93 protein-coding genes, 1 tRNA gene and 4 pseudogenes (2 of these 98 running past the window's edge) are annotated in these 115343 nt (G+C 65.0%); 42 read left to right on the top strand and 56 right to left on the bottom strand.

What is annotated here, in order from left to right:
• From HT578_RS02125 to HT578_RS02070, 13 genes and pseudogenes are all read right to left on the bottom strand, one after another.
• On the bottom strand, positions 1-100 hold the 5' portion of the coding sequence (locus HT578_RS02125) for a hydroxymethylglutaryl-CoA lyase (RefSeq protein WP_213501920.1). The gene continues 821 nt to the left of window position 1, outside the view; the window shows 100 of its 921 coding nt (coding positions 1-100); the start codon lies at positions 98-100; the stop codon falls past the left edge of the window.
• Complete coding sequence (leuD, locus tag HT578_RS02120; RefSeq protein WP_213501918.1) at positions 97-702, bottom strand: 3-isopropylmalate dehydratase small subunit; 606 nt, start codon at positions 700-702, stop codon at positions 97-99. The genes HT578_RS02125 and leuD overlap by 4 nt, the downstream gene beginning before the upstream one ends.
• Positions 699-2105 carry a 3-isopropylmalate dehydratase large subunit gene (locus tag HT578_RS02115; protein WP_213503953.1) on the bottom strand — a complete coding sequence of 469 codons (1407 nt, stop codon included), beginning with the start codon at positions 2103-2105 and terminating at the stop codon, positions 699-701. The genes leuD and HT578_RS02115 overlap by 4 nt, the downstream gene beginning before the upstream one ends.
• Positions 2106-2116: 11 nt before the next feature.
• Positions 2117-2635 (bottom strand): plasmid pRiA4b ORF-3 family protein, encoded by a 519-nt coding sequence (locus HT578_RS02110; protein WP_239026443.1) that lies wholly within the window; start codon positions 2633-2635, stop codon positions 2117-2119.
• Positions 2601-3815, bottom strand: a complete 1215-nt coding sequence (tnpC, locus tag HT578_RS22110; protein ID WP_239026442.1) for an IS66 family transposase — start codon at positions 3813-3815, stop codon at positions 2601-2603. Before tnpC ends, HT578_RS02110 begins: the two co-directional genes overlap by 35 nt.
• 104 nt (positions 3816-3919) lie before the next feature.
• Positions 3920-4387: pseudogene (locus HT578_RS22105) on the bottom strand (transposase domain-containing protein); the annotation flags it as partial.
• A 73-nt stretch (positions 4388-4460) separates the two neighbouring features.
• Positions 4461-4802, bottom strand: coding sequence for an IS66 family insertion sequence element accessory protein TnpB (gene tnpB / locus HT578_RS02100; RefSeq protein ID WP_008604014.1), 342 nt, complete (start codon positions 4800-4802; stop codon positions 4461-4463).
• Positions 4799-5164 (bottom strand): IS66-like element accessory protein TnpA, encoded by a 366-nt coding sequence (tnpA, locus tag HT578_RS02095; RefSeq protein ID WP_008604013.1) that lies wholly within the window; start codon positions 5162-5164, stop codon positions 4799-4801. Before tnpA ends, tnpB begins: the two co-directional genes overlap by 4 nt.
• Before the next feature lie 186 nt (positions 5165-5350).
• A complete protein-coding gene (locus HT578_RS02090; RefSeq protein ID WP_213501915.1) occupies positions 5351-6376 on the bottom strand; it encodes a zinc-binding dehydrogenase in 1026 nt (341 codons plus the stop codon).
• The gene (locus HT578_RS02085; protein ID WP_213501914.1) at positions 6376-8010 is read right to left on the bottom strand and encodes an FAD-binding oxidoreductase; all 1635 of its coding nucleotides are present in this window, start codon (positions 8008-8010) and stop codon (positions 6376-6378) included. Before HT578_RS02085 ends, HT578_RS02090 begins: the two co-directional genes overlap by 1 nt.
• An 80-nt stretch (positions 8011-8090) precedes the next feature.
• Positions 8091-9485, bottom strand: a complete 1395-nt coding sequence (locus HT578_RS02080; protein WP_213501911.1) for an FAD-dependent oxidoreductase — start codon at positions 9483-9485, stop codon at positions 8091-8093.
• A 7-nt stretch (positions 9486-9492) separates the two neighbouring features.
• Entirely contained in the window at positions 9493-9852 is a 360-nt protein-coding gene (locus HT578_RS02075; protein WP_039393604.1) for a hypothetical protein, read from the bottom strand.
• On the bottom strand, positions 9849-11081 hold the full coding sequence (locus HT578_RS02070; protein ID WP_213501909.1) for a class I SAM-dependent methyltransferase: 1233 nt from the start codon (positions 11079-11081) through the stop codon (positions 9849-9851). The genes HT578_RS02075 and HT578_RS02070 overlap by 4 nt, the downstream gene beginning before the upstream one ends.
• 104 nt (positions 11082-11185) lie before the next feature.
• Here HT578_RS02070 and HT578_RS02065 point away from each other — a divergent pair, with 104 nt between their 5' ends.
• The 7 genes from HT578_RS02065 (at position 11186) to HT578_RS02035 (ending at position 16977) form a co-directional block, all read left to right on the top strand.
• Entirely contained in the window at positions 11186-11494 is a 309-nt protein-coding gene (locus tag HT578_RS02065) for an REDY-like protein HapK (RefSeq protein ID WP_213501906.1), read from the top strand.
• Positions 11491-12312 carry an SDR family NAD(P)-dependent oxidoreductase gene (locus HT578_RS02060; protein ID WP_213501904.1) on the top strand — a complete coding sequence of 274 codons (822 nt, stop codon included), beginning with the start codon at positions 11491-11493 and terminating at the stop codon, positions 12310-12312. Before HT578_RS02065 ends, HT578_RS02060 begins: the two co-directional genes overlap by 4 nt.
• 1 nt (position 12313) lies before the next feature.
• A complete protein-coding gene (locus tag HT578_RS02055; RefSeq protein WP_213501901.1) occupies positions 12314-13696 on the top strand; it encodes an MmgE/PrpD family protein in 1383 nt (460 codons plus the stop codon).
• Positions 13697-13733: 37 nt separating this feature from the next.
• Positions 13734-14624 (top strand): VOC family protein, encoded by an 891-nt coding sequence (locus tag HT578_RS02050; RefSeq protein ID WP_213501899.1) that lies wholly within the window; start codon positions 13734-13736, stop codon positions 14622-14624.
• A gap of 1 nt (position 14625) precedes the next feature.
• Positions 14626-15288 (top strand): hypothetical protein, encoded by a 663-nt coding sequence (locus HT578_RS02045; protein WP_213501897.1) that lies wholly within the window; start codon positions 14626-14628, stop codon positions 15286-15288.
• Positions 15289-15348: 60 nt separating this feature from the next.
• Positions 15349-16077 (top strand): DUF3108 domain-containing protein, encoded by a 729-nt coding sequence (locus HT578_RS02040; RefSeq protein WP_213501895.1) that lies wholly within the window; start codon positions 15349-15351, stop codon positions 16075-16077.
• Positions 16078-16239: 162 nt separating this feature from the next.
• Positions 16240-16977: a GntR family transcriptional regulator gene (locus HT578_RS02035; RefSeq protein WP_239026441.1), complete on the top strand. Its 738-nt coding sequence runs from the start codon at positions 16240-16242 to the stop codon at positions 16975-16977.
• Between the two features lie 48 nt (positions 16978-17025).
• Here HT578_RS02035 and HT578_RS02030 read toward each other — a convergent pair whose 3' ends face one another.
• Genes HT578_RS02030 through HT578_RS02015 form a run of 4 tightly spaced genes read right to left on the bottom strand, consistent with a single transcriptional unit; the run spans position 17026 to position 20528 of the window.
• Positions 17026-18039 (bottom strand): zinc-dependent alcohol dehydrogenase family protein, encoded by a 1014-nt coding sequence (locus HT578_RS02030; RefSeq protein WP_213501893.1) that lies wholly within the window; start codon positions 18037-18039, stop codon positions 17026-17028.
• Positions 18036-18950 carry a polysaccharide deacetylase family protein gene (locus HT578_RS02025; RefSeq protein WP_213501891.1) on the bottom strand — a complete coding sequence of 305 codons (915 nt, stop codon included), beginning with the start codon at positions 18948-18950 and terminating at the stop codon, positions 18036-18038. Before HT578_RS02025 ends, HT578_RS02030 begins: the two co-directional genes overlap by 4 nt.
• Position 18951: 1 nt before the next feature.
• A complete protein-coding gene (locus tag HT578_RS02020) occupies positions 18952-19848 on the bottom strand; it encodes a polysaccharide deacetylase family protein (RefSeq protein ID WP_213501889.1) in 897 nt (298 codons plus the stop codon).
• Entirely contained in the window at positions 19848-20528 is a 681-nt protein-coding gene (locus HT578_RS02015; protein ID WP_213501887.1) for an isochorismatase family protein, read from the bottom strand. Before HT578_RS02015 ends, HT578_RS02020 begins: the two co-directional genes overlap by 1 nt.
• A 285-nt stretch (positions 20529-20813) precedes the next feature.
• On the opposite strand from HT578_RS02015, the gene HT578_RS02010 reads away from it, so the two are divergent.
• From HT578_RS02010 to HT578_RS01975, 9 genes are all read left to right on the top strand, one after another.
• Complete coding sequence (locus HT578_RS02010; protein ID WP_213501884.1) at positions 20814-21107, top strand: DUF1330 domain-containing protein; 294 nt, start codon at positions 20814-20816, stop codon at positions 21105-21107.
• 66 nt (positions 21108-21173) lie between these two features.
• Positions 21174-21527, top strand: a complete 354-nt coding sequence (locus HT578_RS02005; RefSeq protein WP_213501882.1) for a formylglycine-generating enzyme family protein — start codon at positions 21174-21176, stop codon at positions 21525-21527.
• Between the two features lie 61 nt (positions 21528-21588).
• Positions 21589-22626, top strand: coding sequence for an IS21 family transposase (gene istA, locus HT578_RS02000; protein ID WP_239026440.1), 1038 nt, complete (start codon positions 21589-21591; stop codon positions 22624-22626).
• Positions 22627-22961: 335 nt separating this feature from the next.
• A complete protein-coding gene (locus tag HT578_RS22345; protein ID WP_277884185.1) occupies positions 22962-23090 on the top strand; it encodes a hypothetical protein in 129 nt (42 codons plus the stop codon).
• The gene (istB, locus tag HT578_RS01995) at positions 23087-23854 is read left to right on the top strand and encodes an IS21-like element helper ATPase IstB (protein ID WP_213500153.1); all 768 of its coding nucleotides are present in this window, start codon (positions 23087-23089) and stop codon (positions 23852-23854) included. The genes HT578_RS22345 and istB (HT578_RS01995) overlap by 4 nt, the downstream gene beginning before the upstream one ends.
• A 133-nt stretch (positions 23855-23987) precedes the next feature.
• The gene (locus HT578_RS01990) at positions 23988-24683 is read left to right on the top strand and encodes a formylglycine-generating enzyme family protein (protein ID WP_213503941.1); all 696 of its coding nucleotides are present in this window, start codon (positions 23988-23990) and stop codon (positions 24681-24683) included.
• A gap of 5 nt (positions 24684-24688) precedes the next feature.
• The gene (locus HT578_RS01985; RefSeq protein ID WP_239026589.1) at positions 24689-26881 is read left to right on the top strand and encodes a xanthine dehydrogenase family protein molybdopterin-binding subunit; all 2193 of its coding nucleotides are present in this window, start codon (positions 24689-24691) and stop codon (positions 26879-26881) included.
• Positions 26882-26895: 14 nt separating this feature from the next.
• Complete coding sequence (locus tag HT578_RS01980) at positions 26896-27369, top strand: (2Fe-2S)-binding protein (protein ID WP_213501878.1); 474 nt, start codon at positions 26896-26898, stop codon at positions 27367-27369.
• A 131-nt stretch (positions 27370-27500) separates the two neighbouring features.
• Positions 27501-28976, top strand: a complete 1476-nt coding sequence (locus HT578_RS01975) for a bifunctional aminoglycoside phosphotransferase/ATP-binding protein (RefSeq protein ID WP_213501876.1) — start codon at positions 27501-27503, stop codon at positions 28974-28976.
• Positions 28977-29062: 86 nt separating this feature from the next.
• On the opposite strand, the gene HT578_RS01970 is transcribed toward HT578_RS01975, so the two are convergent.
• The 9 genes from HT578_RS01970 to HT578_RS01930 all read right to left on the bottom strand — a co-directional run bounded on the left by HT578_RS01970 (position 29063) and on the right by HT578_RS01930 (position 37247).
• Positions 29063-29242, bottom strand: coding sequence for a hypothetical protein (locus HT578_RS01970; RefSeq protein ID WP_213501874.1), 180 nt, complete (start codon positions 29240-29242; stop codon positions 29063-29065).
• A complete protein-coding gene (locus tag HT578_RS01965; protein WP_213501872.1) occupies positions 29239-30018 on the bottom strand; it encodes an MBL fold metallo-hydrolase in 780 nt (259 codons plus the stop codon). Before HT578_RS01965 ends, HT578_RS01970 begins: the two co-directional genes overlap by 4 nt.
• Positions 30015-30806 (bottom strand): TatD family hydrolase, encoded by a 792-nt coding sequence (locus HT578_RS01960; RefSeq protein WP_213501869.1) that lies wholly within the window; start codon positions 30804-30806, stop codon positions 30015-30017. The genes HT578_RS01965 and HT578_RS01960 overlap by 4 nt, the downstream gene beginning before the upstream one ends.
• On the bottom strand, positions 30806-32377 hold the full coding sequence (metG, locus tag HT578_RS01955; protein ID WP_213501867.1) for a methionine--tRNA ligase: 1572 nt from the start codon (positions 32375-32377) through the stop codon (positions 30806-30808). The genes HT578_RS01960 and metG overlap by 1 nt, the downstream gene beginning before the upstream one ends.
• Before the next feature lie 65 nt (positions 32378-32442).
• Positions 32443-33414, bottom strand: coding sequence for a DNA polymerase III subunit (locus tag HT578_RS01950; protein WP_213501865.1), 972 nt, complete (start codon positions 33412-33414; stop codon positions 32443-32445).
• Positions 33411-34061, bottom strand: a complete 651-nt coding sequence (tmk, locus tag HT578_RS01945) for a dTMP kinase (protein WP_213501863.1) — start codon at positions 34059-34061, stop codon at positions 33411-33413. Before tmk ends, HT578_RS01950 begins: the two co-directional genes overlap by 4 nt.
• On the bottom strand, positions 34058-35242 hold the full coding sequence (locus HT578_RS01940; RefSeq protein ID WP_239026439.1) for a D-alanyl-D-alanine carboxypeptidase family protein: 1185 nt from the start codon (positions 35240-35242) through the stop codon (positions 34058-34060). Before HT578_RS01940 ends, tmk begins: the two co-directional genes overlap by 4 nt.
• A gap of 102 nt (positions 35243-35344) precedes the next feature.
• Complete coding sequence (locus HT578_RS01935; RefSeq protein WP_213501861.1) at positions 35345-36346, bottom strand: SPOR domain-containing protein; 1002 nt, start codon at positions 36344-36346, stop codon at positions 35345-35347.
• Positions 36330-37247 (bottom strand): lytic murein transglycosylase, encoded by a 918-nt coding sequence (locus HT578_RS01930; protein ID WP_239026438.1) that lies wholly within the window; start codon positions 37245-37247, stop codon positions 36330-36332. Before HT578_RS01930 ends, HT578_RS01935 begins: the two co-directional genes overlap by 17 nt.
• A 298-nt stretch (positions 37248-37545) precedes the next feature.
• On the opposite strand from HT578_RS01930, the gene HT578_RS01925 reads away from it, so the two are divergent.
• Both HT578_RS01925 and HT578_RS01920 read left to right on the top strand, forming a co-directional pair.
• Positions 37546-37635, top strand: a tRNA-Ser gene (locus HT578_RS01925).
• A gap of 204 nt (positions 37636-37839) precedes the next feature.
• Positions 37840-38118: pseudogene (locus HT578_RS01920) on the top strand (IS5/IS1182 family transposase); the annotation flags it as partial.
• A 58-nt stretch (positions 38119-38176) separates the two neighbouring features.
• Here the strand turns inward: HT578_RS01920 and HT578_RS01915 are convergent.
• From HT578_RS01915 to HT578_RS01860, 12 genes are all read right to left on the bottom strand, one after another.
• Positions 38177-39247 (bottom strand): phosphotransferase, encoded by a 1071-nt coding sequence (locus HT578_RS01915; RefSeq protein ID WP_213501859.1) that lies wholly within the window; start codon positions 39245-39247, stop codon positions 38177-38179.
• Positions 39244-40458 carry an acyl-CoA dehydrogenase family protein gene (locus HT578_RS01910; protein WP_213501857.1) on the bottom strand — a complete coding sequence of 405 codons (1215 nt, stop codon included), beginning with the start codon at positions 40456-40458 and terminating at the stop codon, positions 39244-39246. The genes HT578_RS01915 and HT578_RS01910 overlap by 4 nt, the downstream gene beginning before the upstream one ends.
• A 93-nt stretch (positions 40459-40551) precedes the next feature.
• A complete protein-coding gene (locus HT578_RS01905) occupies positions 40552-41724 on the bottom strand; it encodes a CaiB/BaiF CoA transferase family protein (protein ID WP_277884184.1) in 1173 nt (390 codons plus the stop codon).
• 53 nt (positions 41725-41777) lie between these two features.
• Entirely contained in the window at positions 41778-44459 is a 2682-nt protein-coding gene (locus HT578_RS01900; protein ID WP_213501854.1) for a TonB-dependent receptor plug domain-containing protein, read from the bottom strand.
• 200 nt (positions 44460-44659) lie between these two features.
• Positions 44660-45997, bottom strand: a complete 1338-nt coding sequence (locus HT578_RS01895; protein WP_213501852.1) for a spinster family MFS transporter — start codon at positions 45995-45997, stop codon at positions 44660-44662.
• Positions 45994-47637 carry a tannase/feruloyl esterase family alpha/beta hydrolase gene (locus HT578_RS01890; RefSeq protein WP_213501850.1) on the bottom strand — a complete coding sequence of 548 codons (1644 nt, stop codon included), beginning with the start codon at positions 47635-47637 and terminating at the stop codon, positions 45994-45996. Before HT578_RS01890 ends, HT578_RS01895 begins: the two co-directional genes overlap by 4 nt.
• Positions 47638-47924: 287 nt before the next feature.
• Entirely contained in the window at positions 47925-48677 is a 753-nt protein-coding gene (locus tag HT578_RS01885) for an SDR family NAD(P)-dependent oxidoreductase (RefSeq protein WP_213501847.1), read from the bottom strand.
• A complete protein-coding gene (locus HT578_RS01880; protein ID WP_213501845.1) occupies positions 48674-50845 on the bottom strand; it encodes a 3-hydroxyacyl-CoA dehydrogenase NAD-binding domain-containing protein in 2172 nt (723 codons plus the stop codon). Before HT578_RS01880 ends, HT578_RS01885 begins: the two co-directional genes overlap by 4 nt.
• A 16-nt stretch (positions 50846-50861) precedes the next feature.
• The gene (locus HT578_RS01875; protein WP_213501843.1) at positions 50862-52070 is read right to left on the bottom strand and encodes an acetyl-CoA C-acetyltransferase; all 1209 of its coding nucleotides are present in this window, start codon (positions 52068-52070) and stop codon (positions 50862-50864) included.
• 21 nt (positions 52071-52091) lie between these two features.
• On the bottom strand, positions 52092-53687 hold the full coding sequence (locus tag HT578_RS01870; RefSeq protein WP_213501840.1) for a class I adenylate-forming enzyme family protein: 1596 nt from the start codon (positions 53685-53687) through the stop codon (positions 52092-52094).
• A gap of 90 nt (positions 53688-53777) precedes the next feature.
• Positions 53778-55214 (bottom strand): tannase/feruloyl esterase family alpha/beta hydrolase, encoded by a 1437-nt coding sequence (locus HT578_RS01865; RefSeq protein WP_213501837.1) that lies wholly within the window; start codon positions 55212-55214, stop codon positions 53778-53780.
• 254 nt (positions 55215-55468) lie between these two features.
• The gene (locus HT578_RS01860; RefSeq protein ID WP_213501835.1) at positions 55469-56899 is read right to left on the bottom strand and encodes an aldehyde dehydrogenase family protein; all 1431 of its coding nucleotides are present in this window, start codon (positions 56897-56899) and stop codon (positions 55469-55471) included.
• Positions 56900-57051: 152 nt separating this feature from the next.
• Between HT578_RS01860 and HT578_RS01855 the strand changes: the two genes are divergently transcribed.
• Entirely contained in the window at positions 57052-58179 is a 1128-nt protein-coding gene (locus HT578_RS01855) for an NAD(P)-dependent alcohol dehydrogenase (RefSeq protein ID WP_213501834.1), read from the top strand.
• Positions 58180-58183: 4 nt separating this feature from the next.
• The gene (locus HT578_RS01850; protein ID WP_239026437.1) at positions 58184-58711 is read left to right on the top strand and encodes a glutathione S-transferase family protein; all 528 of its coding nucleotides are present in this window, start codon (positions 58184-58186) and stop codon (positions 58709-58711) included.
• Positions 58712-58882: 171 nt separating this feature from the next.
• Here the strand turns inward: HT578_RS01850 and HT578_RS01845 are convergent, their stop codons facing one another.
• Genes HT578_RS01845 through HT578_RS01835 form a run of 3 tightly spaced genes read right to left on the bottom strand, consistent with a single transcriptional unit; the run spans position 58883 to position 63691 of the window.
• Positions 58883-60436, bottom strand: coding sequence for an acetyl-CoA acetyltransferase (locus tag HT578_RS01845; protein ID WP_213501832.1), 1554 nt, complete (start codon positions 60434-60436; stop codon positions 58883-58885).
• Position 60437: 1 nt separating this feature from the next.
• The gene (locus HT578_RS01840; RefSeq protein ID WP_213501829.1) at positions 60438-61244 is read right to left on the bottom strand and encodes a crotonase/enoyl-CoA hydratase family protein; all 807 of its coding nucleotides are present in this window, start codon (positions 61242-61244) and stop codon (positions 60438-60440) included.
• Positions 61245-61288: 44 nt separating this feature from the next.
• Entirely contained in the window at positions 61289-63691 is a 2403-nt protein-coding gene (locus tag HT578_RS01835) for a LuxR C-terminal-related transcriptional regulator (RefSeq protein WP_213501827.1), read from the bottom strand.
• Between the two features lie 292 nt (positions 63692-63983).
• Between HT578_RS01835 and HT578_RS01830 the strand changes: the two genes are divergently transcribed.
• From HT578_RS01830 to HT578_RS01820, 3 genes are read left to right on the top strand one after another with little or no spacing between them, the layout of a single operon-like run.
• Positions 63984-65159 carry a CaiB/BaiF CoA transferase family protein gene (locus tag HT578_RS01830; protein ID WP_213501825.1) on the top strand — a complete coding sequence of 392 codons (1176 nt, stop codon included), beginning with the start codon at positions 63984-63986 and terminating at the stop codon, positions 65157-65159.
• Complete coding sequence (locus HT578_RS01825) at positions 65156-66304, top strand: acyl-CoA dehydrogenase family protein (RefSeq protein WP_213501823.1); 1149 nt, start codon at positions 65156-65158, stop codon at positions 66302-66304. The genes HT578_RS01830 and HT578_RS01825 overlap by 4 nt, the downstream gene beginning before the upstream one ends.
• Before the next feature lie 26 nt (positions 66305-66330).
• Entirely contained in the window at positions 66331-67482 is a 1152-nt protein-coding gene (locus HT578_RS01820; RefSeq protein ID WP_213501821.1) for an acyl-CoA dehydrogenase family protein, read from the top strand.
• Between the two features lie 319 nt (positions 67483-67801).
• Here HT578_RS01820 and HT578_RS01815 read toward each other — a convergent pair whose 3' ends face one another.
• The 3 genes and pseudogenes from HT578_RS01815 to istA (HT578_RS01805) all read right to left on the bottom strand — a co-directional run bounded on the left by HT578_RS01815 (position 67802) and on the right by istA (HT578_RS01805) (position 72931).
• Entirely contained in the window at positions 67802-70549 is a 2748-nt protein-coding gene (locus HT578_RS01815) for a TonB-dependent receptor domain-containing protein (RefSeq protein ID WP_213501819.1), read from the bottom strand.
• Between the two features lie 128 nt (positions 70550-70677).
• Positions 70678-71443, bottom strand: a pseudogene (gene istB / locus HT578_RS01810) (IS21-like element ISSsp5 family helper ATPase IstB).
• A pseudogene (gene istA / locus HT578_RS01805) lies at positions 71440-72931 on the bottom strand (IS21 family transposase). The pseudogenes istB (HT578_RS01810) and istA (HT578_RS01805) overlap by 4 nt, the downstream one beginning before the upstream one ends.
• Before the next feature lie 336 nt (positions 72932-73267).
• On the opposite strand from istA (HT578_RS01805), the gene HT578_RS01800 reads away from it, so the two are divergent.
• Positions 73268-75451, top strand: a complete 2184-nt coding sequence (locus HT578_RS01800; protein ID WP_213501817.1) for an alkyl/aryl-sulfatase — start codon at positions 73268-73270, stop codon at positions 75449-75451.
• A gap of 129 nt (positions 75452-75580) precedes the next feature.
• Here the strand turns inward: HT578_RS01800 and HT578_RS01795 are convergent, their stop codons facing one another.
• From HT578_RS01795 to HT578_RS01770, 6 genes are all read right to left on the bottom strand, one after another.
• Positions 75581-76312: a GntR family transcriptional regulator gene (locus HT578_RS01795; RefSeq protein WP_213501815.1), complete on the bottom strand. Its 732-nt coding sequence runs from the start codon at positions 76310-76312 to the stop codon at positions 75581-75583.
• Positions 76313-76314: 2 nt separating this feature from the next.
• Entirely contained in the window at positions 76315-77208 is an 894-nt protein-coding gene (locus HT578_RS01790; protein ID WP_213503934.1) for an N-acetylmuramic acid 6-phosphate etherase, read from the bottom strand.
• A 36-nt stretch (positions 77209-77244) separates the two neighbouring features.
• The gene (locus tag HT578_RS01785; protein ID WP_239026436.1) at positions 77245-78798 is read right to left on the bottom strand and encodes a sodium:solute symporter; all 1554 of its coding nucleotides are present in this window, start codon (positions 78796-78798) and stop codon (positions 77245-77247) included.
• A gap of 139 nt (positions 78799-78937) precedes the next feature.
• Positions 78938-81664, bottom strand: a complete 2727-nt coding sequence (locus HT578_RS01780) for a TonB-dependent receptor domain-containing protein (protein WP_213501811.1) — start codon at positions 81662-81664, stop codon at positions 78938-78940.
• A gap of 179 nt (positions 81665-81843) precedes the next feature.
• The gene (locus HT578_RS01775) at positions 81844-82947 is read right to left on the bottom strand and encodes an anhydro-N-acetylmuramic acid kinase (RefSeq protein ID WP_213501809.1); all 1104 of its coding nucleotides are present in this window, start codon (positions 82945-82947) and stop codon (positions 81844-81846) included.
• Positions 82947-83804 carry a protein phosphatase 2C domain-containing protein gene (locus tag HT578_RS01770; RefSeq protein WP_213501807.1) on the bottom strand — a complete coding sequence of 286 codons (858 nt, stop codon included), beginning with the start codon at positions 83802-83804 and terminating at the stop codon, positions 82947-82949. The genes HT578_RS01775 and HT578_RS01770 overlap by 1 nt, the downstream gene beginning before the upstream one ends.
• 118 nt (positions 83805-83922) lie before the next feature.
• On the opposite strand from HT578_RS01770, the gene HT578_RS01765 reads away from it, so the two are divergent.
• The 5 genes from HT578_RS01765 to HT578_RS01745 are packed head-to-tail and all read left to right on the top strand — an operon-like array spanning position 83923 to position 89795.
• Positions 83923-84978: an SIS domain-containing protein gene (locus tag HT578_RS01765; RefSeq protein WP_239026435.1), complete on the top strand. Its 1056-nt coding sequence runs from the start codon at positions 83923-83925 to the stop codon at positions 84976-84978.
• Positions 84975-86141 carry an N-acetylglucosamine-6-phosphate deacetylase gene (gene nagA, locus HT578_RS01760; protein WP_213501805.1) on the top strand — a complete coding sequence of 389 codons (1167 nt, stop codon included), beginning with the start codon at positions 84975-84977 and terminating at the stop codon, positions 86139-86141. The genes HT578_RS01765 and nagA overlap by 4 nt, the downstream gene beginning before the upstream one ends.
• A complete protein-coding gene (locus tag HT578_RS01755; protein WP_213501803.1) occupies positions 86138-87202 on the top strand; it encodes a beta-N-acetylglucosaminidase domain-containing protein in 1065 nt (354 codons plus the stop codon). The genes nagA and HT578_RS01755 overlap by 4 nt, the downstream gene beginning before the upstream one ends.
• 8 nt (positions 87203-87210) lie before the next feature.
• Positions 87211-88935 carry a D-lactate dehydrogenase gene (dld, locus tag HT578_RS01750; protein WP_213501801.1) on the top strand — a complete coding sequence of 575 codons (1725 nt, stop codon included), beginning with the start codon at positions 87211-87213 and terminating at the stop codon, positions 88933-88935.
• Positions 88932-89795, top strand: coding sequence for a glucosamine kinase nucleotide-binding domain-containing protein (locus HT578_RS01745; protein ID WP_213501798.1), 864 nt, complete (start codon positions 88932-88934; stop codon positions 89793-89795). The genes dld and HT578_RS01745 overlap by 4 nt, the downstream gene beginning before the upstream one ends.
• 77 nt (positions 89796-89872) lie before the next feature.
• Here the strand turns inward: HT578_RS01745 and HT578_RS01740 are convergent, their stop codons facing one another.
• The 3 genes from HT578_RS01740 to HT578_RS01730 form a co-directional block, all read right to left on the bottom strand.
• The gene (locus HT578_RS01740; RefSeq protein ID WP_239026434.1) at positions 89873-92371 is read right to left on the bottom strand and encodes a TonB-dependent receptor; all 2499 of its coding nucleotides are present in this window, start codon (positions 92369-92371) and stop codon (positions 89873-89875) included.
• A gap of 211 nt (positions 92372-92582) precedes the next feature.
• The gene (locus tag HT578_RS01735; RefSeq protein ID WP_213501796.1) at positions 92583-93233 is read right to left on the bottom strand and encodes an RBBP9/YdeN family alpha/beta hydrolase; all 651 of its coding nucleotides are present in this window, start codon (positions 93231-93233) and stop codon (positions 92583-92585) included.
• A 522-nt stretch (positions 93234-93755) separates the two neighbouring features.
• Positions 93756-94559 (bottom strand): lipid II flippase Amj family protein, encoded by an 804-nt coding sequence (locus HT578_RS01730; RefSeq protein ID WP_039393698.1) that lies wholly within the window; start codon positions 94557-94559, stop codon positions 93756-93758.
• A 146-nt stretch (positions 94560-94705) separates the two neighbouring features.
• On the opposite strand from HT578_RS01730, the gene HT578_RS01725 reads away from it, so the two are divergent.
• The 8 genes from HT578_RS01725 (at position 94706) to HT578_RS01690 (ending at position 102176) form a co-directional block, all read left to right on the top strand.
• Positions 94706-96445 (top strand): SLC13 family permease, encoded by a 1740-nt coding sequence (locus HT578_RS01725; RefSeq protein WP_213501794.1) that lies wholly within the window; start codon positions 94706-94708, stop codon positions 96443-96445.
• A gap of 62 nt (positions 96446-96507) precedes the next feature.
• Positions 96508-96963, top strand: a complete 456-nt coding sequence (locus tag HT578_RS01720) for an RrF2 family transcriptional regulator (protein WP_213501792.1) — start codon at positions 96508-96510, stop codon at positions 96961-96963.
• 118 nt (positions 96964-97081) lie between these two features.
• Positions 97082-98131 (top strand): sulfate ABC transporter substrate-binding protein, encoded by a 1050-nt coding sequence (locus HT578_RS01715; protein ID WP_213501789.1) that lies wholly within the window; start codon positions 97082-97084, stop codon positions 98129-98131.
• A gap of 5 nt (positions 98132-98136) precedes the next feature.
• A complete protein-coding gene (cysT, locus tag HT578_RS01710; protein WP_277884183.1) occupies positions 98137-99039 on the top strand; it encodes a sulfate ABC transporter permease subunit CysT in 903 nt (300 codons plus the stop codon).
• Complete coding sequence (gene cysW / locus HT578_RS01705) at positions 99036-99863, top strand: sulfate ABC transporter permease subunit CysW (RefSeq protein WP_213501787.1); 828 nt, start codon at positions 99036-99038, stop codon at positions 99861-99863. Before cysT ends, cysW begins: the two co-directional genes overlap by 4 nt.
• A complete protein-coding gene (locus tag HT578_RS01700) occupies positions 99864-100841 on the top strand; it encodes a sulfate/molybdate ABC transporter ATP-binding protein (RefSeq protein ID WP_213501785.1) in 978 nt (325 codons plus the stop codon). It begins immediately after the preceding gene.
• On the top strand, positions 100838-101020 hold the full coding sequence (locus HT578_RS01695) for a YezD family protein (RefSeq protein ID WP_213501783.1): 183 nt from the start codon (positions 100838-100840) through the stop codon (positions 101018-101020). The genes HT578_RS01700 and HT578_RS01695 overlap by 4 nt, the downstream gene beginning before the upstream one ends.
• A 220-nt stretch (positions 101021-101240) precedes the next feature.
• Positions 101241-102176: a formylglycine-generating enzyme family protein gene (locus HT578_RS01690; RefSeq protein ID WP_213503929.1), complete on the top strand. Its 936-nt coding sequence runs from the start codon at positions 101241-101243 to the stop codon at positions 102174-102176.
• A gap of 64 nt (positions 102177-102240) precedes the next feature.
• On the opposite strand, the gene HT578_RS01685 is transcribed toward HT578_RS01690, so the two are convergent.
• Positions 102241-104313: a S9 family peptidase gene (locus HT578_RS01685; protein ID WP_213501779.1), complete on the bottom strand. Its 2073-nt coding sequence runs from the start codon at positions 104311-104313 to the stop codon at positions 102241-102243.
• A 318-nt stretch (positions 104314-104631) separates the two neighbouring features.
• On the opposite strand from HT578_RS01685, the gene HT578_RS01680 reads away from it, so the two are divergent.
• Entirely contained in the window at positions 104632-107994 is a 3363-nt protein-coding gene (locus HT578_RS01680; protein ID WP_213501776.1) for a hybrid sensor histidine kinase/response regulator, read from the top strand.
• Here HT578_RS01680 and HT578_RS01675 read toward each other — a convergent pair.
• Positions 107968-108600: a response regulator transcription factor gene (locus HT578_RS01675; RefSeq protein ID WP_039393707.1), complete on the bottom strand. Its 633-nt coding sequence runs from the start codon at positions 108598-108600 to the stop codon at positions 107968-107970. The genes HT578_RS01680 and HT578_RS01675 overlap by 27 nt on opposite strands.
• Positions 108601-108655: 55 nt before the next feature.
• Positions 108656-110605, bottom strand: coding sequence for an acetate--CoA ligase (acs, locus tag HT578_RS01670; RefSeq protein ID WP_213501774.1), 1950 nt, complete (start codon positions 110603-110605; stop codon positions 108656-108658).
• A gap of 179 nt (positions 110606-110784) precedes the next feature.
• On the opposite strand from acs, the gene HT578_RS01665 reads away from it, so the two are divergent.
• From HT578_RS01665 to HT578_RS01650, 4 genes are all read left to right on the top strand, one after another.
• Complete coding sequence (locus tag HT578_RS01665) at positions 110785-112191, top strand: DcaP family trimeric outer membrane transporter (protein ID WP_239026433.1); 1407 nt, start codon at positions 110785-110787, stop codon at positions 112189-112191.
• A gap of 67 nt (positions 112192-112258) precedes the next feature.
• Complete coding sequence (locus tag HT578_RS01660) at positions 112259-113935, top strand: MFS transporter (protein WP_039393710.1); 1677 nt, start codon at positions 112259-112261, stop codon at positions 113933-113935.
• 123 nt (positions 113936-114058) lie between these two features.
• The gene (locus HT578_RS01655; protein WP_039393712.1) at positions 114059-114574 is read left to right on the top strand and encodes a GNAT family N-acetyltransferase; all 516 of its coding nucleotides are present in this window, start codon (positions 114059-114061) and stop codon (positions 114572-114574) included.
• 71 nt (positions 114575-114645) lie between these two features.
• Positions 114646-115343: the 5' end (the start) of an AMP-binding protein gene (locus HT578_RS01650; RefSeq protein WP_213501772.1), read on the top strand. Its footprint extends 1186 nt past the window's final position; only the first 698 of its 1884 coding nucleotides appear in the window; it begins with the start codon at positions 114646-114648; the stop codon falls past the right edge of the window.

Below are 115343 nucleotides of genomic sequence, written 5' to 3'. Positions count from 1 at the left end.
CGGCCGCGATCCAGGCCTTCTTGGCTTCGAGCGGCATTACCTGCTTGATCGACTGCAGGCCGTCGCGCGGGCCGACTTCGGAAATGAGGATTTCGGTCATGCGGTCTTCTCCAGGTAGACCCAGGGACGCGCCGTGCGGTCGGCGTCGGTCCATGCCTCGATGGCGGGCAGGGCCTTCAATGTGAGGTCGATCACGTCGAGGCCTTCGAGCAGCATCGTGCGCGGCTCGTCCTCGATCGTGAAGCTGTGGGTTGTCGCGCCGGCCGTCACCGTCTGCGCGGGCAGGTCGACCGTGATCTCCTGCCAGGCCAGCGCGTCAACGTCGGTCCGGGGCAGGGTGATCGGAAGGACGCCGTTGCGAATGCAGTTGGCGCGGAAGATCGGCGCGAAGCTCTCGGCAATGACGCAGCGGATGCCGTACTCGACGAGCGCCCAGACCGCGTGCTCGCGGCTCGAACCACAGCCGAAGTTGGCGCCGCCCAGGATCACCTGGCCGCCCCTGGCCTCGGGCATGTTGAGCTCGAAGGTCGGATCGGGGGTGCGTGCGGCAACGTCGCTGTAACGCCAGGGTGCGAAGAGGCCCTCGGCCAGGCCGGTGCGCCCGGTGCTCTTCATCTCGCGGCTCGGGATGATCGCGTCGGTATCGACGTTGTCGCGCAGGATCGGCACGGCAACCGAGGTGAGGGTTGTGAAGGGGGTCACTGCGCGCTCTCCTTGGCCAGTTCGCGCGGGTCGGCAATGACACCGGCAACGGCGCTCGCGATCACGGTTTCGGGGCTTGCGATATGGGTGCGGATGCCCGGACCCTGGCGACCCTCGAAGTTGCGGTTGGTCGAACTGATCGTGCGGCTTCCTTCGGGGAAGCGTTCACCGCCTGCGAAGAAGCATAGCGAACAGCCGCTGGCGCGCCATTCGAAGCCTGCTTCGGTGAAGATCGTGTCCAGCCCCTCGGCTTCGGCGGCGCGCTTGACCGCGGAACTTCCCGGAACGACCATCGCCTTCTTGATGCTAGCGGCAACCTTGCGGCCCTTGACCAGGGCCGCGGCGCGGCGAAGGTCGGAAAGGCGCGCGTTGGTGCACGAGCCGACAAAGGCAACGTCGATGGGCGTTCCCAGCATCGCGGTGCCCGGGGCAAGGTCGATGTATTGGTGCGCACGCTCAGGGCCCTGCGGCACCGCGCCGTCGATGGGCATGGAATGCTGCGGGCTGGTGCCCCAGCTGACCATCGGTGCGAGCGAGGCCGCGTCGATCTCGATTTCGGTGTCGAAGGTCGCGCCCTCGTCGGTCGAGAGCGTCTGCCAGTAGGGATCGTCGAAATTCGCGGGCGCATAGCGGCGTCCGGCAAGGTACTCGAAAGTCTTGGCGTCAGGTGCGATGAACCCGGCCATGGCCGAGAATTCGGTCGCCATGTTGCACAAGGTCATGCGCGCTTCGATGTCGAGCGCTTCCACGGCCTCGCCTGCGAACTCGACCGCATGGCCCGCGCCGCCACCTGCGCCGTGCGCGGCAATGAGAGCGAGCGCCATGTCCTTGGCGGTGACGCCCGGGGCAAGCTGGCCGGTGAAGGTGACGCGCATCGTCCTGGGCTTTTCGATGCGCAGGGTGCCGGTCGCCATGGCATGCTCGGCTTCGCTCGAGCCGATGCCCCAGGCCAGCGCGCCCAGCGCGCCCTGCGTGCAGGTGTGGCTGTCGGGCGCGACAAGGGTCACGCCCGGAAGCACGATGCCGAGTTCGGGCGAAATGACGTGGGTGATGCCCTGGTCAGGATCGTTGACGTCGAACAGGGTGATGCCTGCCGCCTTGGCCGCGGCGCGGGTCTCGGTGATGAAGGCCGAGCCACCTTCCATCAGCGTGCCGTCACCGCGTCCGATGCGGGTGTCGACAATGTGGTCCATGACCGCAAAGACACGGGCCGGATCGCGGACCGGACGGCCCGCCGCGGCCATCGATTTGAGCGCAGCCGCCCCCGTGCGCTCGTGCAGGAACACGCGGTCGATAGCGACAAGTCCGGCGCCCGAGGTGCCGGTATCGATCCGGTGTGTTTCCCAGATCTTCTCGAAAAGTGTCTTTGGTCCGTATCCATCCGGTGAGGACCGCGGCGCGATAGCTACACGCCCTATTTTGTGATGATGCGCTTTGCGGCGGCGTTGCGTTTGGCGGCGATACGGCCGAGCGCGACCTGGATGGGGAAGATATCCAGTTCCTCTGGGTCGTAGTCTTCGAGCCAGCGGCAGATGTCAGCATGTTCCTCGTGCGCGGGATCGGACCTCGCATCGAGCATTTCGTAGAAGCCGCTAATCCCTCCGCAATCTTCGGGCGGGCAATTGCGCTCGCCGGCGATGAAGCGCGGGTAGGCTATGGCCGGGTCGCCCTGGCGAACATCACTCAGGGTCAGCGTGTGCTGCCAGTCGTCACCAAAGTCGTAGGAATAGGCGATCCTGATGGTGCCCGGAGCCAGGATATCACGCAGACGAACCCTCGAGGCATTTTTGGGCAGCGGAGTGCCCCAGCCGTCATCCATCGGGATGCCGTATGCCTGGCCGTCGATCACCATCTCCCAGAGATGATAGTCGAACCAGCCCATCGCGGCATGGACGATGTCATGCAGGACCTTGAGGGTGATCGAGGTCGGCACTTCGACCTGCCGCCAGATCGGCGGATCGCTGTCCTTGAGGTCGATGCGCAGCGTTGCGATTTGCGTGAAGCTGTCGATGGCCGTGGGCCTCTGCATGGATCGAGCGGTCATGCCGCCTGCGATAGCACTCCTGCGTTCGCACGCCAGTTCGGGGCAGCAGTTCATCGATCCGGTGCGCGGGATGTCCGGCGATGCGCGCGAGGACATCGGCCAGCCACGCCTGCGGATCCACGTCGTTAAGCCGGGCCGTCTGGATCAGCGTGTAGAGCACAGCCGCGCGCTGGCCGCCGCGATCCGAACCGCAGAACAGCCATGCCTTGCGGCCCAGCGGTACACAGCGCAGTGCCCGCTCGGCGGCATTGTTGGTGATGCAGATCCGGCCATCATCGAGGAAGCGGGTGAAGGCATCCCAGCGCCGGAGCATGTAGCCTATCGCCTTCGCCAGATCATGGCTGCGCGACAGCTTCGCGAGCTGCGCGGTGAGCCAGGCGTGCAAATCCGCCATCAGCGGCGCGCTGCGTTCCTGCCGGAGTGCAACGCGCTCGGCTGCCGTCTTGCCATTGATGCCGCGCTCGATCTCGAACAGGGCATCGAGGCGCTGCACGGCCTCCAGCGCAATCGGGTAGATCATGCCGGTGTGCTCGCCGCGGCTTCTCCTGCGCGCGGCTCCCTCGACATCGGCCAGCTCGAAGAATTTGCGGCGTGCATGCGCGAAGCAGCCCGCCTCGATCACGGGTGCTGGCTGACGACCGGGCGCGTAAAGCTCGTTGTAGCCGCCATAGGCATCGGCCTGCAGAATCCTGCCGGGACGCCAGATGCGCCGAGGATGCTCGCCGCGCCGGTCGCGCGAATAGTGGAACAGGGCCGCTGGCGGATCGCAGCCGGCGAAGGGTCGGTCATCGCGCACATAGACCCACAGGCGCGCCGTATCGGTCTTGCCCTTCGCCATGACCGGCACGGTGGTATCGTCGCCGTGGATCCGGGTTGCATCCAGCACATGGGTCTCGATCCGCCGGTAGAGCGGCATGAGTGCGAAGGCGGCGGCACCGACACGGTCGGCCAATGTCGAGGTGCTGAGCGCAACGCCTTCGCGGGCAAAGCGCTCGGCCTGCCGGTTGAGGGCTGGTGCTGGCCGTACTTCTCGAACAAGAGCATGGCGAGAAAGCTGGGGCCCGCCCATCCGCGTGGCACGACATGGAACGGCGCCGGGGGCTGCATAATCATCTCGCAGTCCCGGCAGGAGAACTTCTCGCGCACCGTCTGGATCACCTTCCACTGGCGCGGGATCACTTCCAGAGTCTCGGTGATATCCTCGCCCAGCTTCGACAGGCGCGCGCCGCCGCAGGACGGGCACAAACAGGGCGCGGGGATGACGACGCGTTCGCGCGGCAGATGTTCGGGGAACGGCTTGCGGCTCGGGCGCTTGCGGTCGAAGGCGGCGACCTCGCTCGTCTTCGCCGCAGCGGCTTCGGCAGCGCAATCATTCTCGCAGGCATCGGCCTCGAGATCTTCAAGCTGCAATTCCAGCTGATCGAGCAGATGGCGGCTGCGTTCGGCGCTGGCGCCATATTGCTCGCGGCGCAGCCTGGCGATCTGCAGTTTGAGGTGGGCGATCAGCGCCTCGATCGCACTCTCGCGGGCCTTGGCCTTGGCAAGGCGGGCCTCGGCATCATCGGCGCGCAAGACCGCGGCGGCCAGTAGCGCCTTGAGCGCTTCGACGTCGTCCGGAAGGGGCGATACGGCCTTGTCCATGAGGGGCATGGAATCACAGATCGGCCTCCGGTCAAAGCCAAAAATGCGCTAGCCAACGAAGAAAATGCCGCACCTATCCGGCGCTCTGCGGACGCCACGAATACTGGGGATTACGCCAGTCGATCCCCTCCAGCAGGCAGGACAATTGCGCATTGGTCAGCGAGACCATGCCTTCCCGAGCCGAGGGCCAGACGAAGCGCCCCTTCTCGAGCCGTTTGGCATAGAGCGACATGCCGATGCCGTCGTGCCAGATGATCTTGACCAGCGATCCCGTCCGCCCGCGGAACACGAACAGGTCGCCGCCATGCGGATCGCGCTTCAGGCCCTGTTGCACCTGCAAGGCCAGCCCCTGCATGCCCTTGCGCATGTCCGTGTGGCCCATCGCGATCCAGACTCTCGCGCCCGATGGGATCATCGCAGCGCCTTCAATGTCGCCGAAACCAGCGTAGCCGATGCAGACGACGAAATACGCACGCAGCAACCTTCGCCCAGTTCGACCGTGATCGCGGCGCACGGATCATGATCGGCAGGCTGCTCATCATCGGCGAGCACGGCCTGCGCAAATGTTACCTTTGGTACCGGCAACGACGCTGCTTCCGCCTGTTCCTGCAACTTGCGCCGCCAAGTGTAGATCAGGCTGGTCGAAACGTCGCGCCGCCGGGATACGTCAGCAACGCAGGCACCCGGCGCAAAGGCCTCGGCGAGGATATCAAGCCGCTCCTCCTCGCTCCAACGCCGCCGACGCTCCGGCCCCGCCATCACCGTGATCTGACCCATGCTCCGCTCCTAAGCTCGCTCATACGAGCGCTCTTAAGACCGGTCGTTCACCCGCCGGACAAGGCGGGGCTCACCGGATGGGTACTTTGGTCCCGTGGATGTCATCGTTGTTTTTTCGTCAGCCCGTTCGCAAATGGTCGAAGGGCAAGCGTCATGGGCTTGCCTCAGCGACCTGCCTAGACCTGTTCAGGGCGCGGCGTGCAAGTCTACGACCACCTTGCCCGATGAGCGAGCAGACAGGAGACGCTCGACGCCGTCATAGATCCCCTCGATGCCGTGGTAATCGGCACTGTCGAGATGGACCTTGAGCTTGCCCTCCTCATAGAGGCGGAAGAGACGCGCGCGCGCCTCGTCCCAATACTGGGTGAGTAGGCCGTTCATGAAACCGCGCACCGAGGCGCTCTTGTAGTAGATCGAATTGGCGATGCGCGGGGCGGTGACGATCTCGGGCTTGCCTTCAAGATCCGAGGCGGCGCCTCCAACGACAAGCCGTCCGTGGTTGGCGAGGTTCGCCAGGAAGGCGTCGTGGATCGGCCCGCTGACGGTATCGACCGCGACGTTGAGCGCGTTGTGGTATTCGCGGCCGAGCACTTGCGCCACGTCCTCGGCCTTGTAGTCGATGACGCGCGCGGCGCCGAGCGACTTCACGAAGGCACACTTCTGGGGGCCTCCGGCAACGCCCACCACATGGCATCCGCGCAGGGCAGCAAGCTGGACAAGGAAATGGCCAAGTCCCCCCGCGGCGGCCGAGATCGCGACCGTCTCGCCGTCCTTCAGTTCACCGATACGTTCGAGGGCGACCATGGCCGACACGCCCGTCGAGGCAAGCGCGAGGTACTCGCGCGTGACCGCAGGGGCCTTGACGAAGCCGCTTGCGGGCGCGGTGTTCTCCTCGCGGTAGCCGCCGGTGAAGCGGACCGAGACAGCCGCATCGCCCACCGCGAAATCGCTGACGCCTTCGCCCACCGCCTCGACCGTACCGATGGCCTCGACCCCGGTGAAAGTGGGGAGAGCAATCTTGACGTAGTCGACGGCATCGCGCGCAATCTGCGTGTCGAAGATGCCGTTGATGCCGCAAAAACGGTTGCGCACGCGGATTTCTCCGGGGCCGGGCTCCCGGCTCGGCAGTTCGACGATATCGCAGGCTTCGCGGAAGGAGGGCGCGATCCGTGTGAGACGGATCGCGCGGTAGGTCTTCTCGACTTGGGTCATTATTGGGCGATCTTGCCCTGCGGGAAGCCCAGGCCGCCCGGATTGAACAGGCCCTTGGGATCAACCGTGTTCTTTACCGCGTCGAGAACGTCGAGGAAGGCCTCGTCCATGCGGTCGCGATAGGCATAGGAACGGCCGATCTGGAAGTGGCCTGCGCCATACTTGCGCGCGATTTCCTTCACCTTCTCGCGCGCGGCCGTGACGATGGCCGTGGCTTCGGGGTGGGCGCCGAGCTGCTTCAGGCGCTTCATGTGGTCGGGCTCGACCATCGATTCGTGGATCGGGCGGTACCCTTCGGGCCAGAAGAAGACCGGCTCGATGATGATGGCGTTGGTCGACATCGAGGAGATCAGGAAGCCGTTGAAGATGCCATGCTTGTCGAAGGTCTCCTGCATCTCGTCAAAGTAGGCGCGGATCTCGGCAAAGGCCTTGGGCGCGGTCGAGAGCGAGAACTGGCCATGGACCGGAATCCAGCTTTCGCCTTCAGGACCCAGGATCGAGTTGGGCGCAGGGAAAGGCATGGCGCGGATGATCTTGGCGATCGAATTCTCGATCTCCACGCCGTCGAACTTCGCCGCAATTTCGCGGGCCCGGGCAATGTCGTGGGCGACCGCCTCCTTGCAGCGCCCTTCGGCGGTTATGTGGAGCGGGTACTCTTCCTCGGGGATGAAGTTGCGGCCGCCCATGGCGATCTTGGCTGCGGCCAGCAGGCCCTTGCCCAGTGACTTCTCCTTGGAGATGACCTTGCCCAGCGTCTTCACGTCGCTCGCCATCGACATGCGCTTCATGCGCACCTTGGTGAGGCCCGGGTCAAAGCCACAGCTTTCCGCAGCAAGACCCTCGCGGGCCATTTCGCCCAGAGCCTCGAGCATGGCGGGGCCGCTCTTGAATGAGAACGAGGCGGACTGCTCGAAAGCGGGAGTGCGGATGAGCCGCAGGGTGATCTCGGCCTTGAGCCCCAGAGTGCCCGAATCGCCGCAGAAGAGGCCCGCAATGTCCGGGCCGAAGTGGCGGTAGAACGGCGTGTCGCCATCCGGCCCGCGCGCGCCGGTGCGCAGGATACGCCCGTCGGCCAGCACCATGGTCAGCGCAATGACGCTCTCGCTGGTGGTGCCGTAGTGGCCTGCACCGAACATGGCGTTCAGCATCGAGAGACCGCCACCAATGGTGGAGTAGATGCCCGACATCGGCCCCCAGAACGGCGTGCGCAGGCCCTTCTCCTTGAGTGCCTCGTTCAGCTCGCGCCACGAGCACCCGGCCTGCACGGTCACGGTCATGTCCTCGGGGCTGATATCCAGCACCTTGTTCATGCGCGTGGTGTCGATGGTGATCGTGTCACTGGTCGCCGGAATGTAGGCTTCGGTATAGCTCATGCCCGCACCGCGCGGGGCAAGGGCGACCCCGGCCTCGTTTGCGGCGGCGACCACGGCGGCGAGTTCCTCGGTCGTCGCCGGGGCCACGATCAGCATGGCGACGTGATTGGAGGCAATCCAGACGTCTTCACTGAACAGGCGCAAGCGCGCCTCGTCGGAGGTTACGTTGGCCGCGTCGACGATGCCTTCAAGCTTGGCGCGAAGGTCCCCCGGACACGGGGCGATGGAAGCAGGAGCGGCCGGAGCGGCGATATCGGACATGGTGTGGTTCCCGTGAATGAGGCCGCAGGCAGGGCGTGCGGCCGGGGATTACGAAAGAAGCGAGGTAAAGGCGATGCGCATCAGGCCGGTTCGCGGCTCAGCGCGAGCTTGGCCGCGGCCTCTCCGGCAAGGCGACCGAAAGTCACGGCCGTCGCCAGCCCCATGGCCGGAAGATAGCCCCAGTGCGCCGGGCCGGAAACGGACCGCGCGGCGCCGCCACCTGCAAAGAGGTTGGGAAGTTTTGTGCCATCGGGGCGCAGGACCTGCGCGTTGCCATCGATCTGAAGACCGCCCTGGGTGTGGAAGATCGCGCCCACCACCTTCAGCGCGCGGAAGCGCGGGGCAGGGGGAAGGTCGCCGTCCCAGACGCGGCCGAAGCTGTCGGCCGTGCCCGAGCCTTGTGCAGCGCGTGCCTCGGCCAGCGTTGCCACGAGGTTGTCGACAGGAAGGCCGAGGACCTGGGCGAGTTCTTCTTCGCTGTCGGCGAAGCGCGGGGCGTTGAGCTTGTTGAGCTCGATAATCTCGGGGATGTAGTCGACGTCCTTCTCGATGCGGTCGTCGTAGATCACCCAGACATAGTCGCCCGGTTGCTGCAGCACGGGGTGCACCATGCCGGCAATATCGTCGGTCTCGTTGGTGAAGCGCTTGCCCTCGATGTTGACGAGGATACCGCCGGCAATCGGGACGCCCGGCGGGACCGGCATGCCCTGCGGTTCGGTCAGCATGGCATACCCCTGGTAGGAGGCCATGTCGCCAAGCGCGGCGCCAACCTTGCCGCCGACCGCGATGCCTGTGCCCTGGCTGCCTTCGTGGCCATTGTTCCGCGCTTCGGCCATTTCGGGCATGTTCGCCGCGACCATCGCATGGTTCGCCGCAAAGCCGCCGCAGGCGAGGATCAGCGTGTCGCAGCCAACCGCTTCGTGCGAACCGTCCGGGCGCGCGATGGTCACCCCGGTGATCCGCCCATCCTCATCTGCGTGGACTTCGACCAGCTTGGCTTCGGTCATGACATCGACACCGTTGTCGTCCAGGCGGCGGTGAAGCAGGTCGACCATGTCCTGCCCGCCGTGCCCGCGCCAGCCGTGCACCCGGTAGGTGCTGTTGCCGTAGGCGGGGCGAAAGCCCGTATCGAGCTCCCAGGGCATGTCGAGTTCCTCGACCATCCAGTCGACTGTAGGCCCCGCATGATCGGCGATGGCCCGCGCCAGGACCGGGTCGGTCTGCCCCTTGGTCTTGGCCATGATGTCATCGAAATAGGTGTGCGCGCTGTCCTCGATGCCCTGTGCGGCCTGGGCCTTTGTGCCCGCCGCGCAGATAAGGCCCTGCGACATGCCGGTAGAGCCCATCGGGCGCTCGTCCTGCTCGATCAGCAGCACCTCGGCCCCGGCCTTCGCGGCGGCAAGAGCGGCAATACAGCCGCAGGCGCCGCCGCCCACCACCAGCACGGGAACGGTGAATTCGAAGGTTTCGCTCATGGTGCGATCACGCCTCCCGTGCGAGTTCTTCGCCGACATCGCCCGAGGCGACATCGTCATCCAGAACCGCAGCTTCGTTCTCCTGCTGCACGATGCGCAGGATGCGGGCGATGTATTCCTGGTTCCACATCTGCCGTTCGGCCGAAGCTTCACGGGTGGGTTCGAAGGCGTCGATCTCGCCATCTTCCAGGATGCCCTTTTCGCGCAGCAAACGCTCAAGCGTGTCGTTGCGCTGGCGGGCCACCGCCAGTTCCTGGGCTACCGCCATGGTGATCGCGAGGACCTTCTCGACCTGGGGCTCGAGGAAATAGGGACGCTTGCCGGCAGGCTTGGCGCCGGCTCCGTTCAGGGCGTCGGAAAAGCTCATGCCACGGCTCCGATCACGTGCCAGGCCGCCTTGCGGCCATAGTCTTCGGTGTCATCTTCTTCCGCATCGGGGAACAGCTCGCGGTCGACCACGCCGTAGACGCCGCCATGGATCAGGCTGTCCTTTGCAAAGCCGGCATCGACCATGGCCTCGTCGAGGTCCATCTCGTGCATGCGCGACCAGAAGGGTTCGTTGTTGTAGAAGGCATCCCAGTCACGCATCGCCTGCTCGAAGAGCGGCATTTCGGGCGCATACTGGGGCTGCTCGACGTGCAGCACGATGCCGCCGGGTTTGAGCAGGCGGCGCGTTTCGCGGAAGATGTTGCGCAGCGCGGTGGTCGAAAGTTCGTGGAGGAACATCGTCGTCTGGATCCAGTCGAAGCTGGCGTCCTCGAAGCGCGAGAGGTCCTCGCCGCTCGCCTGCACGAAGGAGACGTTGTCGACGCCCAGCGACTTGGCGCGGGCCAGGCCATAGCGCAGCACGGGTGCACCGAGATCGACGATGGTCATCTCGGCTTCGGGATAGGCCTGCGCCAAGGGCAGGCTGGAGTGGCCGACCGTGCCGCCGATCTCGAGGATCTTCCTGGGCGCAAAATCGGGCAGGTTCTTCTTCACCCAGTTGACCACCGCCATGCCGCCGCCGTCGGAGTACTTGCCGAGAAGCCCGCTGGTGGTGACGAACCCGGCGTGGTCGTAGTTCGCGCCGTTGGTGACGTCACCCTCGAAGTACTCGGTGTGGTAGCTGCCGGGCATGCAGTGGTGGTCGACCGCCGAGACGTAGCGCGGTATCTCCACCGTGGGATCGAGCTGCAGACGCGGATCGCCGTCGGTCAGGTCGGCCGCAATGGCGGCGAGGCGTTCGGCCTGGCGCAGCGAAGTCCAGCGTCCGGCCTGCTGGCGCTGCTCCATCGTCATGCGGCGCAGCGCAGACCAGGTCTGGAAGGCCGGGTCCTTGAGCAGCGCCTTGCGCGCCTCGTGGCGATTGGCGAGCGGCCGTCCGTTCTCGGCCTCGAACTTCGGTGCGACGCGGCTGTCGTAAGCCGCCTTCACGCCCGGCACGACGCGCGCGGCCAGGTGCCGGTTCATCTGCGCGAGGAAGTTCACGCGCTCGATCTCGTCGTGGTTGGTCTCGGGAAATACCGCATGGCGACCAATCACCCGGTAGTCGGGCGGGCCGTCATAGGCGGCGCTAGGATCATTTGCAGGTGGAGTTGTACGCGACGTCTTCACGGCCTACCTCATTTGTTATAGCCTTATGCTATATTGTCGTTACAAGAGACGCAAGAGCCGAAGCCGATGGGCCGAGGCGACACGCAAATCCAAGGGGAAACCGGATGATCATCTTCGCCGTATTCAACCTCAAACCCGGCGTTTCGGTGGAGGAATACGAAGCCTGGGCGCGGGAAACCGACCTTCCCACCGCCAACTCCCTCAAGTCCATCGACAGCTTTCGCGTGTACCGTTCGACCTCGGTTCTGGGCTCGGATGAAAAGCCGCCCTTCGGATATATCGAAGTTCTCGACGTCAACGACATGGAGCAGTTCGCCGCCGATGCGCAGAGCGAAATCATGCAGGAGGTCGCATCTACCTTCCAGGGCATGGTCGATGTCACCTTCGTGATGACCGAGGAGCTCGTGGCATGAGGTTTGCCGGCAAGGTTGCTGTTGTTACCGGCTCGGGCCGCGAGGGTGGTCTGGGCGAAGCGATTGCCCGCCGTCTGTCGGAAGAGGGCGCCAAGGTCGTCATTTCGGACATAGGCGCCTCGCGCGACGCCTCCACGCCTGATGCCATGATCGGCAGCACGGACGAGATGAAGCGCATTGCCGATGCGATGCCGAGCGAGGCGACGACCTTCGCCTGCGACGTGCGCAACCCGGCGCAGGTCGAGGCGCTGGCCGATCATGCAATCGACACCTTCGGCTCGCTCGATATCTGGGTGAACAACGCAGGCATCGGCTACATCATGAAGCCGCTTGTCGACGTGTCGGTGGACGACTGGCGCGCGGTGATCGACGTCAATCTCAACGGCGCCTGGTTCGGCCTTCAGGCTGCGGCCAAGCGCATGATTGCAGCTGGCAAGGGCGGGCGCATCATCAACGTCGCCAGCCAGGCAGCCAAGTCGGGCTTTCCGCACGCACAGGCGTACAGCTCGTCCAAGCACGCACTGGTCGGCTTGGTCCGCTCGGCCTCGATCGAGCTGGGCCCGGAAGGCATCACGGTCAACAACGTGTGCCCCAACCATGTCACTACCGGCCTTGGCAAATGGCAGAACGAGCACTTTGCCGAGGTGCAGGGGATCAGCGTCGAGGAATACCTCAAGCGCATGGCCGCGCGTATCCCGATGGGCCGTCCGGGCCTTCCGCAGGACACCGCCTCGGCCATCGCCTTCCTCTGCTCGGACGAGGCGATCTACATCACCGGCGAGAGCATGAACGTCTCGGGCGGCGAGGAGCCGCACTGAGATGACGACCGGGGCTGAGCACACCGAAAATCCCGCGCACGTCCTCATCGACCACGCGCTGGCACTCGAATGGGAGAACATACCCGTCGAGGCGCAGGAGCGGGCGCGCACCTTCCTGCACGACAGCCTGGCCGTGGGCATCGCGGGCCGTAACGCCGCCCATGCCGATGGCGTCTTCGCCATGGCGCAGGGCTGGGGCGAGGGCGGCGCGGCCTCGGTGCTGGGACGCCCCGGTGTCCGTCTGCCCGCAGCGTCAGCGGCCTTCGTCAATGGCTTCCAGATCCACGGGCAGGAATACGACTGCGTTCATGAACCGGCCGTGCTGCACCCGATGGCGACCGCGCTCGCCGCGCTTCTGGCCGAGGCCGAGCGCGGTGATCCGGTGCGGGGCGAGGACTTTCTCGCGGCGATTGTCGCGGCGGTCGATGTCTCGGTTACCATCGGGATCGCGGCGCCCGATGCGCTCACCTTTTTCCGCCCGGCGACGGCCGGGATCTTCGGCTGCGTGGCGGGTATCGCGCGGATGCGCCGCCTGCCGCGCACTGAGGCGCTCGATGCCTTCGGTCATGCTTTGGCGCTGACCTCGGGCACGATGCAGGCGCACGTCGAGGGCAAGCCCGCGCTGCCGGTGCAGGTCGCCAATGCGGCGCGCAATGCGCTTGTCGCCGTGGACCTCGCACGAGTTGGAATGCCCGGCGTGGCCCATCCGCTCGACGGCCCCTTCGGCTATTTCGCGCTGATGGAAAAGCGCGAGGCACTCGCGCCCGCGCTCGCCAGGCTGGGGCAGGGGCACCGCATCACCGAGGTGAGCTGGAAGCCCTTCCCGACCGGACGGGCCGGGCATGGCGGTATCGTGGCCGTGCAGGACCTGATGGCCGGGCAGGGCCTCACCGCCGCCAATCTTGAAAGCCTTGAATACCATGCGCCGCCGCTCATCCATCGCCTTGTGGGGCGCCCGGCCAAGGCGGACATGGAGCCCGGCTATGCACGGCTGTGCATGCAGTACCTTGCGGCGGTGACCTTGCTGCGCGGCAAGGTGGCTCTGAGCGACTTCCAGCGCGCCTCGCTCGACGATCCCGAAGTTCTTGCCCTTGCGCGAAAGATCACGGTGATCGCCAACGACAATCCCGACATGGCCGCTTTCGCTCCGGCACGGGCCCTGGCCCGTACCACCGACGGCGGCACGCTGGTGCAGGATGTCGAGGCGCAGTTCGGCTCGCCCCAATGGCCGCTCTCGCGCGAGCAGCACATGGAGAAGGCGCAAGGCTGCCTTGACTTTGCAGGGCTTGGACACTGCCATGCAGATCTTGCCGCGGCCATCGACGCCTTCGCAGTGGCGCCCGACGCCATGGCCATCCTTCACGCCACGGGCGTGATGGGCTGAGCCTTCTCTTTCCCTCTATCCCAATGCAGGACACCCGATGACCCTACTCAAATGCGCAACCCTGGTCGTTGCCGACGTGGCCGCATCGAGCGAGCGCTACACCCGTTGGATGGACTACCGCGTCGTCGACGAAGGCGCCGTTCCCGAAGATCTTGCCATCGCCTGGCAGGCCCCGGCCTCGGCCGGACGCCCCTATGCGCTTCTGCAACCAGCCTCGGGCGAAGAGGTGTTCCTGCGCTTCGTGGAGGGTGATCCGGTCGCCTCCTATGCCCCTATCCGCACCTATGGCTGGGCCGCGACCGAAATCTGTGTGAACGACGTCATGGCCGTGAACGCCCGCATGGAAGAGAGCCCCTTCGAGATCATCGGTCCGCCCAAGGACCTCGACGGCTTTGCCACGGTCAAGCCGATGCAGGTCAAGGGCGAGGACCAGGAGATCGTCTACCTGACGCAGATCCTGCAGCCGGGCGAGGAAAACGGTCTTCCGCAGCCAACCTCGCTGGTCGACCGTCCCTTCATCATGGTGCTCGCCAGCCACGATCTGCCGGCCAGCGTGAAGTGGGTGGAGGACGTGCTGGGCCTTCCCGTGATTGATCCGGTGCCGATCCGCTATTCCATGATCAACAAGGCCTTCGACCTCGATCCCGAGACCAAGACGGCCATCGTGACCGCACGCGGCGCAGGCCAGACCTTCCTCGAGATCGACCAGTACCCGGCCGAGGCGACCGTGCGTGAAAAGCACGAGGGCGACCTTCCGCCTGGCGTTGCCATCACGACCATGCTGCACCCCGACTTCGCGCGCCTGGAAGGCCACTGGGCCAGCGCGCCTGTGGTGCGTGAAGGCCCGCTCTATGCAGGTCAGCGGACGGGCATTCTGCTGACACCCGAAGGCGCGCTTCTCGAAGTGATCGAAGGGGGCACGATCTGAGATGGACCACACCCTTGCACTCCTCACCCTGCTGCACCTGCTGATCCCGATCTACTGGCTGGGCGGTGACCTTGGCGCGTTCTATTCCTCGCGCTTTCTTGTCGATCCCAAGCGGACCGTGCCCGAGCGTCTGCTCGCGCTGCATATCCTCAACAACATCGACATGGCTCCGCGCACCGCGCTGATCCTGGCTTTTCCAACCGGCTTCACACTGGCCGCGATGAAGGGCTGGCTCGCCGTGTCTGGTCTGGCGGTGACCGGCGTGTGGGTGGCAGGGCTGGCATGGCTCGCACTCGCCTGGGCGGTCCACATTCTCCATGGGCCTGCGGGCAAGACCTACAAGCAGATCGATCTTGCCATTCGTTATATCGTCCTCGCCGCACTCATCGCGACAGGTGTCGCCGGTCTTGCAGGCGTTCTGGCGCTACCTCTCTTCATCGCGCTAAAGCTGCTGGTGCTGGCCTTCTGCATCTTCATCGGCCTGCTCGTGCGGCGCCAGCTTGTGCCGCTGATCCCGGCGATCGTCGATCTCGCAAAGAACGGCGCAAGCCCTGAGGGCGACAAGACCATCGCAGGGGTTCTGGCCGTCACGCAGCCCACCGTGATGACGCTCTGGGCCGCTGTCCTCATCGCCTCGTTCCTCGGCATCGCCACCCCGCTGTGAGGGCGCGCCGAGTTTTCCCTGATCCCACCGATCCATCTTCCCAGAACACAGGAGCCGATTTTGCAGAAGCATCGCACCATTACCGGCAAGATCCAGTACACCTCGCGCAAGGAAGGTCGTGAAGGGGCCGACCGTGGCCGCGAAACCTTCATGTGGACCCACCATTCCGACGGCAAGAAGACGCTGCGCGCGCACTGCGAGATCGACGAGCCCAATCCCACGGTCATGCGCGACATCACCTATAGCCTCGACGAGAATGATCGTCCGATGGACTGCCTCGTGCGCCTCACGGTCGGTGACGAGTTCATGGGGGCGGGTCTCTTCATCATCGGCGAGGACACCATCGAGTGCGAAAGCTACGGCCCCTCGATCGGGCGTGTCTCGCAGTCCAGGAAGATCGGCGGCGCATTCGACGGCTTCGGTACGCACCCCATCGTTGCGGACGCCTACATCACCCGTAAGATCGACCGCTCGAAGGGCTATCACAGCCGTCCGTTCCGCTGCTTCCTGCCGTCGCCCGACCACCGCGGTGCGACGCCGCCGCTGATCGCCGAGACGACGCTTCAGCTCGGCTATGTCGGCGACGAGACGGTAACCGTGCCTGCGGGTACGTTCGAATGCCACAAGTTCCAGTTCACCGACGAGGACGGCGACATGGTCGGCGTCTCGGGCGAAGCGCACCCGCCCTATGAGATGTGGGTAACGGCCGATGAGGACGCAATCTTCGTCCAGGGCGGCGTCGGCGGCTACATGCAGACCTGGTACGAGCTGGTCGAACTCGAACGCTGAGCGCGCGTCCAATCCGTTCCGGCGCGCGAGGTCTCAGGGGACAGCGTGCCGGGACGGGTTGACTAAGCCCCTGACGAGCGCGAAATTTGCGGTTTACGCTGCGTCGCTTCCGCACGAGTTCGTGCCGGGGTGAGGGGGCCTTGCACAGGGGCAAGTCAGAACGTGCTTGATCGCGAAGGGGCAGTTCCCCTCTATCACCAGATCTACCTCTTCCTGCGCGACGAGATCCTCTCGGGCCAGCGCCCCTTCGGCAGCGCGATGCCCACCGAGCAGGAACTGGCCGAGACGTACGATGTCTCGCGCATCACCGCGCGCCGTGTCCTGAACGATCTTGCCGAGCAGAACTACGTCGAGCGCAAGCGGCGGGTCGGTACGCGGGTCATCTTCAAGTCGCCGTCCAAGCCCATCGAGGCGAATATCGATCAGGCCTACGATTCTCTCCTCGCCTTCGGTGGCGGGACGGACGTCAAGGTGCTCAGCGTCGAGGAAGTTGCCGCGCCCCCGCGTGCGGCGGCGAGTCTGGGGCTTGAGGCAGGCGATCCCGTCATCCGCTCGGTGCGCCTGCGCGAGATGGAAGGTGTCGCGATTGGCTGGATCGTCAGCTATGTCCCGGTCGAACTGGCGCCTTACGTTACCACGGAAACTTTGGCCTCGGCGCCCATCCTGCGGCTTCTCGAGGATGTCGGGGTCAAGCTGAAATACGCGACGCAGACCATCAACGCGGTCCTGGCGTTTGGTGAGATGGTCGACGCCATGGGAGCCGAACTCAACTCGCCGATCCTGCGTATCACGCGTGTGTCCTACGACGCGGACGACCGGCCCTTCATGCTGACCTATGCGCACTACCGCGCGGATCGCTTCCACATCCGCATGGACCTGAACGGCCCCGGCACCCAGTAGGATGGGGCACCGGAGCCGTCGCAGGTTCCATTTCGGTGATGCGTCAGGTCAGGAGACCTTGACCAGCACCTTGCCCTGATGTCCGCCGGACTTCAGGTATTCCAGAGCCTCTGCCATGTCCTCGAAGGCGAAGGTCTTGTCGACGACCGGCGCAAATCCGTTCGCGTCCATCGCGCGCAGCAGGTTCACCAGCATCCCGCGGCTGCCCGAGGCGATGCCCTTGATGACAAGGTTCTTGCCGATGATCGCGCCGTAGTTGGGGAGCGGGCCATCGGCGCTGCCGACACCGATCAGCACGACGCGTGCGTTGCAGGCTGCCGCGTTGATCGACTGGGGCAGGGTGTGCTGGCCGCCGGTCTCGGCGATGATGTCCGCACCGCGTCCGCCGGTCTGCCTTAGCAATTCAGCCGCCCAGTCGGCGTGGGTGCGGTAGTTCACCGTGTAGTCGGCGCCCATCTTGCGCGCCTCGTCGAGCTTCTCATCGCTCGACGAGGTGATCGCGACGAAAGCGCCGTTGGCCTTGGCGATCTGCAGCGCGGCCATCGAGACACCGCCGGTGCCGAGCGCCAGGACAAGATCGCCCGCCTTGACCTCGCCGATCACCGACACCGCATGCCAGGCCGTCAGCGTGGCGGCGGCAAGCGGGGCGGCGGCTTCGTCGGTGAGGCCCTCGGGGACCTTGACGAGGGCGCCTGCGGGCACCTTGATGTATTCGGCCGCCCAGCCATCGGTGAAGGTGCCCAGGTCCTTGCCGAAGTAGCTCATGTCGAACGGGCCATCGTGCCAGGCGACGAAGTGCGGGCACACCGCGCGGTCGCCCACGGCAACCTGCGTGACACCGTCACCGACCGAGACGACTTCGCCCAGCCCCTCGGCGAGGGGGATGCGGTCCTCGGCCTTCTTCGCGCCATAGCGCCCTTCAAGGATCTGGATGTCGCGGTTGTTGAGGCAGGCAAGGCGCACCTTGAGCACGGCCTCGCCCGGTCCTGCGACCGGGTCGGGGCGCTCGGTGAGCGTCAGCGAGGAGATACCTTCCTGCGTTCCAAGGACGTAAGCTTTCACATCTGGCTCCTGAACTGGTCGAGAATGTCGCAGCCCCGCGCGAACCACGTGCCTTCACGCGCCTTGAGATCGCCCAGCAGCGTCTCGAAGGCATCCATGCGGTAGGGGAGGCCGATGATGTAGGGCGTGAGGTGCATGGGCAGCATCCGCCCGCCATGGACCTTGGCCTCGGCGCTCAGCCAGTCGTGCGCGTCGAGCATCTGCTGCGCATAGCTGTCAGCCGACTGCTGCTGCCCGTTGATGATCTGGCGGTCCGACAGTTCATGGTTGAGCGGGATGTTCACGACGCCGTTGGTGAAGGCGTAGGGAAGCTCGTCGTTGACCCAGTCGCAGCAGTACTCGATGCCCGCGTCCTTGAGCAGGTCCATCGTCGCAAAGCTCTGCTGGCGGGCAATCGAATGCCACCCGCGCGGCTTCACACCCGCAACATCGGAGAGGATCGCGATGCTCTCGGTGATGAGCTTGCGCTCGTCCTCAACAGGGAGGGTGGAGGCGATGGTGCCGTTCATGTCGGTCGAGTGGGCGATGATCTCGTGGCCCGCATCGACGATGTCGCGGATGACGCTGGGATAGCGCTGCGCAATCGCTGCGTTCGCCGCGACCGAGACTTTCACGTCCGCCTTCGCAAAGGCGTCGAGCAGGCGGTAGAAGCCCACCCGTGTGCCGTATTCGCGCGAGGTGTAGTGGCGGTAGTCAGGATAGGCCGTCTGCATGTGGCCCGGCGCCTTGAAGGGCGTGCTTTCCGGCGTGATCGGGAACCATTCCAGGCTCACCACCATCCAGGTTGCGACGCTCTTGCCCTCGGGCCAGGCAAGGGGCTTGCGCTCCTCCATGACCGAATAGGGGAACAGGTCGTGGTCGTAGCCAAGGCCGCGCTTGGCGTATTCGAGGTATTCGGGATCGAGGCTCATCTTACGCCTCCTTCGTGTGAATGGCGCGCCAGGCATCGGCAATGTCGCCCGAGCGCGTGATCCACGCGCGTCCACCGTCTCCGGCATCTGCGGCAATGTGCTTCAGGACGTCCTCGAAGGGACCGATGCGGTGGGGCTGGCCGATGAGATACGAGTGGAGCGGAATGCACATGACCGTGCCCGAAGGCTCGGCGGCAAGGCGCTCGTACTGGCGGATCAGCGTGTCGGCGTATTCGCGTGGGCTCATGTTGTAGACAAAGAAACCGTAGTGGTCGTTGACCTCGAGGCTGTAGGGCATCGAGATCAGATCACCGGTCTTCGTCTTCACGCGCTGGGGCTGGTCGTCGTGGTAGAGGTCGCAGGTATAGTCGAGACCGTACTCGGCGATCAGATCCAGCGTGCGCGGGGTGTGGGTGAGGGCGGGCGCCAGCCATCCGCGGATCGTCTGGCCGGTCGCATCGCGCACGGTCTTGATCGAATCCTCGATGATCGCGCGTTCCTGCGCCTCGTCCATCCCATAGGAGTAGCGGGTGTTGTAGATGCCGTGGCTGAAGAATTCCCAGCCCCGCTGGTTCGCGTCCTCGACCACGTTGGGGTGGTGCTGGCACAGCGCAACCGACAGGCTGACCGAGCCCGGAAAACCGTGCTTGGACATGACTTCGGCCATGCGCCAGTGGCTGACGCGGTTGGCGTGGTCGCGGTGCGACTGGCGCACGACATCGGGGTGCGGCATCGCCCAGGACTTGCGGTGCGGGTTGGCCGGCGGGTCGATCTCGTAGAACTCGAGGTTCGGCGAGATCCAGACCGCGACCTTCTTGTCGCCCGGCCAAGAGAACGGCTCGCGCCCGCGATAGGGCGCGAAGTTGTAGAGGCCGGGGTCCTTTTCGCCCTCGTTCATTACCGCGCCTCCAGCCAGTCGATCACCGTCTGCACCGGCTCGACATCGGCGTACTTGAGGTGCAGGTCGGTGAGATTGGCGAAGTGGTAGCTCTCGTGCTTGTCCGCGCAGGTCTCGATCGGGACGATGGTGCGGTAGCCACGGCTGAGGCTGTCGACGGCGGTGGCGCGGATGCAGCCCGAGGTCGAACCGCCGGTGACGATGACCGTGTCGACCTTGTGCCAGACGAGCAGGCTCTGCAGCGGCGTCTCGAAGAAGGCCGAGGGCATGCGCTTGGTGTAGATCATGTCGGCCGGATCGATCTCGCAGCGATCATCGAAGGCGTGACGGCGCGAATCGTACTTGATGTTCTGCAGCGAGTCCGGAGTGTCGGTGCGCGTGCCCCAGACACCGGCGTCGCTCGCGTCCTCGGCGTAGGCGACGTGGGTCCAGATCACCGGCATGCCCTTTTCGCGGGCAAGGCGCGAGATCGTGTTGGTGTACTCGATCTGGCGCGGGTCGGTCTCATACGCCGTTTTGAACTCGTCGATACGGGTATAGGCGTTCTGGAAGTCCACGTTCACGATCGCCAGCTTCTCGCCGAAGCCGAACTTCGCGCGGGTGGGGTTGGCGATGACTTCCTCGAAGATCTGGCGGGCGGTCTTGCCGTCGCTGACCATCTTGGTGCCGACGATGCTCATCTGGATCTTACCTCTTTCGCAACTTGTGGGGGCTCCCGCTTCGCAAGGAAGCGCAGCGCGCGGCGACGACAATGCGCCGATGGGGGAGACCTATCCGACTAAAAGATATAGTTCTAGGTCATATTCGCGCTACCGTGGCGCAATGTCGATGGTTTGCCGGGCGATGGGGAAAGCCGGAGCAATTCATCCGCCCTGCGGATAGCGCCGCAAGCACCCTGTTTCCAAAACCCTGAGTGAAGGGGATCACTGCACCCAAGCGAAACCGAAACAAGGGAGTATATCCAAATGGCCGCATGGCTCATCGTCACCGCCCGCGTCCCTGACCGCGATGCCTTCATGGCCTCTGGCTATCCGCAGGCGGCCGCCAAGATCCAGGCGCAGTACGGCGGTGAATACATCATCCGTGGCCCCGGCGGGACCGTGCTCGAAGGGCCGGGCGAAGACGGCGCTTCGGTCGTGGTGACCCAGTGGAAGGACCGCGAGGCCGCGCTCGCCTTCTGGAATTCGCCCGAATACGCCGAAGCCAAGAAGCTGCGCGAAGGACTGGCTGAGATTTCGGTCACGCTCGTCGGCACCTGATCGAGTCAGAATGCGGGGCAGAGGCCGCACCTGCGTGCGGTCCTGTCCGGGAGGGGGGAGATACGCATGAGGGCAGGTCGTGTGCGGCAGGGGGCTGCAGCGCTTGGTATCCTGGGTGCCGTGATGGGCGGCGGTGGAATGGCCGGGGCCAAACCCGTACAGCCGCGCCACGCAGGTGAGGTATTCACCGACTGCGCGCAAGGCTGTCCGCAGATGGTCGCGATCGCCCCGGGACGTTTCCGGATGGGGGCTGATGCTGGCGAGGAAGGTCGTCCCGAAGGCCCCGTTCGTGAGATCGCGCTTGCGCGTCCTTACGCGCTCGGCCGGTTCGAGGTCTCCAACCAGGAATATGCCCTCTTCGTGGATGAGACGGGACTGAGAACGGCGGAGCAATATTCGACCACGCTAGCGGCGGGATAGTCCTGCTGCGGGCGGCGTAAAAGTCGTCCACCTTGAAGCCTTTCTGCCAAGTCAGGGAGGTGTGGGGATCTACAGCGTGGAACTTTATCTTCAGGTCCGTTTGGCTTGCGCGGATGGCATGAGCCAGCGGGCGGCGGCGAAGCGTTTCAATGTGTCGCGCGACACGGTGCGCAAGATGCTGTCGTTTTCATCGCCACCGGGTTACCGGCGTCAATCTGTCCCGCAGCGTCCGAAGCTGGACGGGTTTGTGGCGATCATTGATGGATGGCTTGAAGGGGACCGCTGCGTCCCGCGCAAACAGCGCCATACGGCGAAGCGGGTATTCGACCGCTTGCGCGCCGAGCATGGTTTCACCGGCGGCTATACGATCATCAAGGATTACATCCGCGAGCGTGAGCAACGCAGCCGGGAGATGTTCGTGCCGCTGGCCCACCCGGCGGGGGATGCGCAGGCCGATTTCGGGGAAGCGCTGGTGGAGATCGGCGGGGTGCAGCAGAAGGCCTACTTCTTCGCACTCGATCTGCCGCACAGTGATGCCTGCTATGTGCGGGCCTATCCGGCGGCGGTGGCGGAGGCACGGGTGGACGGACACGTTCATGCCTTCGCGTTCTTCGGCGCGGTGCCGCGCTCGATCGTCTATGACAACGATCGCTGCCTTGTGGCGAAGATCCTGCCAGACGGCACGCGTAAGCGTGCCACGCTGTTCAGCGCTTTCCTGTCGCATTACGTGATCCGCGACCGCTATGCCCGCCCGGGCAAGGGAACGAGAAAGGCAATGTGGAAGGGCTGGTTGGTTACTGCCGCCGCAATTTCATGGTGCCGATCCCGAAGTTCCCGACGGGAGGCCTTCAACCTATGGCTGGAGGAGCAATGCCGCAAGCGCCAGCAGGACAAGGTGCGCGGACAGAGCGAGACGATCGGTGAGCGCTTGCAACGCGATCTGGCAGCCATGCAGCCTCTGCCCGCTACACCCTTCGAGGCCTGCGATCAGACGAGCGGGCGGGTCTCCTCGCAATCCCGGTGCGCTACAGGACCAACGATTATTCGGTTCCGGTGGCCGGGGCCATCAGGAGGTCTGGATCAGGGCCTATGTCGATGAGGTGGTGGTCGGCTGCCGCAGCGAAGTCATCGCCCGTCATCCTCGTTGTTATGCCCGCGAGGAGGTTATCTTCGACCCGCTCCACTATCTCCCGCTGATCGAGCAGAAGATCAACGCATTCGACCGAGCCGCGCCTTTGCAGGGCTGGGATTTGCCCGAAGCGTTCACGACACTGCAGCGGTTGATGGAAGGCCGCATGCACAAGCATGGCAGGCGTGAATATGTACAGGTGCTGCGCCTGTTGGAAACGTTCACCCTCGCCGATCTCCGGCGGCGGTGGAACAGGCCATTGATCTTGGCGCCATCGGCTTCGATGCCGTCAAGCACCTCGCCCTGTGCCGGGTCGAACGCGTACCGCCGGGCTGGACACGGACGTCTATCCCTTCCTGCCACGCACAACGGTCGAGAAGACCTTTGCCAGAGCCTATCTGAGCCTGCTCTCCGACCAGCAGGAGGCCGCATGAGCGATCAGACCCCGGAGCTTCTTCTCGCTCACAATCTCAAGGCACTCAAGCTGCCTACGTGCCTGCGAGAGCACCACAAGCTCGCCCGGCAATGTGCCGCTGAAGGCGTCGATCATATCCGCTTCCTCGCCCGCCTTGTCGAGATGGAGATGATCGACAGGGAGCGTCGTATGGTCGAGCGGCGCATCAAGGCCGCGCGCTTCCCCGCCGTCAAAAGCCTCGACAGCTTCGACTTCACCGTCATCCCGAGGCTCAACAAGATGCAGGTGCTCGAGATGGCGCGCTGCGAGTGGATCGAGCGGCGTGAGAACGCCATCGCTCTGGGGCCATCGGGCACCGGAAAGACGCACGTAGCGTTGGGGCTCGGACTGGCAGCATGCCAGAAAGGGCTGTCGGTGGGCTTCACCACTGCGGCGGCGCTGGTCAGCGAAATGATGGAGGCGCGCGACGAGCGGCGTCTCCTGCGCTTCCAGAAGCAGATGGTCGGATACAAACTGCTCATCATCGACGAACTGGGCTTCGTACCGCTCTCCAAGACCGGCGCCGAACTGCTGTTCGAGCTGATCTCCCAGCGTTACGAACGCGGCTCCACCTTGATCACCAGCAACCTGCCCTTCGACGAATGGACCGAAACCTTCGGATCCGAGCGTCTCACAGGCGCGCTCCTCGATCGCCTGACCCATCACGTCAGCATCCTCGAGATGAACGGCGAAAGCTATCGCCTCGCTCACAGCCGGGCCCGCAAGGCCAAAATCAGACCCTGAAAAGCAAGCCAATGCCGGGGGGAGTGGCCCTCGGGCTACGCCCTCACGCCACTCCCCCCGGCGTGTAACACGATGGCCTGGTTTTACGCCGCCCCATGGCCGACTTTTGCTCCGCCGTTGACAGACGGGACATATCCCTTCGGCCGATTGCCGCTCGCTCGATGCGGAAAACGGGACCGTCGCCAAGACGCCCACGGCCGATTATCGGAACCCGGGCCTTGGCGCCGGTGATGGAGCCCCGCAGATGCCGGTCGTATGCATCTCCTGGAAGGATGCGCAGGCCTATCTCTCCTGGCTGAGCACGCGAACCGGCGCGCATTACCGCCTGCCAAGCGAGGCCGAGTGGGAATATGCGGCCCGCGCCGGATCGCAGGACGACTACCCCTGGGGCACCAGCGCCGACGAGGGGTGCCGTCAGGGCAACATGCTTGACGAGGATGGTGCCGCCAGTGGCATGATCCCTGTCTTCGGAGGCCAAGCCGATGGCGATACCACCGCTTTGCCCCATGCCGCCTGCCACGATGGGCACGCCGGGGCCGCCCCTGTGGGCAGCTACGCGCCCAACGCCTTCGGGCTCCATGACATGATCGGCAATGTCTGGGAGTGGACCGAGGATTGCTATGCGGCACCCTATCCCATGGCTGTGCCGCGCGATGGTCGGCCTTACGTCGATGCCGCGGAATGCCCCTTGCGCGCGGTGCGTGGCGGCAGCTGGATCAGCACGCCATTCCGCAACCGCGTGTCCTGGCGCGGACGTGATCCAGTGGATCAGGTCACCTGGATCTTTGGCCTGCGCGTGGCACGCGATATCGAGGGAGACATCCAGTGACAGCCATGCCCGCCATTCTCAATCTGTCGCGTAGGGGCTTTGCGGGTGCGCTTGGTCTTGCTGCTGCCAGCTTCGTGCTGGGCATCCCGCGGGAAGGGCGCGCTGCCGAGGCAGAAGACGCCCCTGACGCGGCCCGTTTCGGGGCGATGCTGACCATCGATGGGGCGGGTCTCGTCCGGCTGATCGTGCCGTCCTCCGAACTGGGCCAGGGCACGCAGGAAGCGCTCGCCCGCATGGTGGCCGAGGAACTGGAATGCGACTGGGCGGCTCTCGAAGTGGAGCTTCCCTGGGCCGATCCGGCGTTTGCCAATCCTTTTTCGCGCAAGCAGATGACCGCCAACAGCACCTCGGTCATGGGCTACTACACCGCGATGCGGACCCTGGGCGCAGCGACCCGGATGATGCTCACGCGCGCCGCCGCGCAGCGCCTGGGCGCCGACGAAGGCGAACTCGTCGTATCGGCCGGTACGATTTCCCATTCGGCGAGCGGCCGCTCGCTGGGCTTTGGCGAGGTCGCGCGTGCCGCCTCGTCGCTGCCGGTCCCCGCCGAAGTTCCTCTCAAGCCGGTTTCCGAGTTCCGGATCATCGGCTCTGCGAGCGTGCGCAAGGATCTTCTGCCCAAGGTCAACGGAAGCGCGGAGTTCGGCATCGACGTGCGCGAGGAGGGCATGCTTGTCGGCGTTCCCGTGCTCGCCCCGCATCCGCACGCGACTTTCGATCTTGCCGGGCTCGATGATGCCAGGGCTCGTCCGGGCGTGCGCGCCGTGGTGCCGGTCACCGGAGGCGTCGTGGTCGTTGCCGACCGTTTCTGGAGGGCAAAGAGCGCGGCCGAGGCCATTACTCTGACGGTCACGTCATCCCCCATTGCCGGGCTCGACGATGACACCATACGATCGCGCCTGCGCGAGGCCTTTACCACGATAGAACCTCGGGTCTTTCCCGAGTTCGAGAAAGGCAGCGGCTTCCCGGGCCGTCCGATCATGCCGGACAAGCCCGCGGTCGAGGCCGCGTTTGCTCAGGCCGACCGCGTGCTCGAAGCCGAGTACGAGGTGCCGTTCCTGGCGCACGCGACGCTCGAGCCGATCTGCTGCGCCGCGCGGATGGACGCCACCAGCCTCTTCGTGCGCGGCCCGCTCCAGGACCCGGAAAGCGCCCGCGCGCTCGGCGCAAGGCTCTCAGGCGTGCCGTTTGAAGACGTGCGGGTCGAACTGACTTATGTGGGCGGCGGTTTTGGCCGCAAGTGGGGGACCGACTTCGTCGGCATTGCCATCGAGGCCGCCAAGGGCGTGCCAGGCCAGTTGGTCAAGACGATCTGGCCGCGCGAGCAGGACATGGCTTTCGACCAGTACCGCCCGGCCTTCATCGCCCGCTCACGGGCAGCCCTGGCGAAGGACGGGCGCGTTGCAGCCCTGAAGTCCGCGGTCGCCGGACAGTCGATCATGGCCTACCACGGTCGCGGCGATATCCTGGGCGACATGGCCGACCCGATGAGCGCGGGCAAGCTGGTCTACGATGCCTATGCAGAGCCTTTGCGCTATGCGGAAAGCCACCGCGTCGACATGGGCGTACCGGTCGGATTCTGGCGTTCGGTCTCGCTCTCGCAAAACACCTTCTTCATGGAGAGCTTCATTGACGAGATCGCGCTGGAAACCCGGCAGGACCCGCTGCAGCTGCGTCTGCGTCTTCTGGATGGGCATCCGCGCATTACGCCTGTCCTCACCCGCGCGGCCGAAATGATCGGCCTTGATGCGCCACGGCCGGAGGGCACCGGACGCGGCATCGCGCTGGCCTACACCGAAGCCAATTTCTGCGCAGTCGGCATCGAGGTGGCGCTTTCAGGTGAGAACCTCAGCCTCACGCGAATTGCCTGCGCGTGCGACTGCGGGCTTATGATCGATCCGGTCAGCGTGGAAGGACAGATCAGTGGCGGTATTGTCTTCGGCCTCCAGGCCGCCCTGTGGGGCGAGGTCCACTTTGCCGACGGCGCGCCCACGGCGCAGAACTTCTCCGACTATCGCCTGCCGATGATGATGGACGTGCCCCCGATCGAGGTCGCGCTCATGCCCGGCAGTGACCAGCCCGGGAATGTCGGCGAGGCTTCGACGCCCGCCGTCGCACCCGCGCTTGCCAACGCCATTGTCGATGCTGGAGGGCCGCGCATCCGCGCACTCCCCATCTCTCGCACACTCTCGATCTGAAGGACGCTCTCACGATGAAGAACCTGCTCGTAAATGGCGCTCGGCGGACGGTCGAGGTGGAAGAGGACACACCGCTGCTCTGGGTGCTGCGCGAGGATCTCGATCTACCCGGCACCAAGTACGGCTGCGGCATCGGCATGTGCGGGGCCTGCACCGTTCATGTCGATGGCATGGCCGTGCGCAGCTGCCAGATGCCGCTTGCCGCCGTGGAGGAGGGCCAAGCCATCTCCACCATCGAGTCTCTGTCGGGCCCGGACGACGAAGACGCCCTGCACCCGCTCCAGCAGGCCTGGCTCGAGGAGCAGGTGCCCCAGTGCGGCTATTGCCAGAGCGGCATGATCATGGCCGCCGCCGCGTTCCTGGCCGAAACGCCCGAGCCTGACGCCGAGACAGTCCGGGCGAGCATCACCAATCTGTGCCGCTGTGGCACCTATCCGCGCATTGAGCGGGCCATCCTCAAGGCGGCAGAGGCCATGCGCGCACCTTGATCTGGAACATGGCGTAAGCCGTCGGCCTGTGCCATCTCCGGGGCATGGATACTTGCAAAGCCGAAAGCCCCCGCGATCCGCAGGCCCGCGTGCTTGCGTTCCTGGCCGATCCCGCAACGCATGGCGAGCCGGTGGAGCGCGTCGATACGCACGGGGCCAGCGTCTTCCTCGTTTCCGACAGGGCCTACAAGCTCAAGCGTGCCGTGCGCTTCTCCTACCTCGACTTTTCGAGCTTGGACAAGCGCCACGCCGTTTGCCTGCGCGAACTGGAGTTGAACCGCCGTACCGCGCCGGGCCTCTACCTCGACGTCCTGCCGATCGTGGAGCGCGCCGACGCAAGCCTGGCATTCGGGACAGCCTCACAAAGTGGTCCCGAAGTTCTCGATTGGGTCGTCGTCATGCGTCGCTTCCAGGATCGCGATCTGCTCGCGACGATGGCGAGGGAAGGGCGGCTCAAGCCCCTGATGGTTCGCGACCTTGCCGACACTATCGCCCATTTTCATCAGCACGACGCCCATTCCGTACAGGACGACGGCGTGACCCGTGTGCGCCGGGTGATCGAAGGCAATCGGCAGAGCATGGCGGCTACAGGCACCGAAATTCTCGATCCTGAGGCGTGCCAGGCCTTGCTGGAAGAGAGCCTCGCCGAACTGGAACGCGTAAGCCCGCTCCTGCAGGCCCGCGCGGCCAAAGGTTGGGTACGGCATGGGCACGGGGACCTCCATCTTGGCAACATCTGCATGTGGGAAGGGCGCCCGACACCGTTCGACTGCCTTGAATTCAATGATGAATTTGCGATCAGTGACGTGCTTTACGATCTTGCCTTCGCAGTCATGGACCTCTGGCATCGTGGCCATCACGACCTCGCCTCACTGCTGACCAATCGCTATCTCGACCGGGTGGACATGGAAGCGGATGCGCCGGCCTTGTTCCCCTTGTTTCTTTCGATGCGCGCGGCCGTTCGTGCGCATGTGCTTGCAACACAGGCAACGCAGACGCGTGACGAGGAGAGGGGGCTTGCGCTTCAGCAAGAGGCCCGGAGCTATCTGAAGGCAGCTCGGGATTTCCTGACCCCGTCATCGGCGCGTCTTGTTGCTGTGGGTGGCTTCTCGGGTACGGGAAAGTCCACGCTCGCGGCGCACCTTGCTCCGGAATTGGGAGCCGTGCCCGGCGCGCGTTGGCTGCGCACGGATGTCCTGCGCAAGAAATTGGCCGGTGTCGCGCCTGAGACCCGTCTGCCAGAATCGGCTTACAGCCGGGCAAATTCCGACGCCGTCTATGTCCGGCTTCTGACCCTGGCCGAGCAGACCTTGCAGGCCGGAAGCAGCGTCATCCTGGATGGTGTCTTCGCGCGCGCAAGTGAGCGCCAGGCCTTGGCGGAACTCGCGGACAAGATCGGTGTGCCATTCGATGGACTGTGGCTCGAGGCATCACGAGAGGTCCTTCGCCATCGGATCGAAGGACGGGTCAACGACGCTTCGGACGCGGATGTCGAGGTGCTCGACCGCCAACTCCAGATGGATCCGGGCGATCTCACAGACTGGCATTGCGTTCGCGCCGAAGGATCACCGCAGGATGTCGCAGAAGCCGCGCGAAGGGCTCTTTGATCCGGAGGTACGTTGAGATAGATAATATATATTATGTTAAATTAATCCGGTGGGGCGAAGCCGGATTTCGGGAAAATGACCTGCGATCACGCCCCGGAACCAAATACCTGAATCACCAGAACCAGGCCAACGATCAGGACGGCCCAGATCAGCGCCAGACGGATGAAGCGTGCTGGCCCCAATTCCCGAAGCCCCGAGTGCTGACTGACAAGCAGCAGACAGCACCCGATGGCAACGATGGACGTCAGAGTCGCCATCAGGTTCACGGCACGAGCACCATGCCATCGTAAGCGACTTCGACACCTTTGGGCACTTCACCCGAAAGCGTGGCGTAATCCATGCTCTTGTCGAGATGCGTCAGGACAGTGCGACCGACACCGGCCCGCTCAGCCAATTCGAGCGACATGCCCAGATGCGCATGGGTCGGATGGGGATCGCGCCGCAGGCAGTCCACGACAAGGAGATCGGCGTCTTCACAAAGGTCTACCATGTCCCTCGTAATTTCACTGAAGTCCGTCATGTAACACACGGATTTTCCGTCACAATCGAACCGGAAACCCGTCGACTGTGCCGGGCCGTGCGGCATTTGTGTGTGTTCGACACGGTAGCCTTCGCACAGCCTCAGGTTGTCCAGGTTTTCCAATGAGACGAGCGTTGGATACCCGAACTGGCCCGCAAAGACGTACCCGAAGCGCTGGCGCAGGCGGCGCACGGTTTCGGAGGCCGCGAAGCCGGAAATCGGACCGGCACGGCCATAGCGCAGCGGGCGAAGGTCATCGATGCCGTGGCAATGATCGGCGTGATCGTGGGTCCAGAAGACCGCATCGAGGCGATGCACGTCATTGGCCAGAAGCTGCGCACGCAGATCGGTGGGGGTGTCTACCAGAATGCGCTTGCCCGCATCGCTCTCGAGCAGGATCGCAACACGGGTGCGGCGGTTCTTCGGTTCCTTGGGGTCGCAATGCCCCCAGTCGGCGCCAAACTCACCGCCCAGACGCGGAACGCCCGTGGATGTGCCGCAACCAAGAATTGTGACCTTCATGCGCCCTGCTCCACCGGGCTTGCCTTGGTGAACAGGGCAAAGAAGTTGCGGGTGGTGTTTGCGCCGAGTTCCTCAAGGCTCTCGCCGCGAAGATCCGCGACGAAACGCGCGGTGTCCGCCGTGAAGGCCGGCTCGCACTTGCGGCCCCGGTGCGGGATAGGCGCCAGGAACGGGGAATCCGTTTCCACCAGCAGCCGGTCGGACGGTACATCCTTCGCAAAGGCCTGGAGGTCCTTGGCGTTCTTGAAAGTCACGATGCCCGACAGGCTGATCGTGAGACCAAGATCAAGAACGGTTCGGCCGAACTCGGCGCTGGCCGTGAAGCAGTGGATCAGCGCCGGAAACGGGCCCTTCTCCATCTCCTCGCGGAGGATACGGGCGGTGTCCTCTTCGGCATCGCGGGTGTGGATGATGATCGGCAGGCCCGTCGCTCGCGCCACACCGATGTGCGTGCGGAACAGGTCCTGCTGCACCTCCCGGTCCGACTTGTCGTAATAGTAGTCGAGCCCGGTTTCACCGATCGCGATCACGCGCGGATGGGCCGCAGCTTCCAGCAGCGCGGCAGCGCCGAGGTCGGCGTGGGCGTCGGCTTCATGCGGGTGGATGCCGACAGACGCCCAGACATCGGGCTCGCGCTCGGCTGTTCCGACCACCCTCTCCCACTCGCTGCGGCGGGTGGAAATGTTGAGGAAGCCCTTGATGCCGGCCGCACGGGCGCGGTCGAGAACACCGTTCTGGTCCTCGACCACGCCTTCGTATTCGAGATGGCAGTGGGAATCGATGAGCATCAGGCCGCGTCACCTTCGGCCTGATCGTCGGGCAGTTCAAGACGCGGGAACACACCCTGCGGCTTTTCGACGGCATAGTCCGACGCGGCCAGAACCGCGAACCAGTCGCTCTTCTCCAACGCCTCATAGCCGCGCGCATCGGCGGCGACGCCCATCTGGTCGAGCAGCGCATCGATGGCGCTGGGAACCACCGGACGAACCGCGATGGCCAGATCGCGCACCACCTGGAAGAGGGTCATCAGGACAGCCTCCATACGCGCCGGATCGGTCTTGCGCAGGGCCCAGGGCGCCTGTTCGTCGACATACTGGTTGCAGGCGAAGACCGCCTTCATCCAGGCATCAAGACCATCGCTGAAGGCAAGGTCCATGAACGCCTTGCGCATGTTGGAAATGCCCGAGGCAACCGCTTCGAAAAGCGCCACGTCCGCGTCAGATTTCTCCAAATCGGACTTAATTTCACCGCCCATGTTCTTGAAAATCATGGACAAGCTGCGCTGGGCCAGGTTGCCGAAGCTGTTGGCGAGCTCGGCGTTGCAGCGCGTGACAATGGCTTCGGGCGACCACGAGCCGTCCTGTCCGAAGGCCACTTCGCGCAGGAAGAAATAGCGCAGCGTATCGACACCGAAGGTCTCGGCCAGCGCGATGGGATCGGTCACGTTGCCGACCGACTTCGATTCCTTCTGGCCGCGGTTCAAGAGGAAGCCGTGGCCGAAGACCTGCTGCGGCACGGGTACGTCCGCGCTCATCAGAAACGCGGGCCAATAGACCGTGTGGAAGCGCACGATGTCCTTGCCGATAAGGTGCAGGCTCGCGGGCCAGTAGCGGGCGTAGTCGCCTTCCTCGTTCGGGAAACCCAGGCCGGTCAGGTAGTTGGTCAGGGCATCGACCCAGACATACATGACGTGGTTGTCCGAGCCGGGAACCTTCACACCCCAATCGAAACTGGTGCGGGAGATCGAGAGGTCGCGAAGGCCACCTTCCACGAAGCGGGCGATCTCGTTGCGGCGGCTTTCCGGTCGGATGAAGTCGCCGCTGTTGTAGAGCTCGAGCAGCTTGTCCTCGTACCTGGACAGGCGGAAGAACCACGATTCCTCGACGGTCCACTCCACCGGCGTGCCCTGCGGAGAGAGCTTGGCGCCCCCTTCCCCTTCGACGAGCTCACTTTCGTCGTAATAGGCCTCGTCGCGGACCGAGTACCAGCCCTCGTAGCGGTCGAGATAGAGGTCGCCCTTGGCTTCCATCCGGCGCCACAGTTCCTGCGTCGCCTCGTGATGGCGCGGCTCGGTGGTACGGATAAATACGTCATAATCGACGTTGAGAGCGTCGCACATCTCCCGGAAATATCCGGACATTTCCGTAGCAAGTTCTGCGGGGGTCGTCCCGAGATCACGCGCCTTCTGCATCATCTTGAGGCCGTGTTCGTCGGTGCCGGTCTGGAGACGGACATCGAAGCCTTCGGCCTTGCGATGGCGGGCAATCACGTCGGCGGCAATCGCCTCGTAGGCGTGGCCGATGTGGGGCTTGCCGTTGGGGTAGGAAATGGCGGTGGTGATGTAATAAGGCTCGCCCATGGCGGCGTCACACTTTCTGTGTCCGGAGTGAATGAAGGCCGTGCGTTCGTCGGGCCCGAGGTGTCCTAGGCCCGACGTTCTCTAGGCATTGCCGAGGACGCCAGCAACCCGCCAATCTCCATTATGAGGACACCGGCGTCGAAATTGTAGGTCGGCGCGCGCACCAGAAGCTGGCTGAGGCTCTGGTAGGCCTCGATGATCGCGAGTTGCTGGTGCCCTGCGGTCTCGCCCAGTTGCGCGAGGAGTACGGCACGCGCCAGTTCAATGGCGGCGAGCTGGCGATCCCGCGTAGGCCGCATGCCCATTTCCCGCGATAGGCCGCCACGCAGCGCATAGTCACGGTCTCCGTTCTGGAGGATCCGCACCATCAGATCGTGGATCGCACCCAGGTCTTGCGCCACGAAGGTCCGGGCAAGGCCGGGCGAGCCCTGGGCCGCGCGAATGGCCGCTTGCCGGGCCGCTTCGTCCGCCTCGGGGGCCTCACGCACGAGCATGGCGCCCAGCGCGTCCTCATTGAGCGGAGCAAAGCGCAGGACCCGGCAGCGCGAGCGTACGGTGGGCAGAAGACGTCCAGGCTGGTGGGCAAGCAGCAGGAAATAAGTCCCGGCAGGCGGTTCCTCCAGCACCTTGAGAAGCGCGTTGACGGCGCCCTTCTCCAGATCGTCGGCCGGATCGACGATGATCGCGCGACGATCGCCGAGCGTCGGGCGCGTCGCGAGCTTGCGGATCATCTCGCGCACCTGGTCGACCGAGATGTTGCGCTTGGTCTGGTAGGGCTTGCCGTCCGCCTTTTTCTTGGCGTCATCGTCGCTTGCGGGAAGCGGGGTCAGGATATGAATGTCGGGGTGCGCTTCCGCGTCGATTTCACTACCTGGCAGATGGCCGACCAGTTCGCTGGCGGCCGCGCGCGCAAAGGCTTTCTTGCCAAGACCTCGCGCCCCGGCAAGCAGCCAGGCATGGTGCATGCGCTGCGAGCCGAGGGCGCGCATCCATTCCTGCCAGGCGGCATCCTGGCCCCAGAAATCGCCCGTCGTCATTTTTCCGCTCCTTCGCACAAAGGCGCGATGGCCGCGAGAATGCGGGCGTGGATCTGCTCGGGCGTGCCGTTGCCGTCAATGCGTGCGAAACGCGCCTCATCGGCATCGGCCAGCGCGCGGAACGTAGCCGCGACACGGTCGTGGTAGGCCTGTTCGCGCCCGCCGATCCGGTCCGATCCTTCGGTGTCGCGCAAGGCCAGGCGCCGCACCACTTCCTCGGCGGCGACTTCGACCAGCAAGGTGAGATCCGGCAGCAGCCCTTCGCTTCCGAATGCATGGAGCGTCAGGAGATCCACGTCGGAGACGCCCCCTCCTCCGCCCTGATAGGCACGACTGGAATCGAGATACCGGTCACAGACAACCCACGCTCCCCGCTCCAGCGCCGGACGGATCAATCGCGCGACGTGATCGGCCCGGGCCGCGGCAAAGAGCAGTGCCTCGGCGCGTGCCCCCCAGCCCGCAGTATCGCCTTCAACGCCGTTGAGAAGAAGGCTGCGAATGGCTTCGGCGCCCGCAGTTCCACCCGGTTCCCGGGTCGTGATGACCTCGAGCCCGCGTGCCCGCAGGGCTTCGGCCAGGAGCCGGGCCTGGGTCGACTTGCCGGCCCCTTCCCCGCCTTCGAGCGCTATGAATCGTCCAGTGGTCATCGGAAGATGTTGATAAGCCCGTTGCGCAGCCTGTCCAGCGTACCGGCCTTGGCGACGTCAGCCCCGGCGAACAGCGGCACGCGTCCGGGGGCAAGTCCTTCGACCGCGATTTCCAGATCGCCCACCCGGTCGCCCTTGGTCACCGGTGCCTTCAGCGGCCCCTGGTAGTGGACCGTCAGCGTCACCTTGCGTCCTGGCGCATTGGCGGGAAGCGTCGCATGCACCTCGCGGTCGGTAACCAGCGGAACCGACAGTTCGGCACCGTCCTGGACCTGGGCGTCGGTCACGCTCTGTCCCATGTCGAAGAGATGGCGCGCGCTCCAGTCGGAGAAACCCCATTCCAGAAGGTTGCGCGCGGCGGCGTCGCGGATGCGGAAGGTTGGCGATCCGGCGAGCACCATGACGAGGCGGCGCCCCTCGCGCTCGGCCGTGCCGACGAAGTTGTAGCCCGCCTCCAGCGTGTAGCCGGTCTTGATGCCGTCCGCGCCGGGCACGATGCCCACCGTGGGATCGTGGCTGCGCATGACGACATCGCGCCACTGGTACTGCTTTACGCCCGAAAACTCCCGGTAGAGTTTGGGATGGCGCATGATCATGGCATCGGCCAGTTTCACCATGTCGCTGGCGGTGACGTAGGTCTGGCCCTCGTCCATCCAGCCATTGGGCGTGTTGTAATGGCTGCGGCTCATGCCGATGCGCTTTGCGGCCGCGTTCATCATCTCGACCCAGGCTGACACGCTTCCAGCATAGCCCTTGGCCAGTACGATGCAGGCATCGTTGCCCGATGCCGTCATCACGCCGTGGAGCAGTTCCTCGGTCGTGGGGCGGTCGTTGCGGGTGATGTACATGGTCGAGCCCTTGGCCCACCATTCCTTCTCCGTTTCCGGATCCATCTGGAAGCGCCGGTCCAGTGGCAGGCGCCCCGCATCGATCTCCTCGAAAGCGACGAACGCGGTCATCACCTTGGTCACCGATGCGGGCAGGAAGGGAATGTCCGGCCGACGCTGTTCGAGGACCTGCCCCGATCCCAGATCGACGAGCATGCTGACGGGGATCTGGCCCAGTTCCTCGGGCGGCTTCGGGTTGCTGGTGGCGGCATGGACCTGCGTGGCCGCGGCCAGCGCGACCCCCATGGCAAGCACGGCACGTGGCGCGCGTGCAAACGAACGATAGGACTTCAAGATCCGCTTCTCCGGCGCGCCCTGTCCCGGCGCTATGCTAGGCCTTTTGCAAAGGGAGAACGGCGAAGCTTGCCGCCAGGCGAGCGACCCTGACTTCTCGCGTCAGTCCCGATGCAGGATTCGGGCCTCGTTATAGCCAGCCTTGCGCGCTGTCTCCAGCGCCGCTCCCGCTTTTGCACGGTTGTCAAAGGGCCCCATGCGCACGAGCCAGAGGCGGGCCGGCTTCTCGACGAAGCCACCGAGTTCCTGCGCGAGCTTGCGGGCATTGGGTTCGACCGAAAAGGCCCCTACCTGCACCACGAAACCGGATGCTGCGGACGCGACAGGGGCTTTCGCAGGAGACGGCGCGACCGGTTCAGGCGCAGCGGGCTTCACCGATGCCGTCGATGAGGGAGCCGTAGCGCTTGTCTCTGGCGTCAGGCCGGGCTCCGTCGCGACCTTGGGCTGCGCAGCGGGCGCCGGAAACGCAGTGGCGAACGACCTGGCACCGCCCTGCCCCATCATCCCGGGCGACAGCTTGGGCGGCGTAGGCGGGGTCGAGGGGGGAGGCAGCAGCGGCGATTGCCCGGCCAGCTTCTTGCGCAGCACTTCGAGAAGGCCCTGGGGCGTATCCATCCGGCGTGGAGCCTCTCCGCCCTGGCGAAGCGCCGCACGCTCGGGTTCGGGAGGATTGACGCGGCGCACCCGGACCGGGGTATCGGAGCCGGGAGAAATGCCCAGTTGCTGCGCCGCCCCGCGCGAAAGTTCGATCAGCCGGGAGTTGGCCATCGGTCCGCGCTCTTCCAGGCGCACGAGGATGGTGTGCCCGCTTTGCAGGTCGGTGACTTCGACATAGCTGGGAAGCGGCAGCGTCTTGTGCGCCGCCGTGATGCCAGAGGTGTCTGCCTGTGCCACCGACGCCACGCCGACCGCATCGTAATTGAGCTGGTCCCGGGGCGTCCAGACGGTCCCGTCGATGGTGAACGGCTCTCCGATCACCATCGGGTAATCGGCCGCGGGGCCGGTCCGCGCGGAATGGGTGTCCTGCGCCTGGACATGCGGAGCAAGGATGCTCCCCGCAAGTCCTCCAAACAGCGCCAGCGTACGCTTAACGGGCAATCTCATCTGCAAGCAATCCGACCGAGAGGGCGTAATAGTTCGAGCAGTTGTACTGCAGGATCACCCGATAATTCCCGGTTAACAGGTAGGCTGGCGTGCCCGGGCCGTCCGGTTGGAACAGCGAGGCGAGCACATCGTCGCCCAGTGCGGATTGTGGCTGAACGCCAAGCGCCTTCCACTGTGAAACCGGCATCCACTGCGAATGGCGAGCATGAACCCGGTCGCAGGTGGGGGCCTCGAGCTTGGTTTCATAGCGTTCGGGCGAGAAACCGGAGGGCACCGATGCGCGCACGCCCCAAGGGCGCCCTGGCCGCCAACCCGCGTCCTGGAAATAGCGCGCAATCGAGGCCAGCGTGTCCGCCGAACTGTTGAAGATGTCGATGGTGCCGTTGCCGTCGCCATCGGTGGCGAGGCGCAGGTAGACGCTGGGCAGGAACTGGGGATTGCCGATGGCCCCGGCCCAGCTTCCCTTCAGCGTGGAGGCCGGCACCCCCCTGTCGATCATCTTCATGAGCGCAATGAGTTCGCCCTCGAACAATTCGCGGCGGCGTCCCTCCCAGGCCAGCGTCGCCAGCGAGCGCGCGGTGTCGAAATTGCCGGTGTAGCCGCCGTAGTTCGTTTCATGCCCCCAGATCGCGAAAAGCACGGACGCCGGGACGCCATAGCGTCGCTCGATCCCCGGCAGGATCGAGGCCAGCCCCTGGTATTTGGCGCGCCCACGCGAAATGATGGAGGAACCCAGATGCCGCGAAAGATAGCCGGACATGGGCGGCGGTGTGTTTGAACGCCCGGGTTGCGCCGTGTCGAGTTCGATCACGCGCGGGTTCGGGGTCAGCCCGCTCAGGGTCCGCGAAATTGTCGCCTCGCTGACACCCTCGCTCCGGGCATGCCGTGCCACGGTCTCCATGTACGCCGGGAAACTCTCCGACTGGGCACAGGCCGTGACACTGGGAAGTGAAGCAAGCGTCACCGTCGCTATGAGAGCGAGGGGGGCAGAGCGAAGGGTGCGGAATCGGAATTTCATTGCCCTTGGTTTTCGCACAAGGCTTTGCGTTTGCAAACCGGCCCACCGCGCCTTCCCACGCAAATTGCCGCATGCCACAAGGCTTTGGTCGTGCAACAGCGCCATCATCAGGCTGCAACGCCAATCTCGCACAATTCCATCTTGCACTCCGCGCACGTTTCTCTATGCGCAGGTCCAGTGCGGACAGGTGGCCGAGTGGTTTAAGGCAGCGGTCTTGAAAACCGCCGTGGGTGCAAGCTCACCGTGGGTTCGAATCCCACCCTGTCCGCCAATTACCGCTCTTCTCATGTCCACCTGAACACCGAAAAGTACAAGGGTTTCATTGGCTTGATGGGTGATTCGCGTCCTTCTGCATCCAACCCCATCCACCTGTGACCGATTGGAAATGTGGGGAAGCCCTCCTCCGCAACGGCTGTAAAGGCAGCCCGGCGTCCAGCCGATCGAAGTCGCGTGCCATGATGCGTTCGCCCAGGAGCTTGAAGCCCGCGCCACCGAAGTGACCGGAAGCCTGGTCGGCGATGTGCCCATGTTTCCACAACTGCGGGAACAGATCCCTCACGATCACGCCATTGCGACCGTTAGCGCCGATGGCGCCTTTGGCACTAGGGCCTGGCCCGAGAGCACGCCGGGCGTTGCAGCCCGCAATGAAATCGCTCGCTCGAGGCGGCAACAGCGCAGTCTGGTCGAGACAAAAATGCATTGCTTCAAGCCGCTGGGAGAACGGATCACAGCGCGCGACCTCGACCGTAATCTTCTGGCTCTGATCAACGAAGCCTGAGCCCAGGCTTGCGGAGCCGTTCTTTCCGAACCTGTTAAGCCAGGGCGTCGTCCATTGCCTCGCACGCCAGTCGCGCCAGCCTCGGGAAGGCTTCGGCGCGGGTAATCGCCTGGGCATTCGCGGCCGTTCCGCGCAGTACGCGTCCCTTGATTCCGTGAAAAATTGCGGCGAGGCGGAACAATTGGAAGGTCATGTAGAAGCGCCAATCGGCAATGTGTTCACGTCCCATGCGGGTGCAATAGGCCTCCACGAAGCTCTTTTCGTCGGGAATGTTGAGTGCGGCGAGATCCGCGCCCCTGAGACCAGCGACGATGTCCGGCGGCATGCGATACATCATCGCGGCATAGGCGAAATCGGCAAGCGGATGCCCGAGCGTTGACAGCTCCCAGTCAAGGACCGCGATCACGCGTGGTTCGGTGGGATGGAAAATCATGTTGTCACAGCGAAAATCGCCGTGGACGAGCGTGGTCTCATCGCCCTCGGGAATGTGGGCGGGCAACCATTCGATGAGCCTGTCCATGTCCGCATTGCGCCCCGCGGCCGGATCGGCGAGATACTGTTTCGACCAGCGTCCGATCTGGCGCGCGAAATAATTGCCGGGCTTGCCGTAATCGCCGAGCCCGAGCCCTTCGTAGTCGACCTGGTGCAGAGCAGCCAAAGTCGCATTCATCGCGTCGAAGTAAAGTGGCCGCTCCTCGCGCGAGACTTCGGGAAACGTCGCGTCCCAGAATATGCGTCCCTCGACGAGGTCCATCACGAAGAACCAGGTCCCGATGACGGTATCGTCGGTGCAAATGCCATGGACGCGGGGGACAGGGAAACCTGTGGGGCCGAGCGCGGCCATGACCCTGGCCTCGCGCTCCACCGCGTGGGCCCCCTTGAGGATCTCGCCGGGAGGCTTGCGGCGCAGCACGTAGCGAGCGTCCGGCGTCGTCAGCTGGTAGGTCGGGTTTGACTGTCCCCCGCGGAACTGCGCGATCGAAAGCGGGCCCGCGTACCCCTCGACGTGCGCGCGCATCCAGGAATCGAGCCGGTCAAGATCAATCTCGTAGCCGGGCCGGACCGGGGTGGTTCCACTGTTGGCGACCGCGATACTGTCGGTCATGCACGCACCTGCCCCGCATCCGCGACCTGCGCCTCACGCCATTCCCGCTTGATCTTCTTGGCGAGCGACCACTTGTGAACTTCGGTCGGACCATCGTAGACGCGGAAGGCGCGTACCTCACGGAAGATCTGTTCGACCACGGTCTTGTCGGTCAGGCCGTTCCCGCCCATGACCTGCACGCAATTGTCCGCGATCCGCATCAGCGCCTCGGACACGGCAACCTTGGCCATCGAGCTTTCCTGCGTGCCGAGCCCGCCTTCGTCGAGCACGCTCGCGCACCATTCGATCATAAGCTGCGCCTGTTTGAGATCGATGCGGTTCTGCGCGAGCAGGAAGCCCACGCCCTCGTGATCGATCAGCGTCTTGCCGAAGGCCTCACGGCGGCAGGCGTAGTCGGTTGCGATTTCCTGTGCGCGGATGCAGCAGCCAAGCCAGCGCATGCAGTGGGAGAGGCGGGCCGGGCTGAGCCTGACCTGTGCATAGCGAAAGCCCTCCCCGGCCTCCCCCAGCATCTGGTCAGCCGGAACACGCAGGTCCTTGATCTCCACGGTCGCGTGCGAACCGGGCATCGAGGTGTCTATGGTATTGGGCACATCGACGATGCGGATGGCCGGATCGGGCAAGTCGACGAGGAACATGCAGGCTCCACCCGCACTGTCGGGATCCTCGGACTTGGCCATGACGATCCCCACCCGCGCCCCGTCGGCGCCGGTGATAAAGGCTTTGCGGCCGTTGATGATCCAATGGTTGCCGTCCTTGCGGCAAGTGGTCTTCATCATCATCGGATCCGATCCGGCTCCGCCCCACTCGGCCGGTTCGGTCATGAAGAAGGCGCTGCGCGCCTCTCCCGAGACCAGCGGCGCGAGGAAGCGCTCCTTGAGATGGGGCGCGGCGACGTGCCCGAGAAGATACATGTTGCCTTCGTCGGGCGCCATCGTGTTGAGCGCAACAGGTCCAAGCGGAGACAGCCCCGAACGGATGAGGACGTAGGCTGTCCCCTCCTGCGTGAGGTGCGCGCCATCCGGCAGAATATGCGGCGTCATCAGGCCTTCGGCCCGTGCGAGGGCGCGCAATTCGCGCACGAGTTCCTCGGTGGGGGCGCCATGGTGGTCACGACGCGGGTCGCTTTCGTAGGGAATGATCGTCGTGCGAACGAAGGCTTCCACCTTCTCGCCGATTGCCCATGCCGGATCGTCCGCCTTCAATGCCATTGTCCTCGAACCCATTTTTCATCTGCCCCGGTGGCCCGGGCGCGTGTCCATGGCGAGGGGATAGACACTCCCGCAAGGGCCTCGCCCCCACCTTTAGGAGGGGGATCCTCGCGAGCGGTCCGACGGAGCTTTCCAAAGATCCAGCGCATCCTTCAAAGAGAGCTCTTGTCCCCTCGCGATGCGCCCTGGCGTCCTCGAGAAACGCGGCGCGGGTGCGGACTGCCACACCTCATCGCGCTCCACGAACACATCCCGCGCCACGTTCGCGGGATGCTCCATCGCCTCGGACAACGTGAGGACCGGCGTCACGCAGGCATCGATTTCCGCAAAGATTGCTTCCCAGTGCGCCCGTGGGGCACGCGCAAAAGCCTGCGCGAGCGCCGTTTCCAGAGCTGGCCAGCGGCTTCGTTCATGCTGGGGATAAAGCGCGACATCAAGGCCCAGTCCCGTCAGCAGCGCGGCATAAAACTGCGGCTCCAGCGCGCCGACGGCCACGTGCCCGCCATCGGCGCAGGCATAGCAACGGTAGAAGGGGGCTCCGCCATCGAGCAGGTTGGCCTGCGGCTGCTCACACCACTGCCCATTTGCAAGCAGGGCGTGGAACAGGCCCATGAGGTGGCTCACACCATCGACAATTGCCGCGTCGAGCACCTGCCCTTCTCCACTCTTGCGGGCATGGAGTATCGCGCTGACGATCCCGAAGGCGAGATAGAGCGCACCTCCCGCATAATCGCCCACGAGGTTGAGCGGGGCCTGCGGACGCCCGTCGCTCCCGCGCAGCGCGTGGAGTGCGCCGGTGAGGGCCAGATAGTTGATGTCGTGCCCGGCCCGCGCATGCAACGGCCCGTTTTGCCCCCATCCCGTCGCGCGCGCATAGACAAGCCGGGGTGCCCGCTCCAGACATATGTCCGGACCGAGGCCCAGGCGCTCCATGACGCCTGGACGCATCCCCTCGATTAGCGCATCGGTGCGCGCCACCAGAGCAAGAACCCCGTCGCGTCCCGCCGCAGACTTGAGATCGAGTTCGACGCTCGTGCGGCCACGGTGCAAGATGGCCGCACCTACGTCGGCATAAGCGCTCTGCCCGCCCGGACGCGTGATCCGCACCACGTCTGCGCCCATGTCGGCCAGGAGCATCCCGCAGAGCGGCACCGGCCCGATCGCGTCGAGCTCAAGGATGCGCAAGCCCTCCAGCGGACCACCGGGACGCATCGCCCCTGCCCCGTCATCGGCCTGTGCGCGGGTGCGAGCGAAGGGATCCGTCATCGAGCCGTCTCCATCTGTTCTCCTTGAATTGCCGAAAGTTGCCGGACGCCTCCTCAGTACCGAATGCGCAGGCCCAGCGTGAAATAGCGCCCAATCACGTCGTAGAGGGATCCATCGTAGGCCTGATTGAAGCCCAGGTTCGTCGAGTTGGTCCGCCCCACGCGAGGCTTCTGATTGAACAGGTTGTTCACGTTGAAAAAGAACTCAGGGTTCCCAAACGTCCCCTCATCGAACGCGTAGCGCAGCGTCGCGTTGGTGTAGAAGACGCTCTTTACGCTGTTGTCATCCACCGTGATCGGCAGGACCACGCGGGTCGTCTTGCCGATGTAACGCTCCTGGACCGAAAGCGAGAGGCCCCCGCTCGAGTAGGTCGCCGAGAGATTGCCCCGCCAGCGCGGCAGGCCCGGCGTTCCCGCCTGCTCGACCGTAGGCGCGCCCGGGTTGGTGAACTGGTAGGTGTCGAGATAGGTGCCGATGGCGCGCAGGCGCAGGAAGCCATCGCCCAGTGCTGTGTCGTAGTTGGCCTCGAAATCGATGCCCGAGACCCGGCCCGACTGGACATTCTGGAGCGGAGCGTTGATTTCGGTCAGCACGCCCGCATCGTCGCGGGTGATCAGGCCGCAGAACAGGGCGTTGCCCGCATCGCACTGGTCGACGACGGTCTGGAAGCCCACCTGTGTGATCGAATCCGACAGCTTGATCCGGTAGTAATCGACCGACATGCCCAGGCCGGGCAGCCAGTCGGGCCGGTAGACCGCGCCGAAAGTCAGGGTCCGGGCCTTCTCGGGGCGAAGCGCGGTGTTGCTGCCCGAGAAGGTGAAGATGTTGAGGAACGTCTGGCCGTTGAAATCCGGATCGCTGATCGTGGTGACCGAGCGCACGATGCCCCCGAACAGTTCGTTGATATTCGGCGCGCGGATGTCCTGCGAAAGGCTGCCGCGCAGGCGGAAGCCATCGAAGACTTCATCCGTAACGCCCACTTTCCAGGTCGTGACGCTGCCGCTGGTGCTGTAGTTGGTGCGCCGGATCGCGGCGTTGAGGCTGAGGTCACGCGCCAGCGGGACGTCGTTCAGGAGCGGCACCTGCACTTCGCCGAAGACCTCCTTGACGTTGTAGGACCCCGCGCTGGAACTGAGGTTGCCCGCACTCCAGCCAAACGACATGCCCGTGGGATCAGCGACCTGATCGAGCGAGACCTTGCGATATTCCGCGCCGAGCGCCGCGCTGATCGGACCGGCCCAGCCTTCGAGGAGCGTTCCGTGCATCGAGGCCGCGGCAACGTCCTGCTTGGTCGTCGCGCGCGCGATCGAGGTGCCGGTGAGGTAGCCGCGCTGGGCCTCACTCAGCGGAATCTCACCGAAGGGATCGGTCGGGACACAACCGTTGTCCGGATCCATGAGGGTGGAGCGGCACACGATCGTTCCGTCCGGTCCGAACACGGCGTCGGTCGCCAGGCGTGAGCGCGCCTGGTAGCGGCTGTTCTCGGCGCCGTAGCGGGTCTTGGAAACACTATGCGTACCATAGACGTCCAGTTCCCAGTTCCCCCAGAGCTTCGCGTTGAGGCCGGTCGAGATGCTGTAGGTATCGCTCTCGAAGAACGTGACGTTGCGCCCGTAGTTGCGGTCGAGTTTGCCGAGCTGGATCGAGGTAAGTCCGTTCTCGTCCATGAGCTGGGCTATCGAGTCCGGAAGGTAAGCGTTGTCGCGCTGGATACGGTAGGCGTTGCCGCCAAGGTTGAAGAAGTAGAGGTTGGGGCTACGTGACTTGGCATGGCCGTAGCTGCCTTCGGCAAAGATCTCGACGCCGTCGAAGATTTCGTACTTCGCATGGGCATAGCCGCTCACGTTCTTCACGTCGGCGCTGAGCGGCTGCGCGTAACGGGCGCCGTCGCCACCCACCTGCAAGGCACCCGAAACCAGACTGCCAGGTGTGTAGGGGATCGGGTTGCCCGCGGCATCGAACTGGATATTGTTGAGGCCCGGCGTGATGATCCGGCCCCCGAAGGTCGCAGTGGTAATGGTCACGTTCTCGCGGAACAGGAGATCGGGCTCACCGGGCTGACCCGAGTTGGGATTGGGCATGGTCGACCATCCAGCCCGAGCATAGTCGCGTTTTTCGCCCTGGAGCAGGTCCTGGCTGTTGTAGTTGACGCTGGCCACGATGTGCCCTCGCGAGCCGAGGTTCGCGCCTCCTGCAATCTCAAAGGCCCGTGCGGCGGCGTCGCCGTAAGTCGAGAGGCTCTGGCGGGCCTCGGCCGTCAGGCCCTGGTAGTCGGTGTCGATGATGTAGTTGACCACGCCCGCGATCGCGTCCGAACCGTAGGCCGACGAGGCACCACCGGTCACGATGTCGACACGCTTGACCAGTGATTGCGGAAACACGCCCGCGTCAACCAGTCCTGAACCACCGAAGATCGCCGGTCGACGCCCATTGAGAAGGGTGAGCGTGCGGTTGGCTCCCAGGTTGCGCAAGTTCGGCGTGTTCTGCGTGCTCGGACCACCGCCAATGGTGGGATTGGGCGTGGCCGGAGAGCCCGAAGCCGTCAGCTGCGGCAACTGGCGCAACGCCTCGTTCAGGTTCGGTGCGGCGTCCTTGAGCTGGGCGGAGCTGAGCACGGTGACGGGCGTGGGGGCCTGTTCACCGTTGGTGATCGCGCGCGAACCGGTGACGATGATTTCCTCGGCCTCCTTGGGCGCAATCGTTTGCTCCGGTGCAGGCGCCGAAGCTGGTGGCACCTCTTGTCGGGCCAGAGCTACTCCCGGAACGATGCAGGCCGCAGACGCGAGCAGACAGGTGTAAAGTCGCATTTCAGGTCTCCCCAGATCGTAATGTTATTTTTGATTTCCGGAAATTGTCGTCCGGTCGCTTTGGTTGCCCCCCCCTCTTTGAGGTGGGGCCTGAAAATTCCGGTACGGCGCGGATCCCCGCGCCCGGATCACCCTGGAACTTCCCCTGGACGCCCTTTGGCCGCCCAGAAGCACAGGCTGGAGGCGAGGCTGACGATGGTGACCGCGATGAGCGCCCAGCGCAGCCCTTGCGCCTCGCCCATCGACTGGGCCAGCCAATCGCTGATGAGGCCGATCGAAAGCGGTCCGAAACCCAGCCCCAGCGCGTTGAGAAGAAAGAGGAAGATGGCAAGCACCGTGGCCCGCGAACGGGCGTGCGTCATGCGCTGCACGGCGGCGTAGATCGGCCCGTACCACATGCTCTTGAGCGCGACGGGCACAACCAGCAACGCCAACGAAAAGCCTGCCGATGGCAAGACCAAGGTCGCGATGTAGAGTGGGGCCGCCAGCGCGCTGCCCAGCGCGGGAACCCACAGATAGGCGTGGGGCGAGCGCCAGCGGTCGCCCAGTTGCCCGCCCAGAATGGTCCCGATAGCCCCTCCCAGACCGAAGGCGATGCCAAGACCGATGCCAAGGACCGTCGTCGGCCCGGCAAGACCCAACGCCTTGGCAAGGTCGTCCAGCTGGTCCGCATGGTTGCGCAGAAAAAACGAGGCGTAGAACGTCTGCTGGCCATAGCCCACGAAGGTGGTCAGCGCGGCACCCGCCGCGATCCACCAGAACGCGGTGTTGCGCCGCAGGCTGGCGGCCACTTCGCCCAGCGAGGGAACCGTGTCTTGACTGCGCACGGCTTTGCTCGCCTCGGCATCCGCCCTGCCACGCGGGTCACGCAGGAGCATCCGGATCAGGATCGCGAGCAGGATGCCCGGAGGCCCGACGATCCAGAACGCCCAGCGCCAGCCCAGCGCATCGACCACGAAACCGCCCAGCACCATCCCCAGAAGAGCTCCCATCGGCACGCCCAGGTTGTAGAGCGCAAGCGCGCGGGATTGGTAGGCACGCGGCGTGGCGTCCGCGATCATCGACATCGCCGGAGGACTGCCACCGGCTTCGCCAAGGCCAACCCCGATGCGCGCCGCGAAAACCTCGATGAAATTACGGCCCAAGCCAAACAGCGCGGTGCACCCACTCCAGACCATGAGCGCGGCGGTGATGATGTTCACCCGATCGGTACGTTCGGCAAGGCGCGCGACGGGCAGGCCCAGCGTCGTGTAGAGAAGCGCGAAGCCCAGTCCACTCATCGCCCCGATCTGCCAGTCGGCTAGATCGAGGTCCGTTTTCATGTGCTCGGCCACGATGTTCACGATCTGACGATCAAGGTAGCTGAATGCGTATGTCAGGAACATCATCCCGACCAACAGGTAAGGCACGCCCGCTGAAGGCCGATCGCCTGAGTCCGCGTGCCCGGTGGAAAGGGAAGCGTTCATAGGGTCGTCTCCGCTTGGGTGCAGGAAAAGCTGGCAGCCTGGTCAATCGGACCGCCTCGATAGTGCGCATGGGCGGGATAGGCGCAGAGCGGACGTGTGTAGGTTCCGCCGAGTCCGTTTCTCGCACCTGGAGCAAGGGGGGAGGCTTCGTTGGCTTCCTCGCCAGGCACATGCCCGCGCGCCACGATCGCTTCCGGCGCCTTGTCTTCTTCGACCCACTTCACCAGTGCGCCGAGCAGATCCGCTTTCTCGGGGCCGGGACCTCCGCCGCAATGGCCGACCCCGGGGGCAACGAAGAAGCGCGCGAAGTTGCCGCGCTGCGTTCCGTAGCGCTTCCCCAGGCGGTCAACGTAGCCCTGCGTCTGATAGAGCGAGTGGGTGGCGTCGGCCGCGCCGGCCCACAGGAGCAACTTGCCCGCGTGTGCACGGAAGGCATCGAGGTCCGGCGTGTCGTTGATCATGGCGATGCCCGCGGCATCGTCGGGATTGCCGCTCTGCGCCGGCCAGGCCCGGACCGGATCGGCCGGGCTCCTGGCATAAGGATAGCCCAGCGCGATCGCGGCCCCCTGCTTCAACGCGAAGGGCCGGGCCGGATCGTGCCAGACCATGCGCAGCATGTTCGAGGAAAAGTGCAACCGGATCGAATCGGATTTTAGCTTCGCGTAATCACCCAGCCACCAGGCCCGAAAGCCCGCGCGGCGCGCGGTGATTCCAGTGTCCCAGGGATAGCCCGGATAAAGCTGATCACCCGACGCGTTGCGTACCGGCGCGTGCAAGGTGCGCAGGGCGGTCACTTGGCCAGGGAGAAGGCAGCTCGCCTCTTTTTCCCCTGGGCAGGTCACGGTGCGAAGCTGGGCGACGACACGATGTTCACTGCATTGCCGGTAGTTGGAGACAAGTCCATCGACGAGGCCGTCCGCGCCATCGCAGGCCCGCGCGATGGCGTTCGCGGCCAGCAGGAGATCGCCATCCGAAAAGACCTTGTGGATGGCGGGTTGTCCGTCGGGATCGAGCAACCCGCGGGCGCGAGCCTCCTTCGCCAGCGCTTGCAGGCCGTGGACCGAGGACAACGACTGCATGGGCTGCAGGAACTGTGGAGCCCCGGCAAGGACGCCATCGAAGTGGTCGGGGAAGCGTTGCGCCATCAGGAGCGCCTCGCGCCCTCCTTCCGAACAGCCGACAAAATAGCTATGCATCGGCGCGCCATAGAACTGCGCGGACAGCGATTTCCCGACGCGCGCGACCATGTCGTACGCGTTGAAGAAGTGATCGCGCCGGGCCTGTGGATCGCGCCCGAAGGCGGCCGATCCCCCCGCTTCGGGATCGGCGTTCGCCGCGTTGTGCCCACCGTCGGTATCAATCACCGCGAAGCCGCGAAGGAGCGGCGTGGTGTCCGAGGCAAAGACGTGATCGAGCGCTGTGGGAGTTGCTCCGTTGGAACCGCCACCGCCCAGTTGCACGAAGCGGCCGTTCCAAGCCCCCCCGACCGGCAGGCGCAGGACGAAGGCAATCGCATAGTCCCGCCCGTCCACAGGGCTGGTACGGGGATTGATCCGGCCTGCGATCCGGCAATGGCGGGGAAGCGCCTGCCCTTCCCATTCTCCGGTCTCGATGCGCGGTGCCTCAAAATCGACAGGCACGCCGAGTTCGCGGGACAGCAGGTTCCGCGCAAGGGCTGAGCATCGGGCGCCCTCGTCTCCGGCTCCCGCCCAGGCGACCTCGACACGGCCCGGAGTGCCGTACGCCAGCGGCGCTCCGGCGCACGCCAGCCAGACGCACGTGCGAACCAATGAACAGGCTCTCATGGCCCCTCCCCGATGTTCTTGCTTTTTTGTTGGCTGAAGTCTGGCCCGGTTCTCGAGGCCATCCCCCATCCCAAAGCAGGGGGACGGCGATTCCGATGAAATTTTGTTGAGAAGGCTCCTGATCAGAGCGAGGAGACCAGATGTCCCCCGTCGACGCAGATATCCGCACCGGTCAGGTAGGAACCGGCGTCCGATGCGAGCAGAAGCAGTGGGCCGTCCAACTCTTCGGCTCTGCCCAGACGGCGCTGCGGCACGCGCCGGATCAGCGCGGTGCCCGCCTCACTGGCAAAGAAGTCCGCATTGAGATCGGTCTCGATATATCCCGGGCAAAGCGCGTTTACGCGAATGCCGTGGCGCGCCCATTCGAGCGCGAGGCTGCGGGTAAGCTGCACCACCCCGGCCTTGGCCGTCGCGTAGGCGGACAAGCTGCCCGCCACGCGGTGGCCGAGGATCGAGGCGATGTTGACGATCGCCCCACCGCGTCCCGAGGCTCGCATCCCCTGCGCGGCGCAGCGGGCGACAAGGAAGACACCGGTGAGATCGGTTGAGAGAACCCGATTCCAGTCGTCGAGCGAAGTCTCCAGCGCGGGCGAGGTGATCGTCACGCCCGCGTTATTGATGACGATGTCGAAGTCCGAGCCTACGAGCGCGGCCATGACCGAACTCTCGTCGCACACATCGAGCACAACGCGCGAGGCCACATGCCCCGCTCCTCTCAGTTCGGCGACCAGGGCATCAAGGGGCTCCGTCCGGCGCGCACCAACGACGACCTCGGCCCCGGCTCGAGCCAGAACCCCGGCGAAATGACGCCCCAAACCGGACGATGCTCCCGTCACCAGCGCGCGCTTGCCTTGCAGCGAGAGGATGTCGCTCATGCGTCTTCCCCCGCCAGGACAGGGCGGACCTGACGGACCCGTTCGGCTTCGGTGCGGACGGCTTCGATTGCCGCAGGATCGGGATGGAAGCGCGGGCCAGCCCGGTCGGCAAAGCGGGTGCAATCGGCCACGAAGGCGTCGACCCCGACGGTCGAGATGAGCGAAAGCGCGCCGCCCGTCCAGGCCGGAAAACCGATCCCGAGCACGGAGCCGAGGTCTGCGCTCGCCTCGTCGTCAATCACCCCTTCAGCCAGGCATCGAGCGCTCTCAAGCGCCTGAATGTAGAGCAAGCGCTTGGCGACATCGTCTGCGGCAGGCTGGCTCTCGGCCAGCGGGAACAGATCGGCGAGCCCTTCCCACAGATGCTTACCCTCGTCGGTAAAGGTATAGAATCCGCCACCCGTCTTGCGGCCAAGACGTCCCCTTGCGTTCATTGCCTCGACCACCGGCTCGGCATGGGCCCGCAGGAACCGCGCATCGAGGCCGTCGCGCTGGGCCTGTTCGATCACCCGCTTCTGGAGGTCGAGCGAAACCTCGTCGGTCACTGCCAGCGGTGGTGCGGGGAAGCCCGCCTCGCGCGCGGCGTTCTCGATGAGTGCGGGCGACACGCCTTCGCGCAGCATCGCCATCGCCTCGTCGATATACGTGCAGAACACGCGGCTCGTATAAAAGCCAGGGCTGTCATGAACGAGGATCGGCGTCTTGCGCAGGCGCCCCGCCAGCGCGAAAGCATCGGCCATCGTCGCCGGAGAGGTCTCGGGCCCGGCGATGATCTCCACCAGTGGCATGCGCTCGACCGGTGAAAAGAAGTGCATGCCGATAAAGCGGTAGGGGTCGGGCAACCCTTGCGCAAGGCTGCCGATCGAAAGGGTCGACGTATTGGACGCCAGCACGCCGCCCGGGGCGAGCCCGGCTAGCGCGTCCTTGTAAACCGCGCCCTTGATGTCCCGATCCTCGAAAACCGCCTCGATGATGAGGTCTGTGCCCGAAAGACCAGCCGGATCGGCGGTCGGACGAATCCGTGCGACGATTTCGCGGGCAGATTCTTCGCTGCGCTGTCCGCGCTCGACCTCTTTCGCGCGCAGCCTGGCTGCGTGGTCCTGCGCGCGCTGGGCGGCTTCAGCGCTCGTGTCGAGGAGCACGACGTCGATCCCGGCGCCGGCCGCCACGTTGGCGATGCCAGCTCCCATCATGCCTGCGCCGATCACGCCAAGACGGCCAACCTCCAGCGGTTCGTGCCCCGACGCGGCCAGATCCCGCTTGCGGGCCCGGTTCTGGCGCAGGAAGGCGCGCACGAGGTTGCCCGAAACCTTCCCACCGATCAGCGTGCCGAAATACTTGGCTTCGATCTTCAGCCCGACGTCCATCGCCACCTGGGTGCCCTCGTAGACCGCCGAGAGGATCGCGATTGGGGCGGGATAGCGCCCCTGGCGCGCCCGCAACTGGCTGGCCCGGGCCTGGAAACTGCGGGCGGCGTGCGGCGCCAGAGGACCCGCGCCTCCCGGGATCTGGTAGCCCTTGACGTCCCAGGGCTGCACTCCGGCCGGCCCAGCAAGGAGCCATTCGCGCGCGCGGGCGAGAAGCGCCTCCTCGCTGTCCTCCAGGTCTTCGACGATCCCCGTCGCATGGGCTTTCGCAGGATCGAGGCGCCTTCCCTCGAGAAGGAGAGGCAGCGCCTTCTCGATGCCGAGCATGCGGGCGAGGCGCTGGGTGCCGCCGGCACCGGGCAGAAGGCCCAGCGTCACTTCGGGTAATCCGATCGCAATGTCCGCGCGGGCCAGCAGGACGCGCCGGTGGCAGGCCAGCGCCAGTTCGAGCCCACCGCCGAGCGCCAGCCCGTTGATCGCGGCGACGACCGGCTTGCCGCAGGTCTCCAGCTTGCGCAGCACGCTGCCGTTGGCAATTGCCCAGGCGGCGCCTTGTGCCGGTGTCAGCCCACCGGCCTGCATGTCGAGGATCTGCTCGACATCGGCGCCCGCCATGAAACCTGAGGCCTTGCCCGAGGTGAGGATCACGCCGCGCACGGCCGGGTTGGCAGCCACGTCGTCGATGGCCCGGTCTAGATCTTCGAAGAACTCAGGCGTCAGCACGTTGAACGCGTGGCCCGGAACATCGACCTGCCAGAGCGCGATGCCCGCCTCGTCGAGAGAGGTGTGGATCGTGGTCATGATTTCAGCTTTCCTTTCAGACCCGCTCGACGATCGTGGCGATGGCCATTCCGGCCGCCGCGCACAGCGTGACGAGAGCAGTGTTGAGATCGCGGCGCTCCAGTTCGTCGATGACCGTGCCCAGAATCATCGCGCCCGTGGCGCCCAGCGGATGGCCCATGGCGATGGCTCCTCCGGCCACATTGACCCGGTCGGGTTCGATGCCCATTTCGCGCATGTAGCGCAGCACGACGCTGGCGAAGGCCTCGTTGACCTCAAACAGATCGATGTCCGAAATCTCCATCCCGGCCCGGGCCAGCGCCTTGCGCGAGACCGGCCCCGGTCCGGTCAGCATGATCGCAGGTTCGGTGCCGATGGTCGCGAAGGCGCGGATGCGCGCGCGCGGCTTGAGGCCGCTGGCCGCGGCGAAATCGGCGTTGCCCACCAGGACGGCCGCGGCGCCATCGACGATGCCGCTCGAATTGCCCGCCGTGTGGAGATGGGCGATGGTCTCGATCTCGGGATAACGCTGGAGCATGATCGCATCGAGCCCGTCACGTTTGCCCATGCCGGCGAAGACGGGAGCCAGCTTGCCAAGGTCGGCAAGCGTGGTGCCCGCCCGGACGTGTTCGTCGCGCGCCAGCACGACCTCGCCTAGGACATCGCGCACGGGCAGGATCGAACGATCGAACCAGCCATTTTCCCAGGCATGCGCGGCGCGGGTCTGGCTCTCGATCGCGTAAGTATCGAGCGTCTCCCGGCTGAACCCTTCCATCGTCGCGATGGTGTCCGCGCCGATGCCCTGGGGGATATACCAACTGCCCCAGTTCGCGCTCGGATCGCTATAGCAGGCACCGCCATCGCCGAAGATAGGCACGCGGCTCATCGATTCGACGCCGCCAGCCACGACCGCCATGCCGTCGCCTGCGATGACCTTGGCTGCGGCAAGGTTCACCGATTCCAGCGCGGAAGCGCAGAAACGGTTGACCTGGATTCCGGTGACCCGCTCGTCGTACCCGGCGAGCAGTGCGGCGATGCGGGGCATATCGCAGCCCTGTTCACCGACCGGCGTAACGATGCCCATGATCACGTCCTCGACCAGCGCCGTATCGAGATCGCTACGTGCGCTCAGCCCCGCGAGGACCTGCCGCGCCAGTTCGATCGGCGTGATCTCGTTCAGGCCGCCGCCCGGACGGCCCTTGCCGCGCGGCGTGCGCAGGTGATCGTAGATGAAGGCCTCTGCCATGAAAAATTCCTCGCTTGAATGTCAGCTGGTGGCGCCGGGAACGGCAGCCTCGCGCCACTGAGTGTATTCGATGCGCAGTTCGCGCTTGAGCACCTTGCCCAGCGCGTTGCGCGGCAGATCCGTGCGCAACAGGAGATGGGACAGGCGCTGGTGCTTGCCGAGCCGCGCGTTGGCCCAGATGCGCAGTTCCTCGGCCTCAATAGCCGCGCCGGGATGGAGAACGACCAGCCCCAGCGGGGTCTCGTCCCATTTCGGGTGGGCGATGCCGATCACGCAAACGTCCGCGACAGCCGGATGGCTGCACAGCACGCCCTCCAGATCCGCGGGATAGATGTTCAGCCCGCCCGAGATGATCATGTCCTTCTTCCGGTCGAGGATATAGAGGAAGCCCTCTTCGTCGAGTTGCCCGACATCGCCCGAACGCACGAAGCTGCGCCCGCCCGCATCGCGCCAGATCGCCGCACGCGTGGCGTCTTCGCGCCCCGCGTATTCGCGCAGGAGCCCCGGCCCGCGGGTTGCAATCTCGCCCGGTTCGCCTGGCCCGCAGATACGCCCTTCGTCGAGAATGACCAGTTCCTGCCCCATCAGCGGCTTGCCCACCGACGTCGGCTTGGCCGCCTGATCCTCGGGGCGCAGCAATGTCGATCCGCCTTCGGTAAAGCCGTAAAGTTCATAGAAACGGCGGCCGATGAGGCCGATCAGCCGCTTCTTTTCCTCAGGTCGCAGCGGGGATCCCGCCGAGAGCAGCACGCGCAGATCGGGGAATGCGCGCCCATCCAGACGTCCCTCGTCAAGCAGGGCGCGCAACTGGCTGGGCACGGCGAACGTGTGGGTTATTCCCTCGGCCTCAAGCGCGTCTACATAGCGTTGCGCATCGTAGCGGGCATGGATGTGGAGCGTACCGCCGACAAGCAGCGTGGGCATGACCACGAGCCAGGTCCCGGCGGTATAGAGCGCGGTCGTCACCAGTCCCCTTGCGCCGGGCGCGTAGCCCATCTCGAATCCGTTGGAGAGCGCGAAATAGGTGCGAGCGCCGTGCAGGTGGACCACCCCTTTCGGCGCGCCGGTGGTGCCCGAACTGTACATGATCGAAAAAACGTCATGGGCACCCAGCACAACTGGCGGCTCGGCCTCGTCGACACCTGCGCTGAACTCTGCAAAGTCGCGCCAGCCTCCATGCGCCCCTTCGGGCTCAGCGAAGTCGAGACCCACGAATCCGCCAGATACTACCGCCGTCAGCTGTGGCCTGACGGCATCGACGAGATGGCGTAAGTCCGCGGTGCAAAGGACATGGCTGGCGCCGCAATCGTTGAGGATCGTTGCCACCTGATCGGCCGCCAGCATCGAGGAAATCGGCACCATAGCTGCGCCCGACTTGACGGTACCGAACATCGCCACGCACGCCGCAACGGACGAGGAGGCCAGCACCGCGACCCGGTCACCCTTGCCCACACCGCTGGCAAGAAGGGCGTTGGCGAGACGGTTCATCCGGGCGTTGAAGTCGCCCCAGGATACCACCTCCCCGGCGCATACGAGCGCAGGGGAGGCCGGGCGATTGCGCGCGTGACTCGCCCAGATCTCGGGTAGAACGGTATCCGCAATATCAAATGACGTCATTGGCCTGACTCTCCCATCTGGTTCGGGAGCCCGTTTCTTGCAGGTCACCCGGCGGAACCGTGTCCGGTCCCTTTTGCGCGTGCATCCCGGTCAGGGAAGCGTGCATTCGAAACTTGCCGCAGCTTGCGGATCGCCCGATCCGAGATAGCGTGGGTAGGCGGGATAGCGGCACAGCGGGCGGCTGCGCCCGCTGGTTTCGGACGCGCCATCGGTGCCGATCGGGTCCTGTGGGGCGATGCCCTGTTCGACCCAACGATCAAGCGCGCCCAGGGCATCCCACTTGAGCGTGAACGAGCCATGTCCATGACCGAATCCCGGCACGAGGTAGTAGCGCACGAAGTTGTCCAGACTGGTGCCATAACGGCCCTCGAGACTCTGGAAATAGGCGCTGGTCTCGGCGGGGGGCACGGCCATGTCGGTGCTGCCCTGCACCAGCATCAGCTTGCCCTTTCGGGTACCCTTCGCATCCTTTCCATCTGGGCCCCGGAAGGCGTCGATGTCGGGGTTCTTCGCATCCCAGATCCTGGAAAGCTCCTGGATCCGTTGCGACCAGCGGGCCTCGTCGAAATCCTCCACGCGGGCAGCGGGATCACGGGTAATGAAGTAGCGGATGACGCCGGAATTGAAGCCGTAGTAGGCCGTCTTCGTCCCGTCCTTGCCGCTCTGGTCCATGTAGAAGCCGCCGAGATCGCCGCCCTCGAAAACCGGGAACGGCCCCATTTGGGCGATCCCCTGGGCGAAGGCATAATCGAAGTGAACGGGGTTTGCCGCCACGCGCAGCGCCTCGATCTGGCCCGACGAAAGGCAGGGCGCGCCCTCTGCCCCGCCTTCCGGGCACAGCAACCCGGTCACGTCAAACGCCTTGGCGCACGCCTTCGTATTCCCCACGATGCCGTCCTCGAGCCCGTCAAGGCCGTCGCAACTGCGCAGCACCGCACCTTTGAGGAGGGCCTGCTGCGCGCTGTCGAGCGCGTGGCCGGGGCTGCCGTAAGCCGCCTGCCACAGCCGCTGCCAGACAGGCGTCAGCAACTGCGCGGGGTAATAGGCGACGATCCCATCGTAGTCCGATCCGTACCGCTGCGCGGCGACGAGGGCCTCGTGCCCGCCCTTCGAGCCGCCGATGAAATAGGTTCGTGCTGGTGCCTTGCCATAATAGAGCTCGGCAACCGCGCGGGCCGCATCGCGCGCGCGCTTGACGCTCTCGCCCAGGTAGTTGCGCATCGCGGTCTCGTTCATGCCGAAACTACCGTCGAAACCCGAAGCCCCGGTATGGCCCCCGTCGCTTCCATAGGTCAGATAGCCTGCAGCAAGCGGGGCCGCGTCTTCGGGACCGTTGGCGATGGCCCCTTGCGCGCCGACCAGTGTTCCATCGAAACCGCCGCCGCCGAACTGCACGGCCTTGCCGTTCCAGCCCTCGGGCAGATTGACGCGGAAACGCACAGGCGGATCGCCATCTCGGACCGAAACGACGGCGCCGGTTACTTCGCAGAACGGCCGGGTGCCCTCTTCGATGCGGCGCGCTTCCACGATCTTAATTCCGCGCGAGGGCAGCGCGATGGCCTGCGCTCCAGGCGCGCGATCCCGCAGGGATGCGCAATCCGAGACGGTATGATCCGACGGCGCCCCCCTGCCCAGCGCGACGCCGTCATCCGTCGCCGAAGGCGCGGACGTTGCGCAGCCTGCCAGTGCACCTACTGCGAACAGAGCCGGCAGGCCTCGCGCCATGACAGGCAGAGGCCGCGCCAGATTCGCGGACCTGGGAAGGTTGCGCATCATGTGCCTCACGCCGATGCCCGGCGGCGGACGATGGTGCGCGGTACGGTGTATTCCACTAGCCCTTCGCGCCCGCCCTCGGTGCCGACACCCGACTGCTTCCACCCGCCGAACGAGGCGAAGGGGGAAAGGTACTGCGTCTCGTTGATCCATACCGTACCGCTCTGGATCCGCGCGGCAACTGCCGCGGCGGCCTCCTCGTCGGTGCCCCATATCGAACAGCCAAGGCCGTATTCACTGGCGTTGGCGCGCGCGATTGCCTCCTCGACATCCTCGTAGACGAGGATTGGCAGAACCGGGCCGAACTGCTCTTCCTGGACGATCCGAGCCTCTTCGGGCGGGTTGTCGATCAGCGTCACGGGAACGAAATAGCCGTTGGCCGGGACGTCGCCGGCCGCCTCGAACAGAAAGCTATGCCCTTGCGCCCGGCTGTCCTCGAGTAGGTCCCGGACCCGATCGAACTGCGGCTTGTTGTTGAGCGGGCCGAGCCCTACGCCCTGCTCGGTGCCATCGCCGAGACGCACCGTCCCGGCATAGGCAACGAGGGCCTCCTTGAGGCGCGCGTAGACGCTGCGGTGGACGTAAAGGCGCTTGGTGGCGATGCAGATCTGTCCGTTGTTGCGAAACGCGGCCCAGAACAGGTCCGGGGCGATGCGTTCGACATCGGCATCGGGCAGGACGATTGCGGCATCGTTCCCACCCAGTTCGAGCGTCACGCGCTTAAGCGTCGCGGCGGAGGAACCCATCACCCGTCGTCCCGTCGCCGTGGAGCCGGTAAAGCTGATCTTGTCGACCCCCGGATGCGCGGTCATGGCCGGACCGAGGCGGTCCTCGCCGCAAATCACGTTGAGCACCCCGTCGGGCAGTATCCCGCGCGACAACTCGGCCATGCGCAAGGTCGTGAGAGGCGTAAAGGGCGAGGGCTTGAGCACCATCGTATTGCCCGTGACGAGGGCCGGACCGATCTTGAACATCGCCAGGAGAAGTGGGAAATTCCACGGCACGATCGCGCCGACCACTCCGAGTGGCACGCGCTGGGTCACACTGAGGCGGGTTTCGTTGTCCTCGTTGACTTCTTCGGGCAGGTCGAGCGCGCAGACCCCCTTGAGCCAGCCCGCGCAGCCCATGACCTCGCGCTCTGCCTCGTGGAGAGGCTTGCCCTGTTCCTGTGTGAGCAATCGCGCCAGCGGCGCGGTCTGGGCAAGAATCGCTTCGGCAAAAGCTACCAGACGGGCACGACGTTCGTTCAGGTCGAGCGCCGACCAGGCGGGGAAGGCGGCACGTGCAGCGGCGATGGCCTCGTCGAGCTGTTCGTCGCTGCAATCGGGCACCCGGGCGATTTCTTCGCCGGTCGCGGGGTTCGTCACCCCGCAAGTGCCCTGCCCCGTTGCCACGCGCTTCCCGTCGATCAGCATCGCGTAGTCGCTTTCCGAATTCATGGTCCTCGCCCTTTTCTTCGCGTTTCCCGTGTTTAAGCCTCCTCCCATCCCGGCATGCCCCCTCCCAAAGGAGGGGCAAGCGCAGCAAGTGAAACGATAGGCCTTTTCGTCAGCAAGATGGGGCATGCATGCCCGACACCAAGGAGAGGTTCATGGAAACGCGCGCAGCGGTGCTCGAAAGAGCAGGTGACGAATTCGTCCTTCAGGACGTGATGGTGGAAGAGCCACGCGCCGACGAGGTCGTGGTCAGGATCGAGGGCGTGGGACTGTGCCACTCGGACATCGTCTTCGCCGAAGGTCACAGGCCTTACCCCATGCCCGCCGTGCTCGGCCACGAAGGTGCCGGAATCGTCGTTTCCATCGGCAGCGAGGTCACCGATTTCGCTCCCGGCGACGCCGTGATCCTGGGCTTCTCGAGCTGCGAGGCCTGCCCCCGCTGCGACGAAGGCCTGCCCGGTTACTGCGCGGATTTTGCCCCGCTCAACTTCATTGGCTCGCGGCGCGACGGGACCACGGCCTACCGGCGAGGGGATACCAAGGTCGCCTCGCACTTCTTCGGCCAATCCTCGTTCGCGCGCCACGCGGTCACGCGTGCGGGTAACCTTGTAAAGGTACCCGAAACATCACTCGACCTGTCGCTCCTTGGTCCGCTGGGCTGCGGAATCCAGACCGGTGCAGGCGCAGTCATGCGCGCGTTGGCGTGCGCAGCGGGTTCAAGCCTCGTCGTCGTGGGCGGCGGTTCGGTCGGGCTCTCAGCGCTGATGGCGGGATCGGTGCAGGGCTGCGCGACGATCATCCTGGTCGAACCGATGGCAGAGCGCCGCGCGCTCGCAATGGAACTGGGGGCCAGCGCGACCATCGACCCGCTTGCGGGGCCCCTCACCGAGCAGATCCTCGCACTCCTGCCGGGCGGCGCCGACTACATCGTGGATACCACCGGCCGTCCCGACGTGGCCACAGGCGCGCTCGATTCGCTTGCCGTGCACGGCACGCTGGCGCTTCTGGGGGTTCCTCACGATGCCGCTGCGACCATCCCCCTGCCGCTCTCGCGCACAATGCTGCGCGGGCACCGCGTGATCGGCGTGGTCGAAGGCGACAGTGACCAGAAGACCTTCATCCCAGAACTGATCGCACTGCGCGAGGCGGGACGCTTTCCCTTTGATCGACTGATCCGCACTTTCCCCCTGTCACAGATCAATGAGGCGATCGCCGCACAGGCCCGAGGTGAATGTATCAAGGTCGTGCTGCTGCCCGATGCCGATGGCGCCGAAGAAAGTTGACGCGATGAAACTCTTCCATTCCAATTTCACCCGCTCCTTCCGCGCCCTCTGGGCGCTGGAGGAAGTGGGCGTGGCATACGAGCTGGTCACGATGCCCTTCCCGCCCCGCGCGACGACGCCTTCCTTCAAGGAGGAAAATCCGCTGGGCACAATCCCACTGCTGGTGGACGGTGCGACACGGATGACCGAATCCGCGGCGATCTGCCAATATCTGGCCGAGCGGCATCCCGACGCGGGACTGGCCGTGGCGCCGCATGACCCGCGCTATGGAGACTATCTCAACGCACTCCACCACGGCGAGGCAACGCTCACCTTCCCCCAGGCCGTCTACCTTCGCTATTCGCGCTTCGAACCGGCCGAGCGCCGCCTCCCACAGGCCGCCGAAGACTACCGCCTGTTCTTCCGCTCGCGCCTGCGCTGGCTCGATGGACAGTTGCAGCGCGGAGCCCATGCTGCCGGTGCGGATTTCACGATTGCCGACATCTCGACGAGGTCCTTAGCCCTGCCCAGGTTGACTATCTTGAGCGGTTGACCGCACGGGACGCCTTCCAGCGCGCACTGGCCCGCCAGGAAACCGAATAACCCACCACCCCTGTTCCGGCTTCACGTCGCGAGCCGGCACAGAACGGCAGAACGAAGGCCGCAGCTGAGTAGCTCCGGCCTTCGTTCTGTGCGTCACAGCCCTGCCGGGCGTGCGCGCGGTTCAGACAAACGCGAACGTGTTGATCTCATCCTCGCAGGTGACGCGGATCGTGCGCCCGAGGGGATCGCTTTCGTGGGCCACGTGCGCTGCGTCGCGCCGGTCGGTGGGGCTACGCGCGATAAGGCGTGCGCCCTCCGCAGTCCGCGCAACGACGACGGCATAGGCAGGACCTTCGCGATCGTGCTGAACCGTATAGGTTTCGACCTGCGCGTCACCGGCGTAGGTTTCCAAGGGGACGAGCCCAGGCACCGCATCGAGGTCCGCCTGGAGCGCCCTGCTATCCTGCGCCAGCCACCCGCGCGGTTCGGTGCTGTAGATCCCGGCGCTGTACTTGGACAGGTAACCGCCGTTCGCACCGACAAGCGCGGCACAGCCGGGCGCGCGGCGTGCGAAGGCCACGGCTTCGGCAATCGCGTGCAGCGAATAGCCGTTGCCCGGCCCCCCGAAGAACGGCAGCCCCCCGGTCAAAGTGAGCCCGCGAGGGTCGTCGGGGGCAAGGCCCAGCCCGTCGAGAGCGGCGTTGGACACGGCGATCGGGAAGCAGCTGTAGAAATCGAAGCCCGCCACCTCCCCGACTGCAATTCCCGCCTGCGCGAGCGCAGTGCGGCAGGCCGCAACGGCCGAGGGGGCCGCGCCCATGTCGGGACGGCTCAACAGGGATTTTTCCACCCCGCGGGCATGGCCGTGAAGATAGACCATCGCCTCCTCGCGCACGCCCATTGCACGCGCGGTGCCGCGCGAAGCCAAGAGCAGCGCCGCCCCCTGATTGACGAGATCGCGAGCCACGAGTTGCAGCGTGTAGGGATCGGCGATCCAGCGGTTGTGCGCGTGCGCTTCGCCAAGGCGGGCGGCATCGACATGGCCGACGACCGCTGCGGAATACGGATTCGCGCGCGCAACCGGGACGAACGGGGCAAAGAGCCCGGCCATCGCTGTGGCATAGTCCCCCCGGCTCTCCCCGCGCGCCGCGCGCCGCGCGTTCTCGGCAAGGGCGTAGGCAAGCGTCGGGCTCGCCACACCATGACGCGCGGCCAGCGGATCGCGCCAGCCTTCAAGCCCCGCGCCGCGATCCTCCACCTCCCCTTCCGGAGCCTCCGTAAAGTCGAGCTGCGCCCCGGTCTTCCGGGCATGTCGCGCGGTCGAGATGGCCTCTCCCCCCGCGAGCAGAACGAGATCGGCCCGCCCCCCCGCGATTTCCGCGCAGAATTCGCCGACGAGGTCCTGGGGCGTGTTGCCGCCCGCCTTTTCCCAAACCGCCCGCGCCGGGTTCGCTCCGAGGCGCTGGGCAACCGAGCGCGGATAATTCGACGACTTGCCGAAGGGGGCCGGCAGGCCGAGCGTATCCTCGAAGGTGCGCGTGGTCGCGATCACATCAAGGCGCGCCGCGAGCGCCGGGTCGAGACCGGCATCCGCAAAGGCTAGTCGCGCGGCCTCGGCGGCGAGATCGACGCCGGACCAGGCATGGTAATCAGGTGCCTCGATGCGATCGACGCTCTGTCCCGCGCCGATGAGAACGGGCGTCCGATCATCGAGCCGAGCGGTAGTCGACGCCATATTAGCGCCCCTTCCAGACCGGCGCGCGCTTCTCGGCGAAAGCCAAGGCGCCCTCGCGCGCGTCCTCGCTGGTCCGGATCGCCGCCATCTCACGGTGGGAAAGGGCCCAGTCCGCGGCCTCATCCGGCACTCCCTCGGGCATGTAGCCGCGGGCGATGCGCTTCGTGGCCTGCACCGCCAGCGGCGCGTTCGCCGCAATGCGGCGAGCGATCGCAAGAGCTTCGCCCATTACCTCCTCACGCGCAACGACCCGGTTGACAAGGCCAAGGTCGCGCGCCTGGTACGCGTCAATGGTGTCCCCCGTCAGCAGCAACTCCATGGCCGCCTTCGAACCGATCGCGCGCGGCAGACGGAAGGCGCCGCCGGCGGCCGCCAGAATACCGCGCTTCACTTCGGGCAGACCGAAATTCGCGGTCTCGGCGGCCACTGCGATGTCGCAGGCCAGCACGATCTCCGTTCCTCCCCCCACCGCGAAGCCATTGACCGCGGCAATGAGCGGCTTGGACAGCGGATGCGAAACGATCCCGGCAAACCCCCAGGCCTCCCGCTCGCCGGGCGGGACGGGCCGCTCGCCGCGCGCCGCCGCTTTGAGGTCCATGCCCGCGCAGAAGGCCCGCTCACCCGAGCCGGTCAGCACGATACAGCGCACTTCGGGATCGGCTTCGGCTGCCTCAAGTGCTTCCCCGACCTGTAAGGCGACATCGGCCGTGATCGCGTTCATTGCCTGTGGGCGGTTGAGAGTAACGACCATGACATTCGCCTCGCGCGCGACGAGGACCTCGCACGAGGATGGCGGTAGGGTGGACATGCGGGAGTTCCTTCCGGGGGATTGGCGGTTGGCCGACGGGCCGTTCAGATGAGACCGAACCGGCGCGCCACGGTAATGGCCCCGGTCCGGTTTCGGACGCCGAGCTTCCCGTAGACGTTCTTGATGTGCCACTTGAGTGTGCACAGCGAGACGTCGAGCCGATCGGCGATGTCACGGGCGATCATCCCGCTGTCGAGCGCCATCAGCACTTCGGCTTCGCGCGCAGTCAGCTTTTCGAGCGGGGCCGCTTCGGCATCTTCGGGCGGGGTCATGCCCATGCGCGCCATTATGTTGGCCATGAAATGACGCGACTGGGTGCTGATCTGATCGTCGAAGACCATGTGCGCGATCATCGCGCGCAGCGCCCATTCAAGATCGAGCACGGTGCGCAGCAATTGGCCGGACGCCGCCACCGCGATGGCACGCGAGAAGCAGCGCCGCGCGGTTCCCAGTTCGCCCAGCGCCCATTCGCAGGCGGCGCGCAGCAACATCAGCGAAGTCATCCAGCGGCGTTGCCCATGGAGTTCGGCGAAATCGATCAGGGGCAGAAGCAATTCGCGGGCCCCGGCCGCATCCCCGTGCGCGAAACGGAGCCAGGCTTCGACGGCCTGGAAATCGAGTTCCATGCGCGCATCCATCCGGTTTGCCATCGCATCGCGGACCGCATCGAAACGCGTGCTGGCTTCTTCCACGCGGCCTGCACGGATCAACATCCGCACCCCGAGCAGCTGGCCCATATGCGAATAGAACCAGCCATGGATGCCGTCCTGGTGCACCGAAAGGAGCGCGGCGTTGATGCCCTGGCTGTGCTCGACAGATGCCGTCATCGCCTCCTGCGCAGCGATGTGCAGGCGCGGCAGACCATAGCTGCTGGTCGCATAGCCGTGGTCAAGCCCGTCCTTCACCGCCTCGAAATTGTCGAGTTCGAGCTGGACCGTCGCGGAAATCAGCCCGAGCATCTTGGCCACGGTCGAATTGCGTCCGCACGCGCTCTGGGCATGGCTCTCGGCCCGCTCGATAATGTCGAGCGCCAGTTGCGCCCGCCCGCCATCCAGCTCGGTCAGCGCCTCGATCCCCATGGCCCAGACGTTGCCCGCCTCGTTGGCGGACTGGGTCGAATAGTGACGCGCCATGAGCAACATGCGGCGACAGGCGCGTTCGTCGAAGGCATAGCCGTGGGCAAGGGCGTACATGATCGCGACGCCCGCGGCCTGCAGCGCATCGTCGTTGGCCCAGCGGTCGAGCCAGTCCTGGGAGAGTTGGCGGGTCTGCTCCGCGTCCCCGCGTCGCGCCGCCACGGTGATGCGCAGGCGTTCGGCGAAGGCCATCGCGGCATCGTCGCCTTCGGCCAGTTGCGGCACGATCCGTTCGAGCCGTGCCTCGGCCTCGTCGAGCCGCATCGAGAAGGCCAGCGCGCGCACGTACCACAGTTGCAGCTCGTGCCCGAGGTACCCGCCCTTATGCTCCACGCTTTCCAGCCAGCCCAGCATCTTGGGACTATCCCCCTGCTGGCGCCGGATGCGTGGGGCGTGGAGAGCCAGAAGCCGTGCGGCCTCCTCGGCGAGATCCATCCGAAGGAGATAGTCGATCGCGACATCTTCCAGGCCCTGCGCCTCGTGCCAGCTGATCGTGGCCAGAAGCGCCTGCGCGTCGTCCTCAGGCGCGACCGGGTGGACGCGGTTGAAGTGGCGCCGCAACGCCGGAGGCAGCTTCAGGAACCCATCCCGTTCACTTGGCACAAAGAGCATGAACTCGTCGCGACAGCGCAGAAAATCGGCGGCTCCCCGTGGGCCGAAGGCCACTTCGACAAGATCCTTGGAAAGCAGATCGAAGACCGCGCACCGCGACAGGAACGCCACGAGGTCAGCCGGAAGGACATCGTCGACGAAGGTGCGGAAGAAACCGCGCGCCGCCGCACCCTGCAGCAAGGGAGCGGCAGGATCGGCCCCGCGATCGCGCGATCGCAGGATCTCGACACCGGCAAGCGCCGCTGCGGGCCAACCAGCGGTGTCCTGGTGCAGACGGCGGGCGAGATCGTCGCTTCCCGAAACACGCCCCTCCAGCAAAGCGGACGTTTCGCCAAGTCCGAGGCGCATATCCTCCACCCCGACAACCTGTGCCTTGCCGCTCATCTGCAACGAGAGCCAGTCGATCGGAGGCAGGTTGCGGCTCGCAAGCACGACACGTTCGCCAGTCTCGCCCTCGCCAATCAACGTGTGGACGCGTGCGGCGTCAAGATAGGCACCATCGTCCACGATGCGGACCCCGGGCCCCTGGCTGACGGGCCCCTCGATCCGCATGCCCAGGCTATCGGCGAACGATTGAAGCAACGCCGATTTGCCATAGCCCGCCGGGGCCGCAACGACGACCAGGCGCGCGCGCGCCGCCATCAACTTGTCCAAGGCGCTCTGGCTGGACGCAGGGCGCAGTTCCGCCTCGATCCGCATCTGACTCTCCCGTTCTTGTTCTCTGGCGATGCATCTGAAACCAGGTAATCATGAATTGCAAGCAACCACCCCTCCGAAAGGAGGGGGCAGGCGGTGTGAAGAGCGGCGATCAGGACACTCAAGACTGTGCGACCCACCAGCACGCACCGATGGGGATGAGGAAAGACCGCGCCGCGAAGCACCTTCGCCGGCCCTTCCCGACCGCCTCGTTCCATCGCCGCTGGCCGAAGCACCCGGGCCCATGCCCAAAGACATTACAGCAGAGAAGCGGATCGAAAGGACCGGCTCGGACATGAAGCAAAAAGCGATTCTCGAGGGGATCCGGATCACGGACATGACGACCGTGATCTTCGGCCCTTATTGCACGCAGATCCTGGCTGACCTCGGCGCCGACGTAATCAAGGTCGAACCACGCGGCGGCGATGCCTCGCGCAACATCGGCAAGTCGTCGCACACCAAACTCATGGGCGGATTGCACTTGCGCATGAACCGGGGCAAGCGGTCAGTCGACTGGGACATCAAGACGCCGAAGGGACGCCATGCACTCGAACGCCTGATATCGACGAGCGACGTGCTGATCCACAACATTCGTCCCGACGCCACCGAACGCGCGCAGCTCGATTACGAAACCGTGCGCGCGCTGCGTCCGGACATCGTCTACGTGCAATGCACCGGCTTCGATACGCGTGGCCCGAGTTCCGGTCAGCCGGCCTATGACGACATCATCCAGGCGGCCTCGGGCATCGCCTCGCTGCTGCCGATGGTGGACGCCAATCCCGCGCCTCGCTTCGTACCGATGGCCATGGCCGACAAGGTATCGGGCCTGCATGGCGCTTATGCCGTCCTCGCCGCGATCATCCACCGGCTGCGCACCGGTGAGGGCCAGATGGTCGAGGTTCCGATGCTGGAATCGCTGGTCAGCTTCAACCTGCTGGATCACCTCTACGAGGAGACCTTTGTGCCGCCGATCGGCCCGATCGGCTACACCCGCCAGCTCGATCCGACCCGACAGCCCTTGCCCACGAAGGATGGCTACATCGTCGTCGCCCCCTACCAGGACAACCGTTGGATCCGCGTCTTCGAACTTCTCGAGATGTCCGAGATTCTCGAGGAACCGGGACTTACCGACCTCATGTCGCGACGTGAAAACGCCGACCGACTCTACACCGCGCTGGCCTCGCGCCTGCCCGAGCGGACCACCGCGGAATGGCTCGCGCTGTTCGCGGAAAACAGCATCCCGGCCAGCCGGATCAACTCGCTGCACGACCTGCTCGAAGACCCCCAGCTGGCCGCTTCGGGCCTCTTCCGCGAGCGCGAACACCCCAGCGAGGGCACCTACCGCGAAGTGCGCGGACCGGTCCGCTTCTCCGCCGGATGCCCCGAGGAGGTTTGCCATGCACCGCGGATCGGCGAACATTCGGCCAGCGTCGCGCACGAACTCGGCCTCGAACCGGAGCAGATGCCATGATCCTCACCGATGAACACCGCCTGATGGCCGAGACCGTGCAGCGTTTCGTCCGCGAAGAGATCAACCCCCATGTGCCCGAATGGGAGCGCGCCGGCATGTTCCCCGCGCACGAATTGTTCCCCAAGCTGGGCGAACTGGGCCTGCTTGGCATCAAGTACGAGGAGGACTACGGCGGGCTTGGTCTCGACTTCACCTATTCGCTGGTCATGGCCGAGGCGCTGGGCGAGGCCAATTGCGGCGGTGTGCCGCTGGGCATCGGGGTGCAGACCGACATGTGTACGCCCGCCCTGGCCCGCTTCGGCTCGAGCGAACTCAAGGCCGAATACCTTGCCCCGACCATCGCCGGAACACTGGTGGGCTGCATTGGGGTAAGCGAGCCTGGCGCGGGATCGGACGTCGCCTCGCTGCGCACCAGCGCCCGAATTGACGGCGACGACTACGTCATCAATGGCACCAAGATGTGGATCACCAATGGCCTCCAGGCCGACTGGTGCTGTCTTCTCGTCAACACCGGCGATGGACCGGTCCACCGCAACAAGAGCCTGATCATCGTTCCGCTCGACCTGCCCGGCATTACCCGGGCCAAGATCGACAAGATGGGCATGCTGTCTTCGGATACGGCCCAACTCTTCTTCGACGATGTGCGCGTGCCGCGCCGCAACCTCATCGGCGAGGAGGGCAAGGGGTTCGTCTACCAGATGCAGCAATTCCAGGAGGAACGCCTCTGGGGTGCGGCGCGAAACCTGCGCACGCTCGACCGGATGATCGATGAGACGATCGAATACGCCCGCCAGCGCAAGGTTTTCGGCAAGGCCCTGCTCGACAATCAGGCGATCCATTTCCGCCTCGCCGAACTGCGCAGCGAGGTCGAGGCGCTACGCGCGCTGACCTATCGCGGCGTGGACGAGTACGTCGCGGGTCACGAGGTGACGCGGCTCGCCTCGATGGCCAAACTCAAGTCCGGGCGCCTGATGCGCGAAGTCAGCGATTCCTGCCTCCAGTACTGGGGCGGCATGGGCTACACCGCCGACAACTACGTCTCCCAGTTCTACCGCGACGGGCGCCTGAGTTCGATTGGCGGGGGCGCGGACGAGATCATGCTGACCATCATTGCCAAGCTGGAAGGCACCCTGCCCCGCAACTGACGCCTGTCCTTCCAGGGAGCCCCCCGATGCTCGACCGCTCCGAGAGCCTACTCTTCGACGAAGACCTTCACGCCTTCCGCGCGAGCATTCGGCGCTTCCTCGCCCGAGAATTCACCCCTCGCATTCCCGAGTTCGAGGCGTGCGGACGCATCGCGCGCGATTTCTGGCGCAAGGCCGGCGAGGCCGGAATACTATGCCCTGGGGTCCCTGCCGAATACGGGGGCCTCAACCTCGATTTCCGCTTCAACACGGTGGTCAACGAGGAGGTGTCCTATGCGATGATGGCCGATGGCATCACGCTGCAATCTGACATCACCATGCCCTACCTGCTCCACCACGCCGGGCCTGAACTCAAGGAACGCTGGCTGCCGGGCATGGTCACAGGAGATGTGATCGCGGCGATCGCCATGACCGAACCCCAGGCCGGATCGGACCTCAAGGGTTTGCGCACACGGGCGCGACGCGAAGGATCGGACTACGTGATCAACGGCGCCAAGACCTACATCACCAACGGTCAGAACGCCGACATCATCTTCGTGGTGTGCCGGACCGATCCCGAAGCCGGCGGCCAGGGTTTTTCGCTGATCCTGGTGGAAGCGGACCGTCCCGGCTTCACGCGCGGTCGCAACCTCGACAAGATTGGACACTGGATGGCCGATACGTCCGAACTTGCCTTCGAAAACGTGCGCGTGCCGGTCGGAAATCTCGTGGGGGAGGAAAACCGTGCGATGGCCCATCTCTTCGGCGAATTGCCGCAAGAGCGGCTGAGCATCGCCGTTTCCGCACAGGCCGCCGCGCAGCGCGCCTTCGACGAGGCGCTGGCCTTTACCCGTGAGCGCACCGCCTTCGGGCAGCCCGTTCTCGATTTCCAGAACACCCGCTTCACGCTCGCCGACATCGCAGCCCAACTGCAGGTGGGCTGGGCCCACCTGGACTGGCTGGTCCAGCGCCATCTGGCCGGCCGTCTGACCGCGGAAGAGGCCGCCGCGGCCAAGTTGTGGCACAGCGAGATGCAGTGGCAGGCCTGTGACAACGCTCTCCAGGCGCACGGCGGCGCTGGCTACATGAACGAATTTCCCATCGCCCGAATCTGGCGAGACGCGCGCGTGCGTCGGATCTATGGGGGAAGCAGCGAGATCATGCGCGAGATACTTGGCAGAGGCCTTGCGCGCACTTGATGTCGGGATATCGATCCATCGATCCAGTTCCTTTTGCCTTCCATTGTCCGCTCCAGCAAAAGCTCTGATCCAGTCCCCGGCGTTCCCTGCCCGCTCTTGTGCTGCATCGGCTGGCGCAGCGGGCTGATCGAGACAGTCATGGCAGGTTCCTTTCCGTTCAAGGAACTGCCCGCCTCGCCCCGCTAAGGCCCCACGTACACCGCGCTCAATCGCCCCATGCACCCTCCCACGCAAGCAGGTTTGAGCATGGGGCGATACGGGCCCGTCCGATCCTGGCGAGCGGACATCCGCGCCCAGACGTCTCGGACGGGTCCTGAGCCTAGAAACGCACCCGTGCGCCCACGGTGAAGAAGCGGCCGACGATGTCGTAGAGCGCCCCGTCGTACATCCGCGCAAAGCCCAGGTTCAGCGAGTTGGTCTGGCCTACCCGCGGCGCCTGGTTGAACAGATTGTTGACGTTCATGAACAGTTCGGGACTGCCCATCCGCTCGTCCTCGAAGCGATACCGCAGGGTCAGATTGGTGTAGAACACGCTTTTCACCGTGTTGTCATCGACCGTCGTGGGAAGGACCACTCGTGTCGTCTTGCCGACATAGCGTTCCTGCACGGTCATCGTGAAGCCACCGTTCGTATAGCTGGCAAGGAAGTTCGCACGCCAACGCGGCAGGGTTGGAGTACCCGCCTGCTCGACCGTGGCGGCCCCGGGGTTCGAGAAGCGGTATTGATCGAGATAGGTGCCCAGTGCCCGCAGGTTCAGGTCCCCGTTGCCCACTTCGGTCTGGTAGTTGGCCTCGAAGTCGACGCCCGAAACGCGCGCGGACTGCACGTTCTGCAGCGGCGCATTGATCTCGACGATCCGCCCATCCGAGCCGCGCGAGATCAACGAACAGAACAGCGCGTTGCCGACACCGCACTGGTCGACCACCGTCTGGAAAGCGACCTGGGTGATCGCGTCGGAAAGCTTGATGCGATAGTAGTCGACCGACAGGCCGAAGCCGGGAAGCCAGTCGGGCCGGTACACCGCACCCGCCGTCAGTGTGCGCGCCTTCTCCGGCCCCAGATCGGCGTTGCTGCCCGAATAGCTGAAGATATTAAGGAAGGTCTCTCCGTTGAAATTGGGGTCGCGAACGGTCGTGACGCCGCGCACGACGCCGCCGAACAGCTCGTTGATGTTGGGTGCGCGAATGTCCTGCGACAGGCTGGCGCGCAGGCGGAAGCCATGGAACACTTCATCGGTGAGGCCGACCTTCCACGTGGTGACGGCGCCGCTGGTGCTGTAGTCCGTCCGCCGGATCGCGGCGTTGAGACTGAGGTCCTGCGCCAGCGTCACGTCCCGCAGCAGCGGAACCTGCAGTTCCGCGAATGCCTCCTTCACGTTGTAACTGCCGGAACTGGTCTTGAGGTTGCCGGCGGTAAAGCCATTTGCCTGCCCGATCGGGTCGGCCACCTGATCGAGCGAGACCTTGCGGTATTCCACGCCTACGGCGCCCGTGATGGCTCCTGCCCAGGCCTCCACGACATCGCCGTGCAGTGACAATGCTGCCACGTCCTGCTTGGTGGTGGAGCGCGCGATCGAGGTGGCGGTCAGGTAGTCACGCTGGGCTTGCGTGAGAGGGGTTTCGCCAAACGGATTGGTTGGTACACAGCCATTGCCCGGATCGGTGAGAGACGAGCGGCACACGATCCCCCCATCGGGGGCAAACACGGCATCGGTTGCGAGCCGCGAGCGGGCCTGGATGCGATTGTTCTGCGCACCGTACCGGGTTTTTGACACACTGTGCGAGCCATAGATGTCGAGCTTCCAGTTGCCCCACAGGTTGGCGTTGGCTCCGATCGTCGCATTCCAGGTGTCGCTGTCGAAGAAGGTGACGTTGCGGCCGTAATTGCGGTCGATCTTGCCCAGTTGGATCGCGCTCAGCCCCTGCTCGTCCATCAGGGCCCCGATCGATTCGGGCAGATAGGCGTTGTCGCGGCGTACGGTATAGGCCCCGTTGGCGCCCAGGTTGAAGAAGTAGAGATTGGGCGATGTCGAACGGGCGTGGCCGAAGCTGCCTTCGGCGAAGACCTCGATGTCGTCGGTCAGGGCGTACTTGGCATGGCCATAGGCGCTCCAGTTGCGCGTGCGCGCAACCAGGGTCGAGGGATAGCTTGCCCCGTCGCCACCGACTTGCAGCGCGCCGGTGCTCTCGGTCCCGGGGGTGTAGGGAACCGGATTGCCCGCAGCATCGAACCGGATCGTGTTGAGGCCGGGCGTGATGATCCGGCCACCGAACGTGCCTGTCGCGATGGTCGCGTTTTCACGGTAGATAAGCTGGGGCTGCCCGGGCTGCCCGGCCAAGGGGTTGGGGATCGTTGCGGCACTGATGAGGTTGTAGTCGCGCTGGTCTGCCTCAAGCAGTTGCTGCCCGTTCATGTTGAAGCTTGCGACCACGTGGCCCCGGCCGCCCCCGAAGCTGGTGCCCCCCGCCACTTCCACGGCGTACGATCCGGCATCGCCGTAGGTCGAGATGCCTTGGCGGGCTTCGGCGGTCAGGCCCTGGTAATCGGTGTCGACAACGTAGTTTACAACGCCCGAGATGGCGTCCGAGCCATAGGCCGACGAGGCACCGCCCGTGACGATATCCACGCGCGAGATCAGCGCCTGCGGAAACACGCCCGTGTCGACCAGACCCGAACCGCCGAAAATGGCCGGTCGCCGCCCGTTCAGAAGCGTCAGCGTGCGGTTGGCGCCAAGGTTGCGCAGGTTGGCGGTGCTCTGCGTGCTCGGCCCGCCGCCGATTGTGGGGTTCGGGGTCGCGGGCGTACCTGAAGCCGTCAGCTGGGGGAGCTGCCGCAAGGCCTCGGCCAGGTTCGGCGCGGTGTTGCGCAATTGCTGGCTGCTCAGGACCGTCACAGGGGTTGGGGCCTGTTCGCCATTGGTGATCGCGCGCGATCCAGTCACAACGATTTCGGCTGCAGGTGCGGCCTCCTGCGTCGAACTGCCAAGATCGGTGGCTTCGGCCTGGGCCAGAGCGTTCACAGGCGCAATGGTAACGGTAGACGCAAGTAGGGCATGGATAAGTTTCACGATGGTGTCAACGGCGGAGCAAAAGTCGGCCATGGGGCGGCGTAAAACCAGGCCATCGTGTTACACGCCGGGGGGAGTGGCGTGAGGGCGTAGCCCGAGGGCCACTCCCCCCGGCATTGGCTTGCTTTTCAGGGTCTGATTTTGGCCTTGCGGGCCCGGCTGTGAGCGAGGCGATAGCTTTCGCCGTTCATCTCGAGGATGCTGACGTGATGGGTCAGGCGATCGAGGAGCGCGCCTGTGAGACGCTCGGATCCGAAGGTTTCGGTCCATTCGTCGAAGGGCAGGTTGCTGGTGATCAAGGTGGAGCCGCGTTCGTAACGCTGGGAGATCAGCTCGAACAGCAGTTCGGCGCCGGTCTTGGAGAGCGGTACGAAGCCCAGTTCGTCGATGATGAGCAGTTTGTATCCGACCATCTGCTTCTGGAAGCGCAGGAGACGCCGCTCGTCGCGCGCCTCCATCATTTCGCTGACCAGCGCCGCCGCAGTGGTGAAGCCCACCGACAGCCCTTTCTGGCATGCTGCCAGTCCGAGCCCCAACGCTACGTGCGTCTTTCCGGTGCCCGATGGCCCCAGAGCGATGGCGTTCTCACGCCGCTCGATCCACTCGCAGCGCGCCATCTCGAGCACCTGCATCTTGTTGAGCCTGGGGATGACGGTGAAGTCGAAGCTGTCGAGGCTTTTGACGGCGGGGAAGCGCGCGGCCTTGATGCGCCGCTCGACCATACGACGCTCCTGTCGATCATCTCCATCTCGACAAGGCGGGCGAGGAAGCGGATATGATCGACGCCTTCAGCGGCACATTGCCGGGCGAGCTTGTGGTGCTCTCGCAGGCACGTAGGCAGCTTGGTGCCTTGAGATTGTGAGCGAGAAGAAGCTCCGGGGTCTGATCGCTCATGCGGCCTCCTGCTGGTCGGAGAGCAGGCTCAGATAGGCTCTGGCAAAGGTCTTCTCGACCGTTGTGCGTGGCAGGAAGGGATAGACGTCCAGGTCCAGCCTGGGCGGTACGCGTTCGACCCGGCACAGGGCGAGGTGCTTGACGGCATCGAAGCCGATGGCGCCAAGATCAATGGCCTGTTCCACCGCCGCCTGGAGATCGGCGAGGGTGAACGTTTCCAACAGGCGCAGCACCTGTACATATTCACGCCTGCCATGCTTGTGCATGCGGCCTTCCATCAACCGCTGCAGTGTCGTGAACGCTTCGGGCAAATCCCAGCCCTGCAAAGGCGCGGCCTGGTCGAATGCGTTGATCTTCTGCTCGATCAGCGGGAGATAGTGGAGCGGGTCGAAGATAACCTCCTCGCGGGCATAACAACGAGGATGACGGGCGATGACTTCGCTGCGGCAGCCGACCACCACCTCATCGACATAGGCCCTGATCCAGACCTCCTGATGGCCCCAGGCCACCGGAACCGAATAATCGTTGGTCCTGTAGCGCACCAGGGATTGCGAGGAGACCCGCCCGCTCGTCTGATCGCAGGCCTCGAAGGGTGTAGCGGGCAGAGGCTGCATGGCTGCCAGATCGCGTTGCAAGCGCTCACCGATCGTCTCGCTCTGTCCGCGCACCTTGTCCTGCTGGCGCTTGCGGCATTGCTCCTCCAGCCATAGGTTGAAGGCCTCCCAGGTCGGGAACTTCGGGATCGGCACCATGAAATTGCGGCGGCAGTAACCAACCAGCCCTTCCACATTGCCTTTCTCGTTCCCCTTGCCCGGGCGGGCATAGCGGTCGCGGATCACGTAATGCGACAGGAAAGCGCTGAACAGCGTGGCACGCTTACGCGTGCCGTCTGGCAGGATCTTCGCCACAAGGCAGCGATCGTTGTCATAGACGATCGAGCGCGGCACCGCGCCGAAGAACGCGAAGGCATGAACGTGTCCGTCCACCGGGCCTCCGCCACCGCCGCCGGATAGGCCGCACATAGCAGGCATCACTGTGCGGCAGATCGAGTGCGAAGAAGTAGGCCTTCTGCTGCACCCCGCCGATCTCCACCAGCGCTTCCCCGAAATCGGCCTGCGCATCCCCCGCCGGGTGGGCCAGCGGCACGAACATCTCCCGGCTGCGTTGCTCACGCTCGCGGATGTAATCCTTGATGATCGTATAGCCGCCGGTGAAACCATGCTCGGCGCGCAAGCGGTCGAATACCCGCTTCGCCGTATGGCGCTGTTTGCGCGGGACGCAGCGGTCCCCTTCAAGCCATCCATCAATGATCGCCACAAACCCGTCCAGCTTCGGACGCTGCGGGACAGATTGACGCCGGTAACCCGGTGGCGATGAAAACGACAGCATCTTGCGCACCGTGTCGCGCGACACATTGAAACGCTTCGCCGCCGCCCGCTGGCTCATGCCATCCGCGCAAGCCAAACGGACCTGAAGATAAAGTTCCACGCTGTAGATCCCCACACCTCCCTGACTTGGCAGAAAGGCTTCAAGGTGGACGACTTTTACGCCGCCCGCAGCAGGACTATCCCGCCGCTAGCGTGGTCGAATATTGCTCCGCCGTTCTCACACGATGGTTTCCTCCCCCGGTATCGGGTTTATTTTTGTCCAGGATCGAATACGCGGTTCGCCATGACTTCCCCCCCTTCTTTGGTAGGGGCCGCATTTTTCCTTTTCGGGTCGGGAACTCGCGTGCGCTGTGCTTCGTGGAACGCCATTGCCCCACAGCATCACGGCAGGCTGTTCGTTTCGCAGTGAAATTCAGGAACCCCATCCTATAGGAGGGTGCCGTTCCGCGGCGGGGCGAGGATTTCAGGCCCCCGAAGAAATCCGTCAATCCGGCGTGGCCGCAAGAGGCCTCCCTGCCAATGCAGGCGTCCTTGCAAGGGCAGGCGTAACCGCGCGGATGGCGCGGCGGAAAATCCGAACAAGACGGGCCGCAGGTGCCCGCGCACGAAAAATGGGAAGGAATGCACGATGAAACCCAAGGCCCGACTTCTTCTTAGCCTTGCCGCCGTCGCGCTCTTGGCCCGAACTCCAAGCCCGGCAGGGGCGGATGAGGCGCACGATGCAGCTTCAAAGGATGCCTCCGAGGCGACGCGCCGATATTTCGAGGAGACCACCGGCTCGCTGGCCTGGGAGGATCGGGAGGACGAGACCCTGGCCACGCGCGGCCTGGTCGCGACGATCCCATCGCGCGAGATCCGCGATGCGCAGGGTAATCTCGTGCGTGACCTGCACGATACGGACATCCTTGAAGGAGAGCGCCCGGCGACCGTCAATCCCAGCTTGTGGCGCAACGCCCGGTTGCTGGCGAACGCCGGTCTCTTCAAGGTCACCGACCGGGTCTATCAGGTCCGGGGTATCGAGCTTGCCAATCTGACCGTCGTTCTGGGCGACAAGGGCTATGTCGTTATCGATACGCTGACCACGGTCGAGGCGGCCCGCGCGGCGATGCAACTGGTCCGAGATACGCTCGGCGACCGGCCGGTAACCGGCGTGATCTACACCCATTCGCATATCGACCATTTCGGAGGCGCTGCGGGCGTCATTTCCCCCGAGGAGGCGAAGGCGCGCGGGATACCGATCGTTGCCCCGAAGAACTTCTATCAGGAGGCGGTGTCCGAGAACGTCATCGCCGGACCGGCGATGAGCCGGCGCACGATGTACGCCTTCGGCCATCTCATCGGTGTGGGGCCTAGAGCGGACATCAGCGACGGCATCGGCCCCGCCTTCAACCGCCTGCGTCCGGGCACCAACCGTATGCTGCGACCGACCCTTGAAATCGGCGAGGCCGCGGACAACGGCAAGCCACTCACCATCGACGGCATCGATTTCGAATTTCTGTACCTGCCCGGCACCGAGGCACCCGCGGAAATGGCAATCTACATGCCGCAGCTTCGCGTGCTCGACATGGCGGAAGTCGCCAATGGAAGCCTGCACAACATCCTGACCCTGCGCGGTGCACAGGTGCGCGATGCAAAGTCATGGGCGGACGGGCTCACCCATGCCCTGCGGCGTTTCGGCAGCCGTACCGACACCCTGATCACGTCGCATTTCTGGCCGCGCTGGGGCAATGCCAGGATCCTCGATTTCCTGTCTTCGCAGCGCGACACCTACAAGTACCTGCATGACCAGAGCGTGCGGATGATGAATGACGGACAGAACGGACAGGAAATCGCCGAAGCAATCGCCCTGCCTCCGGCACTGGGGCAACGCTGGTTCAATCAGGGCTATTACGGTACCCTCAGCCACAATTCCAAAGCGGTCTACCAACGCTATCTTGGCTGGTACGACGGCAATCCCGCCCATCTCAACCCGCTCCCTCCCGAAGCGTCGGGACGCAGGCACGTCGAAGCGATGGGGGGCGCGCAGGCGGTCCTTTCAAAGGGGCGGGAGGCCATTGCCGCGGGCGACTACCGGTGGGCTTCCGAGCTGCTGTCGTACCTCGTCTTCGCCGAACCGGACAACGAGGCCGCCCGGTTTGCCCTGGCCGACAGCCTCGAACAGCAGGGGTACCAGGCCACCAGCTCGCAATGGCGCAACCAGTTCCTCTCCGGGGCCCGAGAGCTGCGCGAAGGTATCCGGACAGGCCAGTTCGACTCGTTGGCGGGAACGATACCGAACCTGCCACTGAGCGACATACTCGATCTGATGGCAGTCCGCCTCGTTCCGGACAGGGCCCTTGCATCCCCGATGGCCTTCAATCTGAAACTTACCGACGAGACCGAGGCCGAGACAGGCGAACAGATTTCGATCCGCAATGGCGTGCTTGTCCATCAACCGCTCGGATCGGACCTCCCCCAAGCCCCTCTTTTGCAGCTGACTCGCGCGCAATTTGTGGCGGCCATCACCCATAGGCCGTTTCCCGGCGAGATGCCCGAGGCCGAACAGAAGTTGCTCACGCAATTTACATCCCTGTTCAAGGCGCCATCCGGTAACTTCGGCCTAGTGACACCGGGACCATAACCAGGCCGGCGGCCTCGCCCGCCCATAAGGGCCACCTCGGCCTGCGACACGACTTGAGTTCAATATTTCGCAGTCTGAAAGTGCGCCGCGAAGTGTCGCTTGCCGATGCGCGCGGACGAGCCCGCGAAATCAGGAGACTTGGCGCAACTCGGTCACGAACTCGTACCGATCACCGCGATAGACCGAGCGGGTGAATTCGATCGCGCGCCCATCCGTCGTCGTCGTCGTGCGCTCGATGCGCAGGACTTCGGAATTGTGCTCGATACACAGTATACCGGCCTCGGTGGGTGTCGCCAGAGAAGCACGCACCCGCTGGGTGCCCGAGACAGGCCGATGGCCATGCGCTTCAAGCGCCTCATAAAGTGAATCCCCCAGCCCATCGAGATCGGGCAGGAATTCGGCCGGAAGCACGGCGTTCTCGATCGCAAGCGGTTCACCACCGGCAAGTCGTACCCGGCTGAGCCGTACCACACGCTCCGAAGCGGTGATGCCCAGAACACTCGCTTCTTCCTCCGTGGGGCGGGCGTAGGAACGGCTGATCCAGACCACCCCCGGATTTTCGCCGCGCAATCGTGTTTCATCACTGAAACTGCTCAATTTCTCGCCCGGCGCCTCGATACGGCGGGCGACGAAGGTACCGGACCCCTGCCGCCGCACGAGAACGCCTTCATCGATAAGCTGTTCGATACCCTTGCGAACCGTCACCCGCGAAAGCCCCGCCAACGCACAAAGATCGCGCTCGGACGGCAAGGCGCTCCCTGCTTCAAGAACGCCTTTGCCGATCTGCTCGCGCAAGGATCGCGCGAGTTGCAGATAGAGCGGTGTGCCCTCGTCGCTTCGCGTCCAGACAAATTCCCCCATTGTCAGCTCTCTCGCCGTTCGAGCGCCGGGAGTATCCGACGCAGGTCCCCTCCCGAGGTGGCGAGCTGTCGGGCGCCTTCCTCCGCCGAAAGCCCCTTCGCAACCAGAATGCCCAGCCGGATATCGTTCCTCGCCAAGTCCAGCGCGGCCATCGCAGCAGCTTCATCCACCCCAGCGATATCCTGAACCATAGCGCACCCGCGTTGCAACAGTTTCTCGTTGGTGATGCGCATCGCCACCATGCGGCCATCGTAGACAAGTCCCATGCGAAGCATGATCGTCGTCGAGAGGAGGTTGAGGATCGCCTTCTGCGCGGTTCCCGCCTTCATGCGCGTGGAGCCGGCCAGGACCTCGCTGCCGGTGACGGCGACGATCGCATGCTCGGCGCAGGCGGCCAGAACCGATCCTGCGTTGTTGGCTACCGCGATGGTGAGCGCACCGGCAGCACGCGCGGCTTCCACTGCCGCGATGGTATAGGGCGTGCGGCCGCTCGCCGCGATACCGATCACCACGTCCTCACGGCAGATCCTGGATTGTGCGATTTCGGCGCGCGCGGCCTCGCTGTCATCCTCGGCGCCCTCATAGGCTTCGGTCATGGCATCGAGACCGCCCGCCATCAGGAACACGAGACGTTCCATCGGCCAGCCGAAGGTCGGATTCAGCTCCACGCCGTCCTGCACGCCAAGGCGTCCCGAGGTCCCGGCCCCCACGAACACGAGACGTCCGCTCGTCCCCAGCCTTTCCGCTGCGGCCTCTGCCGCAGCCGCAATCGCCGTGGTCTGGGAATGGATTGCGGCAACGGCCGCCATCTGCCCTTCGAGCATGGCCTCCACCGCCTGTTGGGTGGGCCAGAATTCGAGATCGCGGTAGCGCGGATCGAGCGCTTCAGTTTTCATCATATCCTTGTCGTATTCGCATGAGGGGCAGGACTGTCAGGCGGGAACGGGGCGCGGGGCTTCCCCGGGCACGACGGCACAGACACAGAAGGCGACCAGCGAGGCGATGCAAAGCTGGAAGGGGAACGAAAGACCCAGGAGAACGGCGGGTAGCCCCAGCGTCCCGGCGATACCCGGCTGCAGGAGCAGCACCGTGACGAAGCCGATCAGAAGTGAGGCAATGACCGAACCCGTGCTCCCGCGCCGCGTGAACAGCGCCGTGAAATAAACACCGATCAAGCCTGCGTAGGTGAAAACCATAACCTGCAGCGCAAATTCCAGCAGGCCCATCTCGGTGTAGCGCTGCCAGTAGAAGGACACGATCGCCATCAGGAACATGGCAAAGCCGATCACACCCATGCCCGCGCGCCCGGCCTGCACGAAGTGGTGCTCCTCGACAGAGCCACGCGTCTCGCGCCAGGGCCGATAAAAATCCTGGATAAGGACCGAAGACATGGCGTTGAGCGCCGAATTGGTGGTCGCCACCGCCGCCGCACAGATCCCGACCGTAACGAGGCCGCGCAGACCAGCGGGCAGCTGGGTCAGGATATAGTGCATGAAAATACTGATTTTCTCACCGCCGAATTCGTTGCCGGCGATCGCCGTTGCGCCGCCCATCAGGTCCGGCCGATCATAGAAGACGTACAGCAACAGCCCGATGACAATGAACATGCCAACCACGGGCACGGTTGCAAACACCGAAAGATATAAGCTCCTGGCCCCTGTCCTTGCATCCTCGCAGGAAAGCAGGCGCTGGGTCGTATCCTGGTCCATGCCCGCATTGGCGATGTAGAGAAGCGCAAGGCCCGTCACGACACCCAGCATCGAGAAGGGATGCGAGGGATCGAGCGAAAAATCGAACAGCCGCAGCTTGTTCACACCTTCCGGTGTCTGCATCAGCCCCTGCACGATCTCGCCGGTCGAGGCCGGGATCGAGAGGCGCAGGAAGACCAGCACCGCGATGGCCGAGCCAAGATAGACGATGAACTGGATAAGGTCGTTCCACAGGACCGACTTGAGGCCGCCCACAAACGTGAACAGCACGCTCGCGATCACCAGCACCGCAGCAGCGATCATGATACCGCCGGCATCGACCGTGCCGCTGATCACCATCGCCAGCGCGATGGCAGCCAGATAGACGCGCGCACCACCTGCAAAGACACGCCCGACGAGGAACATGCCTCCGGCCCAGCGCGTAGCCTTCTCGCTGAAGCGCAAGGTCAGCAATTCATAGGCTGTCGTCGCCTTGATCGCATAGAAGCGCGGGATCATGATGTGGGCCACGAAGATAGCCCCGATCAATCCGCCGATATTGCCGCTGAGATAAGTGAGGTCCCCATGGTAGCCGTAATCCGGCCCGCCCAGGAATGTCGCCGCCGACTGCGTCGCTGAAAGAACTGAAATTGCGGCGAGCCAGGCCGGAACGGTCCCGCCTGCAAGGAAATAGTCGCGCGCCGAAGCGGTCTTGCGCGGCGTGAAAATCCAGCCTCCGGCAACCAGGAGGAAAAGGTAGGCGGCGATGACCAGCCAGTCCAGAAACGAAAACGGCAACGACAAACTCTTACTCCACTACCCGAGGGGACATGGCCTTCGGCACGTACCGGCACCGCGCGGTGCCGGTACGTGCCTGCAAACGTATCCGGCACCCGGCCTGAGGAGGAGGGCCGGGTGCCGGAACGCGCTGCTATTCTCAGATACGGGCGCTCAGCGAGAGGCCGATGGTTCGTCCGAGAATGTCATAAGTGTCCGGGAAGGTATTGAACACGCCCCCGCTCGAAACGAACGGCGGATCCTTGTCGAACAGGTTGTAGATACCTGCCGTCATCGTGATCCCCTTTTCGAATTCGTACGAGGCCGAAAGATCGAAGGTGTTCTGCGCGGAGATCGTGGCCGTCGAGCCCGCTGCGCTCGAACGGACCTTGCCGATCCGCTGCCAGTCAAACTGGATCAGCCCCTTGTCGAACAGCCACGAAACGCCGGCGGTGTGACGGTAATCGGGCTGGACGAGCGTGGTACCATCGCTCGAGCAGGTGGCCCCGAAGGTGCCCTTGCACTGCACCGCATCCACGGTCGCGTTCGCCTGGATCTTGTAGGAGGTGACAATATTGCCCTGATAACGCAGGCGCAGGCCGTCACCCGGGATCCAATCGGGCGAGAGCGTGTAGGTCACGCCGATGTCGATCCCGCGCTGGAGAATACGGCCCAGGTTCTGATTGTTGACGTAGGCATCGCGGAACGAGCCGTCGTCGTTGCGCGTAACAAGCTGGCACAGCGGATTTCCGGCACTCGGATCGGTGATGTAGCAGCTTGTGATTGCAGCGATCGGCTGGATGACGCCCACGGCACCGCGAAGGTCCAGCTCGTACCAGTCCACCGTCGCGGTGAGGCCGGGCAGGAACGTCGGCGTCAGCACCGCGCCAAGGGTCTTGGTGTGCCCGGTTTCCGGCTGCAGGTCGGGGTTGCCGCCATAGTAGTAGTTGCCTGTGAGGTAACCCGCTGCAGTCGAATCCACCGAACCGGCGGCCGGCGCTCCAAAGCGCGCGCACTGCGCAGCATCGCCGGTTCCAAGGGCGCACGGGTCACCGCCGTAACGCGGACGCAGACGATCGACGGTCACGAGGCTGCTGAACGCAAGCGAAGAGGTGCCGCCCGCGAACTCCCCGAAGTTGGGCGTACGCAGAACGCGCTGGTAAGTGCCGCGCAGACGCACGTTGGAATCGACCTTCCAGTTCGCCTCGATCTTCCAGGTTCCGTGCGTTCCCCATTTGTCGTACTTCGAGAGACGGTACGCGCCGCCCACATCGAACTTCTCGATCAGCGGAATGTCGTGCAGCACGGGCACGAGCAATTCGCCGTAGAGCTCGGCCACATCAAACGAACCACGGTAGGCCGCCTGCACGCCTTCGCGGTAGGTCGTGCCGTTAAGCAGCGCGGAATCCTGATCGATGCTGGCGGTCTCGCGGCGGTATTCCACGCCCAGCGAGAAGCCGATAGGACCTGCCGGAAGGGTCAGGAAATCGTCGAGCGTACCGCTGAGGTTGGCGGCCGTAACGAACTGGTCGCGGTCACGATGGAAGCTGCTGAAGTCGCTGAGCAGAGCATCCTCGAGCGAGCCATCCTGCGCAAAGATGTTCGTGCTGTTGGCAATCGTGGAGAACATCGAGGCACCCGACGAGGCGTTGCGAATGCCGTCACCCGTGATGTCAGTGGATTCGCTCGAACGGCCGTATTGCGCGTAGATGTTCCAGTTCGTCGCAGGCGTCAGCCCGCCGCGCAGACCCGTCTGAGCCTGGAAGGTATCGCGATCGGTGTGGTACATCACGATCTGGTTGAGCGACCGCGACACGTTCACCGCGGCCGCCCCGTCGACGAAGGTCAACTGATTGTGAATTTCGTCGGTGAGATAGGGATTGGATTCCAGGATCGAGACCGTCTCGTTCAGCGCAACCGGCGTGGCGCCGACGGTGCCCGTCTCGGTCGAGCGGACGTTGGTGTACATGACACGGCCATAGACTTCGATGTCCGGCGTGATCTCGTATTTGTAGAGCGCGGTTGCGTTGAAACGCTTGAGCCCCGAAACGAGCGGATAGCGCGCGCTAATGTTGGAGGTTGCCGAAGGGGAGGTCGTGAACGCCCCGGCGTCGGTGTACCCAAAGGTGTTCCCACTCGCGACATCGGTGTATGTGCCGCCGAGGCTGGGGATCGTCGTTCCCGGCGTCTCGGCCCAGTCACGGTCGCCCGCGCGGATCATGTCGCGCTGCGTGTAGTCCATCGCAAGGACGATGTGCCCGCGATCACCTACCCCGGTTCCGAGAGTTAGAGCACCGCCGTATTGCGCGCCGCCATGCTGCGAAAGACGCGTGGTCGCGGTGCCCTTCACACCTTCGAATTCGTCGTCGAGCACGAAATTGACGACGCCCGCCACGGCATCAGCACCATAGACGGCGGCTGCACCGCCTGTCAGCACGTCGACGCGCTTGATCAGCGAGGCGGGGATCGAGTTCGCATCAATCGAGTTGCGGAAGCTGAACGGCGTCGCGCGGGTGCCGTCGATCAGGACGAGCGTGCGGCTCTGACCGAAGTTGCGCAGTTCGAGGACATGCGCGCCAAAGGCATCACTTCCCTGCGAGCCCTGACGAGCACCGCCGGAAAGCTGGGGGACCTTGGTCGAGAAATCCTCGATGGTCAGGGCCGACTGAAGCTTGATCTGCTCCTGGTCAGTGGTCGAAACCGGGCTGCTCGAAACAAGACCGGGCACGGAAATGCGCGTGCCCGTGACGATGATGTCATTGCCTTGTCCGCCAGCGTTGTCGGAAGAAGTGGCATCCTCAGCCTGCGCGAAAACCGCCGTGGGGGCAGACGCAAGCGCGACAGCGAGCGCGGTCCACGCAACCGCGTGCCGTGGTGACTTAATCATTATGATTTTCCCCTTATTCTCTATCCCTGAACCCGGCTTGCCCCGCCAGGGAATCGGCGATGCGAGCACATCCGGATGCGATGGAGAGCATGGCATACCTGTTTCATACATGCAAACATTGGTATTTCACTGGTACTATTTACAGTGTCGCAGCAGCCCGGCACCCAACAGACGGGGCATCAGCCAAGGGTATGCGCCACCCCCGCCGGCTGCCAGAGCCGTCCGCCCGTCGACGCTGTGCGCACGCCAGTCGTCTCCGGCCAGGTCAGCGGCAATCCTGCCAGACTGCGCGCGGCCAGATAGGCCATGGCCTCGGCCTCGATGTAGTCGCCACGAAGGCCGAGATCGCTGGCAAGGCGACACGCCCCAAGACGCTGGCGCAGCGCATCGACCATAGCGGGGTTATGCGCCCCTCCCCCGCATAAAACCCATATATCGGGGGCGTCGGGGAGATGATCGAGTGCAAGGCCCACCGCTTCAGCCGTAAAAGCCGTCAAGGTTGCCACCACATCTTCCAGCTTGCGCCCTTCCGCCCAGTCCAGCGCAAAGTCATATCGGTCCAGCGACCGCGCCCCTCTGCCTCGGAAATAGGGATGCTCCAGTAGCTTCGCGAGACGCTCCTGATCGACCTGCCCCGCACGGGCCAGACGCCCGCCATCGTCGTAACGACCGACGCCGCGTGCCTGCACCACCTCATCAATAAGACCATTTCCCGGCCCGGTATCGAATGCCACCAGTGCGCCATCGCGCCCGATCCAGGTCAGGTTCGCCACACCGCCGATGTTGAGGAACGCCACGGGGCCAAGGCACCCGAGACTTCGGGCCAGCGCCGCATGGTAGGCCGGAACCAGCGGTGCGCCCTGCCCACCGGCCTGCAGATCATCCTGGCGCATCTGGGCAACCACCGGCACGCCCAGTCCATCGGCGACGACTTGCGGGTCTCCGATCTGCAAAGTCAGTCCCCGTTCGGGACGATGCAGCACGGTCTGACCATGAAAGCCAATGAGATCGACCGGCCCGCAACGGCTGAGCAGGTCGCGCCCCGCCAAAACGTGCGCCGCCTCGATCACGCCAGCGGCACCCGCAAGGCTGGCGGGCTGGTCGCCATAGCCATTCCAGGCCAGGGCGTCGCGTGTCGCTCGCGCAAGAATGGCGCGCTCTCCATCCGAAAACGCCGCGAAGCCGGTCGCCCCCTGCACCACGTCATCTCGGCCGTCCGTTTCGATGATTGCGACGTCAACTCCATCCAAAGACGTGCCGCTCATGAAGCCCATGACCCGCATCAGAAATCCCCTTCCCAGCGGCATACAAGCAAGCTCGCATCGTCATGAATCTTGACGCGCGGAAACCGGCCACGACTTCCCGGTGCACGTTCGAGTGACCGCAGCCGGCTCAGCCAATCCGTCCAGCCCCGAACATCGCAAATGGCGAGATGGTCTGCTGGATCCGCCTCGCCGAACATCTCGATCAGGCGCAGAAATCCGTCACTCGCGATGGCAAATCGCGCACCTGGCGAGAGAGGGATTCGCATCTGCCAAAGGTGATCGGCGGCTTCCGGGCTGGTGCCCAGCACCCAGTAGCCCTCATCCCGGTTCATCATGCTCCGCATGGCCTGCAACCCGGGCAGGAGCCGTCGGCCAAGTTCATCGGACGACATTTCGGGATCCACATCAAGGTAGCTTCGAATTTCCTCGACCAACTCCGCTCCGCGCGCATCCAGCGGCGAACTCCCGAACAGAGCCGCCTCGCCGTCGCGCGCTTCCGCGACAATTCGGCAGTCGGCAAGCGTCGTCAACTCAGCCTCGTCCCCGTTGACCCGAACCATTGCGAAGGCCGCCGAAGGAAGTTCGTGCGCCGCCGCGGGCAAGCGTGTCGCGATGCCGTCCAACCGCTCCGCGCAGCCCGCCGTCACCTCGCGGATCAATTCGACCGTCGGGATCTGCGGGTCTCGCACCAGTATCTGAGCAAGAAGGTCATTCGCCGTTCTCGCCAGCCAGGCGGCATCACTGGGCGCGTCGGTCAGGCGACCTCCCACACCTGTTGCGCCGTCGATGACCCAGGCCGCCGCGCCGCAGTGGCCGACGCAGTCCTCGTTGACATCGCCCTGACCATCCGAGGCCGCAATCTCAATCGTGAGCAACGCAAAGGCTCCTTCAGACGTTCCATTTCTTGGGCCGCTCCCGAGCGCCCGATACAAATCAGATAAAACCACTTTAATGCCACTTGAGTCAAACACAAAGAATGGTATTAACGTTGCCATGCACTCGAAACGCCCCGATCTCACCACGCAAATGGCGCGCGAAGCCGCCGAAGCTCCTCACCGTGCCAGCGAACAGCTCCACCGCAACGCCGCACTGGTTCGTGAAGCCGGTGCCCGGCTGCGCCGACTGGCACCACCTTTCGCCGCCACTCTTGCGCGCGGCAGTTCGGATCAGGCAGCAGGGTTCGGCAAGTTCCTTCTCGAACGTCACGCCGGGATTCCCGTTCTGAGCCACGCCCCCTCGATCGGCTCGCTCTACCACGCGACATCGCCGCACTTTCAGGGCATCCCCGTTCTTGCGATCTCGCAGTCGGGCCGCAGCCCAGACCTTTTGGCCGCCGCCGAAGACGCGAAGGAGCAGGGTGCGCTCATCGTTGCGCTGGTGAACGATACGGCCTCCCCCCTCGCCGAACTGGCCGAGATCGTGATCCCTGTTCACGCAGGCCCGGAAACCAGCGTCGCGGCGACCAAGAGCTTCATCTGCACGCTGGTTGCGCTGATGCACCTGACCGCAGAGTGGAGCCAGGACCCGGCCCTCCTCGCCGCGCTCGACGCGACCGGCGATGTACTGGAAGAGGCCGCACGCGCCGACTGGAGCGATGCGGTCGCGCTGGTTCGCGACGCCACGCAGATGCTGGTGCTGGGCCGCGGCCCGACGCTGGCCATCGCGGGCGAGGCCGCCTTGAAGCTCAAGGAAACGTCGCGCCTCCACGCCGAGGCTTTCAGCAGTGCCGAAGTCGCGCATGGCCCGATGACGCTCGTGGGCGACACGGACCCGGTTCTGGCCCTGGCCCCTCTGGACGAGGCCCGCACCGGCCTTCGTGAACGCCTTGCCGATTTCACCGCGCGCGGCGCGCAGGTCATCGCGGCCGGCCATGCCGAAGACATCGAGGCCGCACGCCTGAGGCTTCCTGCAACGACCACGGCACACCCCGTGCTGGCCGCCATTGCGCAGATCCAGAGCTTTTACGGCTTTGCCAACGCTCTCTCCATCGCAAGAGGCCACGACCCCGATAGCCCACCCCATCTCAACAAGGTGACGCGCACGCTATGACCCGATCAAGCGCCCCTGACGTGGCCCTCACCGGGGCACGGATCGTCACGCCCTCCGGGATCCTCAATGCGCATGCCCTCCTTATCAAGGACGGGCGGATCGTCAGCCTCGTACCGGACAGTTCGGTTCCGGACGGCGTCCTCGTGCAGGACCTTGGCGGCGGTTATCTGCTGCCCGGCTTCATCGATACGCAGGTGAACGGAGGCGGAGACGTCCTGTTCAACGACGCGCCTACGCAAACGGGCCTGCGCACGATCATCGCGGCGCATCGACGCTTCGGGACAACCGGCCTCCTGCCCACCCTCATCACCGACCACCTCTCGGTCGTAGATACGGCTCTTGCCGCGGGTGAAAGCGCTCTTGCCGAAGGGATGCCAGGCCTGCTGGGCCTGCACATCGAAGGACCTCACCTCAACCCGGCCAAGAAGGGCATTCACGATGCAAGCCGCATCGTTCCCATTGACGGCGGCATCGTCGAACGGCTTGCCGCGCCGACGAAAGGACGCCGGATCGTCACGCTGGCGCCCGAACTGGCACCGGTCGGAGCCGTGCGACGCCTTGCCGAAGCGGGCGTGCTGGTCTGTGCCGGACACAGCCTGGCGACCTATGAAGACGCTCGCAACGCGCTGGATGAGGGCCTCGCCGGTTTCACCCACCTCTTCAACGCGATGACGCAGTTCCTCAGCCGCGAGCCCGGGCTCGTGGGCGCGGCACTGGAAAGCCGCACGACGCATTTCGGCCTGATCGCCGATGGCCGCCATGTCCATCCCGCCAGCCTTCGGGTCGCACGACTGGCACGCGGGGACGACGGCATCATGCTCGTCACCGATGCCATGCCCCCGGTGGGCGGCACCAAAGGCAAATTCACGCTGATGGGCCGCGAGATCATCATGCGTGAGGGCACCTGCAAGGGATCGGACGGGACCCTGGCGGGATCGGCGCTGACCATGGCCGAAGCTCTGCGCAACGCGATGGACTTCATGGGCTGCGATCTGGTCAGCGCTTCGCGCATGGCGAGCGGCAATCCCGCCCGTTTCCTGCGCCTCGACGAGGAGGTAGGCGAAATCGCGCCCGGCCTTCGCGCCGATCTGGTCCACCTCAACGACGAACGGCACGTGCAAGCGACCTGGATTGCGGGCACGCGCGAGGACCATTGCGAATGACCCCCGAACTCGGGCTGATAGACGGACGCTTTGGCCGTCCGTGGACCGCGCAGGAGCGGCGCCATGTCGCCCGCACGCTCGCGGAAGGCGGCTTTGGCTTCTACCATCACGCCCCCAAGGCAGACCGCGCCCTGCGGCGGGAATGGCAGCGCGCGCACAGCCCCGAAGAGACCGCGGAACTCGCCGAATTCTCGGCCTACTGCAGAGACCTTGGCCTGCGTTTCGGGATCGGTCTCACCCCGATCGGCGCCACGCATCCTTTCGATGGCGCGGCCCGCGACGACCTCGCCCGGCGCATCGCCGAACTCGACGCCATCGGCCTCGACGACCTGTGCATCTTCTTCGACGATCTTCGGGGAGATCTGCCAGATCTTGCCCGGCGCCAGGCGGACGTAGTCAACTTCGCGGCCGAACGCACCAAGGCCGGGCGGATATTCACCTGCCCCACCTATTATTCCGACGATCCGGTGCTGGATGTAGTCTTCGGCGCGCGTCCGAAGGACTATCTCTCGAATCTCGGCCGGCACCTTGCACCCGGGATCGAGGTCTACTGGACCGGCGAGGAAGTGTGCTCGCGGGCAATCGAGCCCGCGCATCTGGCTCGGGTCACGCGGGAACTGGGCCGCAAGGTCACGCTGTGGGACAACTATCCGGTAAACGATGGCGCGCGCATGTCGCGCTTCCTGCACCTGCGTGCCTTCACCGGACGGCCTGCGGCAAACGCCGCGCACATCGCGGGCCATGCCGTCAATCCTGCGATTCAGGCCCATTTGTCCTGCCTTCCCGCACTCACCTTGCCGATGGTCTATGCCGAAGCTGAAGATTACGCCTATGGCGCTGCTTTCGCCGAAGTGGCTCGCACGCACCTCGGGCCCGAATTCGCAAAACGCCTGATGGAGGATCTTGCCGCCCTGCAGGACATTGGCCACGAACGCCTCGGCCCACGCGCCGACCGATTGCGCGGGCGCTACGCATCGCTTGATCATCCCGCGGCACGTGAAATCATGCGCTGGCTGGATTGCGAGGACCTGATGCGCGATGACGAGGTCCAAACCCAATGACATCTGCGATGACGGCCCTGCCGAGACCCGATACCGGCGACCTCCTGAGTGCCTTGCGCGCCGTGGTCGGGCGTCGCCACGTGCTGACATCTTCGCGCGCGACGGCACGGTACCGGAAGGGCTATCGCACAGGCAATGGTCCGGCAATCGCTGTCGTGCGGCCAGGAAGCCTCCTGGAATTGTGGCAGGTCGCCAGCGCCTGCGTCGTCGCCGATGTCTCGATCATCATGCAGGCCTCCAACACGGGCCTGACCGGCGGCTCGACCCCGGACGGGGGCGATTACCCTGGCGGCCTCGTCATTATCTCAACGACGCGGCTCGGCGACCTGCGGGTCATTCGGGACGGCGCCCAGGTTCTCTGTCAGCCGGGGACGACGCTCAACCGGCTGGAACGGGCGCTGCGCCCGTTCGGCCGCGAACCCCACTCGGTGATCGGCTCTTCGTGTCTTGGCGCTTCGGTCGTCGGCGGGGTCTGCAACAATTCGGGCGGCTCGCTGGTGCGGCGCGGCCCGGCTTATACCCAGCTTGCCCTCTACGCGCGGGTCCAGCCGGATGGCACGCTGGCCCTCGTCAACCATCTCGGCATCGCGCTTGGCGACACGCCCGAAACGATTCTCGCGCGCCTCGACCGAGGCGATTTTTCCGAATCCGACATCGATCCCGCCACCCAAAGCTGGGCACATGATCACGCCTATCTCGACCATGTGCGCGATATCGATAGCGCCAGCCCGGCGCGCTTCAACGCGGACCCGCGCTGCCTGTTCGAAGCTGCCGGCAGCGCGGGCAAGCTGATCGTCTTCGCCGTCCGTCTCGACACTTTCGCACGCGAGGAGGAGACCACCACCTTCTACATCGCGACGCGCGATCCTGCCCGTCTCACCCGGCTGCGCCGTGCGATGCTCAGCGACTTTGAACTCCCCCCGATCGCGGGCGAGTACATGCACGAGACGGCCTTCGACATCGCCGATGTTTACGGACGTGACATGTTTGTCGCGATCGAGCGGCTTGGCACCGACCGGCTGCCCGCCCTCTTTTCGGCAAAGTCCCGGTTCGACGCCGTCTTCGGCGACGGCCGCTCGGACCGGATGATGCAGTGGGCGGGACGCTTCCTGGGCGATCACCTGCCTACGCGTATGCGCAAGTTCCGCGCCCGCTTCGAGCATCATCTGATCCTGAAGGTGAGCCACGATCAGGTCGGACCGACCCGCGCCCTGCTCGCCGAACTGTTCCCCGGCGACAGCCAGGCCGACCACTTCGAATGCACCGCCGAGGAAAGCGCCAAGGCCTTCCTGCACCGCTTCGTTGCAGCCGGGGCGGCCGTGCGCTACCGCGCGGTCCATCCCGAGACCGTTGAAGATATCGTCGCTCTCGACGTCGCCCTGCCGCGCAACACGCTGGAGTGGGAAGAACACCTGCCGCCCGAACTGGAAAGCAAAGTCCTTCACACACTCTACTACGGGCACTTCTTCTGCCAAGTATTTCACCAGGATTACATCGTGCGCAAGGGCACCGACCCGCTGCGTTTCGAACATGCGCTCTGGGATCTGCTCGACACGCGCGGCGCGCAATACCCGGCGGAGCACAACGTTGGCCACCTCTACATAGCCAAGCCCGAACTGACCGAATTCTACCAGAGCCTCGATCCACGCAACCAGCTGAACCCCGGCATCGGCCAGACCGCGCGTGGGCGTCACTGGTCCTCCCCATCCCCCCACGGAGACGGCTGCACATGACCTACTTTCTCGGTATCGACGCGGGCGGCAGCAATTGCCGCGCACGCCTGATCGACGCGCAAGGAACCGTGATCGGCGAGGGCCGTGCGGGAGCCGCAAACGCGAGGATCGGGTTGGAGGCGCTCTACGAGACACTCAATGCCACGATCAACGAAGCGGTCGCTCAAGCCGGGCTGACAACGACGCAGCGCGCCGCGATCGCCGGCGGCATGGGGATCGCCGGGATCACCCGCCCCGGCGTGCAGGACGGCCTCGATGCGTTCGATTTCGGCCTCGCCTCCTGCCGCTATGCCACGGATGCCCAGATCGCGAACCTGGGCGCCAATGCCGGAGAGGATGGCGCGATCCTCATTATCGGAACCGGCAGCATTGCCCAGCTTCGCATCGCGGGCGAGGACCACACCATCGGCGGATACGGCTTTCCTATTTCGGATGAAGGCAGCGGCGCGGCCCTTGGCCTCTCCGCGATGCGTCACGCCCTTCGCGCGCTGGACGGGCGCACCCGCCGCACCGAACTGAGCGCCGCGGTCACCGAGCGTTTCGGGCACGACACCGCGCAGGCCATCGCCTGGATGGATAATGCAACCCCGCGTGACTACGGCACATTCGCTCCGCTCGTGATGGACTACGCCGAAGCTGACGATCCGATCGCGCGGTCCATCATCGAGGACGCGGCCAGCCACATTGAACGTTTCATCGAGACGATCTTTGCTCGCGGCGTGACGCGCTGCGTACTTGTCGGCGGCCTGTCCCACCGTATGAAGCCCTGGCTGCGCGCACGCACCGTCGAACGCCTGAGCGAGCCTCTGGGCGACGCTCTGGATGGCGCCCTGCGCCTCTCTGGGTACCGTACGTCCTAGTTTGCGCGCGCGAACCGTTCAGTCGGCTACCCCGTCGGGCCGCCCTTTCAGGATCGAGGGCGGCCCGAGGCCTTTTCTCAGAAGACATGTTTCAAGGTGAGCCCGTAGGTACGCGGGTCGCCCGGTGTGCCCACGATCAGCCCGGTATTCCCGCCGGGCACCTGCAGCTGCTCGAAATAGCGGGTATCGAACAGGTTGCGCACCCATCCGAAGATCTCGAAGCCGGCCTCACCACGAAAGCCCAGGCGCAGGTTGGTGAGCGCATAGCCTTCGACCCAGGTGTAGGCAGAGGGCGTGGGATTGCTCGAGAAGCGCGAGCGGTAGCTGCCGTCGATCCCGAGATAGACGGCACCCTCCTGCCCGAGCAGCGTGACCGGCACATTCCCTTCGGCCCCGTAGGCGAGCGCCAGCTTGGAGACACCGGGCAGCCGCGCACCCGATATGTCGCAATTGACGGGACTGATCCCGCCGGGGGTTCCGGGCTGGTCGGGCTCCTGTCCAGCCTGGGGCGAAGCTCCTCCAGACAACTCGGGCGGGCACGGTGCATCTGTAAAAGTGCGGTAGGTGGCGTCGGTCCAGGCCGCGTTGGCATAGGCATTGAAGCGCAGGCTCGGCCGTATCGAGAGGTCGGCCTCCAGCCCTTGGGTACGCACCTGCCCGGCATTGGCGAGATAGCCACGCAGGACACCCAGGCTGCCGTTCGTCACGAGCGCCTGGTAGTTGGCAATGTCGGTGCGGAAAGCCGCGAGGTTCAATGTCGCGCGGCGATCCCAGAAGCGCGCCTTCATGCCGATTTCATAGTGGTTGACCGTTTCCGGGGCGACCGTCGCGGCCTCCAGGATGGGCCGCCCATCGGCATCGGAGGGAACCCCGTTGAGGTTCACCCCGCCCGACTTGAAGGTATGCGCATAGGTTGCATAGACGAGCACCTCGTCCGAGACTTCGTAGCTGGCTGTCAGATCGTAGCTGAAGTTCCAGTCCTCGTAGTCGACGCTGAAGGCCTGCGGCGCGAGCACCGCACGCTGCGCAACGATCCGGGGATCCGTGCTCTGGTACGTGACCCGTTGCCCCTCCCCATTGGTCACGACCGAGGCGTAGTCCCCGTCCTTGCTGTCGTAATTGAGGCGCACGCCCGGGCGTAGCGTGAGGCCCGCCAGCGGTTGCCAGTTGACCTGGCCGTAGAGTGCGGCGCTCGTGTTATCGAGGCCGATGGTGTTGGTCGCGGTCAGCCCGTCGAGCACGCTCGGGTCCGCGCTCAGTGGATTGGAAGGGTTGATCAGCCAGGCGCTGGCTGCGGGCCCCTGCTGCTGGCTACCTTGTGTGTCGACGCTCTGCTGAAAGAAGAACGCGCCCAGGGTGTAGCCAAGTGCCCCCTCCCCGCCCGACAGGCGCAGTTCCTGGGTATACTGGTCCTGCTGGGATGGGTTCTGGCTAAGGGTGGTGATGCCAAGGCCGGTGAAGTCACGGTCGTTCTCGGGCTTCCAGTCCCAGAAACGCCAGGCGCTTACCGAGGTAAGCGTGCCGATGCCGGTGTCCCACACGGCCTTCAGCGACGCGCCGCCGACCTTGTTGCCCGCGTTGAGCGACGCGTCCAGATCGGTCAGGCGGTCGAAGGCATCGGTGCTGGGCGGCGCATAACCCTGCGCGGCGGCTAGCGCCTCGTACTGCCGGTTGAGCGCACGCTGCGTTCGGCCGGTCCGCACATAGACCGTGCCGCAGCACTCCGGGTCCTGCTGCGAATAATCTCCGGCCAGCGTGATCGAAAGGCTCGCGCTTGGCTGCCACAGGAGCTGTGCGCGCAGGCCCAGATTGTCCTGCGCGTTGATCCAGCGTCCGCTGGTCGTGTTCCACAAGGTTCCGCGCCTACTGGTCGAGGAAAGCGCGAGGCGGGCCGCCACCGTTTCGGAGAGCGGCCCCGAGACAGCTGCCTTGGCCTGGCGAAAATCAAGGTTTCCTACGGAAACTTCGGCACGCCCCTCGAAGTCGAAGGTGGGCTGGCGCGTGGCGATGTTGATCGCGCCGGCCGTGGTGTTCTTGCCGTAGAGTGTCCCTTGCGGACCTCGCAGCACCTCGATCCGCTCGACATCGAGGAAGTCGAAGGTCGCCGAAGCCACGCGCGCGAAGTAGACATCGTCCACGTAGATACCCACGCCCTGTTCGATGCCGTCGTTGGTGAGGCCGAACGGCACGCCGATGCCGCGGATGTTCACGGCCGTGTTGCGCGGATTGGTGCTGTAATACTGCAAGGTCGGGGTCAACTGCTGCAGGCGTCCGACGTTGAAGGAGCCCGTGGCGTCGATATGCTCGCCGCCGACGACCGAGATCGCGATCGGGACGTCCTGCACGGTTTCCGTGCGCCGCCGTGCGGTCACGAAGATCTCGCCATGGTCCGCCGCGCCGGTGCCGACCGACGTGGGATTATCCGGCCCTGCGCCCGCCTCTGCGCCTTGCGGTGGCGCTTCTAGGGTCTGGGCCATGGCGCTCACCGGGAAGGTCAGGATCAGCGCTGTGGCAAGAGCGGTCGATGCAAGGTGGTTGGAGCCGGGAAGTCCGGATCGACGCGAAGTGAGATGCATTGGGTCCCTCATGAAGTGTGCCCTGCATCCGGTGGTCCGGTCTGCGCGATCGAGGCCATTGATCGTGTTCTGGAAAAGCCGCGCCCGCACGCTTGCGGGCGCCCTGGCAGCCGTGCGGGAGACAGGATGTGCCCGTGCACTCTCCCACCTCCCCTCGGAGAATTTGTACTGCGTCCGGATGCCTCCGGCATCCCGGACGTGATGCCAGATATCAGCGTGGCGAGCGCGGGGCCTCACCCTGCCCCAGCAACGTGGCCAGCGCGCCGGCCTCCAGCAGGGGGCGCGGCGGGGGCGTTACTGCCGCGATCAGGCTCTGGACGAGGTACTTGCCGTAAGGCCAATCGCGCAGGCCCGAGGCCGCATTGATATGCCCCATCGGCCCCGCATCGACCATACGCGCCCCCCAGATCCGAGCCATCCGCCGGGCATGGCCATAGCTGGCATACGGATCATTTCGGCTTGCTACGAGCAACGCGGGAAAGGCGAGACGCTTGCGGACAACCGGGCCGAAGGGGCGGAGCCGTGGATCGATCGGAGCATACTCGACGTCGGGCGGGGCGACGAGCAAGGCGCCTGCCACGCGAGACAGCAGTTCCGGTTCAGCCGCATTCCACCAGCCCACGGCGTGGCAGCCCAGTGAATGGGCGATCAGGATGACCGGCCGTGTCGCGGCGGCAATGGCGCTGTTGAGGCGGCTCACCCAGGCCTCCCGGCCGGGCGCATTCCAGGCTCCCAGTTGAACGCGTCGGCAGGCCGCATCCTCGCGCTCCCAGATGGTTTGCCAGTGGCCGGGGCCGCTGTTGTCGATGCCCGGCACGGTAAGCAGAGCAGGCGCCAAGGCCGCATTTGCAAGATCGTTCATGGCCCTTCTCCTCATGAGCCTGCCGCGTAAAGGACTAGGCCCAGCGCGGCCCAGGCTGTCAGCGAAATCGGCAGGGCCAGAGCGAGGCCGCGAAAAAAGGGGCCAGGCTCCATGCGCGCAATCGGGTCTGCGTGCAGGAAAGTCCCCGCCTCCTGCAGCCGTGACGCGGCGGCATGGGGACCAGGACCAAAGTGGATCGAGCCTGCCTGCCGTATACGAGGGACGGCGGCGCGACGGCGGGTGTGCTGCCGCGAGGTATGAAGGGATCTGAACGTGCATTGCATCGTATCACCTCAAGATTTGGGACGTGAGGGGAACACGAGGCCTGGCGTTGTCGCCCGAGCATCGCGCGCTTTAGCGGTTGGTAACGCGGAGCAAGCTGCTTCCCGATCAAATGCCGCGAGCCGGGAGAAATCGAGGGCGTCCCGGCCAATCGCCCTTTGCAGATTTAAACCCTACTCATTAAGTGGGGATAATGTCAAGCCGATCAGGATGGCGGGCGCGCGAACGCCTCACTGGCCCTCACATGAGGTGCGCGCAGGCCACCACCAACCACGCCGCCGGTACGAAAAGCACCTGTGCCAGCACCGTCCCACAGACTCGGCTTAAGGCGAGCAGGACCACGGTGCGCCGGAAAACGCCCTCTCCGACACTTCCGGACACGACATCGTCGGTCATGACCGAGAGCTGAGGATCAATCAGCACGAACAAAAGAATTGTCGCAAATCCGTTGACGATGGCCGACAATTGAGAGGCCGTGACCCGGTATTCGGGGACCAGATAGCCCGCGTAGAGCGAGGCTAGGACGCCCACCCCCAGCAAGGCCTGCGCCAGGACATTGAGCGCAATGACCGAAAGACCGACGCCGTGCAGGCCGCAAAGGCCGCGCAAATGTGAGGCACGGGGGCGCGTCCCGGCCCGCCACAGAAAGGCCAGACCACGCGGTGAGGCAGCCACTTTCACCAGCGTCAGAACCGATCGGTGATGCTGAAAATCACCGATGGCGCGGGAAAACCACCGCTGTGCGGTCGGAATAAACAGCGTGCCCAGGACGCTCGCCGCCGTTGCCGCAGCCAGGACCAGGCGAAAGTCGAAAAGCAGCCCATCGCCCGAATCGGCCAGCAGCGCGCTTTCGATTCGCTTGGCAAGGAACGGCCCGAGAAAGCCGTTGGACAAACGCGAGAGCAGCACAAGGACGTTGAAAAGCGCAAATGCCAGCGCAATTCGCTGCGTTCGAACCCCGGCGATCCGGGCGGCATAGGCCAGCGCTCCAACAAAATTGATGGCGAACGTCAGCAAGCAGATCGTCAGCAGTTGCAGATCCAAGAAACACGCCTCGTATGGGGGGACGACGCCTACATAGACGGGCCAAAAGATTTGGCCTACTAAATTAATCGGGATATAGGGCGAACCCGTCAGCCCCGACGCCCGGGTGGCGTCAGGCCAGGCTGTTCGATCAGGAAGAATACGGCATGACGTTCGCGCAATGGGCAATCCTGGGCATCCTCCTGGCCATGATCGTGGCCTATGCGTCCGAGCGCTTTCGCGTCGAACTTGTCGCCATGGCCGGTCTCGGCGCCGCCTTCGGACTGGGCCTCGTGCCGGTGCAGGCGGTCTTCGCCGGATTTTCCAATCCGGCGGTCATCACCGTGGCGGAAATCCTGCTCGTGGTTGCCGCGCTTGCGCAATCGCGTGTGATCGACACCTTCGCACGGCGCATCGTCAGCCGCGTGCACGGAGAGACCGCGATCCTCGCCGTCCTGTGCGGCCTTGCCGCGCTGGCTTCCACGGTCATGAACAACATCGGCGCGCTGGCGCTCTTCTTCCCGGTCACACTGTCGGTTTGCGCGCGCCTCGGACTGCCGCCGGGGCGCATGCTGATGCCGCTCTCCTTCGCAACCTTGCTCGGGGGCACCTGTTCCCTCACGGGTACGCCTGCGAATCTTGTCGTCAATGACTGGATGGTATCGCAAACGGGCGCAAACATGGGCTTCTTCGGCCTTGCCATAGTGGGCTTGCCGGTCATGGCAGTGGGCCTTGTCTGGCTGGTTCTCGCCGCCCCACGCCTGCTGCGCGCGCCTGCGAACGCCCCTGCCGGGAACGATGTCGGCCCCGCCTCCTTCCTCACCGAAGCACGCGTACCCGACGGTTCTGCGGCGAAGGGCCTGCATCTGCCGGACGCGGAAGCCCGCTTCGACATCCTCGTCCACGGCGTCGTGCGCAATGGTGCCCACGTCTTCGCGCGCCGGGCAGATATCGTCTTGGCCCAAGACGATATTCTCCTCCTTGAGGCCGACTTCGCGCTGGTCGACCAGCTCCATCTGGAAGGTGCCCTTGCCCCTGCGGAACGCCACGAGGGGACCGCCACGCCCGAACGCAGCGAGGCCGTAGTCATGCCGGACAGTTTTCTCCTCGGCTCACGAATCGGCGACATCGGGCTGTTTGCCGAGCACGCGATCCGCGCGGTCGGGCTCGCGAGCCGACGCCACCGGATAGAGGGGCGCTTTGCGGATCTCCAGATTGGGGTCGGCGACGTCCTCATCCTTGAGGGCGATCGCGAGGCGCTGGGAACGACCCTGGCCGAGGGCGCGCTCCTGCCCCTGTCCCGGCACCGCCCGCCCCGTCTCAACGCCCGTGCGGCGACGGGTGTCGGCGTCTTTGCGACCGGCGTGCTCGTCTCCGCCTTTGAACTGATCCCGGCCGAGATCGCCTTTGGCGCGGTCGTGTTCCTCCTCGCCGCGACCCGCTGCCTCAACCTGCGCACCGCGTTGCAAGAGCTGAACTGGCCGATCGTAATCCTGCTCGCCTGCATGATCCCGCTTGGCCTGGCGGTGCAAGATACAGGAGCCGCGCGGGTGATCGCCAACGCCATCGTCGCCTGGCTCCCCGGCGAACAGCCGCTCGGAGTGATCGCGTTGGTACTGTTCATGGCCATCGCCATCACCCCGTTCATCGACAACGTGTCGACCGCGATCGTGCTCAGTCCCATCGCCACAAGCATCTCCGCGCGCACGGGCGTGGCGCTGGAGCCCCTGCTGATGGCCGTCGCGGTTGGCACTTCGCTCGACTTTCTGACGCCGTTCGGCCACCACAACAACGCGGTCGTGATGGGCGCAGGGGGCTATCGCTTTCGGGACTTTCCCCGCTTTGGCGCTCCACTCCTGGCGCTGTGCTGTCTTGCCGCGCTGCTTGCGTTGGGCCTGATGGTCTAGTTGTATCCGCGCCCTTGGCGGCGTAAAGTCCAGTTCTGTTGTAGGGAAGTTGCACCCAGGTCATGATCTCGAACAAAGCCAAGTACGCCCTGCGTGCCCTTCTTGCCGTAGCCGCCCAGCCTGAAGGCGAGGCCATCACCAGCACCGAGATCGCCCGTAGCCACGCGATTCCGCACAAGTTCCTCGAGCAGATCCTGCTCGATCTGAAGAAATCCGGCATCCTGGAAAGCCGCCGAGGCAAGGCGGGGGGCTATGTCATGTTGCGACCGACGGACACGATCAGTTTTGGCGAAGTTCTGCGCATTTTCGATGGCCCCCTTGCGCCGCTGCCGTGCCTGTCACGCAACGCTTACCGTCGCTGCGAGGACTGCGAGAACGAGGCCCGGTGCATTATCCGTCGCGAGCTCGCCCGCTCCTACGAGGCGAGCCGACAGGTACTGGAATCGCGCACGATCGCGGATGCCTTGCGCGAAGGCCAGGATCCCGGTTTCATCGCACAGGAGCGCAGGGCTGGCTAAGTCCGTGCGCTTTTGCGCCTTTACAATCCCTACCATCCAGATAGGAATAATGCGGTAATGAGTCGCTCCCGCTTTTCCGTCCACACGGGCGGAGGGAAGGCATTCAGGAGACCGCGTAATGAAACCTGCCCTGAGGACACGCGCCCGGCGCGCCGCCGTCCTGCTGCTGGCTCCCTTCGTCCTGTCCGCCTGTTCGCAGGCTGGTGATGGTGCCGCGGGCGAGACCATCGAACTTCTGAACGTTTCCTACGACCCCACGCGCGAGCTTTACGAAGCGCTCAACCCACGTTTCGCAGAGCATTGGAAGGCCAGGACCGGCAAGGACGTCTCCATCCGGATGAGCCATGGCGGATCGGGCAAGCAGGCCCGCGCGGTAATCGATGGCCTTTCGGCCGACGTGGTGACGCTGGCGCTCGCCTACGATATCGACGCGATCGCCGCGCGCACCGGCGGCAAGCTGCCGGTGAACTGGCAGGCCCGCCTGCCCCACAACAGCACGCCCTACGCCTCCACCATCGTCTTCCTCGTGCGCAAGGGAAACCCCAAGGCCATTGCCGACTGGAATGACCTGGTGAAGCCGGGCGTCGCCGTGATCACGCCCAATCCCAAGACCAGCGGCGGAGCGCGCTGGAACTTTCTGGCCGCCTGGGCCTACGGAAAAGCGCATGCAGGTGGCCGCGATGCGGGAGCGCAGGAGTTCGTGCAGCGCCTTTATCGCAACGTGCCCGTCCTCGATAGCGGCGCGCGCGGGGCCACCACGACTTTCGTGGAGCGCGGCATCGGCGATGTCCTGCTGGCCTGGGAGAACGAGGCCTATCTCGCCCGCAAGGAACTGGGCGAAGATCGCTTCGACATTGTCACGCCCTCGCTCTCGATCCTTGCGGAGCCCCCCGTGGCGGTGGTCGATGGCAACGCGCGGCGTCATGGCACCGAAGAGGTCGCCCGGGCTTATCTCGACTATCTCTACTCCCCCGAAGCCCAGGAAATCATTGCGCAGAACCATTATCGCCCGATCGACACCAACGTGGCGCAGCGCCATGCGGATGACTTCCCCACGCTCAACCTCGTGACCGTCGACGGCCAATTCGGAGGCTGGAAGGCGGCGCAGGAGCGCTTCTTCGCCGATGGCGGAGTGTTCGACCGCATTTACGCCCCCGGCGGACGGTGACGGCCATGGACATGACGACTTCGGTGGTGCTCGACCACCACACGCGGCCTGCCCGGTCCGACAGGGTACCGCCGCCACGCCCCAGGCTCCGCCCCCGCTCGATCCTGCCCGGCTTCCGGCTGACCATGGGTCTGACCCTCCTGTGGCTGTGCCTGATCGTTCTGATCCCGCTCAGTACGGTATTCCTCGCCAGCGCCGGATTGGGCTGGGCACGATTTGCCGAGGCGGCCTTCTCTGCGCGCGCGCTGGCGGCCTACCGGATCAGCTTTGGCACGTCGCTGATTGCAGCCAGCGTCAACGCGGTGTTCGGATTGCTGACCGCCTGGGTGCTGGTGCGCTACGCCTTTCCCGGCCGACGCCTCGTGAATGCGCTGGTCGACCTGCCCTTCGCGCTCCCGACCGCGGTGGCGGGCATTGCGCTCACCGCGATCTGCGCGAGCAATGGCTGGCTCGGCCGCGTCACGGCGCCTCTTGGCCTGCCGCTCGCCTACAACCCGGCGGGGATCACCCTAGCGCTCATTTTCGTGGGGCTCCCCTTCATCGTGCGCGCGGTCGAACCGGTGCTCGAAGACTTCGACCGTGAGGTCGAGGAAGCGGCGCTCTCGCTGGGCGCAGTCCCGGTGCAGGTCTTTGCCCGGGTGATCCTGCCCGAGATTCTGCCCGCGCTCCTGACCGGTTTTGCGCTCGCCTTCGCGCGGGGACTGGGTGAGTACGGCTCGGTCATCTTCATCGCCGGGAACATGCCCTTCACCTCGGAGATCGCCCCTTTGCTGATCGTGACCCACCTTGAGCAGTACGACTACGCCGGTGCCGGTGCGATCGCCACCGTCATGCTGATGGCAGCTTTCGCCATGCTGCTGGTGATCAACCTCATCCAGGCCTGGAGCCGCCGCAGGAGCGTGCGATGACGTCCCGTCTCCGTTCTGCAGGCCCGGCGGTACTGATCCTTGCCGCGCTGGCCTTTCTCGCCCTGTTCCTGCTGCTTCCACTCGTGGTGGTCTTCGTCGAGGCGTTGAAGCATGGTCTCGCCGCCTACGCGGCCGCACTCGTCGATCCCGATGCGCGCAGCGCGATCCGTCTGACCTTGCTGGTGGCGGCAATCAGCGTGCCGGTGAACGTGATCTTCGGGCTCGTTGCGGCCTGGGCCATCGCCAAGTTCGACTTTCCCGGACGCAGCCTTCTCATCACTTTCATCGACCTGCCCTTTTCGGTCTCGCCGGTGGTGGCAGGCCTGGTCTACGTGCTTCTTTTCGGGGCACAGGGGTGGCTCGGACCCTGGCTCGACAGCCACGACATCCAGATCGTCTTCGCGGTGCCGGGGATTGTCCTTGCGACCATCTTCGTGACCTTCCCCTTCGTCGCCCGCGAGCTCATCCCGCTCATGCTGGAACAGGGCCGCGACGACGAGGAAGCCGCGCTCTCGCTGGGAGCCTCGGGCCTGCAGACGTTCCTGCGCGTCACGCTGCCCAACGTGCGCTGGGGCCTGCTCTACGGCGTGCTCTTGTGCAACGCGCGGGCGATGGGCGAGTTCGGTGCGGTATCGGTGGTGTCGGGGCACCTGCGCGGACTGACCAACACGATGCCGCTCCACGTCGAGATTCTCTACAACGAATACAACTTCGTGGCCGCCTTTGCGGTGGCCTCGCTGCTGGCCGGCCTCGCCCTTGTCACCCTGGTTCTCAAGACCCTGGTCGAGGCGCGGTTCCAGCATCATCAACGGAGGAATGCCTAGATGATCGAACTTTCCGGAATAGCCCAAAGCTACGGCGCGCAGACCGTGCTCCAGGATATCGACCTGTCGGTGCGCGATGGCGAGTTCCTTGCCCTCCTGGGCCCCAGCGGTTCGGGCAAGACGACGCTCCTGCGCATCATTGCCGGGCTCGCCTTTCCCGAGCGGGGCACCGTGTGCTTCAACGGCGAGGATGTGACCGACCTCAAGGTCGCGCAGCGCAAGGTGGGCTTCGTCTTCCAGCACTACGCGCTCTTCAAGCACATGACCGTGGCCGACAACGTGGGCTTTGGTCTGTCGGTACGCGGCCGCCGCGAACGCCCCTCCCGTGAGGCGATCCGGGCCCGCGCCGAAGAGCTTCTCGACCTGGTCCAGCTGGGCGGCCTTGGCGCACGCTATCCCGCACAGCTTTCGGGCGGCCAGCGGCAGCGCGTAGCGCTCGCCCGCGCCCTTGCCACGGAACCGCAACTGCTTCTCCTTGATGAACCCTTCGGCGCTCTCGACGCGCAGGTGCGCAAGCATCTGCGCCGATGGCTGGGAGACCTTCACAAGCAGATGGGTCTGACCACGATCTTCGTGACCCATGACCAGGAAGAGGCGCTCGAACTGGCGGATCGTGTGGTGGTGATGGAGGGTGGCCGGATCGAGCAGGTCGGCTCACCTGAGGAGATCTACATGGCGCCCGCCAGCCCCTTCGTCGCCCGCTTCGTGGGCGAAAGCACGCGCCTGCCGGGTGGCCACCTCGTGCGTCCGCACGACATCGAGATCGAGACATCGGGCGACGTGGGACATCCAGTGCAGGTCGCCAATGTCTTCCGCAAGGGCGGATTCTGGCGGATTGAGGCATACAGCGAGGAGCTTGCCGGGCTCATCGAGTTCGATGCCGATGGGCGCCGTTCTCCGCCTGCCGCGGGCGACACGGTCCATATCCGCCCGCGCCGCTTTCACATCATCCAGGGACTGGACGAGGTCGCGTCATGACGGCTTCGTCGCTTACCAATGCCGCCGCGACGGGTGACCACGCGCTTGAAACCAGCCTGGCGAGCGTGCGCGAGGCGCTGAGCGGACTTAAGTTCGGCAGCGTCTCGCTGACCGTTCACGAAGGCCGTGTTGTCCAGATCGACGTGACCGAAAAGCGGCGCCTGGTGCCCGTACGCTAGGTCCGTCCAAGGGTGTCAGGCCTGCCGCCATTCTCCGCGTGTCAAAGTTGCCAGGCGGTGGCCGTCCTCGCTCGGCCGGAATGTCCATGAGCTTTGGCACCCTACGTAGCCAAGGCTTGCACGGAGCGAGCCTATCGCGCAAACTTGGGATATGACCGTAGAAAGCAGCTGTGCAACGCCCGAGGCGACCGCCGCGTCTTCCACAGACCTGACCTCAGGAATGGTGCGCATCGAAGGGGGCACTTTCACGATGGGCTCCGAGGACTTCTACCCGGAGGAAGCACCACGGCGGCAGGTCCGGGTGGACAGCTTCTGGATAGACGAAGTTCCGGTCACGAACCGTGAGTTCGCTCGCTTCGTGGAGGCGACCGGCCACGTGACGTTTGCCGAGATCGCGCCTGACCCCAAGGACTATCCAGACATGCTTCCGGGCATGGATAAGCCTGGATCCCTGGTCTTTCGCAAGACCAGCGGACCTGTCGACATGGGCAATCCCGGCAACTGGTGGCATTTCGAGTTCGGGGCGGACTGGCGCCATCCGCTCGGTCCCGGGGCCGACATCGAGGAACTCGGGCTTTGGGATCATCCGGTTGTCCAGGTCGCTTATGGCGATGCGCAGGCTTACGCAAAGTGGGCGGGCAAGGAATTGCCGACCGAAGCCGAATTCGAATACGCCGCACGCGGCGGGCTGGACGATGCGGCCTATGCCTGGGGCGATGAGCTGGCACCAGATGGCGCGATGATGGCCAATTACTGGCAGGGCCTGTTTCCCTTCGCCAACACCATGGCCGATGGTTGGGAGAGGACCTCGCCTGTGCGCAGCTTTCCGCCCAACGGGTATGGGCTCTACGACATGATTGCCAACACCTGGGAGTGGACCTGCGACTGGTGGTCGCAGAACCCGGGCGCGGGGTCCCTCGCGAAGAAAAGCAAGGGAAGCTGTTGCACCATCGCCAATCCGCGCGGCGGCAAGCTCAAGGAGAGCTTCGACCCGGCGCAACCCAAGATCAAAATCGGACGCAAGGTGTTAAAAGGCGGCTCGCACTTGTGTGCTGCAAACTACTGCCAGCGCTATCGCCCGGCCGCGCGCCATCCCGAGGCGATCGACAGTTCAACCACGCACATCGGCTTTCGCTGCGTCGTGCGCGGGGGCTGAACCCGAAGAATCCGACCGGGCCGGCAGGAACGACCTGCCAGCCCGGCTCACATAATTATCCCGCTCAGGGTTTCAGGTGCGTTTCGAAGAAATCGAGCGTGCGCTCCTGCACGTCGATCTGGTGCGCGCGCTGCTGGATGGAATGCCCCTCGCCCGGATAGTAGACGAGCTCCACCGGCTTGTTCAGCCGCGTGAGGCCGGTGTAGTACTGCAGCGACATGTCCGGCGGCACGCGGGTGTCCGCCTTGCCGTGCAGCAGCAGGACCGGGGTTTCAACCTTGTCCAGCAGACGCACCGAGGACACCGCGTCAAGATCGGCCAGATGCTCCTGCGCCTCTCCGAAGTAGGCCGCCGAGAAATCGGGGATGTCGGTCGTGCGGGCGAGAACCGCCATGTCGACCGGGGCGGCTCCGATCACGGCCGCCTTGAAGCGATCCGTCTGCGTCACGCTCCAGGCCGACATGAAGCCACCATAGCTCCAGCCACCGATGCCCAGGCGCTCCGGATCGGACGTGCCATCGGCCACCAGCGTGTCGATGCCGTCCATCATGTCCTGGTAGTCCGCGCCGCCCCAGTCGCTGCCGACCGCGCGCGCGAATTCGGTGCCCTGCCCGTCCGAGCCGCGGATGTTGGGAAGCAGGACGGCATATCCATGGGTTGCGAGCATCTGCGCCCATTCATGCCAGCTTCCCAGCCAGCCGGACCACCAGGCCCATTCCGGACCGCCATGGATCTGCACGACCGTAGGGAGCGCTGCCTTGCCGTCGTATCCCGGCGGCGTGACAAGAACACCGTAGATGGTGCGGCCATCGACCGTGCTGGTCCAGGAGACCTCGCGCACATCGCCAATGGTCCAGTCGGCCACCTGTGGGTTGATCCGGGTAATGGCCGTGGTCTCGCCGCTGGGCGTCAGTGTCCAGATGTCCGAGGGGCGCTGAGGGCTGCTCAACGCAACGGCAATGCGCTGGCTGCTGGCGTCGAGAGCCAGGTCGTGCGCTTCCCCGTCCAGCTGCGCTAGCGAGTTGACATGGCCATCCAGTTTGATCTGGACGACCTTGGAGCGGGTCGCCTCAAAGGTCGTCGCGAGGATCGAGCGGCTGTCCGGCGCCCAGGTGAAATGGGTAAAGAGGCCGGGATACTGATCGCCCAGATTAAGCGTCTTGCCGCTGGCGAGGTCATGCACCCGGACAGCCGAGCCGATGGGATTGTCTGCGCCCACCACCGAGGAGAGCAGTTTGCTTCCGTCGGGCGACCAGCTGATCGGACCGCGCGAATGGGCAATCAGGGTTCCGCCCAGCTTGCCGGTTTGCGGATCGAGCAGCGCGACACCGGTGCCGTAGAAGAAGGTGTTGATGTCGGTGTTGTCCGCCGTGCTCACCGCGATGTGGGAACCATCGGGCGACCAGGCCAGTTCAGAGATGTTGAGCCCATCGGGCGAGACCCGGCGCGCATCGCCTGTCTCCAGATCAAGGATCCACAGGCGGGTGAAGTGGCCCGGCTCTCCGTAGACGACCTCGTCGCGGCCCGCCTCGGCATCGGCCTGCTCTTCCGGCGTTTCGGGATCGGCCGCGAGGAAGGCAAGACGGCGCCCATCGGGCGCGAACGCCAGCTTGGTGACAGATGTGCGCATGGCTGTAAGCGGGACGGCTTCACCACCATCCGCGAACATCATCCAGGCCTGCGTCGTGCCCTTTGCCTCGCCCTTCCCGGCACGGGCGCCTTCGACCTTGGTGGTGAAGCGGAATTCGGTGTTCTCGTCCTCGACCAGCGGATTGGCACGGTCGGAGAGGAAGGCAATCCGCTGGCCATGCGGGCCCCACTGCGGCGACGTGCTGATCCCCTTGGCTCCGGCGAGCAGCTTGGCAGGCCTGCGGCCATCAGTCGGGACGAGCCAGATGGACTGGCGCTGTGAGCCTGCCGTCGCGATCTGGTCGGTCACGGTATAGAGGATGCTCTGGCCATCGGGCGACATGGCGATTTCCCGCATGTCCTTGAGACCCACGATATCCTCGGGCGAGATCGGGCCGCCCTCTTCGGCCTTCAAGGTCTGTTCGGATGGCTCGGCAGGAGCGGCGAAGGCGACGGCCGGCCCCATCGCCAGCATGGCGGCGAGGACGGAACGGATCATGTAGTGCATTGGCGTACCCTTGTGGCGCCCCGGCTTCGTTGCGCAGGCTCGGCTGCGACGGGGCGGCCCCGCGCATAAGACCGAAACTTACGCGATGTGAAGGGTAAGCAGGCATTTTCAAACAGATCCCGCATCTTGTTCACAAGCTTGCCCCCTCTGCACCGTGTCGGATCCGCATGAGGGATGCGAAATTGGGCACATGACACACCGCCATGCGTGCACTAGAAATCTGCCGAGAGGGGGAGTGCCGCAGGTGAACAATTCAAGCCACATTGCGCCAGAGGTGGGCCCGGTGCCCGGCCAGGCATATGCTTTCCGGGCGGCGCAATGAGCTTGTCCAGTGCCATCTTCGCCTCTCTGGGGCTGGTCCTCATCCTGTTTGCCGTTGCAGGAACCGTGGAGCGCATGGCGCGCCGTGGACGCCTCCAGCGCCGTGCCCGGCGCGGGGCCTACACCCTCGCGCTTGGCGTCTACTGCACCAGCTGGACCTTCTACGGATCGACCGGCACCGCGGTGCAATCGGGCTGGGCTTTCCTTCCCATCTATGCCGGACCGATCCTGCTGCTGCTGCTCGCACCGGGCTTTCTGCATCGCCTGGGACGCGCGGTGCTGCAGGAGCGCGCGACGACCGTCTCGGACTTCATTGCCGCACGCTTTGGCCATGACATCGTGGTTGCCCGGCTCGTCACGCTTATCGCGCTCCTGGGGAGCATTCCCTACCTCGCCTTGCAGCTTCGCTCCATCGGCAACGCGCTCTCCCTTGTGTCGGGGTCCGCAATTGCTGTCCCGGCCATGGTTGCAGCCAGCATCCTCCTGACCCTGTTCGCGCTCCTCTTTGGCGCGCGGCGCTTCGAACTGGCGGGCCGCAGCGAGGGCCTGCTCTTTGCAATCGGGCTGGATTCCGCGTTCAAGATCATCGCGCTCGGTGTGGTGGCCGTTCTGGCGCTCAGCCTGCTTGCAGGTGCAGAGCCCGCGCGCATTGCGACCGGGGCCGCGCAGATGCGCGCCAATTTCGCCCCCGGAAACATCAGCCTCGATGTAATGACCGTTCTCCTCGTGTCGGTCTTCGCCATCGTGGCGCTGCCACGTCAGTTCTACATGAGCTTTGTCGAGGCGCGCGCGGAGGACGACATGCTGCGCGCGCGCTACGGCCTCGCCGCCTACCTAGCCGCCATGGCGCTGATGATTGTCCCTATCGCTCTGGCCGGTCACGCCCTGCTTCCGGAAGGAACATCGCCCGATCTCTACGTGCTGAGGCTGCCCGATTGGGTCGGATCCGAACTGGCTCTCGCCGCGGCACTCCTTGGCGGCGTGGGAGCGGCCGCCTCGATGGCGATCGTGGATACGACGGCGCTTGCGACCATGGTGTCGAACGACCTGCTCGCACGAGCGGTCTTTGCCGCCCCCGGAGCCGAGACGCGGCGTCAATCGGCCGGGGGTATCGGGCGGCGGATGCTGGCGCTACGACGGCTCTCCATCGCAGCCATCATGGCGCTCGCGCTGGCGTTCGCCCTCCTCGTGAACCGCGACCAGTCGCTGGCCTCGATGGGCCTTGTTGCCTTTGCCGCCATGGCCCAGTTCACGCCGCACCTGATCCTTGCCACCAACGGCCGCGACCGCGATCCTCTCGCCGCGCGGGCGAGCCTGGCCGTCGGCCTGGTCGTATGGGCCTACACGCTGGCCCTGCCTCCGATCCTCCCCGCAAGCTGGATCCTGTTCCTGGAGCGCGGCCCGTTGGCGCCGGAACATCTCTTCGGCATCGCGGCAACGAGCGCCTTTGTCCACGGCGTGCTCTGGAGCCTGGGGCTGAACCTGGCCGTCTATGCCCTCATCGCCGCGCGCAAGATGCCTGCACCGGCCCTGCCCAGCCTCTTTGCCCCCTCGCACCGGGTCACGAACCTGGGCGAGCTGGAGCAGTTCGTCGCCAGTTTCATCGGCGAGGAACGGGCGCTCCGGGAATTTCCTTCCGGTGAACACGGCCAACCTGTCGATCGCCGCACGGCCCACCGCGCGCAGGCTCTGATCGGCGAAGTGGTGGGGGCGGCCTCGGCTCGCACCCTGGTCGCCTCGGCTCTTGCCAGTGGACAGATGTCGATTGCCGATGTCACCCGATTGCTCGACGAGGGCGGGCAGTCGCTGCGCTTCTCGCGCCAGCTTCTGGCCGCGACCTTCGAGAACATCGATGCCGGGATCAGTGTGGTCGATGCCGAACTCAATCTCATCGCCTGGAACTCACGCTACGAAGAGATCCTGAAGTACCCGGCCGGGCTGGTGCGCGCGGGCATGCCCATCGAGATCCTCATCCGCCACAACGCCGAGCGCGGAGACTTCGGTTCGGACGACGTGGAGGCGGCCATCGCTCGGCGCCTCGACCATCTACGTGCGCGGCAGAGCCACAGCTTCGAGCGGCGGCGTGACGATGGACGCGTGGTCAAGACCGTGGGCGGTCCGATGCCGGGGGGCGGCTACGTCATGTCCTTCACCGACGTGACCGAGGAAGTGCGCGTACGCGACGAGTTGGAGCGCACGCTTGCCGAACTTGAACACCGGGTCGAGGAACGCACCCACGAAGTGCGCGAGGCCAACCGCCTGCTGGCCCGCGCGACACAGGACAAGACGCGGTTCCTCGCCGCGGCCAGCCATGACCTTCTCCAGCCGCTCCACGCAGCCCGTCTGTTCACTGCGGCGCTAGGGCGCAAGGCACACGCCGACGTGGAGCCCCTCGTCGGGCGGGTCGACAGCGCCATCGTCGCGGCCGAGGAGCTCCTGCGCGCCCTGCTCGACATCTCGCGCATCGATGCGGGCGGCGTCATTCCCGATCCCGAACCTGTCGCGCTCAAGCCCTTTCTCACCGATCTTGCCGAAAGCTTCCGGCCCAGTGCGGAGACAAAAGGGCTCCGGCTCAAGATCGGATCGCTCTTCGGGCAGGTCGAGACCGACCCCGGCCTTCTGCGTTCGGTCATGCAGAACTTCCTCTCCAACGCCATCCGCTATACGCAGCGTGGCGGGGTCGTGCTGGGCGTGCGGACGCGCGGTGACTGGCTGCGCATCGACGTGGTCGATACCGGGGTCGGCTTTCCGCAAGAGGCCGCCGAGACGATCTTCGGCGAGTTCACGCGCCTCGGTACGGTCGAGGCCGAGGGCCTGGGGCTGGGCCTCGCCCTCGTCGAGCGGATCGTGCGCCTTCTGGGGGGGCGCATGGAGGTCTCGTCCAACGAGGGGCGCGGAAGCCGCTTCAGCCTGCTTCTCCCGATGGCGGAAACCGTGGCCTCTCCCATGCCCGAAACATCCTTGCCGCGCGAGATCACAGGCCCTGTTGCACGCCTGGCCGTGCTGGTGGTCGACAACGATACCCGGATCGTTGAGGCAACGGTCGCCCTGGTCGAGGAACTGGGCCACCGCGCCGTAGGCGTCACGGGCGTAAACCAGGCCCTGCCCTATGCAGGCGAGATCGACGCGGTCCTTGCCGACTATCGCCTGGACGGGGACGAAACCGGTATTGCTCTGATCGAGGCGCTGCGTGCCATTCGCCCGACCCTGCCCGCCGCCATCCTGACGGCCGAGCCGCAAGGGCCGGTTCGGGCTGCCGCTGAAGCGCTGGGCGTCCGGGTTCTTGCCAAGCCGGTGGAACCCGGCCTTATCGAAGGCTTCCTGGCCAGTGTCTCAATGGCTGAGGTGCAGGCCCAGTGAGCGCGCGACCAGTGCAGCCTGAGTGCGGTTGCTGACGTCGAGCTTGCGCATGATCGCGGTCATGTGCGCTTTCACGGTCGCCTCGCTGACCCCCAGGCTATGCGCGATCTGCTTGTTGAGCTGACCGTCGAGAACCGCGAGAAGTACCTTGAGCTGGGTCGGCGTGAGCCCGGCAACGCGCTCACGGATCGGGTCGAGATCGCTGGGCTCGGCCTGTTTGCGCGGAGCCGGCGCCGCTCCTGAGAGCGCCGCTGCAATCGCGGCTTCGATCTCGGAAAGGTCCGCGTCCTTGTGAAGGAAGCCCTTGGCCCCGAAGGCGCGTGCCTCTTCGGCGGCGCTCGCGCCTTCCGCGCTGGACACGACAAGGATCGGGACATCGGGCCGCTCGGCATGGAGCAGCGCGATCCCTGAGAAGCCGACCGCACCGGGCATCTTGAGGTCCAGCAGGATCAGGGCAAGATCGGGGTGAGCTGCAACAGCACTCGAGGCGGCCACCAGGGTGCCCGCCTCGAGGATCTGCGCATCGGGCGCGACCTGCCCCACCGCCAGGGCAAGGGCCTGGCGGAAAAGCGGATGATCATCGGCAATAAGGACGCTGCGAGTCATTCCCTGTGCCTAGCATCGGCCTTTGCGCCCTGCATCCCTCTTGTGGCAAAGCCTGTCAGGCCGTGGCCGGCTGCGGGCGGTTCTCGATCAGGTTGTCGACCACCGAGGGGTCTGCCAGCGTCGAGGTGTCGCCCAGGCTCGAAACATCATTCTCGCCGATCTTGCGCAGGATGCGGCGCATGATCTTGCCCGAACGGGTCTTGGGAAGGCCGGGTGCGAACTGGATCACATCGGGCGTTGCGATCGGGCCGATCTCGTGGCGCACCCACTTGATGAGTTCGCGGCGCAGGTCCTCGTCCGCCTCGACCCCGCTGTTCGTGGTCACGAAGGCGTAGATGCCCTGCCCCTTGATCTCGTGCGGCATGCCCACAACCGCAGCCTCGGCGACCTTGTGATGGGCAACGAGCGCAGATTCGATCTCGGCGGTCCCCATACGGTGGCCCGAGACGTTGATGACGTCGTCGATGCGGCCCGTGATCCAGTAGTAGCCATCCTCGTCGCGGCGACAGCCGTCGCCGGTGAAGTAGAAGCCCTTGAAGGTGCTGAAATAGGTCTGGAAGAAGCGCTCGTGATCGCCCCAGACGGTGCGCATCTGCCCCGGCCAGCTGTCGGCGACGACAAGGCAGCCCTCGCCCGCCCCCGTCATTTCCTTGCCGTCGTTGTCGAGCAGCATGGGGCGCACGCCGAACATCGGCTTGGAAGCGGAGCCCGGCTTGAGGTCGGTTGCGCCGGGAAGCGGGGTGATCATCACGCCGCCCGTCTCGGTCTGCCACCAGGTGTCGACGATGGGACAGCGGCCCTCACCTACCACATTGTAGTACCAGGACCAGGCTTCGGGGTTGATCGGTTCGCCCACCGAACCCAGCACCTTGAGGCTCTTGCGGCTGGTGGCCTTCACGTAGTCATCGCCCTCGCGCATCAGCGCGCGCAGAGCGGTCGGCGCGCCGTAGAAGATCTCGACCTCGTACTTGTCGACGATCTGCCAGAAGCGGCTCGCGTCCGGGAAGCTGGGCACGCCCTCGAACATCACCGTGGTCGCGCCGTTCATCAGCGGCCCGTAGACGACGTAGGAGTGGCCCGTCACCCACCCGATGTCGGCCGCGCACCAGTAGATCTGGCCGGGGCGGTAGTCGAAGACGTACTCGTGCGTCATCGAGGCCCAGACCGAGTAGCCACCGGTGGTGTGGAGCACGCCCTTGGGCTTGCCGGTCGATCCCGAGGTGTAGAGGATGAACAGCGGGTCTTCCGCGTTCATCTCCTCCGGGGCGCAGTCGACCGATTGCTCGGCAACGCTGGTCGCCCAATCGATGTCACGGCCTTCGACCATGGGCACGTCCGCGCCGGTGTGGGCGAGAACAACCACGGTCTCGACGCCGGGGCAGTCCTCCAGCGCTTCGTCGACATTGGCCTTGAGCGGGACGCGCTTGCCGCCACGCAGCCCCTGGTCGGCGGTGAGGACAATGGAGCTGTCGCAATCGGTGATGCGCCCCGCCAGTGCGTCGGGCGAGAAGCCGGCAAAGACAATGGAGTGGATCGCACCGATGCGCGCACAGGCCAGCATCGCCACGGCCGCTTCGGGCACCATTGGAAGGTAGATCGTGACCCGATCCCCCTTCGTGACGCCGCGCGCCTTCAGAAGGTTGGCAAAGCGGCACACGTCCTCGTGCAGCTGGCGGTAGGTGATGCGGCGTTCCGGGTCCTTGGGATCGTCTGGTTCCCACAGGATCGCGATCTGGTCGCCGCGTTCGGCAAGGTGCCGGTCAAGTGCATTGGCCGAGAGGTTGAGCGTACCATCGGGGAACCAGGAGATGCCGAAATCGGCCTCGTGGAAGCTCGTCTGCTTGACCACGCTGAAGGGCTTGATCCAGTCGATCCGCTGCGCCTCGTCACGCCAGAAGCCTTCCGGATCGTCGAGAGAGCGCTGGTACTTCTCCATGTAGGTGTCTTGGTTGATGAGTGCATTCTTTGCCCAGTCCTCAGGGACGGGATAAAGGGCCTCGACCATGGGTATCTCCTCTCCGGTATGTTGCGCGCCGGTTAATCCGGGTTTGAGCGTCCTCTAGCACATTCCACGTTCTCCACCGACATTAGACAATGGTCGTAGTACTGCGCCAAAGGTCGGGATGGTGCCCGCCTCTCTTCTTCCAGAACATAGCAGGGCCAGGGCACTGGAGGAGAGGAGAGATGTCCATGAACAGGCGCTGGTCCTGTGCCCTGCTCGCAGCGACGAGCCTGGCGGCCCCGCACGTCGCCCAGGCCGCGATCACCGAGCGCGAAGCGGCCCTGGAAGCCCGGCTCGAGCGGCTCGAGGCCGAGATGCAGCAATTGCGGGCGGACCTGGCCGCCGCGCGCGAGGACCAGGCCGAAGCCGACACCCGCACGCAGGAGGCGCTGGCAAGCGTTACCGCCCAGAACGCCGAAGTGGCGACCCGCGTCGCGGCCGCCGAAACCGCCCGCCCCAAGACCGAAAATGGCTTCACCGTCGGTGCCACCCGCTTCACGCTCGGCGGCTACGTTCGCGTCAACGCGATTGCCTCGCGCTGGAGCGAGGGCGATGTCGGCGTCGGCGCGCTGGGCAAGGAGTTCTACCTTCCCCAGCACATTCCGGTCGGCGATGCGCCTTCCAGCACCGACATGACCATGATGGCCCGCCAGACCCGCTTCTCGCTCGGCGCGGCGACGCCCGTCGGCGACAAGGAGATCAAGGGCTACCTGGAATTCGACTTCGCGCTCGCCACCGCACCTGCGGGCGCGCAGCGCGCGACCAACCCCTACACACCGACCTTGCGCCGCGCGTTCCTCCAATACGATCACTGGCTGATCGGGCAGGAATGGTCGACCTTCCAGAACACCGCGGTCCTGCCGGAATCGACCGACTTTGCAGGGCCCATCGAGGGCACCGTGTTCAACCGCCAGACACAGATCCGCTACACCACCCGGCTGAGCCCCGGACTGGAGCTGGCGGTTGCACTGGAGAACCCGCAGACCGAGATCCTGTCCAGCGCTTCACCGGGTTATCTCGATCTCGATGAGGACCGTCTGCCCGATCTGGTCGGACGGCTCAACTGGACGAATTCGCTGGGCAGCTTCACCCTGGCAGGCATCGTGCGCGAACTGCGCTCGGAACTGGGAGGCGACAAGCACACCGCCGCAGGCTGGGGCATCTCGGGCTCGGGCAAGATCCCCTTCGGCCCCGACAACCGCCACGACCTGCGCTTCATGGCAACCTATGGCCAGGGCATCGGGCGCTATCTCGGGCTTGGCTTCGTAGGCGACGTGATGCAGCCCCAGGCAGGCGACGATCTGGCCGTCATCGACAACTTTGCCGCGCTGGCCGCGCTCAAGCTGGGATGGGGCGGCACCCTGCGCTCGACCTTCATGGGTGGCTACCAGAGCGCCAGTTACCCCGGTGGCCTGCTGGTTCACGACATGGCCAACAAGCGGGCCTGGAGTGCGGCGGCCAACCTGTTCTGGACGCCGGTCGAGCATTTCGACGTCGGCGTCGAATACCGCCACGCCCTGCGCGAGACGGTTTCGGGTGCGGACGGCGCGCTCGACCGCATGGAGTTCGCCGCCAAGTACAGTTTCTAAGAGGGACAACACGCGGCTGCCCGGCCCGCCCTTGCGCGGACCGGCAGCCATCACGGGAGAGTTTGCAATGGCCACGACATACGAAGAATACGATGGCTTGCCCAAGCACCACAAGGCCACGGGCAAGGAGAAGCTGGTCATCACCGCGTCCTCGCTGGGCACGGTGTTCGAGTGGTACGATTTCTATCTCTATGGGCTTCTCGCCAGTTTCATTTCCCGCACGTTCTTCTCGGGCGTGAACGAGACCACCGGCTTCATCCTCGCACTCGGCGCGTTCGCGGCCGGTTTCGCGGTGCGCCCCTTCGGCGCGCTCGTGTTCGGGCGCGTGGGCGACCTTGTCGGGCGCAAATACACCTTCCTTGTCACGATGGGCCTGATGGGCGTCTCGACGTTCGCGGTCGGTCTTCTGCCCGGCTACGACACGCTGGGCATTGCCTCGCCGATCATCCTGGTCGCGCTGCGCGTGGTCCAGGGCCTGGCGCTGGGCGGTGAATATGGCGGCGCGGCGACCTACGTGGCCGAGCATGCCCCCTCCAACAAGCGCGGACTCTACACCAGCTTCATCCAGATCACCGCGACCTTCGGCCTGTTCGCCGCGCTTCTCATCGTGCTGGGCGTGCGCACCGGCATGGGCGAGGACACCTTCGCAGGCTGGGGCTGGCGCGTGCCGTTCCTGCTCTCGGCGATCCTCCTGGGCGTATCGATGTGGATCCGCCTGCAGCTCAACGAAAGCCCCGTCTACCAGAAGATGAAGGAGGAAGGCACGACCTCGAAGGCCCCCATTACCGAGGCCTTCGGCCAGTGGGGCAATCTCAAGTTCGTGCTCATTGCCCTGTTCGGCGCCGTCGCGGGCCAGGCCGTCGTCTGGTACACGGGCCAGTTCTACGCGATGTTCTACCTTGAAAAGATCCTCAAGGTGGATGGCGCGACGACCAACTACCTGATCGCCATCGCGCTGGCGCTGGGCACTCCGCTCTTCGTCTTCTTTGGCTGGCTGTCGGACCGTATCGGGCGCAAGTACATCATCCTGGGCGGCTGCCTGCTCGGCGCGGTGAGCTACTTCCCCGCCTTCCACGCGCTGTCCGAAGCCGCCAACCCGGCTCTGGCCCGTGCGACCGCCTCGGCCCCCGTCGTCGTGACCGCGCATGAAGGCGAGTGCTCGTTCCAGTTCGATCCGATCGGCAAGAACAAGTTCGACGCCAGCAGCTGCGACATCGCCAAGGCATTTCTCGCCAAGAATGGCATCAACTACACCAATGCCAAGGCTCCCGCAGGCACCATCGCCTCGGTCTCGGTGGGAGGTACCTCGCTCGTCGCCCCCGATCCCGCCCGGATCCAGGGTGAGGCGCGCGCGGCCGCCATCACCGCCTACCAGGGCCAGGTCGACACCGCGCTTGCCAACGCGGGCTATCCGGCGGCCGCCAACCCGGACGAGATCGACACGGTCAAGGTCGTTGCGATCCTGTTCTACCTCGTGGTGCTCGTCACCATGGTTTACGGCCCGATTGCCGCGATGCTGGTCGAACTGTTCCCGACCAAGATCCGCTACACCTCGATGTCGCTTCCCTACCACCTGGGCAACGGCTGGTTCGGCGGCTTCCTGCCCACCACGGCCTTCGCAATGGTCGCTGCGACCGGCGATATCTACTACGGCCTGTGGTACCCTGTCGTTGTCGCGATCCTGACGGTCGTCATCGGTGTCATCTTCCTGCCCGAAACGTTCCGTCGCAATATCGACGACTGATTGATCACGAAGCCAGAGCGTGATCCACTTCTCGCCGCCTCCGCAACCTGATTTCAATCAAGGTGCGGGGGCGGCGCCACGCCTACAGATATCGGTACACCCTCTCCAAACGGAGTATTCCAGATGTCCACTATCACAGCCGTCACCCTCCCCACCCGCTCAGGGCTCGATCTCGATGTGCGGCCCGCAACCGAGGCCGATGCCGGGATCCTCTCGGAATTCTTCGACCGGGTGAGCGACGAGGACCGCCGCTTCCGCTTCTTTGCCGCGGCCGAGCACGTCAGCGAAGCGCAGCTTGCACCGATGGTCCACGCCGACCACTTCCGCACCGAATCCTGGCTGGGCTTCAACACCGCGACCGGCGAACTCATTGCCTCGGGCCTCCTCGCCTGCGACGGCCCGCTCGACACGGGCGAGATCGCGATCTCGGTAGCCAACGCTTACAAAGGCCAGGGCGTGGGCTGGGCCATGCTCGATTTCCTCGCCAAACAGGCCAAGGAGCGGGGGTGCCGCCGCGCCATCGCCATCGAGAGCCGCGACAACCACGCCGCCATCGAGCTCGAACGCGAGAAGGGCTTTGTTCCCGAACCCTTCGATGGAGACCCTACCATGGTCGTACTGTCCAAGTCGTTTCGATAGGGGCACAACAAAAGCGGCCGACACCCCCTAGAAGAGGAGATCGGGGTGTCGGATGAGGAGGAGAGGACAACATGAGTGATGCCTATCGGCAGACCTGGGATCTGAGCATCAAGCATCCCGAGGCGTTCTGGAGCCAGGCCGCGCGCGCAATCGACTGGATCACGCCGCCCGACACCACCTACGATCCCGACCGGGGCTGGTTTGCCGGAGGCACGCTCAACACCGCCTGGAACGCGGTGGATCGCCATGTCGCCAACGGGCGCGGCGAGGATTGCGCCCTCATCTACGACAGCCCCGTTACCGGCACCGTCGAGCGCTGGACCTATGCCGGGCTGCAGGACGAGGTCGGCCGCGTCGCGGCGATGCTCGAGGCCCGGGGCGTTGGACGGGGCGACCGTGTCGTCATCTACATGCCGATGATCCCGCAGACCGTGTTTGCGATGCTCGCCTGCGCACGCCTGGGCGCGATCCACTCGGTCGTCTTCGGGGGCTTTGCCGCGCACGAACTGGCCAAGCGCATCGACGATGCGACGCCGCGTGCGCTCCTTACCGCCTCGTGCGGGATCGAAGGCAGTCGCACCATCGCCTACAAGCCTCTCGTCGACGAGGCGCTTGCCAGCGCGCAGCACGAGGTCGAGAGCGTCCTCGTGTTCCAGCGCCCGCAGGTGGCCGCCGAACTGCGCGCCCCGCGCGACCACGATTGGGCGGCTCTGCGCGAAGAGACGGCGCATCTCCCTATTCCGCCCTGTGCGGAAATGGCGGCGAATGA

The organism is Novosphingobium decolorationis, assembly GCF_018417475.1.
GTDB lineage: Bacteria > Pseudomonadota > Alphaproteobacteria > Sphingomonadales > Sphingomonadaceae > Novosphingobium > Novosphingobium decolorationis.
The sequence above is the reverse complement of the archived record's forward strand: the minus strand, read 5'-3'. Positions and strand labels throughout refer to the sequence as shown.

Excerpts from the sequence above, each read along its gene's own strand:
- tnpC (WP_239026442.1), bottom strand. The coding sequence starts at position 3,815 with ATGGGCGGGCCCCAGCTTTCTCGCCATGCTCTTGTTCGAGAAGTACGG.
- tnpB (WP_008604014.1), bottom strand. The coding sequence starts at position 4,802 with ATGATCCCATCGGGCGCGAGAGTCTGGATCGCGATGGGCCACACGGAC.
- tnpA (WP_008604013.1), bottom strand. The coding sequence starts at position 5,164 with ATGGGTCAGATCACGGTGATGGCGGGGCCGGAGCGTCGGCGGCGTTGG.
- HT578_RS02090 (WP_213501915.1), bottom strand. The coding sequence starts at position 6,376 with ATGACCCAAGTCGAGAAGACCTACCGCGCGATCCGTCTCACACGGATC.
- HT578_RS02085 (WP_213501914.1), bottom strand. The coding sequence starts at position 8,010 with ATGTCCGATATCGCCGCTCCGGCCGCTCCTGCTTCCATCGCCCCGTGT.
- HT578_RS02080 (WP_213501911.1), bottom strand. The coding sequence starts at position 9,485 with ATGAGCGAAACCTTCGAATTCACCGTTCCCGTGCTGGTGGTGGGCGGC.
- HT578_RS02075 (WP_039393604.1), bottom strand. The coding sequence starts at position 9,852 with ATGAGCTTTTCCGACGCCCTGAACGGAGCCGGCGCCAAGCCTGCCGGC.
- HT578_RS02065 (WP_213501906.1), top strand. The coding sequence starts at position 11,186 with ATGATCATCTTCGCCGTATTCAACCTCAAACCCGGCGTTTCGGTGGAG.
- HT578_RS02060 (WP_213501904.1), top strand. The coding sequence starts at position 11,491 with ATGAGGTTTGCCGGCAAGGTTGCTGTTGTTACCGGCTCGGGCCGCGAG.
- HT578_RS02055 (WP_213501901.1), top strand. The coding sequence starts at position 12,314 with ATGACGACCGGGGCTGAGCACACCGAAAATCCCGCGCACGTCCTCATC.
- HT578_RS02050 (WP_213501899.1), top strand. The coding sequence starts at position 13,734 with ATGACCCTACTCAAATGCGCAACCCTGGTCGTTGCCGACGTGGCCGCA.
- HT578_RS02045 (WP_213501897.1), top strand. The coding sequence starts at position 14,626 with ATGGACCACACCCTTGCACTCCTCACCCTGCTGCACCTGCTGATCCCG.
- HT578_RS02025 (WP_213501891.1), bottom strand. The coding sequence starts at position 18,950 with ATGAGCCTCGATCCCGAATACCTCGAATACGCCAAGCGCGGCCTTGGC.
- HT578_RS02020 (WP_213501889.1), bottom strand. The coding sequence starts at position 19,848 with ATGAACGAGGGCGAAAAGGACCCCGGCCTCTACAACTTCGCGCCCTAT.
- HT578_RS02015 (WP_213501887.1), bottom strand. The coding sequence starts at position 20,528 with ATGAGCATCGTCGGCACCAAGATGGTCAGCGACGGCAAGACCGCCCGC.
- HT578_RS02010 (WP_213501884.1), top strand. The coding sequence starts at position 20,814 with ATGGCCGCATGGCTCATCGTCACCGCCCGCGTCCCTGACCGCGATGCC.
- HT578_RS02005 (WP_213501882.1), top strand. The coding sequence starts at position 21,174 with ATGAGGGCAGGTCGTGTGCGGCAGGGGGCTGCAGCGCTTGGTATCCTG.
- istB (WP_213500153.1), top strand. The coding sequence starts at position 23,087 with ATGAGCGATCAGACCCCGGAGCTTCTTCTCGCTCACAATCTCAAGGCA.
- HT578_RS01985 (WP_239026589.1), top strand. The coding sequence starts at position 24,689 with ATGCCCGCCATTCTCAATCTGTCGCGTAGGGGCTTTGCGGGTGCGCTT.
- HT578_RS01980 (WP_213501878.1), top strand. The coding sequence starts at position 26,896 with ATGAAGAACCTGCTCGTAAATGGCGCTCGGCGGACGGTCGAGGTGGAA.
- HT578_RS01965 (WP_213501872.1), bottom strand. The coding sequence starts at position 30,018 with ATGAAGGTCACAATTCTTGGTTGCGGCACATCCACGGGCGTTCCGCGT.
- HT578_RS01960 (WP_213501869.1), bottom strand. The coding sequence starts at position 30,806 with ATGCTCATCGATTCCCACTGCCATCTCGAATACGAAGGCGTGGTCGAG.
- metG (WP_213501867.1), bottom strand. The coding sequence starts at position 32,377 with ATGGGCGAGCCTTATTACATCACCACCGCCATTTCCTACCCCAACGGC.
- HT578_RS01950 (WP_213501865.1), bottom strand. The coding sequence starts at position 33,414 with ATGACGACGGGCGATTTCTGGGGCCAGGATGCCGCCTGGCAGGAATGG.
- tmk (WP_213501863.1), bottom strand. The coding sequence starts at position 34,061 with ATGACCACTGGACGATTCATAGCGCTCGAAGGCGGGGAAGGGGCCGGC.
- HT578_RS01935 (WP_213501861.1), bottom strand. The coding sequence starts at position 36,346 with ATGAGATTGCCCGTTAAGCGTACGCTGGCGCTGTTTGGAGGACTTGCG.
- HT578_RS01930 (WP_239026438.1), bottom strand. The coding sequence starts at position 37,247 with ATGGAGACCGTGGCACGGCATGCCCGGAGCGAGGGTGTCAGCGAGGCG.
- HT578_RS01915 (WP_213501859.1), bottom strand. The coding sequence starts at position 39,247 with ATGACCGACAGTATCGCGGTCGCCAACAGTGGAACCACCCCGGTCCGG.
- HT578_RS01910 (WP_213501857.1), bottom strand. The coding sequence starts at position 40,458 with ATGGCATTGAAGGCGGACGATCCGGCATGGGCAATCGGCGAGAAGGTG.
- HT578_RS01905 (WP_277884184.1), bottom strand. The coding sequence starts at position 41,724 with ATGACGGATCCCTTCGCTCGCACCCGCGCACAGGCCGATGACGGGGCA.
- HT578_RS01895 (WP_213501852.1), bottom strand. The coding sequence starts at position 45,997 with ATGAACGCTTCCCTTTCCACCGGGCACGCGGACTCAGGCGATCGGCCT.
- HT578_RS01885 (WP_213501847.1), bottom strand. The coding sequence starts at position 48,677 with ATGAGCGACATCCTCTCGCTGCAAGGCAAGCGCGCGCTGGTGACGGGA.
- HT578_RS01880 (WP_213501845.1), bottom strand. The coding sequence starts at position 50,845 with ATGACCACGATCCACACCTCTCTCGACGAGGCGGGCATCGCGCTCTGG.
- HT578_RS01875 (WP_213501843.1), bottom strand. The coding sequence starts at position 52,070 with ATGGCAGAGGCCTTCATCTACGATCACCTGCGCACGCCGCGCGGCAAG.
- HT578_RS01870 (WP_213501840.1), bottom strand. The coding sequence starts at position 53,687 with ATGACGTCATTTGATATTGCGGATACCGTTCTACCCGAGATCTGGGCG.
- HT578_RS01860 (WP_213501835.1), bottom strand. The coding sequence starts at position 56,899 with ATGAATTCGGAAAGCGACTACGCGATGCTGATCGACGGGAAGCGCGTG.
- HT578_RS01855 (WP_213501834.1), top strand. The coding sequence starts at position 57,052 with ATGGAAACGCGCGCAGCGGTGCTCGAAAGAGCAGGTGACGAATTCGTC.
- HT578_RS01850 (WP_239026437.1), top strand. The coding sequence starts at position 58,184 with ATGAAACTCTTCCATTCCAATTTCACCCGCTCCTTCCGCGCCCTCTGG.
- HT578_RS01845 (WP_213501832.1), bottom strand. The coding sequence starts at position 60,436 with ATGGCGTCGACTACCGCTCGGCTCGATGATCGGACGCCCGTTCTCATC.
- HT578_RS01840 (WP_213501829.1), bottom strand. The coding sequence starts at position 61,244 with ATGTCCACCCTACCGCCATCCTCGTGCGAGGTCCTCGTCGCGCGCGAG.
- HT578_RS01835 (WP_213501827.1), bottom strand. The coding sequence starts at position 63,691 with ATGCGGATCGAGGCGGAACTGCGCCCTGCGTCCAGCCAGAGCGCCTTG.
- HT578_RS01830 (WP_213501825.1), top strand. The coding sequence starts at position 63,984 with ATGAAGCAAAAAGCGATTCTCGAGGGGATCCGGATCACGGACATGACG.
- HT578_RS01825 (WP_213501823.1), top strand. The coding sequence starts at position 65,156 with ATGATCCTCACCGATGAACACCGCCTGATGGCCGAGACCGTGCAGCGT.
- HT578_RS01820 (WP_213501821.1), top strand. The coding sequence starts at position 66,331 with ATGCTCGACCGCTCCGAGAGCCTACTCTTCGACGAAGACCTTCACGCC.
- HT578_RS01795 (WP_213501815.1), bottom strand. The coding sequence starts at position 76,312 with ATGGGGGAATTTGTCTGGACGCGAAGCGACGAGGGCACACCGCTCTAT.
- HT578_RS01790 (WP_213503934.1), bottom strand. The coding sequence starts at position 77,208 with ATGAAAACTGAAGCGCTCGATCCGCGCTACCGCGATCTCGAATTCTGG.
- HT578_RS01780 (WP_213501811.1), bottom strand. The coding sequence starts at position 81,664 with ATGATTAAGTCACCACGGCACGCGGTTGCGTGGACCGCGCTCGCTGTC.
- HT578_RS01775 (WP_213501809.1), bottom strand. The coding sequence starts at position 82,947 with ATGCGGGTCATGGGCTTCATGAGCGGCACGTCTTTGGATGGAGTTGAC.
- HT578_RS01765 (WP_239026435.1), top strand. The coding sequence starts at position 83,923 with ATGCACTCGAAACGCCCCGATCTCACCACGCAAATGGCGCGCGAAGCC.
- nagA (WP_213501805.1), top strand. The coding sequence starts at position 84,975 with ATGACCCGATCAAGCGCCCCTGACGTGGCCCTCACCGGGGCACGGATC.
- HT578_RS01755 (WP_213501803.1), top strand. The coding sequence starts at position 86,138 with ATGACCCCCGAACTCGGGCTGATAGACGGACGCTTTGGCCGTCCGTGG.
- dld (WP_213501801.1), top strand. The coding sequence starts at position 87,211 with ATGACGGCCCTGCCGAGACCCGATACCGGCGACCTCCTGAGTGCCTTG.
- HT578_RS01745 (WP_213501798.1), top strand. The coding sequence starts at position 88,932 with ATGACCTACTTTCTCGGTATCGACGCGGGCGGCAGCAATTGCCGCGCA.
- HT578_RS01740 (WP_239026434.1), bottom strand. The coding sequence starts at position 92,371 with ATGCATCTCACTTCGCGTCGATCCGGACTTCCCGGCTCCAACCACCTT.
- HT578_RS01735 (WP_213501796.1), bottom strand. The coding sequence starts at position 93,233 with ATGAACGATCTTGCAAATGCGGCCTTGGCGCCTGCTCTGCTTACCGTG.
- HT578_RS01725 (WP_213501794.1), top strand. The coding sequence starts at position 94,706 with ATGACGTTCGCGCAATGGGCAATCCTGGGCATCCTCCTGGCCATGATC.
- HT578_RS01720 (WP_213501792.1), top strand. The coding sequence starts at position 96,508 with ATGATCTCGAACAAAGCCAAGTACGCCCTGCGTGCCCTTCTTGCCGTA.
- HT578_RS01715 (WP_213501789.1), top strand. The coding sequence starts at position 97,082 with ATGAAACCTGCCCTGAGGACACGCGCCCGGCGCGCCGCCGTCCTGCTG.
- cysT (WP_277884183.1), top strand. The coding sequence starts at position 98,137 with ATGGACATGACGACTTCGGTGGTGCTCGACCACCACACGCGGCCTGCC.
- cysW (WP_213501787.1), top strand. The coding sequence starts at position 99,036 with ATGACGTCCCGTCTCCGTTCTGCAGGCCCGGCGGTACTGATCCTTGCC.
- HT578_RS01700 (WP_213501785.1), top strand. The coding sequence starts at position 99,864 with ATGATCGAACTTTCCGGAATAGCCCAAAGCTACGGCGCGCAGACCGTG.
- HT578_RS01695 (WP_213501783.1), top strand. The coding sequence starts at position 100,838 with ATGACGGCTTCGTCGCTTACCAATGCCGCCGCGACGGGTGACCACGCG.
- HT578_RS01690 (WP_213503929.1), top strand. The coding sequence starts at position 101,241 with ATGGTGCGCATCGAAGGGGGCACTTTCACGATGGGCTCCGAGGACTTC.
- HT578_RS01685 (WP_213501779.1), bottom strand. The coding sequence starts at position 104,313 with ATGCACTACATGATCCGTTCCGTCCTCGCCGCCATGCTGGCGATGGGG.
- HT578_RS01680 (WP_213501776.1), top strand. The coding sequence starts at position 104,632 with ATGAGCTTGTCCAGTGCCATCTTCGCCTCTCTGGGGCTGGTCCTCATC.
- HT578_RS01675 (WP_039393707.1), bottom strand. The coding sequence starts at position 108,600 with ATGACTCGCAGCGTCCTTATTGCCGATGATCATCCGCTTTTCCGCCAG.
- acs (WP_213501774.1), bottom strand. The coding sequence starts at position 110,605 with ATGGTCGAGGCCCTTTATCCCGTCCCTGAGGACTGGGCAAAGAATGCA.
- HT578_RS01665 (WP_239026433.1), top strand. The coding sequence starts at position 110,785 with ATGTCCATGAACAGGCGCTGGTCCTGTGCCCTGCTCGCAGCGACGAGC.
- HT578_RS01660 (WP_039393710.1), top strand. The coding sequence starts at position 112,259 with ATGGCCACGACATACGAAGAATACGATGGCTTGCCCAAGCACCACAAG.
- HT578_RS01655 (WP_039393712.1), top strand. The coding sequence starts at position 114,059 with ATGTCCACTATCACAGCCGTCACCCTCCCCACCCGCTCAGGGCTCGAT.